Annotated in this window: 72 protein-coding genes and 2 pseudogenes; 27 read left to right on the top strand and 47 right to left on the bottom strand. The window is 58.1% G+C overall.

Annotation, left to right across the window (positions count from 1 at the left end; genetic code table 11):
- On the top strand, nucleotides 1-1035 hold a 1035-nt coding region (locus GOV91_RS19885), incomplete at its 5' end, for an oligosaccharide flippase family protein (protein ID WP_171236732.1).
- Here the strand turns inward: GOV91_RS19885 and GOV91_RS19880 are convergent.
- Entirely contained in the window at nucleotides 1004-2509 is a 1506-nt protein-coding gene (locus GOV91_RS19880; protein WP_171236731.1) for a PepSY domain-containing protein, read from the bottom strand. The two genes, GOV91_RS19885 and GOV91_RS19880, sit on opposite strands and share 32 nt — an antisense overlap.
- A 228-nt stretch (nucleotides 2510-2737) precedes the next feature.
- Here GOV91_RS19880 and GOV91_RS19875 point away from each other — a divergent pair, with 228 nt between their 5' ends.
- Together GOV91_RS19875 and GOV91_RS19870 are read left to right on the top strand one after the other, a co-directional pair.
- Nucleotides 2738-3736: a glycosyltransferase gene (locus GOV91_RS19875; RefSeq protein WP_217352045.1), complete on the top strand. Its 999-nt coding sequence runs from the start codon at nucleotides 2738-2740 to the stop codon at nucleotides 3734-3736.
- On the top strand, nucleotides 3733-5784 hold the full coding sequence (locus tag GOV91_RS19870) for a glycosyltransferase family 39 protein (RefSeq protein WP_171236730.1): 2052 nt from the start codon (nucleotides 3733-3735) through the stop codon (nucleotides 5782-5784). The genes GOV91_RS19875 and GOV91_RS19870 overlap by 4 nt, the downstream gene beginning before the upstream one ends.
- 8 nt (nucleotides 5785-5792) lie before the next feature.
- On the opposite strand, the gene GOV91_RS19865 is transcribed toward GOV91_RS19870, so the two are convergent.
- The 6 genes from GOV91_RS19865 to rfbF form a co-directional block, all read right to left on the bottom strand.
- Nucleotides 5793-7829 carry a radical SAM protein gene (locus GOV91_RS19865; RefSeq protein ID WP_171236729.1) on the bottom strand — a complete coding sequence of 679 codons (2037 nt, stop codon included), beginning with the start codon at nucleotides 7827-7829 and terminating at the stop codon, nucleotides 5793-5795.
- Between the two features lie 104 nt (nucleotides 7830-7933).
- Nucleotides 7934-8299 carry a GtrA family protein gene (locus GOV91_RS19860; RefSeq protein ID WP_171236728.1) on the bottom strand — a complete coding sequence of 122 codons (366 nt, stop codon included), beginning with the start codon at nucleotides 8297-8299 and terminating at the stop codon, nucleotides 7934-7936.
- A 32-nt stretch (nucleotides 8300-8331) separates the two neighbouring features.
- Nucleotides 8332-9210, bottom strand: coding sequence for an NAD(P)-dependent oxidoreductase (locus GOV91_RS19855; protein WP_171236727.1), 879 nt, complete (start codon nucleotides 9208-9210; stop codon nucleotides 8332-8334).
- Complete coding sequence (locus tag GOV91_RS19850) at nucleotides 9210-10442, bottom strand: class I SAM-dependent methyltransferase (RefSeq protein ID WP_171236726.1); 1233 nt, start codon at nucleotides 10440-10442, stop codon at nucleotides 9210-9212. The genes GOV91_RS19855 and GOV91_RS19850 overlap by 1 nt, the downstream gene beginning before the upstream one ends.
- Nucleotides 10439-11524, bottom strand: a complete 1086-nt coding sequence (locus GOV91_RS19845) for an NAD(P)-dependent oxidoreductase (RefSeq protein WP_217352044.1) — start codon at nucleotides 11522-11524, stop codon at nucleotides 10439-10441. The genes GOV91_RS19850 and GOV91_RS19845 overlap by 4 nt, the downstream gene beginning before the upstream one ends.
- Nucleotides 11506-12279, bottom strand: coding sequence for a glucose-1-phosphate cytidylyltransferase (gene rfbF / locus GOV91_RS19840; RefSeq protein ID WP_171236725.1), 774 nt, complete (start codon nucleotides 12277-12279; stop codon nucleotides 11506-11508). Before rfbF ends, GOV91_RS19845 begins: the two co-directional genes overlap by 19 nt.
- 650 nt (nucleotides 12280-12929) lie before the next feature.
- Here rfbF and GOV91_RS19835 point away from each other — a divergent pair.
- The 3 genes from GOV91_RS19835 to GOV91_RS19825 all read left to right on the top strand — a co-directional run bounded on the left by GOV91_RS19835 (nucleotide 12930) and on the right by GOV91_RS19825 (nucleotide 17617).
- Nucleotides 12930-14414, top strand: a complete 1485-nt coding sequence (locus tag GOV91_RS19835) for an NAD(P)/FAD-dependent oxidoreductase (RefSeq protein WP_174836822.1) — start codon at nucleotides 12930-12932, stop codon at nucleotides 14412-14414.
- Nucleotides 14415-14777: 363 nt separating this feature from the next.
- Nucleotides 14778-16742, top strand: a complete 1965-nt coding sequence (locus tag GOV91_RS19830; RefSeq protein ID WP_171236724.1) for a hypothetical protein — start codon at nucleotides 14778-14780, stop codon at nucleotides 16740-16742.
- A 65-nt stretch (nucleotides 16743-16807) separates the two neighbouring features.
- Nucleotides 16808-17617 carry an FkbM family methyltransferase gene (locus GOV91_RS19825; RefSeq protein WP_171236723.1) on the top strand — a complete coding sequence of 270 codons (810 nt, stop codon included), beginning with the start codon at nucleotides 16808-16810 and terminating at the stop codon, nucleotides 17615-17617.
- Between the two features lie 126 nt (nucleotides 17618-17743).
- Here GOV91_RS19825 and GOV91_RS19820 read toward each other — a convergent pair whose 3' ends face one another.
- From GOV91_RS19820 to GOV91_RS19805, 4 genes are read right to left on the bottom strand one after another with little or no spacing between them, the layout of a single operon-like run.
- Complete coding sequence (locus GOV91_RS19820; protein WP_171236722.1) at nucleotides 17744-18646, bottom strand: sulfotransferase; 903 nt, start codon at nucleotides 18644-18646, stop codon at nucleotides 17744-17746.
- A gap of 14 nt (nucleotides 18647-18660) precedes the next feature.
- On the bottom strand, nucleotides 18661-19686 hold the full coding sequence (locus GOV91_RS19815; RefSeq protein WP_171236721.1) for a glycosyltransferase: 1026 nt from the start codon (nucleotides 19684-19686) through the stop codon (nucleotides 18661-18663).
- Nucleotides 19683-21194, bottom strand: a complete 1512-nt coding sequence (locus GOV91_RS19810) for a hypothetical protein (protein WP_171236720.1) — start codon at nucleotides 21192-21194, stop codon at nucleotides 19683-19685. Before GOV91_RS19810 ends, GOV91_RS19815 begins: the two co-directional genes overlap by 4 nt.
- A gap of 7 nt (nucleotides 21195-21201) precedes the next feature.
- Nucleotides 21202-22194 carry a UDP-glucuronic acid decarboxylase family protein gene (locus GOV91_RS19805; protein WP_254440725.1) on the bottom strand — a complete coding sequence of 331 codons (993 nt, stop codon included), beginning with the start codon at nucleotides 22192-22194 and terminating at the stop codon, nucleotides 21202-21204.
- A gap of 601 nt (nucleotides 22195-22795) precedes the next feature.
- On the opposite strand from GOV91_RS19805, the gene GOV91_RS19800 reads away from it, so the two are divergent.
- Nucleotides 22796-23332, top strand: a complete 537-nt coding sequence (locus tag GOV91_RS19800; RefSeq protein ID WP_171236719.1) for a VPLPA-CTERM sorting domain-containing protein — start codon at nucleotides 22796-22798, stop codon at nucleotides 23330-23332.
- 68 nt (nucleotides 23333-23400) lie between these two features.
- Here GOV91_RS19800 and GOV91_RS19795 read toward each other — a convergent pair whose 3' ends face one another.
- From GOV91_RS19795 to GOV91_RS19780, 4 genes are read right to left on the bottom strand one after another with little or no spacing between them, the layout of a single operon-like run.
- Nucleotides 23401-24288: a glycosyltransferase family 2 protein gene (locus tag GOV91_RS19795; RefSeq protein ID WP_171236718.1), complete on the bottom strand. Its 888-nt coding sequence runs from the start codon at nucleotides 24286-24288 to the stop codon at nucleotides 23401-23403.
- Nucleotides 24266-25099: a CpsD/CapB family tyrosine-protein kinase gene (locus GOV91_RS19790; protein ID WP_171236717.1), complete on the bottom strand. Its 834-nt coding sequence runs from the start codon at nucleotides 25097-25099 to the stop codon at nucleotides 24266-24268. The genes GOV91_RS19795 and GOV91_RS19790 overlap by 23 nt, the downstream gene beginning before the upstream one ends.
- Nucleotides 25100-25130: 31 nt before the next feature.
- Nucleotides 25131-26663, bottom strand: a complete 1533-nt coding sequence (locus GOV91_RS19785) for a lipopolysaccharide biosynthesis (RefSeq protein ID WP_171236716.1) — start codon at nucleotides 26661-26663, stop codon at nucleotides 25131-25133.
- A gap of 1 nt (nucleotide 26664) precedes the next feature.
- Nucleotides 26665-27522 carry an ExeA family protein gene (locus GOV91_RS19780; protein ID WP_171236715.1) on the bottom strand — a complete coding sequence of 286 codons (858 nt, stop codon included), beginning with the start codon at nucleotides 27520-27522 and terminating at the stop codon, nucleotides 26665-26667.
- Between the two features lie 655 nt (nucleotides 27523-28177).
- Between GOV91_RS19780 and GOV91_RS19775 the strand changes: the two genes are divergently transcribed.
- The 5 genes from GOV91_RS19775 (at nucleotide 28178) to xrtD (ending at nucleotide 35425) form a co-directional block, all read left to right on the top strand.
- Nucleotides 28178-28861 carry a sugar transferase gene (locus GOV91_RS19775; protein WP_171236714.1) on the top strand — a complete coding sequence of 228 codons (684 nt, stop codon included), beginning with the start codon at nucleotides 28178-28180 and terminating at the stop codon, nucleotides 28859-28861.
- 72 nt (nucleotides 28862-28933) lie between these two features.
- Entirely contained in the window at nucleotides 28934-31387 is a 2454-nt protein-coding gene (locus GOV91_RS19770; protein WP_171236713.1) for a tetratricopeptide repeat protein, read from the top strand.
- 116 nt (nucleotides 31388-31503) lie between these two features.
- Nucleotides 31504-32118: a polysaccharide biosynthesis/export family protein gene (locus tag GOV91_RS19765; RefSeq protein ID WP_171236712.1), complete on the top strand. Its 615-nt coding sequence runs from the start codon at nucleotides 31504-31506 to the stop codon at nucleotides 32116-32118.
- Nucleotides 32119-32634: 516 nt separating this feature from the next.
- Nucleotides 32635-33669 (top strand): hypothetical protein, encoded by a 1035-nt coding sequence (locus GOV91_RS19760; protein ID WP_171236711.1) that lies wholly within the window; start codon nucleotides 32635-32637, stop codon nucleotides 33667-33669.
- 136 nt (nucleotides 33670-33805) lie between these two features.
- Nucleotides 33806-35425: a VPLPA-CTERM-specific exosortase XrtD gene (gene xrtD / locus GOV91_RS19755; RefSeq protein ID WP_171236710.1), complete on the top strand. Its 1620-nt coding sequence runs from the start codon at nucleotides 33806-33808 to the stop codon at nucleotides 35423-35425.
- A 263-nt stretch (nucleotides 35426-35688) separates the two neighbouring features.
- On the opposite strand, the gene GOV91_RS19750 is transcribed toward xrtD, so the two are convergent.
- Together GOV91_RS19750 and GOV91_RS19745 are read right to left on the bottom strand one after the other, a co-directional pair.
- Nucleotides 35689-36939: a glycosyltransferase family 4 protein gene (locus GOV91_RS19750; RefSeq protein ID WP_171236709.1), complete on the bottom strand. Its 1251-nt coding sequence runs from the start codon at nucleotides 36937-36939 to the stop codon at nucleotides 35689-35691.
- Nucleotides 36932-38194 (bottom strand): nucleotide sugar dehydrogenase, encoded by a 1263-nt coding sequence (locus tag GOV91_RS19745; RefSeq protein ID WP_171236708.1) that lies wholly within the window; start codon nucleotides 38192-38194, stop codon nucleotides 36932-36934. The genes GOV91_RS19750 and GOV91_RS19745 overlap by 8 nt, the downstream gene beginning before the upstream one ends.
- A 401-nt stretch (nucleotides 38195-38595) precedes the next feature.
- On the opposite strand from GOV91_RS19745, the gene GOV91_RS19740 reads away from it, so the two are divergent.
- The gene (locus tag GOV91_RS19740) at nucleotides 38596-40077 is read left to right on the top strand and encodes an oligosaccharide flippase family protein (protein ID WP_171236707.1); all 1482 of its coding nucleotides are present in this window, start codon (nucleotides 38596-38598) and stop codon (nucleotides 40075-40077) included.
- Between the two features lie 6 nt (nucleotides 40078-40083).
- Here the strand turns inward: GOV91_RS19740 and GOV91_RS19735 are convergent, their stop codons facing one another.
- The 3 genes from GOV91_RS19735 to GOV91_RS19725 are packed head-to-tail and all read right to left on the bottom strand — an operon-like array spanning nucleotide 40084 to nucleotide 42997.
- Entirely contained in the window at nucleotides 40084-41235 is a 1152-nt protein-coding gene (locus GOV91_RS19735) for a DegT/DnrJ/EryC1/StrS family aminotransferase (protein ID WP_171236706.1), read from the bottom strand.
- Nucleotides 41235-41876, bottom strand: a complete 642-nt coding sequence (locus tag GOV91_RS19730; protein ID WP_171236705.1) for a GNAT family N-acetyltransferase — start codon at nucleotides 41874-41876, stop codon at nucleotides 41235-41237. Before GOV91_RS19730 ends, GOV91_RS19735 begins: the two co-directional genes overlap by 1 nt.
- A 29-nt stretch (nucleotides 41877-41905) precedes the next feature.
- Nucleotides 41906-42997, bottom strand: a complete 1092-nt coding sequence (locus tag GOV91_RS19725; protein WP_171236704.1) for a GNAT family N-acetyltransferase — start codon at nucleotides 42995-42997, stop codon at nucleotides 41906-41908.
- Nucleotides 42998-43218: 221 nt separating this feature from the next.
- Here GOV91_RS19725 and GOV91_RS19720 point away from each other — a divergent pair, with 221 nt between their 5' ends.
- The 4 genes from GOV91_RS19720 (at nucleotide 43219) to GOV91_RS19705 (ending at nucleotide 47064) form a co-directional block, all read left to right on the top strand.
- Nucleotides 43219-44172: a glycosyltransferase family 2 protein gene (locus tag GOV91_RS19720; protein WP_171236703.1), complete on the top strand. Its 954-nt coding sequence runs from the start codon at nucleotides 43219-43221 to the stop codon at nucleotides 44170-44172.
- Between the two features lie 95 nt (nucleotides 44173-44267).
- Nucleotides 44268-45380, top strand: coding sequence for a GNAT family N-acetyltransferase (locus tag GOV91_RS19715; RefSeq protein WP_171236702.1), 1113 nt, complete (start codon nucleotides 44268-44270; stop codon nucleotides 45378-45380).
- Nucleotides 45263-46402, top strand: a complete 1140-nt coding sequence (locus tag GOV91_RS19710; protein ID WP_171236701.1) for a peptidoglycan bridge formation glycyltransferase FemA/FemB family protein — start codon at nucleotides 45263-45265, stop codon at nucleotides 46400-46402. The genes GOV91_RS19715 and GOV91_RS19710 overlap by 118 nt, the downstream gene beginning before the upstream one ends.
- Nucleotides 46399-47064, top strand: a complete 666-nt coding sequence (locus GOV91_RS19705; RefSeq protein WP_171236700.1) for a polysaccharide deacetylase family protein — start codon at nucleotides 46399-46401, stop codon at nucleotides 47062-47064. Before GOV91_RS19710 ends, GOV91_RS19705 begins: the two co-directional genes overlap by 4 nt.
- Nucleotides 47065-47071: 7 nt before the next feature.
- On the opposite strand, the gene GOV91_RS19700 is transcribed toward GOV91_RS19705, so the two are convergent.
- Together GOV91_RS19700 and GOV91_RS19695 are read right to left on the bottom strand one after the other, a co-directional pair.
- Entirely contained in the window at nucleotides 47072-48427 is a 1356-nt protein-coding gene (locus GOV91_RS19700) for an O-antigen ligase family protein (RefSeq protein ID WP_171236699.1), read from the bottom strand.
- Between the two features lie 34 nt (nucleotides 48428-48461).
- Nucleotides 48462-49181, bottom strand: coding sequence for a sulfotransferase family 2 domain-containing protein (locus GOV91_RS19695; RefSeq protein ID WP_171236698.1), 720 nt, complete (start codon nucleotides 49179-49181; stop codon nucleotides 48462-48464).
- A gap of 252 nt (nucleotides 49182-49433) precedes the next feature.
- Here GOV91_RS19695 and GOV91_RS19690 point away from each other — a divergent pair, with 252 nt between their 5' ends.
- The gene (locus tag GOV91_RS19690; protein ID WP_171236697.1) at nucleotides 49434-50291 is read left to right on the top strand and encodes a capsular polysaccharide synthesis protein; all 858 of its coding nucleotides are present in this window, start codon (nucleotides 49434-49436) and stop codon (nucleotides 50289-50291) included.
- A 10-nt stretch (nucleotides 50292-50301) separates the two neighbouring features.
- On the opposite strand, the gene GOV91_RS19685 is transcribed toward GOV91_RS19690, so the two are convergent.
- Nucleotides 50302-51147, bottom strand: coding sequence for a sulfotransferase family 2 domain-containing protein (locus GOV91_RS19685; RefSeq protein ID WP_171236696.1), 846 nt, complete (start codon nucleotides 51145-51147; stop codon nucleotides 50302-50304).
- 142 nt (nucleotides 51148-51289) lie between these two features.
- Nucleotides 51290-53074, bottom strand: a complete 1785-nt coding sequence (locus GOV91_RS19680) for a right-handed parallel beta-helix repeat-containing protein (protein ID WP_171236695.1) — start codon at nucleotides 53072-53074, stop codon at nucleotides 51290-51292.
- Between the two features lie 454 nt (nucleotides 53075-53528).
- On the opposite strand from GOV91_RS19680, the gene GOV91_RS19675 reads away from it, so the two are divergent.
- Entirely contained in the window at nucleotides 53529-54806 is a 1278-nt protein-coding gene (locus tag GOV91_RS19675) for a right-handed parallel beta-helix repeat-containing protein (RefSeq protein WP_171236694.1), read from the top strand.
- A gap of 12 nt (nucleotides 54807-54818) precedes the next feature.
- Here the strand turns inward: GOV91_RS19675 and GOV91_RS19670 are convergent, their stop codons facing one another.
- The 5 genes from GOV91_RS19670 to GOV91_RS19650 form a co-directional block, all read right to left on the bottom strand.
- On the bottom strand, nucleotides 54819-56294 hold the full coding sequence (locus GOV91_RS19670) for a sulfotransferase (protein WP_171236693.1): 1476 nt from the start codon (nucleotides 56292-56294) through the stop codon (nucleotides 54819-54821).
- Entirely contained in the window at nucleotides 56291-56554 is a 264-nt protein-coding gene (locus tag GOV91_RS19665; protein ID WP_254440724.1) for a hypothetical protein, read from the bottom strand. The genes GOV91_RS19670 and GOV91_RS19665 overlap by 4 nt, the downstream gene beginning before the upstream one ends.
- Nucleotides 56551-57912 carry an arylsulfotransferase family protein gene (locus GOV91_RS19660; RefSeq protein WP_171236692.1) on the bottom strand — a complete coding sequence of 454 codons (1362 nt, stop codon included), beginning with the start codon at nucleotides 57910-57912 and terminating at the stop codon, nucleotides 56551-56553. The genes GOV91_RS19665 and GOV91_RS19660 overlap by 4 nt, the downstream gene beginning before the upstream one ends.
- A 207-nt stretch (nucleotides 57913-58119) precedes the next feature.
- Nucleotides 58120-59583: a glycosyltransferase family 39 protein gene (locus GOV91_RS19655; protein ID WP_171236691.1), complete on the bottom strand. Its 1464-nt coding sequence runs from the start codon at nucleotides 59581-59583 to the stop codon at nucleotides 58120-58122.
- A gap of 410 nt (nucleotides 59584-59993) precedes the next feature.
- Entirely contained in the window at nucleotides 59994-60155 is a 162-nt protein-coding gene (locus tag GOV91_RS19650) for a hypothetical protein (protein WP_171236690.1), read from the bottom strand.
- Nucleotides 60156-60230: 75 nt separating this feature from the next.
- Here GOV91_RS19650 and GOV91_RS19645 point away from each other — a divergent pair, with 75 nt between their 5' ends.
- Together GOV91_RS19645 and GOV91_RS19640 are read left to right on the top strand one after the other, a co-directional pair.
- Nucleotides 60231-61373, top strand: coding sequence for an arylsulfotransferase family protein (locus tag GOV91_RS19645; RefSeq protein WP_171236689.1), 1143 nt, complete (start codon nucleotides 60231-60233; stop codon nucleotides 61371-61373).
- A gap of 99 nt (nucleotides 61374-61472) precedes the next feature.
- On the top strand, nucleotides 61473-62864 hold the full coding sequence (locus GOV91_RS19640) for an arylsulfotransferase family protein (protein ID WP_171236688.1): 1392 nt from the start codon (nucleotides 61473-61475) through the stop codon (nucleotides 62862-62864).
- Between the two features lie 53 nt (nucleotides 62865-62917).
- Here the strand turns inward: GOV91_RS19640 and rfbA are convergent.
- The 5 genes and pseudogenes from rfbA to GOV91_RS19615 all read right to left on the bottom strand — a co-directional run bounded on the left by rfbA (nucleotide 62918) and on the right by GOV91_RS19615 (nucleotide 69423).
- Nucleotides 62918-63777, bottom strand: a pseudogene (rfbA, locus tag GOV91_RS19635) (glucose-1-phosphate thymidylyltransferase RfbA).
- Nucleotides 63774-64625 carry a dTDP-4-dehydrorhamnose reductase gene (gene rfbD, locus GOV91_RS19630; protein WP_171236687.1) on the bottom strand — a complete coding sequence of 284 codons (852 nt, stop codon included), beginning with the start codon at nucleotides 64623-64625 and terminating at the stop codon, nucleotides 63774-63776. Before rfbD ends, rfbA begins: the two are co-directional and overlap by 4 nt.
- A pseudogene (gene rfbB / locus GOV91_RS19625) lies at nucleotides 64622-65500 on the bottom strand (dTDP-glucose 4,6-dehydratase); the annotation flags it as partial. The pseudogene rfbB and the gene rfbD, both read right to left, overlap by 4 nt.
- 154 nt (nucleotides 65501-65654) lie before the next feature.
- Nucleotides 65655-67037: an arylsulfotransferase family protein gene (locus tag GOV91_RS19620; protein WP_171236686.1), complete on the bottom strand. Its 1383-nt coding sequence runs from the start codon at nucleotides 67035-67037 to the stop codon at nucleotides 65655-65657.
- Between the two features lie 307 nt (nucleotides 67038-67344).
- Complete coding sequence (locus GOV91_RS19615; RefSeq protein WP_171236685.1) at nucleotides 67345-69423, bottom strand: acyltransferase family protein; 2079 nt, start codon at nucleotides 69421-69423, stop codon at nucleotides 67345-67347.
- Nucleotides 69424-69782: 359 nt separating this feature from the next.
- Here GOV91_RS19615 and GOV91_RS19610 point away from each other — a divergent pair, with 359 nt between their 5' ends.
- Entirely contained in the window at nucleotides 69783-70838 is a 1056-nt protein-coding gene (locus GOV91_RS19610; protein ID WP_171236684.1) for a tyrosine-type recombinase/integrase, read from the top strand.
- 22 nt (nucleotides 70839-70860) lie between these two features.
- On the opposite strand, the gene GOV91_RS19605 is transcribed toward GOV91_RS19610, so the two are convergent.
- Both GOV91_RS19605 and GOV91_RS19600 read right to left on the bottom strand, forming a co-directional pair.
- A complete protein-coding gene (locus GOV91_RS19605) occupies nucleotides 70861-71883 on the bottom strand; it encodes a ParB N-terminal domain-containing protein (RefSeq protein ID WP_171236683.1) in 1023 nt (340 codons plus the stop codon).
- A 77-nt stretch (nucleotides 71884-71960) separates the two neighbouring features.
- Entirely contained in the window at nucleotides 71961-73373 is a 1413-nt protein-coding gene (locus GOV91_RS19600) for an AAA family ATPase (protein ID WP_254440723.1), read from the bottom strand.
- A gap of 401 nt (nucleotides 73374-73774) precedes the next feature.
- Here GOV91_RS19600 and GOV91_RS19595 point away from each other — a divergent pair, with 401 nt between their 5' ends.
- The gene (locus tag GOV91_RS19595; protein WP_171236681.1) at nucleotides 73775-74782 is read left to right on the top strand and encodes a replication initiator protein A; all 1008 of its coding nucleotides are present in this window, start codon (nucleotides 73775-73777) and stop codon (nucleotides 74780-74782) included.
- Between the two features lie 3 nt (nucleotides 74783-74785).
- Here the strand turns inward: GOV91_RS19595 and GOV91_RS19590 are convergent, their stop codons facing one another.
- The 4 genes from GOV91_RS19590 to GOV91_RS19575 form a co-directional block, all read right to left on the bottom strand.
- On the bottom strand, nucleotides 74786-74998 hold the full coding sequence (locus GOV91_RS19590) for a hypothetical protein (RefSeq protein WP_171236680.1): 213 nt from the start codon (nucleotides 74996-74998) through the stop codon (nucleotides 74786-74788).
- Nucleotides 74999-75382: 384 nt separating this feature from the next.
- Nucleotides 75383-76753 (bottom strand): nucleotide sugar dehydrogenase, encoded by a 1371-nt coding sequence (locus GOV91_RS19585; RefSeq protein ID WP_171236679.1) that lies wholly within the window; start codon nucleotides 76751-76753, stop codon nucleotides 75383-75385.
- Nucleotides 76754-76972: 219 nt separating this feature from the next.
- Nucleotides 76973-78148: a glycosyltransferase family 1 protein gene (locus tag GOV91_RS19580; RefSeq protein ID WP_171236678.1), complete on the bottom strand. Its 1176-nt coding sequence runs from the start codon at nucleotides 78146-78148 to the stop codon at nucleotides 76973-76975.
- Nucleotides 78149-78177: 29 nt separating this feature from the next.
- The gene (locus GOV91_RS19575; protein ID WP_171236677.1) at nucleotides 78178-79278 is read right to left on the bottom strand and encodes an NAD-dependent epimerase/dehydratase family protein; all 1101 of its coding nucleotides are present in this window, start codon (nucleotides 79276-79278) and stop codon (nucleotides 78178-78180) included.
- A 161-nt stretch (nucleotides 79279-79439) separates the two neighbouring features.
- Here GOV91_RS19575 and GOV91_RS19570 point away from each other — a divergent pair, with 161 nt between their 5' ends.
- Both GOV91_RS19570 and GOV91_RS19565 read left to right on the top strand, forming a co-directional pair.
- Complete coding sequence (locus GOV91_RS19570) at nucleotides 79440-80495, top strand: Gfo/Idh/MocA family protein (RefSeq protein WP_171236676.1); 1056 nt, start codon at nucleotides 79440-79442, stop codon at nucleotides 80493-80495.
- Nucleotides 80492-81412, top strand: coding sequence for a glycosyltransferase family 2 protein (locus GOV91_RS19565; RefSeq protein ID WP_171236675.1), 921 nt, complete (start codon nucleotides 80492-80494; stop codon nucleotides 81410-81412). Before GOV91_RS19570 ends, GOV91_RS19565 begins: the two co-directional genes overlap by 4 nt.
- Before the next feature lie 7 nt (nucleotides 81413-81419).
- On the opposite strand, the gene GOV91_RS19560 is transcribed toward GOV91_RS19565, so the two are convergent.
- A complete protein-coding gene (locus tag GOV91_RS19560) occupies nucleotides 81420-82622 on the bottom strand; it encodes a glycosyltransferase family 4 protein (protein WP_171236674.1) in 1203 nt (400 codons plus the stop codon).
- 180 nt (nucleotides 82623-82802) lie between these two features.
- Here GOV91_RS19560 and GOV91_RS19555 point away from each other — a divergent pair, with 180 nt between their 5' ends.
- Nucleotides 82803-84062: a glycosyltransferase family 4 protein gene (locus GOV91_RS19555; RefSeq protein ID WP_171236673.1), complete on the top strand. Its 1260-nt coding sequence runs from the start codon at nucleotides 82803-82805 to the stop codon at nucleotides 84060-84062.
- Between the two features lie 8 nt (nucleotides 84063-84070).
- On the opposite strand, the gene GOV91_RS19550 is transcribed toward GOV91_RS19555, so the two are convergent.
- Genes GOV91_RS19550 through GOV91_RS19525 form a run of 6 tightly spaced genes read right to left on the bottom strand, consistent with a single transcriptional unit; the run spans nucleotide 84071 to nucleotide 90696 of the window.
- Complete coding sequence (locus GOV91_RS19550; RefSeq protein ID WP_171236672.1) at nucleotides 84071-85600, bottom strand: GMC oxidoreductase; 1530 nt, start codon at nucleotides 85598-85600, stop codon at nucleotides 84071-84073.
- An 18-nt stretch (nucleotides 85601-85618) separates the two neighbouring features.
- On the bottom strand, nucleotides 85619-86590 hold the full coding sequence (locus tag GOV91_RS19545; protein WP_171236671.1) for an NAD(P)-dependent oxidoreductase: 972 nt from the start codon (nucleotides 86588-86590) through the stop codon (nucleotides 85619-85621).
- A 33-nt stretch (nucleotides 86591-86623) separates the two neighbouring features.
- Nucleotides 86624-87367: a polysaccharide deacetylase family protein gene (locus GOV91_RS19540; RefSeq protein ID WP_171236670.1), complete on the bottom strand. Its 744-nt coding sequence runs from the start codon at nucleotides 87365-87367 to the stop codon at nucleotides 86624-86626.
- Between the two features lie 2 nt (nucleotides 87368-87369).
- Nucleotides 87370-88806, bottom strand: coding sequence for an FAD-dependent oxidoreductase (locus GOV91_RS19535; RefSeq protein ID WP_171236669.1), 1437 nt, complete (start codon nucleotides 88804-88806; stop codon nucleotides 87370-87372).
- A complete protein-coding gene (locus GOV91_RS19530) occupies nucleotides 88803-89765 on the bottom strand; it encodes a lysylphosphatidylglycerol synthase transmembrane domain-containing protein (protein WP_171236668.1) in 963 nt (320 codons plus the stop codon). Before GOV91_RS19530 ends, GOV91_RS19535 begins: the two co-directional genes overlap by 4 nt.
- A gap of 13 nt (nucleotides 89766-89778) precedes the next feature.
- Entirely contained in the window at nucleotides 89779-90696 is a 918-nt protein-coding gene (locus GOV91_RS19525) for a glycosyltransferase family 2 protein (RefSeq protein ID WP_171236667.1), read from the bottom strand.
- Nucleotides 90697-91227: 531 nt separating this feature from the next.
- On the opposite strand from GOV91_RS19525, the gene GOV91_RS19520 reads away from it, so the two are divergent.
- Nucleotides 91228-91708, top strand: a 481-nt coding sequence (locus tag GOV91_RS19520; RefSeq protein WP_171236666.1) for an oligosaccharide flippase family protein, incomplete at its 3' end; no start/stop codon positions are given.

The following is a 91708-nucleotide window of genomic DNA, read 5'->3' as shown; positions in this document are numbered from 1 at the left end:
GTGCTGGCCCTGCGGGCCATTGCCGGTGCCGTCGTCGGCGGCATCGTCGGCATCGGCATGGCGTTGGCGGGATATGGCGTCTGGGCGCTGGTCGGTCAGCGGCTGGCTTTGACCGCCACGAATATCATCATGGCCTGGGGGGCGGTCTCGTGGCGGCCGGGCTTTTCCGTATCGCGCAAACATATCCGGGAGGTCCTGCACTTCGGCCACCGCATTCTTGGGCTGCGTGCGGCTGAACTGGCGGCGGTGCAGGCGCCGGTGGTGATCATCGGCGCGGTGATGGGGCCGGTACAGGCGGGGTTCTACGCCATCGCCTGGCGCGTTGTCGAAGTTGCGTTCTTTGTGTTGATAACACCGCTTCGGATGGTTGCGCAGCCCGCGTTTGGCGCAATGGCGCGCGGCGGCGGGCGGGCAATGGACCTGTTGCTGGACGTCATGCGCCTGACCGGGTTTCTGGCCTTTCCGGCCTTTGCCGGGCTGGCAATTTTGTCGGAACCGGTACTGGTGCTGCTATTTGGTCAGAAATGGTCTCCGGCCGCGCCGGTTCTGAGCCTGATGTCCGTGCTTGGCATGTATCTGAGCGCGGAAAAGGTGCAGCAGACATTCTGTCTGGCTGCGGGCCGGCCCGGTCGGCTGGCGGTCCTGTCCTGGGTCGAGGTGGGGCTGGCCACGGCGGTGATTACCTTGACCGCCCCTTATGGGTTGCCGCTGGCAACGGCCGGTTTTGTGATGGTTTTCCTGCTGGTCTGGCCATTCAAATTCGCCAATTTGGGACACATAGTCGGGCTCCCCGGTCCCAAGCTGATGTGGCCGCATGTGGCGCCGCTTCTGCTATCGGCAGGCATGGCAGCGGCGGTGCAGGGGGTCGTGTGGAAATTGGACGGCAAGCCGCCGGTTCTGATCCTGCTTGTCGGCACCGTGACGGGCGTTGCAGTTTACGGTCTGCTGGCGGTTCTGCTCCAACGCAACAGGCTGCACTTGCTGATCTCGATGGTTCGCCCGCCTACCACAGCGGGGCACCAAGGCGGAATTTGACGACCTTTTCCTGGTCGTCAGGTTTCCGGAGTCGCGCGGTGATGTTGTTTTCCGTGTCTGACGGGGTTAGCTGAAAATAAGCTTTGGCCGTGTCGCCATTCTTTGTGAAATCAAGCAGTTCTGCCATGTCACCGTTGATCTCAATCGCGGCGGTCTGGACATCGGGCTCACCGATCAGCATCTCGATATCCAGAGGAACCCCGCGCCTGAGAGGGGCTTCCATGACCAGCCGGGCCACCAACGGGGCCTCATTGATTGGGAAAGCTCGGGTTTTGTCATGAGAATTCGGGCCAAAGCGATAAAAGGCGGTGACCAGAATACCCGCCAGAAGCAGCAAATAGCCCCACCGGGTCCATCCCATCCCGCGCCAGATTTTCCGTAACGGGCCACGGTGGGCCCTATCAGGGGCCTGCCGGGCGGCGAAAATCAGAGCGCCGGTAAATGCAAGGCCGGTGGCGAGCAGCCCGAGCACGATCCAGAGCGCCATCGAAAACCCACCGCCCCAAGTGCCGAAATGGAGCATGCTCATCAAAGGTTTCCAAGAGGCGTATCCATGGATGTCATCTGGCGTGAACGCGCCCAGAACCTCGAGTGTTACCGGGTCGATTGACACGCTTCCGGACCCGAAGAACCCAGAATACCCGTCCACAGGCCCGGAAAAACGCAGGCTGTCGGTCTTTTTGCCGGGCAGGAACATGATGGACGGTTCGAACCCGGGCAGAGCGGCGCGCGCGCGCGCTTCGGCCTGATCAATGAGGGCCGAGTTAAAGTTGGCAGGCAGGGCCGAGTCGCGGGGGGTTGGCGGTTCGGGTTGCGGTTGCGCGCTTTCAATCCCCAGGCTGCCCAGCAGGAAATAGAGACTGGTTACAGCGATCAGGATCAGCAGCGGTGCTGTCCAGACAGCCGTCAGTCGATGCGCGCCACCGGACCACGAGCGCAATCCCCCCGAACCGCTGGGCCAGCGAAAAAAACCCCTCCAAAAGCGCCGATAGGTGATGAGACCGCTGATGATCTGAAACAGCAGAACGGCCGATGTGGCGCAGATCAGCATGAACACAACCCGCTGTTCGGTCAGGAGTGTGTCATGCAAAGCACGCAGGATGTCACGAAACCCCAAAGGTCGCGTTGCCTCGACAACTGTGCCGGTCACGGGGTCTGTCCAGAAACTCATTCTTTCGCCCCAGCCCGCGCGGCCAAAGGCACGGTCCACGAACCACGGGGTCGGGCGTTTGATGATCAGGAAAATGCCGCTTTCGGGGTGCGCCTCTTTGATGCCGTCATAAGTCATGCCAAAACTGGCCGTGCGTTCTTCTTTGGCCATGGTGGTCCAGATTCCCGAACGGCCGACCGATTCCAGTTCGAAGCCGGCGACAAGCAGCGTGCCGGTCAGAAACATGAACGTAAAAAACAGCGACAGGTGCAAACCCAGCCAGGTGTGGAATTTAAAGAGTGTGTTGCGGATTTTGCGGTTCATCTAAATAGCTGTCAGTTTACAATTCTCGGGCATATTAAACGGAGTAATTGCTTAGGAAACAATAGCCGTACGATTTTAGCGCCCCGGAACGGGGGATTTGGCCCTCTGAGTGATGTTTGGTGCGGGTTATTGTGCGATTTTCATGTAGGTTAGGTGTTGTGCGAATCCCGAACTTCGCGAGATGGTGTGATTGTACCCGAGTATTGGTGGGGTAAGCGGTGCTGTTTGATGTTAAATGAAGTTATGAAAACCATTTCCATTGTCTCGCCTTGCTTCAATGAAGAAGACAACGTGGCGAACTGCTATGAGACCCTGAAGGCGATTTTCGACAAGGAACTGCCGGGCTACAGGCGCGAGCATATCTTTATCGACAACGCCTCGAGCGACCGGACCGTGGAGATCCTTCGCGAGATCGCGGAAAAGGACCCGGATGTCAAAGTCGTGGTCAATGCGCGCAATTTCGGGGTGTTCCGGTCCACCTTCAACGGATTGCGCTATGCCACCGGCGACGGGATTGTCGTCATGCTGCCGGTCGACCTGCAGGACCCGCCCGAGCTGATCCCGGAATTCGTCGAATTATGGGAAAGCGGATATGACGTGGTGGCGGGCGCGCGCAGCACCCGCGAAGAAGGGTTCGTGATGCGCAATGCGCGCGGGCTTTTCTATCGGATCGTCAACGGGCTGTCGGATGTGTGGCTGGAACCATCGGTGGGTGAGTTCCAACTGATCGACCGCAAGGTTCTCAAGGCGGTGCTGGCGCATAAGGATCACTATCCTTACATCCGCGGCATTATCGCAAGCTGCGGCTTTCGCCGGATCATCAAACCCTATGTCTGGAAGGCCAGGGCAAAGGGGCTGTCGAAACACAGCCTGATGGCGCTGATCGATCAGGCGCTGAACGCGATCTTTTCCTTTACGCGGGCGCCGATGCGGTTTTGCACGATCAGCGGGCTGGTGATCGCGATTGCCTGTATTCTGTTTTCGCTCATTTCCGTGGTGCTTTTCTTCGTCAATCCGGATCAGGCGCCGCGCGGGACAACAACCATCATCGTGTCCCTGTTCTTCCTGTCCGGTATTCAGATGCTGTTCATCGGGATGCTGGGAGAATACATCACCTCGATCCACAATCAGGTGCGCGGCGGGCCCATCGTGACCGAGCAGGAACGTATCAATATCGAGGGCCCCGCGCGGGATCCGGCCCTGGCCAGAGAAGAGCATCTGGCATGACACCCCCGTCAAGCCGGGTACGGCAGTGCTGTCTTGCGCTTGTGCTGTTCCTGTGTGCCAGCCCCGTCTGGGCCGCGGATGCACCGGCCACCAATGCAACATTGCCCGAGCTGCGCATGTGGTTTGCGGTCATGTCTGCCGCCGCCGCGCTTTTGCTGGGGGTTTTCTGGGCACGCGGGAAGGGTCTTTTTGGCCTTCTGGGCGCGGTCATTCTGTTGGGCAGTTCGGCCCGGCTGTGGCTGACCCAGCCGCTTTGGTTTCCACGGCTTGAGATCTCGGCCGATCCGCCTGAAAACCTGATCATGCTGGCGCTACTGGCGGCGCAGGCGGTGGTGACCGGCTTTGTTCTGATGCGGCCTGCGGGGCGGGCAATGATCGGTGACCTTGTCGCTGGTGCGGGAATTTTCCGCCTGTTTTTGCTGCTGGTTCTGGTCGCCGCTTTCAGCCTGTCCGCAACGCCTTATGTGGCTTATGGCCATCACGTGGCCTTTGGGCTGCAGATCGGTGTCGGTGGCGCGCTGTCCCTGATCCAGATGGCTACGCTGGTTGCCATGTTCGCCGTGGTGGGGCCGGATCGCATGCCGCGTATTCCGGTCGGTGTCCTGGCGGGTTTTGCGACCTTGGCCAGCGCCATACTGGCCTGGACGGCGTTCGACCGCGTGCCCCATGTTCAGGACGAACTGGCCTATCTGTTCCAGGCGCGGACCTTTGCGGCGGGCACGCTCTGGGCTCCGGCCCCGCCCGAAGCGGCGCAGCCTGCGTTGGAATATTACCTGTTCGACGTGGTCGACGATAAGTGGCTTGGCGTCCCGGCGCAGGGCTGGGGCGTTGTTCTGAGCCTGGGCGTTCTGATCGGGGCACCTTGGGTGATCAATCCAATCCTGACCGGCATATCGGTCTGGCTGGCCCATGACATCGTTCGTCGTGCCGTCAGCCGGGACCGCGCGGATCTGGTCGCGCTGCTCATGGCGACCTCGCCCTGGGTGTTGGCGACCGGGGCGTCTCTGATGACGCATTCAACGATGCTGGTGATGGTCTTGCTCGCCTGGTGGTGCCTGATCCGCGCCGGTGAGGGATCATCCCACAGGGCGGTACTGCTGGCCTTTATCGCCGGGCTGGCACTGGGATGGAGCTTTGTGACCCGGCCACTGGATGCCTTGATTGTGGGTGGGCTGACCGGCCTGTGGCTGTTGCGCCGGTTGCCTGGCGGGTTCGGACAGGTCCTGGCCTGCGCTGTGGGCGGCATTCTGTCCGGGTCTGCTTTGTTTCTGTTCAACTATGGAATTACCGGTGATGCGCTGCTGACCCCGCAATCCGATTACCTGAGCCGATTCTGGCCTGACACAAAGAATGCGTTCGGTTTCGGCCCCCATGTGGGTCCGCCGGCCAAAAGCTGGGGCGCGCTTGATGTCTGGGTCGGTCATAGCCCCGCCGAGGGCCTGCTGAACCTGTTCAACGGTATTGCGGCGCTTAATCTTGAACTGCTGGGCTGGACGTTCGGGTCACTGGTGCCGGTCTGGATCGTCCTGATCTGGCGCAAAACCCTGACCGGGTTTGACCGGGCGATGCTGATGATCTTTGTGGTGCTTGTGGGCGTGCTGTTCTTCTACTGGTTCACGGGCACGTTCTATATCGGCCCACGCTATTGGCACACCGCATTGCTGCCCATTCTGGTTCTCTCGGCCGCGGGGATCGAGGCGATCAATGATCGGTTGCTCGACCGGCACCGGGGCCGGTTGCACTGTATCGTTCTGCTGCTCTGTGCGGTGTCCGTCACCAGCTTCACCTCGTGGCGCGGGGTTTCGAAGTACAACAGTTATGGCGGCTATACCGGTGACATCAGACGACAGGCCCATGCCGCAGGTCTGGGCCATGCGCTGGTCTTCGTCTCTACGACAGGGGAAATAGGGTCTGCGCTATATCTTAATGACCCGTTCCTGCCACCAGACCAGCCGATTTTCCTGCGCGATCTGGGGGCCGAGCAGAACGCGGCCATCATCGCGGCATTCCCAGGGCGCGAGGTCGTCTTTCTGGAAGGTGCCGAATAGGCGAGGTCCTATTCAGCGGCATGCCGTTTGTTGGTGGTCACAAAATTGCGCCTGAAGTCATTTGCAAACATCGTCCGCGTAAACCGACCAAGCCCCGATGCATGTTCACCAAAGGTCTCGATCCGCGACAGCAGTGTCGTTTTCACGCGCGGATCGACTTGCGTCTGGAAATCGCGCGGTGCGTCGAACTGATAATCCTGCAGCACACCTTCATATCCCGAATTCCGCCAGGCCTCGACATCGAAGGACGAATTCCAGACGGGTTCGTGTTCCAGGCTTTCCGAGAATGGCACGTGCAGCATCACGGCGCTGTAGTAATTGATGATCGTGTCGAGCATCGTTTGCGCTTCGTGATCATCCTTGTCCAGAAGATCGCTGATGGCCCATTTCAGGAAAACCAGCGCTTCGTCGAGGACGATAAACCGACCGATCATCGAGTATTTACTGAGCAGATTGCCCCCGAGCTCACCGCTGATCAGGTCATCATAATTCTCATCGGCCCAGGCAGCACATTCGGCGCGGCTGGGGAACAGTTCCTGCTGGTTCTCTTCCAGATAGCCGGCCACCGCATCCCGGAAGGGCGCCGGGGCTTGATCAAGGTGCTCCTGCATATGTTTGACGATCAGGAACGGCCGGATGTCGCGCGACCGCGCCAGCCGGAACGCCTCTTCGAAATTGTCTTCGTAATAGAAGATCGTCAGCAGCAGATGGAAAACGCGGGTGTCCAGATAGTCCTGAAACGAGAAGTTCTCGGACTGAACCACCATCTCCTCGGTTTCGACCACAGTCGGGCCGGTATACTGACCCAGGCATCGGGCAACCACACGGTGGAGCGTCTTGAAACCGAATTTCTCGCGGCTGTCGGGATTGGCCAGCGGCGCGCCATGCAACAGCATCAACTGATGTGCAGCCACCCGGCTGACCCCGGTTTCGATCAACTGGTCGACGGCATCCATAAAGGACTCTTTGGTCTCACCCGGCATGCACAGGATCAGCTCACCATAAGATTGCATCCCGTTGGCGTGCAATTCCTGCTGTACTTCGGTGTAGGTATCCAGGCTGATATTGTCGCGTTTGATGTTCTTCAGAACTTCCGGGTTCAGAGACTGGACCGACGAGGTCATCGGCAAGCGACCTTTGGCCTTGCGCATCACCTTGATGATCCGGTCGCCGCGGTTCTTGCCCGTGGTTGTCCGGATGTATTTGGGCCAGTCGTACCGGTCCATCAGATGACCCAGATAATCGGCCACCTCTTCATCCTGCACATACATGCCGAAATTGTCGTCCGCGAAACAGAGCGGGCTGGCATGGTTGATACGAGCCACGATGTAATCCAGATCGGCCTTGGTGCGTTCAAACGAATGGCGGAAGACTTTCGAGTTCGATTTGATCGCCGAGTTGCAGAAGGCACAGGTAAAAGGACAGCCGCGTGCCAGTTGCATCAGTGCAAACAGGCCGGTGTCAAAGAACTTGTCCATCAGACCCGCAAGATAGGGGGATGGGATCTCATCCAGATCCCGGATGCGGGGCGGTTCGCTCCCGCGCAGGATCTCACCAGTTTTGGGATGGACGAAGATCGCGCCATCAACGGCCTCCTCCCACATGCCTTCGCGGCGGGCACCCACGTCGATGAAACGTTGCAGCGTGCTCAGAAAGGCGCGCTCGCCCTCATAGGTGGGGCCGCGCACATGCATGTCGATCTGCGGCATCGTCCGGATCCAGCTGTCCTGTTCCTCTTCGGTCAGTGGGAAATTGGGCCCGCCCATCAGGGTCAGGGCATCGGAATTAACTGCCTTAACGTAATCGGCAAAGGACAGGGCCAGATGATGGTTCCAGGAATAGCTGGAAAAACCGATCAGATCGGGCGGGGCCGTGTCGATTGCGGTTTTCAGTTCCTGGGGATCACGAAAAATTGCAACATCAAGCGGTGCGGGACTTTTCACATAAGCTTTGGCGAAAGTTGCGAGATTTCCGACACCCAAAGGATAGGTGTCTGATGTTGCAGTAACGAGGTTGTGGCCGAGATCGGCAAGGTAAAGACGCATTGGTTAACTATCCTCGTGGTACAGTTCTCAAGTCAAATTTCTGACTCCATAGTCGGTTCGGTCTTGGGTGGCTTTTGAGCCAGAGTAATATATTTGAGCATCTTTCACACCTCCTGTTGCCAGGGAAAGCGATCCGTCAACACTCGGGAAATCAGGATGAAGGCCAGGATGGCGGCCGGCAGGACGATCAGCCCCTGCGCAATGATTGGCTGAAACCCCATGGATAGCAGGCTCTCCAACGACAAGGCATTGAAGGCATAAACCACCAGATAGGATAGGATATAATAAGGCAATCGACCCAAGCCCTTGGTGTCGAAAACAAGCCGGGCATGGGTCATGAAGTTCCACAGAACCCCACCGGAAAACGAGATGACCAGCGCGACCTGCGGGGACAGGCCGGACAGGTTCAGAATGGTAAACAGGGCATAGCCGAACGCCGTGTTCAAAACGCCGACCATAGCGAAGCGCATGAAAGATTTTTTTCGGGGGACAAGCAGTTTCTTCACATCTGTCCCTCTTCGACCCTGAGAATGTCGGCCACACCCGAGGCGATGTCATGATGTGGTGTGAATCCGGCCTCTTCCCGCAGCCTGGTCACGTCCGCGGCCAGACGGTCCGGATCGTTTGCAGCGCGCGCAATTGCACCCAGCCGGATCAAATCAGGGTGGTGCATTTGTTTTGCCACCTCATCAACGAGGGTCCGTACCGGGATCGCCGTGCCGCTGGCAACATTGGCCGCGCCGGTCACGTCGCTGTCCAGCAGCTGTGACAGCGCGCGAGCCAGATCGCCGACATGCAGGAAATCGCGCTCCTGCACCCCGTCGGTGCAATCCACCGGCTGACCTGCCTTGAGGTTGGAAATCAGATCGCCGAACAGCCGCCCCGGCGGCTCGCCCGGACCGTAGACAAAAAAGATACGGGCCCAGGCCAGAGAAATGCCAAGCGCATCCTGCCCCGCGCACAGTGCCAGACCGGTTCCGGCCTTGGCCGCTCCATACAGGGTGCGAGGCCGCAGGGGGCTTGTTTCGGTCAGTTCCGGCACAGACCAGTCATATTCGGCGCAGCTTCCGGCGCAGACGGCGCGCTGACCGCCGCTGCGCGCGAATTCCTGCACCAGATGCAGCGTGGCGGCCATCCAGTCCAGATTGGCTTTCGATGTCCAGCGGTCGCGAGGCCCGTCATGCCAGGCCAGGTGCAACAGGTGGCTGGCCCGGGCGGTCTCAAGGGCCGTTGCGGTGGCGTTGGGATCCAAAATATCGCAAGGGATGTCGCAGGCCGGGTTGCGGCCCAACGTCACGACCTCGTGCCCCGCCTCTGTCAGGGCCGGAGCTGTCGCACGACCGATCAATCCGGTCACCCCGGTCAGCAAAACCCGTGCCATCAGCTGATCCTGACCTCCGGCACGGCGATTGCGAACCGGGTGCCGTGGGCTTTGAGGTCGGACAGCTGCTTGGTGACCTCGTCACGGATGTTCCAGGGCAGGATCAGCACGTAATCGGGGGGATTATCCCTGAGCACGTCGACCCCGTGAACGGGAATGTGGCTGCCGGGCAAAAGCGTGTTCTGTTTGGCCGGGTTGAGGTCGACACAGTACGAGATCAGCTCGGGTCCGACCCCGGCATAGTTCAGCAGCGTGTTGCCCTTGGCCGCGGCGCCATAGGCGGCGACGGTTTCGCCCTTGGCTTTGGCGTCTTCCAGAAAGGTGACCAACCCGTCGCGCAGTTGTTCGACCCGGGTGGTAAAACCCTGATACCCTTCGGCCCTGTCCAGCTGTGCGGCCGCTTCATCCGCCCGCACCTTGGCCAGCCCCGGCCCTTCGGCATGGGAGGCCCCTTGCAGACAGGCAAAGACTCGCAGCGAACCGCCATGGGTGGGCAGTTCCTCGACGTCGAACACCCGCAATCCAGCCTCGGCAAATATTGCCTCAACCGCCAGAAGCGACAGGTAGGAGTAATGCTCGTGATAGATCGTGTCGAACTGGACCTCGTTGATCAGGTTAAGCAGGTGCGGGAATTCGACCGTGTAAACCGCATCACCGGACAAAAGCGTGGCAACCCCGGCCACGAAATCCCGGATATCGGGCACATGCGCCAGCACATTGGCGGAACAGACAAGCGCGGGCCGGGGTTCTTCGGTCACGACTTTTCGGGCGGTTTCCTCACCGAAATATTCGACCCGCGTCCGCACGCCTTTTTCCTCGGCGGCAGCGGCAACATTGCCCGAAGGTTCAATCCCCAGGACGGGGATTCCCTTTTCGACGAAATACTGAAGCAGATACCCGTCATTCGATGCGATCTCGACCACCAGATCGTCCGGCCCCAGCCCAAAGCGGGTCACCATTTTCTCGACATAGGCTCTGGCATGAGCCAACCAGCTTTCGGAATAGCTGGAGAAATAGGCGTAGTCCGCATTGAAAATCTCGGACGCGGGGACCGCGTCATCGACCTGCACCAGATAGCACGTGCTGCAGACGCGGGCATGCAGCGGATAGCGCGGGCAGGGCGTGTCCGCCTGTTCGGGCGGGACATAGGAATTGGCCAGTGGCGACAGGCCCAGATCCACCAATGTCAGGGATAGCGGAGCGGCGCAGTTGCGGCAAACGGGTTGTGTCATTGCGGCATCCTCCAGCGCAAATCCTCGCTCAGCGTGCCATTGTTGATATGTTCTTCCAGCGCCTTCAGCCGCATCAGCGGCGAGGATCTGAAATCGGCGTCGCCAAAATTGATGTCGTTCAGCAATTGCAGCAGATCCCGGATGGTTCCGTCCAGCGTCTGGACCGGCTGATGCGTGGGGGCAAGTTGTTTATAAAGCGAAAAGTCGACCTTGTAGGACCGGCTGTCGGGCGAGGCGTCGGGATTGATCGAATAGCTGGCCCCCGGGACCGCTTCGGCCACGGATTGCGCCAGATCGCGGATCTGGTAATTCCATTCATCCGACCCGGCATTGACCGCCAGCCACGGGCCTCCGGCCTCTTCGGTCCGGGTGATCGCCCAGTCGATGGCCCGCGCCATGTCGCGCACATCGATCAGCGGCCGCCACGGGCTGCCATCGCTGAGGACGGTGATCTTGCCCGCGGTAACAGCGCAGGCGGCAAAGTCGTTCAGCACCAGATCCAGCCGCAGCCGGGGCGACGGCCCGCAGGCGGTGGCAAAGCGCAGCGCGGTGCGCAGCATGCCCGGCGTGTTCATCGCCTCCAGCGCCCGTTCGGTTCCGATCTTGCTGCGCGCATAAGCGGTCAGCGGGTTCAGGGGTGCATCCTCGGACCGCGCGTCGCCTTCGGCGAAGCCATAGACAGAACAGCTGGAGGCAAATACAAAGCGCGACACGCCGGCCTCGGCGGCCAGATGCGCCGCCTGAACAATGGCGTCCTGATTGATCTCGGTGGTGACGGTTTCAAACCGTGCGCCCATCGGATCGTTCGAGACCGCCGCCAGCGCAACAACCGCGTCGGCCCCCTGAAACAGCGAGGCGTCGATATCGCGGATATCCGCGATGATCTGCTGATTCAGCACCCGTTCGGGCCACGCATCATGTGTGGTCAACCGGTCCGAGAAAAACCCGGGATCGACCCCGATTAGGTTGGCGTTGGAGTAGGATTTCCGCAAGGTGGCGGCCACGACGGGGCCGATATAGCCCAGATTGCCAAGCAGTATGATTTTCGGAGCAGATCCCAGCGTCATTCCCAGACCTTCCATGGAGTATTGCCTGTCTGCCAGCGTTCCTCAAGCTGACGACGGTCGCGGAGCGTATCCATCGGTTGCCAGAACCCTTTGTGGCGGAACGCCATCAGGTCGCCGTCTGCTGCCAGTGTCTCAAGCGGGGCACGTTCCCAGATGTCCAGATCCCCATGCAGCAGCTCACCCACTGACGGGTGCAGCACAAAGAATCCGCCATTGATAAAGCCGCCATCACCCCCGGGCTTTTCGGCGAAACGGTCGATCCGGTCGCCCTCCAGCTCCAGTGCGCCAAACCGTCCCGGCGGCACCACCGCAGTCAGCGTCGCGCGTTTGCCGTGGTTCTTGTGGAACGCGACCAGCGAACTAACATCGACATTCCCGACCCCGTCCCCGTAGGTCATGCAAAAGGCCTCTTCATCCTTGAGCAGATGCATGACCCGGCGCAGCCGCCCGCCGGTCTGGCTGTCCTCGCCGGTATCGACCAGCGTCACACGCCACGGTTCCGATTTGCTGTTAGCAATCTCAACCCCGCCGCTAGCCAGATCAATGGTGACATCCGAGCTGTGCAGGAAGAAATTAGCGAAATATTCCTTGATCACGTACCCCTTGTAGCCAAGGCAGACGATGAAATCGGTGATGCCATGAGCGGCATAAATCTTCATGATATGCCAGATGATCGGTTTGCCCCCGACCTCGACCATGGGCTTGGGGATCCTGACGGTTTCCTCGCTGAGCCGGGTCCCTAAACCACCGGCCAGAATAACGCACTTCATAAAATTGCTCCCTCGTTAACAACGAAGTCAGCCACCAATTAACCTGACGTGACTTTTTTCTCCAAACACTCCGCAACAGTAGGACGTGAGCGTTGGTTTCCTGTCAAGATTCACAAAGTCATTGGTCGGGATGTTCCGAATTTCTTGGCGCTCCAGCATCAGTGAATACACAATATGCGTAGTTGGAAGGTATTGTTGACTTACCCGGGAATGCGGGTGTGTGATCAAAATTCACCAGAAGCCGCATTCTGAACTGAGAAAACAAAAAAGGGCAAACCCGAGCTTTCAATAACGAGAACGCCAGAGATTTAACATTCGTGTTCTGAAAGGATCGGGGCAATCCTGGTGTTTTAATTATCTTTAATACTCAACAATTTGCGGCGAAACATCCCCTTTGTTGAAGATGGAGGTGACCTGGCCTTTCAGAGGGTTTTGGTTGGTTCCCGACGGTGAAGCGGCCGATCTGCGCATATCCTCTGGCGCCGCACTGAACCTCGGTTTTGGGCAATGGCGATACGCTCAGTCATCAGCCGCAGGGACAGATTATGACGAACAAGGTTTCCCTTTGGTCTGCTAACATGATTTTGTTGTGAATCACAGGTATCCTCCTGTAGCTTAACGGCAGTGGTTTTAGTGCGGATGTTAGTCATTTGAAAAAAGATATTGTTCCCGTTGTTATCATTGGTGGTGGTCCCGCAGGACTGACAGCAGCCTATGAACTCCAGAAATTGAGCGACACACATGTGCCCCAGGTCTATGAGGCCTCGGACATGGTTGGTGGTATCTCGCGAACCGAAACCCACAAGGGCTATCGCTTCGACATCGGTGGCCATCGGTTTTTCACCAAAGTCGGCGAAGTCGAAGACATGTGGCACGAGGTGATGGGCGACGATTTCATCACCGTTCAGCGCCAGAGCCGCATTTTCTACCGCGGTAAGTTTTACGATTATCCGCTGCGTATCTTCAACGCTCTCGGCAATATTGGCCCCTACGAGACCTACAAGATCATTGGCAGCTTCATCAAATGGAAACTCCGGCCCAAAAAGCAGGAGGACACGTTTGAGGAATGGGTGATCAACCGCTTTGGCGGGCGGCTCTATTTGCATTTCTTTCGCAGCTACACCAAAAAGGTCTGGGGCATTCCGCCGTCTGAAATTCGGGCCGACTGGGCCGCGCAACGGATCAAGAACCTGTCGCTGCCCAAGGCCGTCTGGAACGCAATCTCCGGGGCCAATGACACCGCCAGCCTGATCGAGGAATTCCAGTATCCGCGCCTGGGTCCCGGCATGATGTGGGAAAAGACCCGCGATCTAATCAAGGAACAGGGCGGCAGCGTCGAGACCCATTCCGAAGTGGTAAAGGTGAACCGCGATGGCAATCGCGTGACCTCGATCGAGGTGCGCCACTGGACCGAAGATGCTGAAAAACGCATCGAACAGGTCGAAGGGGAAGAGTTCATCAACTCGATGGCGGTGCGCGATCTGATCCACGCCTTTGACCCACCGCCACCACCCGAAGTTGTCGAGGCCGCGGACCGCTTGCGCTATCGCGATTTCTTGATCGTGACCCTGGTCCTGGATCACGCCGATCCGTTCCCGGACAACTGGATTTACATCCATAGTCCAACCGTGAAAGTCGGGCGCATCCAAAACTTCCGGGCCTGGTCCAAGGAGATGCTGCCGGATCAGGATACGTCATCCATTGGAATGGAATATTTCTGCCAGAAAGGCGATGGTCTGTGGTCGTCTTCAGATGAAGATCTGAGAAAGCTTGCCAGTGAAGAGCTTGAAAAGCTCGGCCTGGCCAAGGCGGACACCGTCATCGACAGCGCCATCATCCGGCAACCCAAAGCCTATCCTGTCTATGATGGCGAATACAAAGAGGCGCTGGACACGGTCAGTGACTGGCTGAAGACGCTTGAGAACTTTCAGACTGTCGGCCGTAACGGTTTGCATCGCTACAACAACCAGGATCATTCGATGCTGTCGGCAATGTATGCGGCCCGCAATATCATGGGTGAAAACCACGATATTTGGGATGTGAATGTCGAGAGATCCTATCACGAGGAATTTGAGGCCCATCCCAAGAAAAAGAACTTGTTAGAGAAAGGCTTCAGTAAACGCACCGCGCTCTGATCCCCGGGAGTCGCATCGATTGCGGATTTTGGTCGCTGTGAACATCTGCGCCGGATGGCCCCGGAAAGTTGTCTTTGGAAAGTGCCGGAGCTTTGGTAATGTTGCCCGAACAGATTGAGGAGCACGTTAATTACGAACAGAGCCTATTTGTTTACTCAATCCAACCAAATCCGATAAGTTTGCTGCATTGATGACGTATCGCACATGCAATCCATCTAATTGGGACAAAAATCGCAACTTGGTGAGGATTACATGGTATCAACAAATTGGTTGATTGCAGAAACATACATTCGGCTGAAAGACAGGGTGTCTTTCACGGGGTAGTCTTTGACAGTCGTGTTTGATGAGTTCGCATAAGATGTGATGGTATTACGATTTTTTATATTCCTGACTGCACTGGCCAGCATCGCATTGACTGGCCAGGATGTCGCGGCAGAACTGGCGGGAAAGACTGCTCTGGCGGGCGGAACATCGCCGTATTTCGTCGCAAGTAACGCTCTGTTTCTGTATATCTGGGTTCCACTGGTCGCAATGTCGGTTTCGGCGCTGTTCTTGGCACCAGGCTTACTTTTGGCATGGGGCATCGCCGCGCCTGGGGAGCGCTTTGAACATTGGCTGCTCAAAGGGTTCACTTTCTCTTTGTTTGGATTACCAGCTGTCGCGGCGGCGGTGCAGACTGTCAGCGGCATTCCGATGACAGGGACAGATTTTGTATTGCTGAGTGTTCTGCTCTGCCTGCCCGGCATTGGCCTGATCTCCGCCCGGTCCGGCCCGGATCTGTTTCAGGGCCGGGGCTGGGATGTCGCAGGCATGATCCTGTTGCCGCTTGCGGTGTTGATTTTAATGACGCCCAAATTCTATTGGGAGGCCCTTAACGATGACGGCGCACACAGTTTTCTGAACGCGATGCTGTTTTCAACCCGCGGCTTACCGTTCTGGCCGCCGGATTCCGGTGCGATTGGTGGATATCCAACCCCTAAAATGGTGACGGAAACATTCATGCAGGCCGGTTTCATGCGGTTTCTTGGGCCGTATGAAGTGTCCATCCGCCTTGCCTATCTGCCGGGTGTTTCCATCCTGTTCGGGGTCATGCTGTCTTTTGTGCGCACTCCCGAAGGGCGCACTGGCCCACGGACCGTTCTCGGACTGGGAGCAGCCCTGCTGCTGTTTTCCTTCGTGATGGCGTTTAACCCGTCTTATTATCCGTATTTTGCCGACATTGCCCTGCCCATGACGCGCGAGCCGATGATTTTGCTCGGGGTGCTGGGCTATATCCTGTTCTTTAACGAAAGGAAGTTCGGGTGGATGGCGGTTGTGTCCACGCTGGCCCTGCTGACTGCGCCAAACGGTATCCTGCTTATCGGTTTTTTCCTTATTTCCTACTTCATTCTGACCCGGCCGTTTCCGGTCCGGCAGGTGATTGTCGGAGGCGGGATTGCCATCGCCATCGTGCTCCTGGCATCACTCGTTGAAATAGCGCTGGCAAAGCTGGGGCTGACAAGCACATCCAGGGAATTCAATACGGGCAGCATTTTGCGGCGCCTGCGGTTTGTTACGGTTTTCGATACCGGACGGATTCTGTTCTGGTTGTTGCCTTGCGGGATTCTGCCCGGGCTGGCTTTGCTGGCGTGGCCCTGGCAAGACAGGCTGTCCAGGACACTGACACTGACGGTCATCGCTTATGTTCTGTTCTTTTATGTCCAGGCCTATCGTATCCTGCCGCACCATTTTGCACCCGCTGCCGTCATACCCTTGATTGTCTTTTGGCGGTTGCGCCCGGTTCAGGTGGCCCCGACGCCTGCGCTGGCATGTGCGCTGGCCGGGCTTGCGGTCAGCGCATGGATCAGTTGGCCCGACACATTGCGCCCGTTTACCCAAACCCGGGATCTTGGTCATCGCATTGCCATTGAGACTGGTCCAGCCCCCTTTCCCGACCTGGAAGAGATCCACGTCGTGCAAGCGCTTATTTCCGAGGCCTTTCCACCAATCTGGTCGCAGGCCGAGCTTGAAAACCGCTATGTGGCTGGTCGATTGTCGGTTTATGTTCATGCCAGAATGTTCACACCCGAACCCTCTATCGCAGACTATTTCGTTCGTGCAGCAGCACAACCGTTGGCAGAAGGTGAAACCGTGATTGGTGAAACAGAGGAAGGCTGGGTTCTGGTGGCAAGAGATCAGGCAATCTACGAGAAAGATCTCCGGAACACCGACGTTCCGATCAGTATCGCGCGCGCCTATCGTGTGCCACTTGATACCATTTTCGGGCAGGGTGTACGCGAGACGCCACATCCGGTCTGGGATATCGCGAAAGTAGTCGGGCTAAGATAGCCAAAGATTGTCTAGTAGTTGATTTGCCCAAGGCACCAGAAGCGGGCAGTTAAGTGGAGAACTTTATGAAGCAGAATCTTACCAAGCTGGTTGAAACATATCCGGTCCTCCAGAAACCCGCCTATCTTGCCTATATCGGCGTGGTCAGCGCCCGGAATATAAGCCGCCGCTTTGCCATGAACAATCTTGGCTACCTGCCCAAGCGCGTCTCGGACAGGGGCCAGGACAGTTGGGTAATCAACGAGGTCTATAACGGCAAGCGCAACGGGTTCTTCGTTGAACTCGGTGCCGCTGACGGGTTTTCCGATTCAAACACGTTCGCTTTGGAAAAACACTATGGCTGGACCGGGCTTCTGATCGAACCTAACCCGGTCAACTACAACAAGATCATCAACTGGCATCATCGCACGGCCACCCCGGTTCCGTTGGCGGTCGACCCCGAACCCGGCCAGCTGGAATTCATGATCGATGGTCAGCGCAGCAGCCTGCTGGTGGATGAGGCCGACAACATGACCGAGCGCCGGGCAACAAAACTGGCCAAGTTCAGGAAAAAGGGTAAGGTCGTCACGGTCGAGGCCGTGCCTTTGGACGAGGTGTTCGATCGCTACAATGCCCCCAAAGATATCGACTATTTCAGCCTGGATGTCGAAGGGTCTGAAACACGCATCATGCGCAACTTCCCGTTCGACAAATACCGTTTCCTGGCAATGACAATTGAACGCCCGACGCCAGAACTCAACGAGTTGCTACTTGCCAATGGCTACCACTTCGTGCGCAATTCGCTCTACGACACGTTCTATGTGCATGAAAGCAACCCGCGTTTCGACCAGATCGAGAAATTGCCGTTCGAACAACTGCCAGCGAAACAATTCTGACACGGCACCAGATGCAATTTCTATGTCACGCAAGCCGCGAGGTACGGCTGGCACCCGCGCGACCTCTGACATGTTGAATTCGCCTTGTTAGCTTTAGCGCGAAGTCTTGAGTACAAGTTCAGGTCATCAAGTACGCCAGGCGCTCAGGTCACGCTCGAGCATATGCTCGAGCATTTCTATTTCCGGCAACAGTCTGTCCCGCAAGATGGCGCGGGCCCGGGGCGGCATTTCAACGCCCCGCTTGAGGTTGAACTGAGACAGCCGATCCCGGATTTTCCAGCGCATCTCTTGCGGCATGACATATCCGATCAATCCGGTGATCGGATTGGGTTTCATCAGGAAATCCTGAAACAGACGGTTGCGGGGCACCCCCCCGGCATTGAGCTGCGAGGATACATCCGGACGAAACCCGGTATCCGCCCCGATGAATGCGGTGATGTCGGCAATCAGTGCCTGCGGGTCCGTCTGAAGGTCTTCGTAGGTTCGGATCAGGAACTGGTCACGATCAAACAGGCTGAAATAGCGCGCCAACTGCTCGGCATAACGCGGAAAGCGGGAATATCCGAACAAGGGCTGCCACCCCGCAGCCAGCCGCTCCTCTTCCGCGTCAAGCGCCGCGGCGAAATCGTCCAGCGGCTCGATACGCTGTTTCACGGCATAGAGATAATGGGACAGCGCCTGATCGATCGGATTGCGCAGGATCACCACCATGCGCACCTGCGGGATGTGATGGTGAATCCGCTCGGGGGCTTTGGGCGAATAAAGGTACAGCGGCGAGGCTTCGCCGCATATGCTGTTTGCGGGGGCGGGGGCGAACAGGGCGCGATACGTTTCGATATCGACCACCGAATTATTGATGTAATCTGCCCCTGGTCCTTTGCAGTTCAGCGCCTCCCCCTCAAAGCTGAAGAAGTTCGGTTCTTTCGCCGAGGGCATGAAGACACTTGGGTTCTGCCGCAAATAACTGTGCAGAGCCGTGGTTCCGGCACGCGCGGCACCGATGATCAGGAAATCAGGCAATCCGGTCATCTGCACGCCCTGTCCTAGTTCCGTGTGACCTGCAGTTTTTGCTTCTGCCCCAGCACGTGATATTCAAACAGGCACCAGACATAGACGCTGGCGGAATAGACGTAATAAAACTGGTGATAGAGGATGCACTTGACCGCAAACCACGGCCCGCCATGCCCGGCCATGGTGCGCGCCAGATCGTAATTTGCGACAAAGGCCAGCCCCAGCAACACCAACGACACGGGCCACAGCCCAGGCCAGAAGGGCAGCGCCAGAACCGACAGGATCAGCAACCCGGCCAGCCCGGCCCGCAGCCGCTCGATCATCGAAGTGTTCAGGTCGTCGGTCAGCCCTTCGCGCGAAATCATCAGCCGGGACCAGGGCAGGGCGCGGCAATAGATGTCGGTACTCAGGCTGTTGAGCATGGTCCAAACCTTCAGGTGCTTGCCCTGCAATTGCGGCTCGACCAAAATGCGCCTGCCGGTTTCGGCGATCCGGTAGCCCAGTTCGATATCCTCGATCGAGGGAATCTCATAGGTTTTCACATCGAACCCGCCAACCTCAAGGAATACATCGCGCCGGATGGCCCCGCAGCCCGCCCAGAATGTCCGTGCCTCGCGCCGGGCGCGCTGGTGGTGGTAGCGGTGCAGAAGGTTCTTGTAGCGTGAAAACCAGGCCTGCCCGTCCGGCGCATCATCATAGGATCCGAACACCGCGCCGACATTGTCCTCGGACATGGCGCGGCGGATGTGGTCCGGACCATCGGGCCAGGCGATGACGTCGGAATCCACGAACCACAGGATGTCGCCCGTGGCCTGTTCGGCGGCCAGATTGCGCGCCGCTCCCGGGCCGCCATTGACCGGCGTGGTCAGAACCGTGGCCCCCATCTTTTGCGCCAGCGCGGCGGTGCCGTCGGGCGACTGGTCGTCCACGACCAGAACCTGCTGCACCTGACCGGCATTCAGCATGTCAATCAGGGGCGTCAGCACGCGGGGCAGAAGATGCTCGGCGTTATAGGCGGGCATGACCACGCTGATGGACAGGGATTGATCTGAAGTCACAAGGTTTCTCCGATACCAGAGCGTGGCAGGGGAGCCCGCTGAACAAGAAGAAGAAAGGCCGCTGTAAAGGGCAGCAACCACATGACGCGCGCACCATAGCGATCCGCCGGCTGCGAGACACCGCCACAGACCAGCGCGTTCACGGCAATTCCGATCAGGATGAACAGGGCGAAAAGTTTCAGCGATGGCGCAACCCGCCCGGGCCACAGCAGCAAAACGGCTATGATCCCGAAGGAAGCCAGGTAGATCGCCGCGTGGATGGCATTTGCCGGTCCGATCCAGGAATAGTCGCGTGTCAGCACAATCCCGTCGAGTACCGCAAGCTTGTCCGCCGGCAATCCTGATAGCGATTTCGCATTTCGGATGACCGCCTCGTTCGGAATGGTCTGCCTGACACTGTTCATGCCAAGCTGCGTCATCGCATTTTCGCCAAGCGCAAATACCGTTCCGAATGGCCGGGCTGCCAGAACCTGCAGAAAGAACGCCCGTTGCTCGGCCGCCACTGCCTGCTGATCCTCGACCGGCATCAACCGGAAGGATCCGAGCCGTTCGGAGCGTTCAAAAATGATATGCGCCGCAGTCAGCCGATAAGGATCATCGGACCACGACAGGGCCTCGTGCAGGGCGCAGGTTGCCAGATCGGGACGGGGGCAGACATCGTCCAGATAGGCCATGCCGGGTCCATCCACGATCAGCCGTGCCGTGATATGAGGGGTGTGGATGACTTCTTTTTTCGCAACGCTTTCCGTTGCAACCACGAACGCCTTGCGTTCGGCCAGCGCCACCACAACCAGACAGACGGCAAACCCCGCCGCCAACCACCGGCCATGCCCCAGCCGCAGCAAGGCGGCCAGCACGACAAAGGGCACCATCAGCACTGCGATGCCCAGATGAGAAGGGTGCAGAACCACCGCAAAGGCCGCAAGGGCCAGCGCAGCCAGCCATTCCATCAGGCGCATCTGGCGGCCCGCCACGACAATCCCTGCAATCAGGATCAGCAAGACCGATGTGAAAATATCCGGCATGATATAAGCGATGTAAAACGGCAGCGAGGTCGTCCCGGCGACCAGCAAGGGAATGGTCACCAATTGCAACGTATTTCGTCCGGTTTGCGCGGTGCGCTGCAGCGCCCGCATGGCCAGCCAGACCGCCAGCAACAGCAGCGCCAGATGCACGCCCACGACCCCGACTAGCGCGTCGGCCCGCCAGAAGGCCGCAACCAGCAACGCATAGGCCATGGAACGCGACCCGCTGGTCGTCTCGTCTTCTTCGACCCGGTCTTTCGTCTGACCCGCGCCAGCCTCGATCACCGGACCATCCTTTTCCGGGGCAGGCAGGATCAGGGACAACGCCGCATCGCCCTGCCGGAAATAGCCTCCGGTGTCGAAATAATAGAGCGGCCCGCGGTTGATGATCAGAACCGCCAGGCAAATGACCACCGTCACGGCAAGCAGAAGAATGGCCCCGAGCCGTCGGGGTGATCTTCCGGATGCGGGCCGCGCGGTCATTGCCGTCCTACAGCTCCTGCATCGCCACGGCTGTGCGTTGGAAATAGGCAATGGTGGCCTTCAGCCCGTCTTCCAGCGCCACCTGCGGTGCCCAGCCCAGCTGTTCGCGGGCGCGGGTGATGTCCGGCTGGCGCTGGATCGGATCGTCCTGCGGTAGCGGGCGCTGCACCAGTTCCGATTTCGATCCGGTCAGGCGGATCACGGCTTCAGCCAGTTCGCGGATGCTCAGTTCCACCGGGTTGCCCAGATTGATCGGGCCGGTCACGTCCTCGGGGGATTCCATCAGTTTGATCAGCCCGTCGATCAGATCGGACACGAAACAGAAGGACCGGGTCTGGCTGCCATCGCCGTAAATGGTGATCGGCTCTCCGTTCAGGGCCTGCATGATGAAATTGGACACCACGCGCCCGTCATCGGGATGCATGTTCGGCCCATAGGTGTTGAAGATCCGCGCCACTTTGATCGGCAGGTTGTGCTGGCGGTAATAGTCAAAGAACAACGTCTCGGCACAGCGCTTGCCTTCGTCATAGCAGGATCGTGGCCCGATCGGGTTGACGTGGCCCACATAAGCCTCGGTCTGCGGGTGGATCTGCGGATCGCCATATATTTCCGAGGTCGAGGCCTGAAGGATCCGCGCGCCCACCCGCTTGGCCAGCCCTAGCATGTTGATCGCACCATGCACGGCCGTTTTGGTCGTCTGCACCGGATCGTGCTGGTAGTGGAAGGGCGAGGCCGGACAGGCCAGATTGTAAATCTCGTCCACCTCGACATAAAGCGGAAAGGTCACATCATGGCGCATGACCTCAAACCGGGGGTTGTTCAGCAGATGGCGCAGGTTGCCCCGCCGGCCGGTAAAAAAGTTATCGACACACAGAACCTCGTATCCGCGTTCCAGCAGGGCGGCACATAGATGCGAGCCCAGAAAGCCGGCGCCACCGGTCACCAGGACCCGTTTTGCGTTGAGGTTCATGTCATAGGGATCAAAATCAGACGCGTTCATCAGCGTACCCGGCGGCTATGTTCTGGCCAACGCCCATTCGAACCATCTCCTCGTTAATAGGCAGGCACCGCAAACAAACGGCCGAACTGTAAATCCCGATCTGGAATGCGTGCCTGAACTTGAAACAATAACATATCGAAAGCTACACGAAACTTGCCCATCGTCGAAGGATAAATATGGCAAGCCTGCCGTTTTGCACCTTTTTCCTGTTAAGCGTGATCTACAGGTCCTGTGTTAAATTTTGGCCATGAATAGTGCGTCCGGTTACACGGGATTGTTTCTTGATTTGCACAAGGCACACACACGTGTGGCCCGGAATATTACCGCGCGGGTGTCGGCAAGTCGCTGATAGATTCTCAATCGCACCACACATTATTCGGGGGCAGAAGCGCATCTGCTCGGGTTTACGTTCACCAAATCGAAACAAACCGCAAAATACACATGGCGCTGTTCTGAAAAGCGGGCCCATCCGCCGCAAAAATGTCCCAATTCCGCAAAAAACCCCTAGTAATCAAACGAAAAACAGTAATACTGTTAAAGAATTGGTGCCACGCCAAAGCTGCGCGTGGATTGTGTGTGAAGGCTGGAAGGTGGGACTTTTATGCTTGGAACTTTGAGACTGATGGCTGCGGGCCTTGTCACCGCGATATTCATGGCCGGGTCGGCCAGTGCGCTGACGCATGTTTCCGCTGGCGGCAGCTATGACATTACATCCGACAATCTGTTCTTTGGCGCGGTTGACACCGGCCTAGGCGGTGGCGGAACCTATTCGGTCAACTTCACATCTCCGAGCGGACCGGTGCTTGGCAATGCAGGGGCCTCGATCACCCTGCGCCTGCTGAATGCGGCATTCCCCGCTGGCTTGACGATGAGCTGGGTCGACGCCAACAATCCGAACAATGTCCTGGCCACCACGGCCATTCTGGGTGATGTGACCACCAAGCTGAATACCATCTTCAGCGCTTCGAACCCGAACACCCTGAGCCAGAACCTCGTGTTCAGCTGGGCCGCATCTTCACCGGGCGTCACGTTTGACTTTGATGTGGCTGCAGTGCCTCTGCCAGCCGGTGGTCTGTTACTCTTGACCGCGCTTGGCGGTCTGGGCCTGGTTCGGCGCCGCAAAGCAGCGGCAGCCTGAACAAAGCACACGATCCCAATCCATGGGTTGAGGGGCCGCAGCAAGCGGCCTCTTTTCATTTGGAGGGGTCAGATCGTGCCGCCGATTGCCTGGCGCAGCATCCAGACCATGCGCTGACATCTAAGCCGGAACAATGTCGAGATCGCCCGCAAAACCTCGCCTGTCGACGTCAGCTTGTCGCTGGATATGACTTTGGGGGTATGAACAACGGCGCTGGCTGGCATGGCCAACCCACGAAGCGCCCAACGCAGGCGCCCGGCAGCGCTCGTTCCGTGCAATTGATAGGCTTCCTGTGTTGTTCGCCGCCACTTTGCCCTGAGCGCCGCCCAATCCTGTCGTGACGGATGGCTGACCCGAAACCCGTCCTCGTAAATCAGGCTATAACCATGCGCTACCGCCCGCATGGTCCATTCCCGGTCTTCCGAGACGCCGTTGATGAACCCGCCGATTGCATCAAACACATCGCGACGGGTAAGCAGGTTTCCGGCTCCGGAAAACCCCTGAACCTCGATATACCTGCGGAAGTTGAATGCAAAAACGGCCTCGAACGCCTCGGCCCCGTTGCGCGGGGGCGGGGTCTCGTCAAATACATCGACCCGGCCGCCGATCAGATCGGCCCGGTCCGCGATCTGACGCCCGACCTTCAGCCAGTCGGACGCAGGCACGCAATCGGCATCAATGAAGAAAAGTCGCGGCGCGGTGGTTTCCGCCACCCCACGGTTGCGGGCATGGGCTGCGCCCTTTTGGGCTTCCACCACAAAGCGCACTTCGGGAAAGGCCTGCTGCACATCATCCAGTGAAGCGGGCGAATTATTGTCGACAACGACAATCTCTGTCGCCGTCAGATCGTTTTCCCCAAGCGCCCGCAGGCATCGTTCCAGCCTGGCCGGGTCGTTGTAATGAGGGATGATGACCGCGTCAACCGGAGTCACATCAGTAGTAGGAACCGTACTCATAGCCGAACGTTCCACTGATATAACGACACTTGTTCAGAACGATCCCCATGACATTCGTGAGTTCCGCCAATTGCCGTTCGGCGACGTCGATATGGTCGATACTGGTCTCGTCAGCGGCCGCCAGAAGCAAGGCGCAATCTACATTCCTGAGAAACCCTTGACTGTCATCACTGGCCATCAATGGCGGCGTATCAAAGAGGATGATATCAGGTTTGTATTCCGCTTCGAGCCACTCCAGAAATTCGATTGTCTTGCGACTTTGCAGAATTTCCGCAGGGTTGCGCGTCGAAGTATAGTTCAGTCCAAAAATCACATTATTGCCGTGGCGCAGAGCGTGCTCGTGAAACGGCACTTTCCCCTTGATGACATCAGCCATGCTGTGGCTGCCGGATTGCTTGAGTATCTCAGCCAACCCCCTGCGCCGCATGTCAAAATCAATCACAATCGTGCGCAAATCTTCCTGCCGCCCCAGACTGAAGGCCAGATTGGCCGCCGCCGTGCTTTTGCCGCATCCACTGTAAGGAGAGGTCAGCGCCACCCGGCGCCAGCCATTGGAGATGATTTGCTGCAGCATCTTGGTCCGCAACATGTCATAGGATGTTGCGTCCGGGCCGCCGCTATATGACATCAGGCGGTTACGGGATATGAGGCGTGGCTCGATACTGATTTCCGGCAGGGTCAGCCAGAAATCTTCATCGCGTGGGCTGTCTTCCGGAACAGGGTGCTGATCTTCGCGCGGCACCGCCGGTTGGGGATGGCGGCTGTCGCGTTCCTTACGGGCTTTTTGAATCGCCTGCTGAAGACGGTCCATTATAGCCTCCCTACCTTAGTCAGAACGGAAATCACCAATATACCTCCAGCTTGTCGATCACCTTCTCTGCGATCAGATCCAGCGGCAGATAATAGGTATGCACGGCCCACACGCTTGCGGGCACCCCCACCAGGATAGCCAGGATAACCATCGTCCAAACAAGTCGCTGTGTCGCCACCTCACCTGGGGACCGTACATAGGGAATGGTCGCGATCGGCCAGACATCCAGCTTCTTGATCAAATCCTCCGGTCGGCGTGCCGCCCGATTCAGAAGCTCCAACAGAACAACAAGTCCCAAGCCCATCAATATACCGGCGGCTGTACCGCCACCGGCGATCGACAACCGGTTGGGCCCGGTCGGTGTAGTGGGTTCAGAGGGGTGTTCGACCACCGAAATCCGCTGTCCTTGGGACGTGACCTCGATCCGTTCTCCGGTTGAGGCCGACGCCAGACGGGCAACGGCCGTATTATACTGGTTCTGGATATTCGTATGATCACGCTGCAACTCGGCCAGTGTGATCGCGTTGGCCGGAGTCTGATCGATTGTCAGCGTCACCTTATTAAGACTTTCCTCCGTCACAGCGCGCTGGTCTTCCAGGGCGGCGATTTGTGAATCGAACTGAGCCAGTTGGAGATCAAGTGTCGAGTTTCCCGTTTGAGCGCTGGATGCAGTGGTATTGGACGCTTGCTCGGTCGCTACAACTTCCTCCAAACGGGCGACCTGAGCCCGCAAAAGCTTAATCTGCGGGCTGCTTTCCGAATAAACCCCCAGCTTATTGTCAAGCTGGTTGCGCAATTGGCGCAGCTGCTGCTGCGCCTGGGTCTGTGGCTGCTGTCCGACAGTCCCGATCTGACCCGTCGTGTTATAGTGCTCCAGCAGTTTTTCACGCTGGGTCTGCAGCGAGAAAATCTGCTGATCGGTCTGCTGCAGGCTTGTCTGCAAAGCCCCCTGCTGCGCCATACGGAATTGCAGACTGGCGGGCAGAGCGCCCGAGTTTTCATTCTGAAACTCGAGAATCCGGCTGCTGCGCCTGTCGAGCTCCGCCCCCAGACGGTCCACTTCCTGTTCAAAGAACTCCAGCGTGTCGGACGCCCGTTCCTTGCGGTACGACACATCAAGCTTCAGAATCTCCGTCAGATATTCGTTCAGCACACCCGCCGCGATCTTGCCGCTTCTGCCTTCGAATGTGATGGTCATCAGATTCGCTTGGCCACGACCGGAAGAGATGCGCGTATTGGTCTTTATGCGCAATTCTGTGACCATCTGATCCGGAGTGGCATCAGGCAACACCTCGAACTTGCGCGCGATGTCGAGCAGAACCGGTCGTGTCAGCAGGCGCTGCTCGACGATCTGAAGCTGCTCAAACGGAGTTGTTGTAACGGTACTTGCAGCCAGATTTCCCGCAATCCGCGGCGATTCAACAATCAGCCGCATTTGAGAAACATAGGTGGGTGGCAAGGTCATCGCGATAGAAATCGAAATGGCCGATACAATCGTGGCCACGATGAGGAAGTACGGAAACCGCCTCATGAAAATAGAGAAATAGTAACGAGCGGGACTCATGTCAGACCGTCAGCTCCTTCTCAAGTGAGTTACCGCCAAAGAATACGCCATCATCGACCACCTGGTTCACAACGTCTTCGTCCACCTTGTCCGTTTCGTTTGTCCAGGCATAGAGCAGGGTAAAATCGCAGAACTGGTTCACCAGGCGCGGGACGCCGCGGGTCTGCTGGAAAATCAGCTTGCAGGCGTCGTCGGTGAACTCTTCGCCCGACCCGCCGGCGGTCTTCATCCTATGCCTGATATAACATTCAACCGATTTTTCATCCATCCGTTCCAGATGAAAACTTGCGGCCACCCTTTGCGTCAGCTGGCGCATCTTGGGGTCCAGAATCATCTCGCGCAGCTCGGGCTGGCCGACCAGAACAAGCTGGATCAGCTCATCCGTGTTGGAGTTGATGTTGGTCAGCATGCGGATTTCTTCCAGACCTTCGACCGTCAGATTCTGCGCCTCGTCGAAAATCAGCACCACGCGCCGTCCTTCGGCATATTCCGAGATCAGAAAATCCTGCAATGTCCGGAAGATTTGCACATAGGTCGCGTCCTTTTCGATCGGCAGGCCCAGTGCATGCAGCACCCATTGCAACAGCTCTCCGCGATCACCCTGCGCGTTCGAAATCAACCCGACCGTGATCGAATGCTCCATTTCGCTCAGAAGGTGCTGGATCAGCGTCGTTTTTCCCGCCCCGATCTCGCCCGTCAGTACCGTAATCGGCGCGCAGCTCATGATGCCGAATTGCAGGACCGAATAGCCGCGCTTGTGCAGCGGAGACCAGTACATGAAGCCGGGATCCGGAAGCAGCGTGAAAGGCCGCCGGTCAAGCCCGAAGAAATCTAGATAAAACCCGTCATTGGACGCCATAGCTCCACGGTTGCCTTCCGCCTTGTCAAACCTCGCCCTGGCTCCTCGGAGATTACCCAAACCCACACCCTGAACCACCAGAAATCCTTACATATCGTACGTATCACATAAACCAAAAGTACTTGGGCACCACTCTGCCACAAAATCAAGATAACAAGCAGTACTAAATTTCACACGCAATGAATTGATCTTGTGGTCCTTTCAATTGCGATAATTGCCCGTGATTGTTTCCGCCAAACCCCTTGGAAATGCGCCTGAACAAGCCGGGCATGAGCGATGCCGGGAAATGCTCCGCGCGTTTTCAATTGCCCCCCTTATCGCGCCAAATCCCCCAAAGCACCTACATTGTATCACAATGCGCAACAGAAGCTCCAAAACCCTCACCGGACCTTGGCCCAGTTTGGGTCCCACCGGGGTGAAACCGCTCTCGCCTTTTATCGACTGATAGAAGCCTTGCGGGGATTAATGTTTTGCAAGCTGACCAGAATTTGTTAACAATTGCAGGCAGGGGGGTTGCCGATATGTTTGTAAAGGCAGAACCGCGTAAAACATAAAAAATATAGAAGTTTTTATATATAAGTTGAGGTAGAGCGTAGTCGGTTCCTGAATTTGGTAGGTGGTTCTTGGTTATTGTGTGTGCTGGGGGTTTTAAATAGTGGCAAGTCATTCGAAAGAAGTAGCCGACCCTGGCTACTCTAATATTTCTGTTATGCCGACCACGGCGGAATACCGGGGGTTTTACAGAAATGTTGGCAAGCGCGTCTTTGATTTGGCGTTTGTGCTGCTTGCGGCACCATTTGTTGTACCGCTGGTTCTTATTCTGGCCATTTTCTTGGCCAGTCAGGGCGTGACCCCGTTTTACCGTCAGCCGCGGGTTGGCAAGAACGGCAAGATCTTCAAAATGATCAAGCTGCGCACAATGGTACATGATGCCGAGGCGGTGCTTAAAGAACATCTGGCATCCAACCCCGAGGCCCGGGATGAGTGGGACCGCAACCAGAAGCTCCGTGATGACCCGCGCATTATCAAATTTGGTTCATTCCTGCGCAAATCCTCAATGGATGAACTGCCGCAATTCTGGAACGTCTTTGTCGGCGAAATGTCCACGGTCGGCCCCCGCCCGATGATGGTGAACCAGCAGCGCCTCTACCCTGAAGAGCTCTACTATTCCATGCGCCCCGGCATTACCGGGTTCTGGCAGGTCTCCAAACGTAATCAGTCCTCTTTTGCCGAGCGCGCGCATCACGATACCGAATACTGGAGGAACATGTCATTCGGAACCGACCTTTCGGTTCTAAGTCGAACCGTTTTTGTTATCCTGCGTTGCACCGGCTGTTGAGATCGGGGCAGACGCAAGGCAGACCTCCGAACACATTGACCGAAAATTGAATTTCGCGGGAGTGGTATTAGAATGAGCAGAGCCGGGAACGCCATCACCAAAGGCTTGGCGGTCGTCGTCCTGCTTATCTCGGCCCTGCTTCTAAGCGCGTGTGACACAGCCGAAGAACGCGCCGAGGCCCATTTTCAGGCTGGGATGGCCCACCTGGAAGAGGGCGATGTCGAACGCGCGCTGATCGAATTCAGGAATGTCTTCAAACTGAATGGCCGCCACAAAGAGGCCCGGCTGACCTTTGCCAGGCTGGAACGCGAACGGGGCAATATTCCCATCGCCTACAGCCAGTATCTGCGGCTGGTCGAGCAATACCCCGACAGCTTGGAAGGGCAGCGCAGCCTGGCGGAATTGGCACTGGAAACGGGCAATTGGGAAGATGTCCGGCGACATGGCGCGGCGGCGGCGCAACTGGCGCCGGATGATGTGACGATCAAGTCCATCAACAACACGCTGGCCTATACTGAAGCGGTCAGAAATGGCGATGCGGCCAATGTGGACTTCACCATTCATACGGCGCGCAAATTCATCGAAACAAACCCTGAGCTGATGTCCGCGCGCGAGGTCGTGATTGACCACCATATCCGCAAGCTGGACTGGGAGGTCGTCCTTGAGGAAACCGCTGCGGCCCTGGACATCGCGCCAAAACGGGAAAACCTTTATGGAATCCGGCTGCGCGCGCTGCAGGAGCTGGACAAACCCGACGAAATCGAGGCGCTGCTCAAACAGATGGCGCTGTTGTTCCCCGATGATGAAGGCATCGAACAATTGCTGGTCCAGCACTATATCGGCCGGGACAATCTGGGGGCGGCCGAGCAGATGCTGCGGGCCGAGGTGGACGCGCAATCCGAAGAGTATCTGCCAACCCAGAGGCTGATCGCGTTTCTGGGGGAATATCGCGGCATCGATGCGGCAATTGCCGAACTGGATGCGATCATCGCCCAAAACGGTGCCAATATCCCCAAACTCAAAACCGCCCGGGCCACGCTGAAATTCGGCATGGGCGATACGCAAACGGCGATTGCCGAAATGCAGGAGCTTCTGGAAGGTGCGGACCGGAACATCCAGACCCGCGAAAGCGAGGTTGAATATGCCCGCATGCTGTTCCAGACTGGCAAACCCGCCGAGGCCAAGACCCTGATCAACAAGGTGCTGGAAGAAGACGCCACCCAGGTGGGTGCGCTGAAATTCAAAGCGTCCTGGCTAATTGACGAGGACAAGACCGGCGATGCCATCGTGCAATTGCGCGAGGCACTTGGCCAAACGCCCCGGGATCCGCAATTGATGACCCTGATGGCCCATGCGCATGAACGCAACGGCGACCGGGAACTGATGGGGGAAATGCTGGCGTTGGCAATCGAAGTCTCGCGCAACGGGCCGGAAGAATCGCTGCGCTATGCCCGGTTTCTGATTGCAGAGGATGATCTGGAAATCGCCGAGCGTGTTCTGACCGATTCCCTACGTCAGGATGTAGAACAAGCCGAACTTCTGTTTCTGCTGGGTGAGGTCTACCTCAGAATGCAGGATTGGGATCGCGCCCGCGCGGTACAGCAATCACTGGGCGGCATGGGCACCCCGGAAACGCGTCGTCTGGCGAATGAGCTCAGGGCGCATATGCTGGCTGCGCAGGACCGCGCCGATGACCTGACGGTATTCCTGGATCAGCTGGCAAATGACCCCGAATTCGGCTTGCCGGCGGATATCGCGCTGATCCGGTCCCTTCTGGCCCGGAATGAGACCGAAGCCGCCTTTGCCCGCCTTGATCAGCTGCTGGAAGAGAACCCTGGCTCGGTGCCGCTGCGCCTGCTCAAGGCGCATGCTCTGGCTGGTGAGGGCAAGAGCGACAGCGCCGAGCAGATGTATCGCGCGATCCTCGCAGACCACCCGGATACGACACGGGCCTGGTTGGCACTTCATGCATTGCTGAGCGAACAGAACGCGCCTGAAAAAGCCCGGCAAACCCTGACAAATGCTTTGACAGCGCTGCCGAACAGCCCGGATCTTCTGATGTTGCAGGCGGCGGATCACGAACGCGCCGGGGATCTGGATCAAGCAATCGCGGTCTATGAAAAGCTTTACCCGCTCACCGGTCGCTCCATGGTCATCGCAAACAATCTGGCAAGTCTGCTGACCACATATCGCAGCGATGACGAAAGTCTGCAGCGCGCGCAGGTTCTGGCCCGCCGTCTGCGCGGCACCCGCGTACCGGCGTTTCAGGACACCTATGGCTGGATCGCCTATCGGCTGGGGAATTACGACGAAGCTGTAGAATATCTGGAACCCGCAGCGCAGGCGATACCGGATCACCCGCTGGTTCTGTACCACCTGGGCAAGGCCTATGACGCGATCGGTCGCAAGGAAGAGGCACTGAACGCCTTTCAGGCCGCCCTGAACACCAACATCCCTCTGAGCGTGACCCCCTCGCTGGAGGCCGAAATCGAACGGATCAGTGCAGCGGAGCTCCCCGGGCAGTAAACACCCGGGTTGGAGTCCGCGGCATTTCTGCCGCATCTCATACCCCGTGAACGCAGCACAGATTGTTTCGTTATCGGGAAAGAGTAATAAAAGAGGAAAAGTTGAGAGATTTGAACATGCGGACAGTACTTGGATCCCTGATCACACTTGTCGTCACCATGGTTGTGGCGACCAGCGCCTGGGCTCAGTCCTACCAAATCCAGCCAGGCGACGCCCTGCAGGTTGAGGTTCTGGAAGATCCCACCCTCAACCGAACGACCCTGGTCTTGCCGGATGGATCCATCAACTTCCCGCTGGCCGGATCGATTCGGGCCGCAGGTCAATCAACAGCCGGGCTCAGCTCTTCTCTTTCCTCGGCGCTGGCATCGAACTTCAACTCTCCGCCAACTGTCTTCATCTCGATCGCTTCGCTTGCCCCACCGCCACTGACACAAGGGGGGCTTGCCCCAACCGGACCAACAATTGATGTCTTCGCAATGGGTGAGGTCGGGGCGCCCGGAAGGCATCTTGCAACCGAGGGCACAACCATTCTGCAGTTTCTGGCTCAGGTCGGGGGCCTGACGAACTTTGCGGCTCAGAAGCGCATAGAACTGCGCCGCGCCGACAGCCAGTCAGGCGCAATGAACACATATATCTATAACTACAAGGGCTCAGGCAGCGGCATCAAAGGCACAACAGTGCTGAAATCGGGAGACGTGGTTGTCGTGCCATCACGCCGCTTGTTCGAATAGGGGCTGATACAGGTGGGAAAATCCGGAAACAGGATGGTCTCCGCGCTCGGGGGTGGGGTTGCTTTTGCAATTTCACTTTCGCCAGCGATCGGGCAGCAGTCCACAACGCAGCAGACGACGATACAGCAAACGAACCCGCCTTCGACACAGGTCCAGCAAACCCCCAGCCAACAGCTCATTTTGCAGCAGGCCCAACGGAACCCGGCCCGCAGGGTCGGTCGGGCAGGACAGCAAGCCGGAACCGGAACCGGCCTGAGCGTGACACTCGATTACCTGTCTTCGCTCAGATATGATGACAACCTCCGTCTGACCGACCCGTCGTTTGGGTCAACCACTTGGTGGGAAAATACGCTGGCTCTGGGGGTTTTGAATCGGACACCGGACACAACGTTGGCATTCAATCTGTCGGGATTGTATCGGATCGCCAATGAGCCAATCATCGGGACAGAATCCAGTTTTTCCGATCCGTTCACACAATTGACATATCAACAGACCCGATCCAACAGCCGGTTTGGCTTGTTTGCTGAATACCGTGAAAGAGATCTGGCCTTCAACAGAGCACTGACCGACGTCAACCTGGATGGCGTTATCGACTCCGCCGACGTCACCGGCACCTTTGGGGATCAGATCAACACCCGAGGTAATCTGAACTTTGAAACAGGTCTGAACGACCCCCTCGGATTCCGGTTCAACTATAGCCACAACGAACGCAGGTATTCGGGCACAGCCGACCCAACCCTGTTCGACAACAGCGATGACGATTATTCCGCTGCCGCATTGTTGCGGATATCTCCGGTTTTGCAGGGGAACTTGCGCGTCAGTTACAGAGAATTCGAAGCCGACGATGCCGCGCAAACAGATCGGAAGACGACAACCGTTTCGACCGGCGTGACATATAACATTTCCCCTATTACCACCGTTAGCGCAAATATCGGCTACACCCAAGTCGACAACACACTACGCGCAATCAATGCAAATAACGTAACAGAAGATTTTGTCTGGAGATTCTTCTGGAACAAAACGCTGCCGGATGGAAGTGTCGATTTTCAGGCTGACCAGAGCTTCGGCGTTAATGGAGCCAGGACCAACGCCACGTTTGGCCGAAACTACCAGCGATCCAATTCAACATTGGCTTTCAATGTCGGTTTTACCCGGGGACCATTTGGCGAAGTAACGCCGATCGGTCAGATTGATTATAGCTACCAGTTGGCCACTTCCCGGATCGGAGCGACGATTCAACGTCGGGTCGGCACCAGCACGCAAAGTGTGGAAACCCGCCAGACACTGGCCTTCCTGACTTATGACTATTTAATCAACTCAATGTCCGCTTTGTCTTTCAGCGTAAATTATATCGATCAGGAAAATGAGGGCTCAAACCCATCCAACCCCCGTCAGCGTGGCACGTTCAACGCGTCGTATTCCCATGCTATTACAAATGACTGGGCGATTAATATCGGCTATCAGTACGAGATGGATGACCGCAGCGGCTTTAAAGCGGATTCAAATTCGCTTTTCCTGACGCTTGGGCGACGCTTCACGCTCAAGCCCTGAACACGCGTCTGCTGAATTTCCGATACCGAACAAATACGGCCAGGCGATACTCATTGTTTCGGCTTCGGGTCAAAACCCTGCGATCCGAAGCCGGCGTAATTCAAGATCGAATTTTATTCGTGCAAGATGAACCGTGATGCATCGTCTCGATTCGAAAGACAGCCGCAGCCAGACGTTTGACGCGGCCCGGACTGTCCTGCCCACGGTCAACGCGGCGGGGCTGTTCTGGTTTGTGCTTCTGCTGCTGGGCTCGGTCCCCGTTTTCTGGATCGGCATCGTCTCATTGGGTGCGGCCTGGAGCACGCCGGAATACAGCCACGGGCCGCTGATCCCCATCATTTCGCTGTATCTGTTCCTGCGCGAGCTGCGCAATATGCCCCCGCCCCATCCGGTCGTCCCTGACCGCTGGCCGGGTGTGACGGTGATTGCGGTGGCGCTGGTGATCGCCCTTCTGGGCAATCTGACCCGTATCCCGGATATCGTAACCTATGCCATGATCATCTGGACCGGCGGCGTCATGTTGACCGTGTTTGGCTGGAGACGCGGGATCCATCACCAATTGCCGGTGATCCATCTGGTCTTCATGCTGCCGCTGCCTCAGTTCATCTACTGGAAGCTGACGATCTTCCTGCAATGGGTCTCGTCCGAGCTTGGGGTCTGGTTCGTGCAACTGGCTGGGGTTTCGGTCTTTATCGAAGGCAACATCATCGACCTGGGCGTCTATAAGCTGCAGGTGGCCGAAGCCTGTGCCGGGCTGCGCTACCTGTTCCCGATCCTCAGCTTTTCGTATCTCTTTGCCCTGCTCTATCGCGGTCCGATCTGGCACAAGGTGGTTCTGATGCTGTCGGCCGCCCCGTTGACGGTTCTGATGAATTCGGTCCGCATCGGCGTGATCGGCGTTCTGGTCGATCATCACGGCATCGAACAGGCCGAAGGGTTCATGCATTTCTTCGAGGGCTGGGTCGTCTTCCTGATCTGCGTGGGTCTGCTGTTCCTCATGGCAATCGGGCTGCAGCGCCTGACCCCCGACCCGAAACCCTTTGCCGAGACCATCGATCTGGATACCGAAGGGTTCGGCCCCGTCGCGCTGCGCCTCTTAGGCATCAAAGCCTCGGTGGCGCTGGCGGCGGCGGCCATTCTGACGCTTGCTGTCTCAGCGGCCTGGGCCCTGCGGCCCGCTTCGGACGTGCAGCCCATCGAGCGCGATCCGTTTGTCCTCTACCCGCGCCAGCTTGGGGACTGGTCGGGTGCAACCACCAGCCTGGACTCCAAGGTCGAACGCACCCTGGGCGCCAGCGATTACCTGAATGCCAGCTATATCGACACCGGGTCGGGCGATTACGTGAACATGTTCGTGGCCTTCTACGACAAGCAGACCGATGGCGACGGCATCCATTCGCCCGAGGTCTGCCTGCCGGTTGGTGGCTGGGAAATCTTCAGCCTGGAACCCTATCGGATCAACCCGGGCAACACCCCTTACGGCAGCTTCATCGTCAATCGCGCCGTGATCCAGAAAGAACTGTCAAAACAGCTGGTCTATTACTGGTTCGAGCAGCGCGGCAAACGCATGGTCAATGATTTCCGCGCCAAGCTGAGTGTTATCCAGGACGGGTTCACCATGGGGCGCACCGATGGTGCTTTGGTTCGCTTTGTCACCCCGATTCGGCCCGGCGAGACCGAGGCGGATGCGGATGCACGACTGCAACGGTTCATGGAACCTAGCCTGAACCGCCTACCGCAGTTTGTGCCGTTTTGATTCAAGGCGTGAGATTAAAAACTAGGCTTTAGGTTTACCTTGGCTGTGATCGACAAGTACCCGCACATCCAAAGGCAGACGAACGAAAGGCGACGCCGAGGTCCCACACCAATCAATCCATGACCAAATTATTTTGTAACACAACCACCTTATCCTGTCATAATTACCAAGCTTCACTGGAAGGGGCCCCATTTGTTGAAGGGCTGAAGCCAGATAAGGGCACCAAAGTGAAGAGAGCCGCCAACAAGCGATTATTTAGAAGCTCACCCCCTCCAGATCCGCTTATACGCTGCAATCAGCGCGGGCACCTGATGGGGCCAGGCCATCTCGGCCTCGACCCTTGCACGCCCATAGCGGCCCATGGCAGCGCGGCGCTCGTCATCCGCCAGCAGTTCGGTGATCTTGTCGGCCATATCCACTGGATCATTGGCCTTGGCATAAAGCGAGGCCTCCTGCGCCGAGAACCGCCCTTCGGTCACGTCGAACTGAACGATAGGTTTTTCGAACGCCATGTATTCCAGGATCTTGTTCATGGTGGATTTGTCATTCATCTCGTTTACCCGGTCCGGGTTCACGCAGACATCGGCGGTCGACAGGATTTCGAACAGATCCTGATCCGGCGCGCGGCCGGTGAAAGTAACATAGTCCGACAGGCCCATATCGAAGGATTGCTGCTTCAGCTTGTCCAGGCTGGGGCCGCCGCCCACAAGGCAGAACTGAATGTCGTCGCGCCCCTGAACCTGCACCAGATGCGCCACGGATTCCAGCAGCAGGTCGATGCCTTCCTGATCGCCCATGACGCCGACATAGCCGACCATATATTTGCGCCCATTGCGCCAGTCCAGGTTCGGTGGCAGATGCTGCAACCGGCTGAGATCGGGGCCTGAGCGGACGATAAACACATCCTCGGGCGCCATGCCGCCGCGTTCGATGGCGATCTTGCGATAGCTTTCATTGGTGGCAATAGACACCCGGGCCGAGGCGAAGGTCAGCCGTTCGAACGTCTTCATCAGCTTCCAGAAAAAGCCGTGCTTATCGAACTTGGCCTCATAAAGCTCGGGGTTGATGTCGTGGTGGTCGAACAGATAGCGCACGCCAAACAGCTTGAAGGGCAGCGCCACCAGAAAGATCAGGTCAGGCGGGTTGCAGCCATGGATGACGTGAAAACCGCGGGTAAACTTGATCTTCAGTGCCAGCCAGCTTTCCCAGAACAGCGCCGCGCCATATTCCAACAGATACCCCAGCGCGCCGCTGGCATCCAAAGGCAGCGGGTGGCGATAGACCTTGATCCCCTCGTCTTCCCAGACGCGTTCCTCGTGCCCCTTGCCGGTGGGACAGATGACCGAGACCAACGCGCCTGCGGCAGCCAGCGTGCGCGCCTCCATCCAGACGCGGCGGTCGAAGGGCACGGGCAGGTTTTCCACCACAATCAGAACCTTCAACCCCTTCAGAGGCTGGCTCTGGCGCAGCTCGTCGAACGAGATCGGCTGAACGGCGGATACGGGGCTAGTCATATTCATAGGTTCTTAGCACCTCTGTATCGCCCAGATTCAACTCATTCACGATCCGGTTCGACCCGATCACAAGATCCCAGGGCCCGGCCTCGGCCACGGAACGATCCACCAGCAGACTGTCCATATCGGGCAGATGGGTAAAGGCATAGCCCAGGTTCTGCCCCCGCAGATCGGCTGGCTCAATCGCCGGATCATAGACCGACAGCTGATAGCCTGCGTCCAGCAGCCGCCGGGCGATATCGACATTGGGGCTTTCGCGCAAATCATCAGTCCCCGCCTTAAAGGCCAGCCCCGCCATCAGCACCCGGCCCCCTTCGGGCAGCCGGTTCATGACGTCCTGCGCCTGATAGGTCTTGTGCGCCTGATTGGTCTGCAACAGGCTGTTGATCAGATGCGTATGCGCGCCGACCTCACCGGCGATATGCTGCAGCGCGCGCACATCCTTGGGCAGGCAGGACCCCCCGAACGCCCCGCCCGGACGGGTGTAATAGGGCGAGATATTCAGCTTGGTGTCCGAGACGAAAATCTCATGCATGGTTTTCGCCGACACCCCCATCCGGTGGCAGATCCGGCCGATCTCATTGGCAAAGGCCACTTTGGTGGCGTGCCAGGTGTTGTCGACGAATTTGGTGATCTCGGCCGCTTCAAAGGCGGTGTAGAACACCGGGGCATCCAGACCTTCGTGCAGGGCATCCATCACCGCCGAGTGGTTTCCGTCCGCTGTTCCGACAACGATCTTGGGCGGGTTGAAATAGTCATCGACCGCCGACACTTCGCGCAGGAATTCCGGGTTATAGATGATCTCAACCGCCTGCGCCGCCCGGTCCCCCAACGCGTTCCGGAAGATCGGTTCAATCAGCTGACGCACCGTGCCGGGCCGGAAGGTCGACCGATAGGCCACGGTCAGCGGCCGCGCCCGGTCGGACGAGACGGTCTCGGCAATCTGCCGCGTCACCTCGGCCACAAAATCCATGTTATGCGAGCCGTCGGTGGAACTGGGCGTACCGACGCAGACGATGGCCAGATCCACATCGGACAGGTCCGGAATGTCGACCACCGCGCGGATCAGGTTTTGGCCCAATGCCTCGGTCAGCAGTTCGGCCACTTTCGGTTCCTTGATCGGGGGTAGGCCTGCATTGATTTCGGCGACCTTGTCGGCATTCACATCAACACCGATCACCGTGTGCCCCTGATGGGTCAGACAGCACGACGCCGTGAACCCCACATAGCCAAGTCCGAAAATCGCGATCTTCATTCCGTCACACCGTTTTGAAACTTAATACCGCAGCCCAACCGGACCACGACAACAATTAGTCAGCAGACTTGCATGAACCGAGGCCAATCTGAGACACTGAAGCGGAAATTTACCTTGCTATGTGGTGCCAGTTGCTGACACGGAATAGAGATACTCGCCAAAACATCACACAACCTTCTAACACTGAATAATAAAAAACATGCGATCTCGATACAATGAAACCTTCTTTGACCTGATTATCAGCCAGCCGGTCAGCTTGCCAGAATTAAGATTCCACACTCCGAAGCGTTGCTTTGGAGATCGCGCGAAAAGAAACATTGCCCCGATACGGCAATTGTTGTCTCAAATTTGGAAATATTAATCACGTGCAGAATTCCCCAGACCACAATCCGGCCCCCAGCATGCTTACGCGCCGATCCGCGCTTGCGGTGGGCGCGGCGACGCTGCTGGCATCCGGTGTGTTCCGGCAGGGGCTGGGCCTTCTCACGATTGCAATTACCGCGCGCCTTCTGACGCCCGAAGATTTCGGCATCATCGCCTATTTCCTGATCGCAACCGCCTTGCTGGAGATGTTTCAGCGGCAGATCGGCATGGTTCTGATCCGGCTGGACAATGTGACGCCCGAGCATCTGCACACGGTGTTTTCGTTTCAGATCATCTTTGGCCTGATAGCTGCTGTTCTTTTCTGGGCGGCACAACCTCTGGTCGCGCTTATGAGGATACCGGCGCTCACCGAATTGATGCCGGTGATGTCAGCCATGTCGCTGGTGGTGGCCATCAAGAGCCCACGCTTTTTACTGTTCGAACGCGGTCTGCGATTTGGCTTTGCCGCCGGCGAGGAAACCTTCAGCCGCATCGTTTACGCGGTCATCGCCATTGGTCTGTCCTGGTACTGGCGGGATTACTGGGCCATCGTCGTGGCAACATTCGCCGGGCAGGCCATGCGCGGGGTGTGGACATTCTCGATTGCACCAATGCTGCCGAAACTGTCCCTGTCCAGGTGGCGTGACAGCCTGTCGTTTTCATCCTGGTCGATCGGGGCGCAGCTCGCACAGTTTCTGTATTCAAGCGCCCCACAGCTTATCATCGGCAGCACATTGGGCCTGGCGGATGCCGGTCTGTTCCGGATCGGAACCCGATTGGTCAACGTCGTCACCCATCAGCTTTTTACACCGCTGCTACGGGTCGTGTATCCCGGGCTTGCCGATCTATCCCGAAAAACTGATCAGGGCCGGGAAGGGTTCCGCAAGATCAATGCCGGGTTTTTGGCAATCCTGTTGCCCTGCAGCGTTGGTTTCGCGCTCGTCTCTGTCGATGTGATCTGGATGTTCATGGGGTACACATGGGTTGCCGCAGCGCCGGTTATCTGGGTGCTGGCACCACTTTATGCGCTGAGCGCGCTGCAGGCGAATGTCCGCTCTGCCGCTTATATTCAAGGTTCAACCCCCTTACTCTTTTACAGAAACACGATCCTTCTGATCATCGTCTGTGTGGTGATGTCGATTGGGGTCCAATATGGATTCACCGGCGCCCTGGCGGCGGCCGGTGTGGCCGAGTTGACCGCACTGGTTGCAACATTGATCCTGGCCCGGCGGTTTGGAAACGGTGGGTTTTTTGAACCCCTGATCGTCGGGTGGCGCAGCTTTGTATCCTGCGCGGTGATGACGGTGGTGGTGATCGCCACCAACTATCTTCTGAGGGACATGCTTCAGATGGCGTACACCCCTGGTATTGTGCTGCTAAAGACCGCCGCCGGCGTGATTTCTTATACCACAACCCACATCGCGCTGTGGGCCATGACCGGGCGGCCAGACGGGTTCGAGACCATGGTGTTTTCCCTGCTGGGCAAACTGCGCAATCATCTCCGGGACAGGAAAGCCTGAGGGCTGTCACAGAACCTGCCGCAGATGGGTGACAATATGCTCCAGATGTGCCGGTCCGAGGTACTGGTGCAGCGGCAGGGACAGTACAGTGTTCTTGAGGTCAATTGCTTCATCCTGACCGGTCCAGTCCAGATTGCGGTTGAACCCGGCCCACCACGGCGTGGCACCGATGCCGCGGGCTTGCAAATCGCGGGCGACCCGATCCCGGTCGGCCACTAGCAGTGGCATGTTCAGCGGGCAGGTTCCTGGGTCCAGCTCTGGTTTAAACACTTCAACGCCCGGCACCCCGTCCAGAAGCGCGCGATAGCGATGCCAGTTGGCCCGCCGGATGGAAATGACATCCGACACCGGAAAAGAGCACAGCGACCGGAACGCAAAACCGCTGATGCGGCGATGCTGCAGAGCCGGGTCGAAATAGTAATGCCCCGGAATGTCGTCTATCTCATCGGTCGCCCCACCCGCCGGTTCCACCCCTTCCGATCCTTTGGACAGGGTGCGTTTCAGGCTTTGGACCCGGGCAAACCCCAGCACATTTACCAAAGCGGATCGCGCCAGAATTCTCGCAACCGTCTTTCCCGGCGCCGGGCGCGAAAACGGCGAAGCCACGTTCAGATCAGGGGCATTCACGACCAAGGCCCCACCCTCCGGCACCGGAACGAATTTGTGAAAACAAAACACCGAAATATCCCCGGTGTACCCTTCCGCCGGTGTCTCTCCGCTCAGCAGGCTCAGCGCGCAATCTTCGATCATCCGCAATCCGTGCCTGTCGCAGAGCGCACGCAGCGCAGCCAGCTCGGGCTGGAGGATCCCAACATAATGCGTAACATAGAGTGCGCGTGTCCGCTTCGTGATCAACGGCTCGATCCGCGCCGGATCGGCGAACAGGTCCTTACCGACCGGGTACAACCGCACCTTCAATCCAGCATGCACAAGCGGGTCGAGTTCTGAGCCGCAGTTATACGCCGGCGCCAGAACGTCGTCCCCGGCCTGCAGCCCCAGCACATCACAGGCGGTACGGATCGCGATGCGTGTCTGAAACGCATAATGTATCTGTCGATCTGCGAATAAGGCGGGGATGCCCCCCTGCGCGTCCCGCCTCCAGAAACTGCCTGCTGCCATGGGCATGTTCGCAACGGCATCAGCGACCCGGGTCCGCATCAGCGTGTCAATGGTTGCCAGTTTTCGCGGGACGTAAAGCGGGATTCATTGTGAAAACCGATAAGCCGGAACCCGAGTTTTTCGATATTCCGCCGCGACGTATAATTGTATTCGTGACAGGCGACGAAAAAACGCTTTGTACCTGCCTGTAATCGTTCCGCCATCATGATCCGGTGTACCCTGACCTGCAGGCTGTTTCCCCGAAACTCGGGCAGCACAACCATCTGGAACAATATTTCGGCATCTGACGGCACGGGGCAGAAGAAATGTTTGCCCGCATCGGATCCCAGCATCCACGCAAGACAGCAGTCTTTTCCATCAAGAGTGGCCAGCCACAGTCGGCGATCCTTGTCGAACCAGCTTCGATCGCCCCATTCTAGGTTTTCTTCTCCGGATTCCAGGCGCTGCCGCAAACTCGCGGGCAAGTCCTCCCAACCTGAAACCCTGCGGCATTCCAGGGGCGGATCATCCGGGGGCGGATTTTTCAAAAAGTCATCCCCGTCGAGTTGAAACACCAGATTTCTTCGACGCAGACCTATATCTGCGACAGTCGCCCAGGCTTGCCGCAGGAACGCCCCCAAGCCGCGATGGGCAGCATTGCGCAGCAGGATCACTTTTTTTCTCTGCCCTAATCCAAACACGCGTCACACCTCCTGAACTGCTGTGAAAACTATCCCGTTCTGGTCAGGGCCTGCGCGGCCCTGACGCCGCGCCGTGCCACCCGCTTTAGCTGTGATGGCACCACATTTGCCTGATGGAACAGGCGGTGATTAACCAATGTATGTTCCGCCACACGCCGGACATGGCGCGGTCTGAAATAAGTTTTATACTCCAAAACAGCGAAATCGGGATGGCTCCGGTCGATATCGGGCAGATATCCTTCGACATCCAGGTTGGTGCATCCCTGCTCGATCGCCCATTTCATGCCTCTGAGCCACAGCAGCGGCGCAATGCGCTGATTGCCGATCAGGCTGGCCGCCGCAGGGTCAGCCACGAAACGCCGGGCAAAGGCGGTAATCCGGCTGCGATACAACAGAAAGCCACCCAGGAACGTGTCCTTGTAGTAGGCCGTGAACAGAACCCCGGCCTCGGGGTTGTTATAGACATTTCGAAACCCGGCTTCGTATTCGGGGCGGGTAACCGGGGTCAGGTTGTTGGGCCGCAGCACAAGCGCGTTCAGGGTATCAAAGAAAATCCCGATCTCATCAGGTGATGTTTCCTGACGGATTTCGACATCCGAGGCCTCGATATTACGCAGGTTACGGCGGGCGCTTCTTGAAAACGAACTGCGCAGCTCTTCGACCGAGCGGTCGAGATCGATCAATCCGGTGTCACGGTGCGGTCCCGGGTCGGTTATCGCCAATCCGGCTCGGGTAAATTGCTGGTGCACCCGATCAGCGTCCCCATCAAGCCAATAGGGCGTCACCTTGATGGCATCGACCTTGGCAAACCGGGGATGGTCCGACACGGCAACCACGAATTCGGCCAGCGTTTCGGCATCATTGCAAATTGGTCCGCTCAGCGCCAGCGCAACAGAATACCTGCTGGCAACAAGTTTGCTGCGGTACAAAGAGAACAAGCCAACGGCGCAAATCTGACCCTGTTGGCGTGCGATCGCAAAAATCACAGTTCCGCCAAGTGCGCGTTCGACATCGGCAAACCGCGGGTCCTGTCTGGGGTGCTGATGCTGGCAGCCGGCCAGAAATTCACGCCATTCATGTATTTGTTCACCCGTCAGGTCATCGTAACATTCGACATCCATTAACCACTCACTTTCCTGGCACGACTACGGAACCGTCAGCCAAAAATACCAAAACGTCTAAATTCGTCATCCTTTTCAAAAATATAGAAGGTATATGCCACGAAATGTAAAAATAATTCACCGCCTCAGTGGTTTCGCGCACAGAAATGCGGATCATTGGCCTATGCTCCGGTGAATTAAGCGCCTGTTGCGAAGTATGTTTCCCGAGGGTTGAGAGTGTCATGAGCGTTTCATCTGAATCAGCAAGCACGCAATGTGCTGTGTCGATTGTTATCGTAAACTGGAATACGCGGGATATTTTGCGCGATTGTCTTCAATCCATCGAAAATCAGACTGCCCTGAAACATGAGGTCATCGTGGTGGATAATGCCTCGTCCGACGGCTCGGCCACAATGGTCCGGCAGAGCTTTCCGGACGTGACGCTGATCGCCAATACCGACAACCGGGGCTTTGCGGCGGCCAATAATCAGGGGCTGGAGATTGCCAAAGGCGACAAGCTTTTGCTGCTCAACCCCGATACGATCATCGTGGATCACGCGATTGACGTCATGAGCGGATGGCTCGACACGCATGGGGATGTCGGATGTGTAGGATGCCAGGTGTTCGAGGACCCCGAGACCATCCAACTGACCTGCTTTGCCGATCCCGGACCGCTAAGCCTGGCGGTGATCGAGTTTGGGCTGAAACGGCTGTTCCCCTGGCCCGAATATGGCGGCTGGGACCGGACGACACTGCGCGACGTGGACGTGGTTTCGGGCATGTTCATGATGGTGCCGCGGCCGGTGTTCGAAAAGGTCGGCCTGCTGGATGATGCGTTTTTCATCTATTCGGAAGAGGCCGACTGGTGCCGGCGCATCCGCAATGCCGGCTGGCGCTGCGTCTTCGCGCCCGAAGCCCGGATTCTGCATCTTGAGGGCGGCTCGAAAAGCACCGCTCAGATCAAATCGCGCATGTATGTGCAAAAGCAAAAAAGCAAGACGATTTACGCCCGCAAACACTATGGCCGGGGCGGAGAGCTGCTGACCCGCGCCATCTTTGTCACCAGCGCGCTGCTGCGTGGGGCCGCCTTTGGCCTGCTGGGGCTGGTGCGCGCGACACCAGACCGGTCGGCCCGGTTGCGGCTGTCGGGGGCGGCGATCCGGTACCATCTGTTTGGTCAGGAACCGGCCACGTGATGGATGCGGTGTCTGCCAGATCAGAGCCCGGGCTCGAATGCCTTGAGGCACCCGCCCAGTCCCTTGCCACAAGGGACGAATGGGATAATCTGGTTATGGCCACCGGCGCCGATATCTATTTCCTGACCGATTGGCAGGCCGCCTGGTGGGATCACTATGGCAAGAGTTTTGCCGCCAGCCGCCGCCCGATCTGTCTCATGCTGCGGGACGGGGCCGAGTTGATCGGCGCCCTGCCCTTTTGCATCGAAACGATCTGGGCCGGACCGGTGCCCGTGCGCATCGCCCGTCTGGCCGGGGTCGATCCCAATTTCGCCGTCATGGGATTGCCCATTGCCGCCGGTCACGAAACAACCGTTTTGCGTGCCGTTTTCGATCACTTGACGCGGCAGTTGAACTGTGCCGCCATCAGCCTGTCGCCCATGTCGGAGCGGGCGGCTCAACTGGAAAACCTCCGCACCACTGAGGGACTGCCGGTACTGCGCGACAACAGCCCGCGCGGGCATACGCTGATGGACCTGCCCAACAGTTTTGACACCTTCATGAAGGCGCTGTCGAAAAGCCGCCGGCGCGAGGTGCGGCGGGACATCAAGCGCCTGACCGAGGCCGCGCCGCTGAGGAACACCAGCTCGACCCCGGATACGGTCGATCCGATGATGGACCGGTTCATCTCCCTGCATACAAAGCAATGGCAGGCCGCCGGAAAGGGCGGGCATTTTTCCGACTGGTCCGTGGCCGCCGCCTTCTACCGGGACCTGCTGCATCGGCTGGGCCCCAAGGGGCAGGCCATGATTGATGAGCAATGGCAGGGCGACAAGCTGCTGTCGAGCCAGCTGCGCTATACGCTGGGCGACAAGGCCTATTGGTGGCTGAATGCCCGCGAAACAGACCCTGAATTCGCAAAATCCGGGCTGGGGCGCGTCGGGTTGGTCGAACGGGTGGACGGGCTGATCGGGGAAGACATCAAGCTGGTCGAGGCCGGGGCCGGAGAATATGAATACAAGCTGAGTTACGGCGGTGAGCTGGTGCCAATCCATCACATCGTTCTGGCCCCGAACCGGCCCATGGCGCGGCTGCGGGCGCGGCTTCTGCTATGGTGGGCGGATATGCTGCACCTGTTTTATTACCGTGCCTGGTTCCTGAAATTCCGGCCCCGGCTGGGGCTGAAACCCGGCAGGCTCTGGACCAGCTGGATACGGGCGCGACTATGACCGGCCCTTTGACCTTGCAGACGGTCGCCGCCGAAGACTGGCCCCGGATCAGTGCCGGTTTTCACGACCTTACCTATGAACAGACCCTGACCTATGCGCAGGCGGCGGCGCACAGGATCGGCGCCGAAGCGCAGTTCATCTCCCTGTCGGACCCGACGGGCCAGCCCGTCGCTGCGGCCTGTCTGCGCCTCAAACCGGTGCCGGGGCTGGGGCGCGGTATTGTCTGGATCGCCGCCGGGCCATTGGTGCAGCCCGACGCCGGGCCAGAAGACCTGAAGGCCATCTTTGCCGCCCTGCGCGCCTATGCCGAACAAAGCGGGCATATCCTGCGGCTGCGGCTGCCCGCGTCCACGCTGCGCGACATTCCATCCGTGGACCGGGTGGCGGCTGAGGCCGGTTTTGTGCCGGCGGACCGTTCGCCCCCTTACCAGACGGTGATCATCGATTGCGAGCAGGATGAGGACACCCTGATGCGCGCCCTGCACGGCAAATGGCGCAACCCGCTGCGCAATGCGCTGAAATCGGGGATGGCGCTTGAAACCCGGCCAATTGCAGATTGTACAGACCGGTTTCACGGCCTCTATCAACAGGTGCAGGCCGCCAAAGGTTTCAGCCCGGACATCCCACCCGAGTTTTACTATCCCCTGAGCGGCCCGGATTTCAGCCATGAGGTTCTGTTTACGCGGCAGGACGGGGCCGATTTGGGGGCCATGACAATCGGGCGGGCGGGCACCACTGGCGTCTATCTGTTCGGCGCCACATTGGACGCCGGACGGCGGCTCAATGCCGGGCACTACCTGATGTGGCAGGCCATCCTGCATTGCAAGGCCCAGGGGCTGCGCTGGTTCGATCTGGGCGGCATCGACGCCGACACCAACCCCAGCGTGACGCGGTTCAAGCTGCGCACGGGCGGCACCGAGGTCACCGCCCCCGGGCCTTATGAATTCCAGCCCGCTGGCCTGACCACATCCCTGATCCGCACCGCCGAAACGGTTCACTCACGCCTGAAGGCCCGCCGATGATCGGTCTGAATTTCCACGGCATCGGTGAGCCACGGCGCACGCTGGAGAGGGATGAGGCCCCTTATTGGGTCTCAGCCCAGCAATTCGAACGGGTACTGGCGCAGGTGGCGCAGGCGCCCGAGGGGTTCCAGATCACGTTCGACGACGGCAATCTGTCGGACCATGACATTGCCCTGCCCGCCCTGATGGACCACGGGCTGCGGGCGCGGTTCTTCGTGCTGACCGGACGGATCGGAGCGCCCGGCGCGCTGGACACGGCGCATATTCGGGCGCTGTCGGAGGCGGGCATGACAATCGGCAGCCACGGCATTGATCACACCGCCTGGCCCACGCTGAGCGATGCGGAGCTGAAGCAGGAATTGCAGAGCTCGCGCGCCCGGCTTGAGGATATCTGCGGGTGTGCGATCACCGAAGCGGGCATCCCCTTTGGCCGCTATGACGCGCGGGTGCTGCGGGCATTGCGGGCGGCCGGATACACAACCGCTTGGTCCAGCGATGGTGGCGGTTTCCGGCACGGCACGTTCCTACGGCCCCGCACCTCCCTGCGCGGGGACATGAGCGACGGGGACGTACAAGCCATCCTGTCGAACCGCATGTCGCCCCTGCGCCGCCTGCGCCGCGCGGTGCGGATGGTTCAGAAACGCTGGATGGTCACGGGGTGATGCGCGGCTATGGCGCGGCTTCCGCAGGGGATTTGGGAAACCTCGTATATCTGATCACGCGCTTTGCCGATTTGGGCTCATCGGTTTCGCCCCCGCTTTCCTGCGTGCAGTCGGGATCAGAGAACCACACCCCGGCCCCCAACAGGAACATGAACGCGCAATAGGTCGCGTCCCACATGTGAACCGTAAAGGCCGAAATAATCATACTGGAAAATGCGATCACATATCCCCGCCGCGCCCGCGCATGCTCCCCCGACAGAGGAGCGAAAATAGCTTTCCAGCACACCAGAACACTGGAAAATGTCAGCAAGAGCCAGGCTGGAATACCATAGCGCAACGCCATAAGCAGCCAGAAGTTATCTACACTCGCTTTCATCCAGCGGGGACGGCTCCAATAACCGCGCCCCACGCCCGTTATCGGATTTCTGTAAATGTCATCTATCGCATTGTTAAAAATATGAATTCTGTTCCAGGCAGAGGCGGCGGAAAAGGACAGCTCGGACGCGATGATCTGAAAGGCATTTCGGTTTGAGGCCAGTTCAAGCACGACGTAAAAAACACTGAAGAGGATGGCAAAAAGCTTCCAGCGGTTCTTGATGCTCTTGATGCGCTTGGTCACCTCATCCCAGCCAATAAGACCCGCCTGCATCATCACGCCCAAAAAGGCGCCAGCAGACAGGGAACTGAAGACCGCGGCCCCTGCAATGAACGGCTTACGGGCCTGTCTGAAAGGTGCCCCATCGGGGCTGAGGGTGTACCAGGACAAGGCAAAAACCGGAGCGCAGAATACCCCGAACAGGATCGGGTGGGGCATTGTTGCCTGGGCCCGCTCCAGCCCAAGCCTGGGTGTTTGCGCGACATCGTCATAAACGGAAAGAAAGCCACCGAAGATATCCAGCAGGATCGGACTCCCGGTCAGGTTCTCATAGAACGCGAACGGCAGCAGCGCCGCCACAATCACAAAATACCACCACACGAAGGCCCGGAACGAGGCAAGATCCCTGATCAGAACCCGTGCCGCAAGATAGGGAATGACAGTCTCGATCATCAGAATGCCCGCAAATTCAAATTGCGAGCCAATTCCATGGTTGATGAACAAAGCCCCCACCATCCACAGGCTTGTGAAAATCACCAGAATGTCCGGGGCTCGGATCCGCCCTGCCGAACCATTCAACCAACGGATCAGAAAGGTGAACATAAAAATGAGCAGATAGACACGATACATGCTCAGCCGGAGACTGCCCAGAAAGAAGTAGAAGGGCATGATGAGCGACACGAGGAACAGCGCGATCAGAAGCCTGTTGGGTGAGGCTTCTGCCACCGCCACGCCCATCCGGGCTCCGGATCGTGCGGCAAGTGTCATCGCGTCAGACTTTCTCTTTTAAGAACCGGCATCATCATGCGGCAAAGCTGCTCTCGGCTAGTTTGATATCATACAGATCTCCAAGCAGATCGTAATCCGCCTGAGTGATCTGCAACAATGCATCAACCTGCTGGGGGGTGAGCGTGGTATCGCGGCGGCTCGCTCCGGATTTGTTCACGTGCTGCCCCGGAAACGGCCTGCCCAGTTGCGCGCTCAGAAACGCGTTCATCTCATCCACCGCCTCCAGCCGGAAGACATGGTCGAAAAACCCGATATCCTGGCCCAGATGCCAGGAATAGGGTGTGGTGTGCACACGGACCGGACGGCTGACGGCCCGGTAGTCATGAAAATGATCAATGAATTCACCAAAACTCGGGTCCAGCGGCAGGCCTTCGTTATCGATATCCATCTCTTCATTACGCCAGCGGAATTGGTTGCGATGGACTTTGTCCCGCCAGGCCGATTTGATTCGGGCAACCGGATCCCTGACCAGAGTGAAGGTGGCATAGCCGTCCGGCACGACAGCCTTGGCAAAAATCTGTGTGCGGTATCCGTCCTGTTCGTGAATATTGCGGGGCTGAACTAGCTTAGCGCGCGCCATCCGCCAGTGCACATTGTTAATGACACGCCTGATCCCGCGCCCCTTGAAAGGTTCGCCGTGATCCAGTTCCCAGAATGTTTCCTTCAGACTGCTGCTGCCGACTTTAGTAATATCGAAATAAACGGCTTTCAGAACCTGCGAGACAACCGCCATAATATCTACCCTACGGGGCCCAGAACCCAATTCCGCTGAATCATACGTCCCTGACCGTTGTTTACAATAAATCCACGAATGTGACGGTATCTGGGGATCACTTGCCCAACAATGACTTGTTTTGCCCCCTATTGTTGCCATCCTCTCGCGCTGAGAGGGAACCAACACCAGAAATCGAATGACAGACCACGCACCGGTGGCACAAAGTTCAGGTGATGAGTAGAAGATTGCTTAAAGTGTATTGGAGTATGTATGCGCGCTGGTAAGCCCTGGACATGGCTGTTCGTCCTGATTGTGGCCGCCCGATTGCTGCCGACATTCGCGGGGCGTGCCTACCAGAAGCTGAAGGGGAAACCCAATCATTTTGCGCAATCAGCGCCACGCATTATTCCAAAGAAAATCTGGATTTACTGGGATCGCGGCGAAGAAAACGCCCCCGAACTCGTGAAGGTGTGTATCGCGTCATGGCGCGCTCATAACCCGGGTTGGGACATTCAGGTTCTGGATTCCAAAAGCGTGGCACAAATCGTCGAACTGTCCCACAACCCTGCGGATCTGCCGGTGCAATCCTATGCCGATCTGCTGCGCCTGAGGCTCCTCAGGCAGCAAGGCGGTGTCTGGGCCGATGCAACGACCTATTGCCTTGCGCCCCTGGACAATTGGTTGCCGATGGCCGCACAGCGGGGTTTTTTTGCCTTTACCTGGACAAAATACGATTCCTGGTTCATCTGGCCGGGCATGCGCCGGTCAATGACGAACTGGTTTCTTGCCTCAGAACCCGAAGGGGAACTCATCTCACTCTGGGAAGAAGCCAGCTTTGGCTATTGGGAAGGTCGGTCAAAGCCACATATTTACTACTGGCCGCATATCATGATCGACTATCTGTACCTGACCAGCCGCACGTTCCGGCGTATCTATAACGAAATTCCAAAAATCGGCTGCTATGGCCCGCATCTTGTGCATGATTGCATAGCCAGCGGCCTTAACCCCGACGAGGTTGCCGCATTGCTCGAAACCGGCGCCGCACCGGTACAGAAACTGGGTTGGAATTGGCCCGAAGATCTCTTCGCCCAAGCGAAAAAAATCCTAAAGATCGAAGAGCCGCGCTAATCAGGAAACCTTATGGTCCGGGAGCTGGTTTCGTCGAAGCTTCCAACCCCGTCGAATGATAGGATTGTGTAGCCAATTCAGCCAACACTTCCCTGTGCAGCGCAATATCGGTCGCATAGTAGCTTTCAATAAACCCCCGCACACCGTCGTCATCAAATTCCGGCAAAACTGCTGGATCGCTGGGTCTCATAAAAAGACGCCTAGCCGTATCCCGCAGAGCTTGGTGCGCAGGCTGCGGCAAAATCCTTCGCACCATCGCGCTGCCCTGGCGCATGACATGTTTCAGTTGTGGGTGTCGAAACGTCGTGGTCTGATTGATATGACCGAACTCAAGCCGCTCAATGCCGAGATGCCCCCCAAGCGCAACCGCAAGAAGATCAAGTCGTTCGACCGGATAGAGATTACGCACGAGCAGCACGTCATCGACCCGCACGAAATCCGATTGTCGCGCGAAATGAATAAAGCCGGGCGCTATAACCTCAGGCTCAGAATTCAGATAAGCAATGACATTCTCGGTCTCTTCACGGATCTCTTCTGGCCCCAACTGGGCAAATTCCTTGCCGAGATACATCTTGGCCCGTTGCGACATTGCGGACCTAAATCTTTGAAACGGATCACGCAACAATGCGTAGCTTTCATAAATCTTCAATTTTTCAAAAGCTTCCGGATCGAGATCGCGTAGCAGCCGCAGAGGAAGATGCCGAAAATCAATCTCCCCCAGTTCTGGATGCCGTTCGACAGCTTTTAGAAACCGCTCATCTGCATCATGATAGGGTCGAACCGCATTTCGAACCGAAGTGCCCGCGCATTTCGGCACATGTATGAATACAAATCTGTGGCGGTCGGACAAAATCATGACAGGAAACTCTCAACCCAATATGTACCATATGCCGGAGCCGTGACAGGTTTGGCAATCCGTCCGGCGAAAAAGGAAAGGGCAGATCAAAAACTCCGATCTGCCCTTTCAGTATTCTGGTTACGGTCAAGGATTCTACCCGTTAGCCCCAAAAGTCGCCAAAGAACCCGCCGAAGGAATCGACAAATTGAACATCGTCATCGTTCGCAATGCCTCCGAGACCACTATCGGTACGGTCACCGCCGAAATCCGACCCCGTGTTTACACCACCAAGAAAGATCCCAGGGCCGAAAGTATTCGGTGTCGCATTTCCATTGCCCCAGAACGGCAGTTGCGGGGTACGAACAGCGTCATTCCCTGAAAAATCAAAGTCGAAGGACGACGGTTCAGAGAGCCCGGCCTGCGACAGCCAGCCAAAATTCAACGGGCTACTTTGCCCTCCGCCGCCACCACCTGTGTTCCCCCCGCCGATGGTTCCCCCAAAGAAGCCGCCAAGGCCCCCCGGGAATTGCGGTCCATCTGAATCCGGCGCGGTTGGCGCCGATGCACCACCGCTAGGCGCGGTTGGGGCCGGTGCACCACCGCTAGGCGCGGTTGGGGTCGATGTACCGCTGTCAGGCGCGGTTGTCGTGCCGCTGTCAGGCGCGGTCGTGGTCGTCGTGCCAGTACTGGGTGCGGTTGGAGTCGTGTTGGTGTTTGTGCCCGAGCCGCCCGTGTTCACCACTGTGGTGCTGGAGCCACCAACCCAGCTGTTGTAGTCATACGGATAATTGTCAACCAGGCTCGACCCGGCATCCAACAGTTCTATCGTACCGCCAGCAATGACGCCATATTGGTTATACCCGTCATTGGCAGCTGTCGCGATATACTGGAATATGTTGTCATAATAGCCTGGGGCCGACGGGTTCGTGTTCTGAATGAGCACGTTGTCCTGAACGGTCCAGTCTGGTTGCGTTTTGTGCCCCAATATCGCAGGGGCGACATTTTGCTCGATCGTTACATTCTTGGAGCCACCCGTCACACTGATTTTGGGAATGGCAACACCGCCCGTCTGTTGCGACGGCACTGCGATCAATGTGTTGTTCGTGATCGACAAGCCATTCGTCATGTGCACGGAAAGACCGTTTGCATGCGCATTGTAAATGATGTTGTTGTCGATAGTGACGTTGTAGTGCCAGTCCCCGGGGTTTGCGTACAGGGATTTGTCACCGCCGAACCAGATACCCTGCGTATAGTCGCCCGCGCCCATATCCAGAACGTTGTTGCGGATGATGATGTCGCTGCTTCCGGTCCCGCTTGATCGCTGGACCTGGATCATGTCGCGGTGGTCGTTAGAGCCCGCGGCCCCGCCGAAATCATGAATATAGTTGTTCTCGATCAGAACACCCTGCACTTCTCCGAGACTAATTCCATCCGACCGGATTGTGTGGATGTTGTTGCCCGAGAAATTGATGTCACTTGATTTCGCTGCCCCAAGAGCTTTCCACCAGGAATGGAATTCGGTGTTGATCACATCAACATTGTTCGAATTCCGGATCACTAGGCCCTTGCCAAAGCCGGTGCCATCCGCACTGGTACCGGTGCCGCTGGCGAAATCGCCATCGAAGACCGAGTTGTCGATGGTAATATTGCGGCTGTGTGAGATCTGGAATTTGTTGACGTGGTTCTTGTCACCCAGGCTGTATGTGTAATCGAACGTGATCTCATCGAATGTTATGTTCGATGTGTTGCTCAGGTAGACTTCAGAAAAGCTCGCCTGCGCGCTCGGATCGGCAGATTTGATCGTCACATTTGATGCGAATTGAGTGTCCTTGATGACGAGCTTCCCATAATCGCCCGCCGCGAGCAGTATCGTTTCCCCACCTGTCGCCTGTGACAAAGCCTGGTTCAGCTCTGCCGCAGAGGTTACCGTGATTGTCGTCGACATATTTCACCTTCTGTTTCATAGGCGCTGTGAGTGGCAGCGCACGAGTTCCCGCACACCCAGGACAGATGGAACAGCCACCCGAGGGCGGCAGAGTGGCCGAAATATGGCTATGTTTGGAAATTGTTGCCTGTATCGGGACAATACTGTCCCTCTGCCTTCATTTCCGAGTGAACTCGATACTCGATACTGGGAATTGTTCCACTTCCCTTGGCGGTTGCTATTTGTCTGGCTAATTGATTCCCCTTAAGCAACAATGAACACATAATTGCCATTATTCAGGCGTGTCCTTGCGTATATTGGCCCGGTATAGGCGAGGATTTGCCCGATGCCTTTACGTCACTCGGTACCGCCACCGCTCAAATTCTCCGATGGCCCGTTCACCTCATCACTGTGGACAAGGCGCATCCCCGTCCGTAGCCTTTAGGCGTGGTGCGATTAACAAAACGGGTCTCACATGCGATACAAACACAGCTTGATCGGGTTATTGGCTTGCGCCTGCATAGCGCTTCTTACCCTGTCGACACCGATTTCAGCTGCCCCGGCCTGTACCGGCACAAAAATCACCGTAAATGTACCCGATACAAAAGACGGGCAGGTCATCCGCACCCCTTCGGATTTTTCTACTGCGATCAGAAATGCAAAAGGGGGCGAAACTTTCATTCTTGAAGGCGGCAATTACGGCCCCCTGAAACTAAACCGAGGATTCAAGAAACCCGTCACAATCCGCTCGGCCACCGCCGGATCACCAGCCTGTTTTACCGCATTACGCCTGAACAAAGCAGGCAACATCACGCTGGACGGGCTGGTATTCGACTATTCATATGCGCGCGGCGATAAGAACCACGCAAATCGGTTTAGTATCCTTCAAAGCCGCGGCATCACCATCTCCAATTCGGTCTTCGACGGAGACCACAATGCCGGAGCCGGGTTTGGGCGCGGCTTGCGCATCCGAAACAGCGCAAAGATCGACATCAACGGCTCGATCTTCCGGAAATGGTGGAAAGCCCTGACAGGCGACAGCGTTGTCGACCTCACCATCCGTGGCAATGAAATTACCGATATCCGGTCAGACGGAATCGCACTTGGCGTGATCGACGGGTTGGTGATCGAGGCAAACCGTCTGCATAACTTCAGCGGAGGAAAGGGGCATAAAGATCACCGGGACATGATCCAGATCCTGCGCAGCTCGAACCGGCGCAGCACCGATATCATCATCCGCAACAACATATTCGACATGGGCGCGGGGGATTACGCCCAGACGATCTGGATGGGCGGCGACGGCAAGAACCTGGGCGATCCGATGCTGCGCCATCAGAATGTGCTGATCGAAAACAATGTCATTTACAACGCGCATGTCCATGGGATATCGGTCGCGGCGATCGACAATCTGTCGATCCGCAAGAACTCGGTCATTCGGGTCCACCGGCCGGAAAAAAACAGAAAGGTCACGGTTCCACGTATCAGGGTCTCGCCGGGCTCAACCTCTGTGGTGATCGAACAGAACGCCGTGGCCGGCATCACCGGCTACAAGAACCAAAAAGACTGGGTGATCCTCAACAACGCCATCATTCAGGACAAGTCCCCGTCGCAACCGGGCTATTACGACCGTGAGTTTATCTATTACGCAACCGGACCGGCCAATGGTTACCATGAATATGGCGTGCGCCCCGGCAGCAGCATCGATCAGCTGGGCGCGGGTTCGACCCTTGTCAAAACCTATCCGACCCGGTGATAGGTTAGCGGTTCAGGTCTTGTGTACAGACGCTTTCAACGCGTCATACACCTCTGTCGCATCGCGAAACTTGCCCGGATCGAAATCCCCGGTCTCGGCCACATCCTGTTTCGAGTGGAAGTAGCGCTCGAAAACCTGCCCGCCCGGGTCCAGATCAAGCGCCTGGTACAGTTGCATCATCGCAGGGCCGGGAGAGGCACGCAAATCATCCTGCAGAAGAAGGATGCATTTATCCTTGTGCTCCAGCACATGGCGAAACGCATGTGTCCAATACTCCAGCCAGTAATCCGGTGTATCCGCGTCCTGCCCTGCGGGATCAAACCCCGGAAACAGAAAGGGTTTGTGGATCTTGCCGAACTCGTAATGGCCGATATCCCCCATGTAGCGGGCGATGAAGGCGTCCTCGGACTGCTGCGCGCAGAAATTCCTGTGCTGCCGCAGCAGGGATTGGGCATGGCTTTCCGGACGCCGGACCGGCACCACGATCCGGCAATCGGGAAAGGCGGTCAGCAGGTATGGAATCCGGGCAATATTGGCGTTGTTCTTCGAGCAATAGCGCGATTTGGGCGGCTCGTCCGCCGCCGACTGAACCGTCCGCGCCCGCACAATCTTGGACATGTGGCGGCGCATGAACTGATCAGCATCCTGATCCACTTCCTCGGCCGCCCACAGCGGGATCGAAGCCCCCTGATACTTTTGCGGCCAGAACATTTTCCAGATGACTTCCTCGAACGCCTCGGGGCTGTCCAGATCGATCTCGAGCCCGTCGCCATGGGCGCGCTGGCGGCGGCTCACCCCCCGCTTTTTCCCTCCGGCCAGTTTGTTCCACAAAAGCGGCGCGGTCATAAAGGGCATGTCCCGGTATATATGGGTCGCGATATCCGGCGCGTCATGCAGCGCATTCAGAACCGCCGTGGTGCCCCCGCGTGCCAGGGATGTGACAAAAATCGGCTGCCGGGCCTCATCCGCTTTGGATTGCGACGGCAGTTTTTCCTCGGCCCATGACGCGGTCTTCAGAACCGCCGGGCTTGAAAACGCCAGGTTGTGCACGAATTGCTCGACCGGCGAATAGAGCGTGCCGTCCGCCTCTTGCGCTTTGGGGCCCGCGCGAAACCGCTGTACGACCTTCGCCACCACAACCGCCCCGACCGAGACGATGACAATGTAATCGAGCCGCAGCATGACATCGAAAACCGCGCTGCTGGAGGTCAGCCCCAGGAACTCGGCCAGATAGATCGGCAAGGCCGCTGCGGCCAGCGCCAGAATGACCCGCCAGGCAAGGTTGAAGCCACCAACGATCAGCTTCAGCCCGGCGCGGCGCACCGCCTGTTCCTTGGCATCATCCGAGAGCTGGCTGTCGACCAGCGACGCCACGCCCGACATGCTTGTGCTGACGACGTCGTTTGCCGCCTCAAAGATGTTTGTGCGCCAGAGGACAAATGCGAACCCGCCCACCGCAAACAGCGAAACGGCAACAATAAGGATCATTGCGTCGGATCAAGCTCGTTACTGTCTTTGACACCTGCCTTGCGGCCCTTGAGCATCCGTTTCAGCGGGAACCACACAAGCCCGACAACAAGGAACAGAACGCCAAGGATAACGGCGATCGTGACGGCGATCGCCCCCAGACCCGCGCCGGGACCGATATAGGCAAATGCCGGGTTTGGCAGGACCAGTAATAATGCGCCCACATATAACAATGACACAGTCCTGATGTGCCTGATACGATCCTCCGTAAGTACTTTCATGACGCGCATTCCTCCCATTCAGTTTGAAAAAACCCAGATGTAAATAATTTCGAGTTGGTTATTTCTCCGACAAAATCATCGTCGAACCGATTGACATATTCCCACACTACATCGCCCCTGTCATTCACCTCCAACACCCTTCCGGCGTCAAACTCCGTGATCAGCATCCCCCCGTCGCTCAGAAGCTCATGCTGGCCGCGAACGATTGACAGCATGTCTTGACCAGGCTTGCCTCCAAAGGCGATTTCGGTTTCACGGCTGACAGGATCAATCATCAGAATATTTGTGTTCCGCGGAGCATCCAGCCGCGTCTTTTCACGGGCATCATAGGACGTCAGATATGCGTTGTTATTGAATACAGATATTCTTCCATCAGGCGTGAATTCCGGGTCGTGCTGCCGGATCCAGGGGCCGGTCTGATGCCATTTCACGGTTTTCGTTTCGGAATCCACCACCATGATAAGGTTCAATCCGCGCATCGAGATGGCCCAATCCCCAGGATTGAACAGTGGGAATTTTTCGGCCAATGCGGTCGGTAACTCAGCTATTTTATTGGCATGAACGATTTCACCCCGGCCAACAGTAGATGATTTGAATTCCTGATTAGAGGCGGTCAACAGAGCAGACAGACCACTGTCAAAAATGATCTCCGGGATCGAAATCCGCTCTAGGGTTTCGCCTTGGTCATTGACCCGCAGTATAAAATCTTCCGAGATAAATTCTTTTGTGGCGGGGGTTGAGAAGGGCGGAAACCGTTCTTTCCCTTCGATCGCTTTCCATTTGTCGCGGCTGAGCAGCAGATATCCCCCGGCCTCGGCTTCGATCAATGAATGATGCGTCATTTCATTTATCGTCCATATTGTTTTGCCGCATTGGTCCAGCTTGACCGTCCCGCAATATTCATAGTTGAAAATGAGCTCTCCGCGCGCGGTCAGTACAACCCCGTGCACATCGGTCAACAGCGGCCTCATCCACGGGCAAGGCCGCGTTTGCTCATCCGGAAAGTGCTCCATATAATTCAGGGACCACTTTCTGATGACATCACCGTTCCGGTCCACCAATCGTGCCTGATTCTCGTGGTCGAAGAACCCAAGCATCAATATCGTGTCGGTGCTGTCAGGCTTAGTATTGACGGTTACCCCTTCGCCTTGTCCGCGAGAGGGCTGCAGATGCTTTTGTTCATCCGAGCTTGTCAGCGTCCGGTCAATAAACAGTACATTATATGCAGCCTGAAGTTGCGGAACTGGAGGCCAATACTTTCTTTGCGCCTGAACGCCGTACAAAACTGCGCCGAACAGAACCGTGACGATCAAGCACAACCAAAACAAACGCCTCGGCAACTCTTCAAAATTCTTCATACCACTAAACAACTCTATCTTACTCGTCGGAGTATCATCCCGATTTCAACAAAGGACGCATTTCCAAAATATCTTAACGGCACATCCGGGAACCGCATATCTAAAAAACGCCTCTGTCCATTTGCAAGGCTTTGTTGCTGCGGCTGGTTTGCTCGGGTCATTTGCCTGGGTACCTCGTTCAGATAGGTGTCATAATCACGTTGGCCGCTACTGGCGCCGGTAGACAAGAACCCGGCCATCCCCAAGCGTTCCGGCGAATGCCTGAACAAGCTCCAATTGCCCTTCGGCATCCTGTTCCAGTTGCGGGATGACCCGGAACATCCGGTTCGGAAACAGAACGACCAGCGCCACCGGCCCGGGTTGGGCCATCGCGTCAGCGTAACCTGCGACATCGCCAATGGTCACCCAGTCCGCATCGAAATGGCTTTCGAAAACAGCTCCCCCCGGGTTGATGGCGTAGATCCGTTCGGACGGGGTGCGGGTCTGTTCGACAAGCGCAAAGGCCCCGGCCAGATCCTGTTTCGGCGCGGCATAGTTTCGCTGCACCAGAAACAGGGAAACGGCGACCATGGCCACAACGCCTGTGGCAAACAACAGGGTGCCGAAATGGGGCCGCCCCAGCCCCCGCGCCGCCACACCGGCCCCGTACCAGCAGCCGATGACGGCAAGGATGATGACAAGGCCAATGTCGACAAAGAAGAACCTGGGCCAGATCCGCATGCCAAGCGCCAGAAGGATGACCAGCGTCACGACGATGTGCATGACGATGGACAGAAAGAACAGCGGCTGCGTCGATTGCGCCCCGGCCGCGCCAAACGCGAGCACGACCACCCCGGCACCAGCCACGACCAAGGTCAGGGCGCCGGTCTTGCCGACCGCTGTCCGCAGCCCCTCGACAATGGTCCAGAGCGGGTTCTGATATTCCTGCATCACATCAACAGCCGATGTGGCCCCAACATCGCCCACGGTGCCCGCGATACTTGGCAAAATCGGCAGATATGCCAGCAAGATCACCACAGACGCAATCGCAACGCCCGTCAGCGGCCACAGCACCCAGTCGCGGGTCAGCGCCCCCCGTCCGAACCCGGTGATCAGCGACACCAGCCACACCAACCCCAGCGCCACAAAGAAAAACGCGCCGGTCAGATGAGTGAAAACAGCTGCCGCAGCGGTCAGCCCAAAAGCGGCCCATGTGCCAAAACTCGGACGCTGCACGCCCCGCAGAAAGAAAATGAGGCCAAGCGTGCTCCAGAACGCCAGTTCGGTATATCCGCGGGCATTCTGCGAAAACCAGACCTGGTGATAGGACAAGGCCACCAGCAAGGCAGAGACATGCGCGATCCGGGCACCAGATACGTCTTTGGCCAGCCACCAGATGGCACCGACAACGCCCACCCCGAACAGCACCGCCGGAAAGCGATAGGCCCAGGCCTCTTCTCCGAAAATCTGGGCAACCAGCTTGGCCTTCATGGAAAAGAAATAGTGATGGTTCATCGAATATTCGCGCATCATTTCCCCCCAGGGGCGGCGGATATGCGTATCGACGGTCCAGATCTCATCATACCAGAGCGGCGCGTTCAGCCCGGCGGTCCTCAGCGCGGCTGCCAGAAGGAGGATGAACAGAAGCACTGCCAGATCATTGCGGCCAAGGGCGGGGGCCTGCTGTTTCATAAAGGCTTCTCCGGTCACACTCGTAAATTCAGGGTATCAAACAAAACCCCACCCTGTGCAGGGCTGACACAATAATTGCCGCTTGGGCCGTTTCGATTATTCCCGTTCCCGGGACGGGCGTCGAAACGAATGTGCGGCAACGGGTGCATTTCAACAAGAAGCGTTGCCAAAGTGAATACATTTTGGGCGCTAATCCCCAATTGTTGAACGATGCGCGGCAAATTTTAGTAACCCCGCCGAACCGCTTTGCAGTGTGCGGTGAAGCCATGGAATAATCGGTCTGATCGTTCGATCATGGGCTGGCATGTCAGCAGATTGCGCCATACGCAGTTTCCGATCCGGCGGATAAAGCGGGTTGCACATGAACAATGTGCCGAAGCCCCATTTAAGACCGGTTGCAATGATAGGCATCATTGGCCACGTTGTTCGCCAGTGACGCGCTTTTGGATGTTATGAGTTTTATGGGCCTCTCCGGTTTCTCTAAAAGGAGCAGAAAAATCCGTTTTCCTGTGATTTTTTCCGCGGCGTGCGGCGTCGCGCTGGCCTTTCTGGCAGGTGTTGCGTTCGGCCATTTCAAACTTCCACCCCAGCCACAGCTGGAACTTGGGATACGGACTCTGAAACTCCTCAGACAGGAAGGGCTGGCCATGCTGGGCGTCCGCCCGACCCAACATATGGGGACCCTAGCCTTGCCCCCCGACTGGGAGCCCCGGATCGACCCTGCCAAGATGCAGCCCGGGGTCACATTTCTTGTAAGCGTCTTTGAGGATCGCCTGACCGCCCGTCTGTATGGGATGGATGGCTCGGTCCTGCATGAATGGCCTGTCGATTTCTTCGAGCTTGCCCGGGAAAGGGCCACACAAAAGGCCGCGCACAAGTTTCACGCCCTCATCCATGGGGCGGCACTTTTGCCCAATGGCGACATGCTGGCCAATCTGGATGGGCGGGGCACCTACCGGATTTCCGCTTGCGGGGATATCGTCTGGAGTAACGACAATCGCTCGCATCACGCCCTGACACTGGACGGTTCCGGCGGTTTCTGGACACCGGTCTATGTCGACCGATACGCACCGAACACATTGGTCGTGGGTGGGGATGGCTTCAACTTTGACGCCATCGCCCGGTTCGACCTGCAAACCGGTGAGCAGACGGATTTGATTGATCTGGTAAAGGTTCTGACGGATGGAAAGCTTGAGGGCATGATGTCGATGCGGCCAGTGCGCGAGGACGTGGCCCACCTGAACGATGTCGATGTCCTGAGCGCGGAAATGGCCGATGCATTCCCGGATTTCAATGCCGGTGACCTGCTTCTGAGCTTTCGGCATTATAACCAGATCTGGGTGCTGGACGGGGAAACCCACGAAATCAAATGGTACATGACCGGACCGATGAAAGGACAGCATGACCCTGATTTTCAGGCTGACGGGACAATCACGGTCTTCGACAACCGGGCTGGCCGGGTAGCAGATGCTTCGAACGCATTCAAAGGTGAGCTGGGCGGAAGCCGCATCCTGAAAATTGATCCCACGTCGCGCCGCGTGACCACTATTTTTGACGGAGCAGGAGAAGAACCTTTCTATTCCCAGTACCGCGGCAAGCATCAGGTCCTTGAGAACGGCAACATCCTGATTGCAGAGACCGACAAGGGGCGTGCTTTTGAAATTACGCCGGACGGTAAAGTTGTCTGGGAAGTGATCAACATTTACGATGAAGACACCGTGTTCTGGATGATGGATGCCATACGCTATCCGCCATCTTATGGTGATTTTACTGACGCTGGTTGCCAGTAATGCTATGATCCGGGACTGGCCGTAACCTCAATGCGAATACCAGATTTGTTTGGAGTTTTAGTGAATTGAGTAACAAGTACCTCAGGGGTGGAGACAGTTATGGAGAAGCTGCTTTTAAAAAAAATTGAACTTTGGGTCCTGGGACTGGTTCTGGTCGCGAGTTTTGTAGGCATGATCCTTTTCGGTGCCATCGTTCTCGACGAAGAGCGCGGAGAGGAAGAGCTGGGGGGAGATAATTTCGGAGCGCTTGGCGACGTCGCGCTGGCCATGGCTGAATTGCCGGAAAACACGAGGCAGGCGCTGAAGAAGGTGGGGCGACCGGACCCGACCATGGCAACCTTTCTCCGAATCCCTGCGGGGGCCGAATTGCCGGACGGATGGTCTTGGGTGCAGTCTCCGGGCACAGACGGGTTGGACGGGTACCTGTTGTTCAGCCGCTACGACGGAACCCAAACACGGCATGTCGTTGAATTGATATCGCTTAAGACCGGAGAAATCCTCCGAACCTGGTCACCTGAACCCGACGTCTTGTTGGCTGATGTCGAGCGGCGCCCCGAATTCGACGGATATGCGCGTTACGACGAATGGAACAATACCTATTTTCGCTATATCCACCCCTATCTGACCGAGGATGGCGATCTATTATTGAAAAACCACCTGTCACCGCTTTTCCTGCTGTCGCCCTGTGGTGATATTCGATGGTCACAAGATGAACATCTGTTTCACCATTCGACCAATCCGGATGGCGAAGGCGGGTTCTGGATGCCCAGTGTCAACCTGGGCCCCCGGCCTAAAAATTTGTCCCGAGGATTTGTGCGTGACAGCGTGGCGCGGGTGAACGCCGAAGGCGAGGTGGTCTTCGAAGCGACGTTGGATGATATCTTCTACAACAGCGGCTTGCGTCATTTGCTGTTTCCGGCGGCCTATTACCACCGGGATCCCATGCATCTGAATGATATCGAACCGGTTTTGGCCGATGGGCCACATTGGCAAAAGGGCGATCTGTTTCTGAGCTTCCGCAGCCCGTCACTTGTCGCGCTATATCGCCCGTCGGCCGGGACGTTTGTTTGGTGGCAGGCGGGGCCGTGGCAGTCGCAGCATGATATCGATATTCTCGACGATCACCGGATCGCGGTGTTCAACAACAACGCCTATAACCGGGGGTTGGGCGCACGCGTGGAAGGCGTCAGTGAAACTGTAATTTACGACTTTGAAACCGGATTAGTGACAAGCCCGTATCGTGAAACGATGGAACGTTTCAGCGTGGCAACGGTGTCCGAAGGTTTACAGGACTTCACGCCGTCCGGGCACTTGATCTTCGAAGAGGAAAACCGAGGGCGCATGTTCGTGCTCAACGCCGCTGGCGACGTGGTCGCAACCTTCGTCAACAGGGCAGAGAACGGTGAGACGTACAGATTGGGCTGGTCACGCTACATCACACAGCTTCATGGTGACAAGGCGCTGACCGCAATTGCAGAGAGCGGATGTTAGACTCGTGTCATTTGCCGGAGAATGATAAGGGCGAGGGCTATGAACACAGCCCTCTATTTCAGCAAACCATCCAGATAAGCGCCATATTCGTTCTTGGCGAACATCTCTGCCCGCTGGCGCAGTTGTTCCTCGTTGATCCAACCCAATTGCCAGGCGATCTCTTCCGGGCAGCCGGTCTGCAATCCCTGACGTTCTTCCAATGTACGCACGAAATTGCCCGCATCCAGCAGGCTGGCATGGGTGCCCGTGTCCAGCCAGGCATAGCCGCGGCCCATGGTTTCGACCCTAAGCTGGCCGTTTTCCAGATACATCTGCAGCAGGTCGGTGATTTCCAGTTCCCCGCGTGAGGATGGTTTGACCTGCCGGGCGCGCTCGGGTGCGGTGCCGTCCAGGAAATACAGCCCCGTCACCGCGTAATTCGATGGGGGGACGGATGGCTTTTCTATGATCTCACGCGCGCGCCCATCCGCGTCAAAGCCAACCACACCGTACCGCCGGGGGGGTCGGCCACGTGATAGCCGAACACCGTTCCGCCCTCGACATGGCTGTCTGCCGCCGCCAGCAGCTTGGGCAGGCCGTGACCAAAAAAGACATTGTTCCCCAGAACCAGCGCCGAGGGCGCACCGGCCAGAAACGCTTCGGCGAGGATAAAGGCCTGCGCCAGGCCGTCGGGGCTGGGCTGTACCACATAGGTCAGGCTGCCATCCCCCAGCGTGCGTTTGAACTGGTCCTGATCCTGCGGCGTGGTGATCACGCAAATCTCGCGGATACCGGCCAGCATCAGCACCGACAGCGGGTAATAGATTATCGGCTTATCATAGAGCGGCAGCAGCTGTTTCTACACCGCCATGGTGATCGGATAAAGCCGGGTGCCCGATCCGCCCGCAAGTATGATGCCTTTGCGTGTACTCATGATGCGTTTTCCAAATCTCTCAGGATATCCCTCAAACCCTGCCGCCAATCCGGACGTATAATACCAAAAACTGTCTTCAGTGAGGAGCAATCAAGACGGGAATTCAATGGCCGGCGCGCAGGCGTTGGATATTCGCTGGACGGGATGTCCATTACATCACAATCCGTCTCTAATTCAGCGAAAATAGCCCGCGCAAATCCGGCCCAGCTGACATCCGGCTCCCCCGCAAAATGGTAGATACCCGTTTTGCCCGCATCCTCGGCCAGTTGGCGGGCCATAGACAGGCAGGCCACCGCGATGTCCCGCGCGGGGGTGGGGCCACCGATCTGGTCGGCCACGATGGCCAACTGGTCCCGTTCCGCCCCCAGCCGTCGCATCGTCCTGACGAAATTACTGCCATGGGCGGACACCACCCACGAGTTGCGCAGGATGCCATAGATCCCGCCTGCCTGCGTGATCCCCTGCTCTCCGGCCAGTTTCGAGCGGCCATAAGCCCCCAGCGGCCTGGTTGGATCGGTGGGCACCCAAGGCGTCTCACCGGACCCGTCAAACACGTAATCCGTCGATATAGAGACTAATGGGATGCCCAAAATGGCGCATTCCCGCGCCATCGCAGCAGGGGCGTCCGCGTTGGTGACGGTTGCCAATGCCTCTTCTTCCTCGGCGCGGTCCACGGCCGTATAGGCCGCGGCGTTGATCACCGCCTGCGGCGCTGCCGTGCGGATGGCCGCCACGCAGGTTTCGGGTTGTTCCAGATTTGCCTTGGACCGATCCAGGCATGTCACATCCGCATGCGCAGCCAGCTCCCGCGCCACCTGCCCGGTTCGACCAAAGACAAGGATGGTCATGCCGTCACACCCAAGCGCTTGCCCACGCCGTCGCGGTCCCGCAGCGCCCGCCACCAGCTTTCATTGTCCAGATACCACCGAACGGTTTTCTCCAGCCCCTCTTCGACCGCGACCGAGGGCCGCCAGCCCAACTCGTCCCGGATGCGGGTTGGGTCGATGGCATAGCGAGCATCATGACCGGGGCGGTCGGCGACAAAGGTGATGAGATCGGCATACAGCGCAGGACCGGGGCGCAGGCGATCCAGAATAGCGCACAGCATCTGCACCAGCTGCAAGTTGCTGCATTCGTTTTCGCCACCGATATTGTAGCTGCGCCCGACCTGACCTTCTTGCACCACCTGCAGCAGCGCCTCGGCGTGGTCTTCGACATACAATCAGTCTCTAACATTGAACCCGTCGCCATAAATCGCCAGTGGGTTACCGGCCAGAGCGTTCAGGACAATGACCGGGATCAGCTTTTCCGGAAAGTGATAGGGCCCGTAATTGTTGGAGCAATTCGTCAGCACCACCGGCAGCCCACAGGTTTCACCCCAGGCCCGCACCAGATGGTCACTGGCCGTCTTGCTGGCCGAGTAGGGCGAGCGTGGGTCATAGGCCGTTTCCTCGGTGAACTGCCCCGTTGGTCCCAGAGAGCCATAGACCTCATCAGTCGAGATATGGTGAAAGCGGAAACGCTCGGGTCGGCCCCGCCCTTCCCAATAGCTGCGCGCGGCTTCCAGCAGCGTATAGGTCCCGGTGACATTGGTTTCGATAAAAGCGCCGGGCCCGTCGATCGAGCGGTCCACATGGCTTTCTGCCGCCAGATGCATGATTGCATCCGGGCCATGGTCGGCCAGCGCCCGATCCATGGCGACGCGATCTCGAATATCAGCCTGTCATGATTGGTATGCGACTGGCCACATGATCCCGGCTCGTACAGGACTGAGTTGGACAGCGCAGAATTGTCTGTGACCAGGTATGCGTCTCTCCTGCAAACCCCTGCTGAATTCTGCTGCTCATTCTGCGCAGTGCAAGTTACCGTCACCCAGTTCAGCTGTCACTTCGCCCTGTATCCGCCTCGCAGCCCGCTGCCTGCATGACATCCCTGATCTGATCCCCATCCGCACGGGTCAGAAAGCGGCTCCACCCCATGAAATAGATCTTTCCATCAGATGCGCGATTGACAAACTCGGCCAACACGCGCCCGTCCCGCTCCAGAATGACGAGACGGCCATTTGTTGTTTCTTCCGCAAGCAATGACCCGTCGGGCAAAAGTTCGAACAGTCCGCCAAACGGAGTTCTGACGTCGGCGGCTGCAAGCGCCTCGTCGAACGGGCCGCTGACTTTGTCTGTCTCGAAGTCATAAAAAGACACTTGGTTGTGCCCGAGCACTTGAACGCCTTTCCCTTTATTGAGGGCGTTATTGTCAAAGATGGCTATGGTATGGTCGTTGACAATGTCCACGTCGTGCTGAGCACGCCAGGGTCCCTGCCGCATCCAGATGATCTCATCTGTCTCGGGCCGGTATTGCATTATGGTCGAACTTGCGCGGAGGCTCAGGAAAACGTCACCGCGCTTCCAGTGCGGGCCATCGGACCATACCGGCTCTATGTCGTTTAGATGCATCGGATTAAGGTTCAGATCCGCTTCATCAAAGAGCAAATGCTCCAACCCATGTTTGACGAACAGATCGCCAATGGAGCGTCGCGAAATGACATTTCCGTAAGCATCAACCCTGGACGCTGCCGGGTTGCTGAAGCCGTCAGCGACCCCGCCATACGAAGAAACCGGCAAGCGATCGGGAACCCAGAATGTCCCGTCCGGCGCCAGGCTGAGTGAATGATGCGCATCCACCTCTTCGTTACGCCAAACGACATCGCCGCAAGCAGTGAGTCGCATCAAGGGTGAATGGTGATCTTTTACCATAAAGTCGCCATTCGGAAATACGTAGGGATGGATGGCACGAAACCGCTGCGGAACCCACGCGGTTGCAATGTCATTCTCCTGCTTGGGCTTCCAACCGGCCAGAATGTCCTCTGGGCGGAGAACAAGGCGGTGCTCTGTGGTACCGGACTTCAAGTCCACCAACTCCAGCACATGCCGGTTCGGGTCACCGTCATATCGGCTGAGCAAAACATAGCCGTCGGGGCGGGCGGCGGGGGACGTCCTGTCAAAGTCCCATCCGACACGCCCGGGAAATCGGGCGTTGTCGGCAACGGACATCCAGTTGTCATCGGAATGTGTCAACGCGTCTTTCACAAGCTCCGGGATCGACGCAACAAAATACGCCGTGTCGCTTATGGCACCGAACCGGCCCTTGTCTTTCGCGCCTTCCCGCACGAGTGATCCAAAGAAAATGGCGCCGATGCATACAAAAAGCAGCACCAGCAAAACCACCCACATCTCGACTTTTTTAAAAATGAACTTTTCCATCACACTCGTCCAATTAACTCTGCCGCACCCTTCCGGCCCATTCGTAACTCTATATTGGATAATACGAATTTGGCCTTACGTCGACGCTAGAAACGCCAGGCCCAATTTGATACCGAACTCACAATACGGATCGGATTTCAGGTCTGGAGGTGTAGGCGCCGCGCCGACCTGGCTGTGCCGTAATGGGATTAAAAGCAAAGTTATGTCGCAAGCTTTTTGAGGATGGCACAGGTGGCTCCGGTGAGCTGACTATCCCGGCAGTTGGCAAATCACAAAACTCTGGAGGCCGAGGAATTCTGGGCAAGCGCTATTTTTTCGCGGCGTCATGATCAAGGGCGAGCCAGTTTAGCTCACTGGCTCTTCGGCCAAAATATCGGGCGCCGTCCAGAGTAAAGTGACCATAGTCATAGAAGGACTTCATACCTGTTTCCGTCACGGCGCTACAGGTTTCAGCAGAAACATCGCAAATGAACTCCGACTTATCCAGGTACTGCACATTAAGCTCACGCGCGATTTGGCGCAGCGACCTGTTCAGATCAGATGTCTTCGAAAGATCGCGGTTCTCCCAAGCTATTTTGTTCACTGCGCGCACCGAAAACGGTTCACCGCTTTTCTGCAGGTACCAATCGAAAATGGGCATCCCATCGATTTTATCGAATTCTACAGAATTCAGCAGCAATACCACCTTTTTCTGCTGAGCGAGCAGTTTTCGGATGAGCGTTTTCATCCTGGGCAATGAATTGCGGTTGTAGCGAAAACTAAGCGCCACGACATCTGCTTCTATGAGATTTGGCGCCAACATGAGAACGTCCACCTGTTCTGCGGGTATCTCTGCTTTCATACCAAAGCGCGCGAATTCGAACTCTGGAAACCGCGCTTGACTCAAGTGAAACACATTGAACAGATCCTTGCTGTGGGAATTTCCGATGATCAGAATTTTTCTGCCACCAAAATCAGGGCTAAACCAAAGAGCCGTCGCTTCGAATTTTGAAGGTGAATGCGCTTCTGACGGCGCATAGCCCTGTTCCCTCGCCAGCCGGGCCAAGGGCTCCCAGCTGCCTGCCTGCAAGTGTTCGTTGTCGAATTCATTCGGCCCATATAAGGCGATCAATCCGGACAGGCGGGCGCGCAGACCATCGGTGGAAATCATGTAGGACGCAAATAGCGCGCAGACGAGCGTTGCTGAAACAAGAGTGACTGAAAGCTGCTTCAGCGACACCACGCTGCGCCTTCGAAAGGGCCTTTCCACAAAGCGATAGCTCAGAAAGGCAAGTGTGAATGACAGAGCAAACCACACCGTCTTCGACGAAACACCCGGATCATATTCAAGAATTCGGCCGAAAGCGAAGATCGGATAATGCCATAGGTAGAGGGAATAGGAAATCAGCCCCACGGCAACAAAGGGCATCGAAGACAGCAAGCGCGTGACCGGGTCTGATGGGTTGGCAAACCAGATTATCAGAACGGTTCCCAGCACCGGCACCAAAGTCCCGAGGCCGGGATGGTGCCAATGAACATCCATCACCAATAGTGGCACGATGATGCAGAAAAGGCCGATAGGCGGCATGATCCTGAGGGTCACCGCACTATGCATGAAACCCGGAAAACGGGCCAGCAGGTGCGCGAGCACTCCGCCGGCCAGCAACTCCCATAACCGGCTTGGAAGCCAGAAGAATGAGAGCGTCCAACTCCGCTGGCTCATGAATTCCGCAAAAACCAGCCCCAGGGTGACACCTGCAATGCCAAGGGCAAGGATGGTGACATCACGGCGAGCAAATCGCAAAACGGCAAGGTAGAGGAGTGGAAAGATCAAATAGAATTGCTCTTCTACAGCCAGAGACCAGGTGTGCAGAAAGGGCTGAACAAGTCCCGGACGGGCTCCGTATGTCAGCGAGGCGTCCCACCAGAACATGTTGGAGATGAAAAACACCGATGCGAGCTGCGATTTCACGAACTCTACCATTGGGCTGGGCAGCAGGAGTATCCAGGCAATCGGCCAAGTGGCGAAAATCACAAGAAAGAGTGCGGGTAATAACCGCCGGGCCCGCCGTTCATAGAAATTGATAAAGGAAAATTTCTGCGTGGATGCCCACTCTTTTTGGATAATTGAAGTGACCAGAAAGCCTGAAATTACAAAGAAGACATCAACGCCGAGGAAGCCACCGATCAGGATTTCCTTGTCGCCAAGATCAAACTTCGCATGGTAAATTAGCACAGATAAGACAGCTATTGTGCGAAGCCCGTCAATTTCTGGACGATAGGTTATCTGCAAAACGCTTACCAAACTATATTTGAACTCGTAAAACTGCGGCAATCGCCCGGCACCAGGTCCGCCATCAAGACCCATTTCTGCCGAAGATTTTTGCCGCAAAGCCAAATTATGCACGAAAAACGCAAAAACTCCAAAAAGAGGGCAACATCTCCTGCGAGATTTTCTACATGCAGGTCGTGATTGTGTCGCTTACGCTACCCGAACTTGGTGCGGATTTCTGCATTTAGATCTTGCTCGACCATATCGTCACGCCCCCCCACCATCGACTGAACGCGTGGCAGCTGCGTTTGGCTTCTTGACCCTAAGAGGCCCTCAAATTACTTTTTATATTTGGCGGGTTTCTCCAATGGTGGTCACAAACCTATTGTTTTGCGCGCTAGAGTGGCGCGCGGAGGTTTTCACTATCCTACTCGATAAGTATCACTTATCATGAGTGATTGATTTCCTGCGAATTTACGCGCAGAATGGGGTGTATGAGCACTCCTGCGCCCTATCTCCCCAGCCCTTCCCCTGCCCCCTCCGCGGCGGATCAGGAGGCGTTGACGGACCTTTATGTCCGCGGAACGCCGGCCAACACGCTGCGGGCTTATGAACGCGATCTGCTCTACATCACCGCCTGGAAAGTGGCGCGGTTTGGCGCAGCGCTGGACTGGCCCGAATCTGAGGCCACGGCGCTGGCCTTTCTTCTCGATCACGCGCGCGACTTGAAGGATGCGCCAGAGGACGACACGGCGCGTCAGGCTGCGGAAACGCTCATAGCGCAGGGCCTGCGCAAATCGCTGACCTGCCCGGCGCCCTCGACGCTGGACCGACGCATTGCGTCCTGGCTGGCCTTTCACCGGATGAAGAACCTGTCAGCGCCCTTTGATGCGCCTCAGGTGAAACAGGCCCGCGCCAAGGCGCGCCGCGCTGCGGCACGGCCCCCTGCCCCGAAATCTGCCCATCCGATCACCCGCGATGTGCTGGAGCAATTGCTGGCCACCTGTCAGGGTAGCCGCCGGGATTGCCGCGACCGGGGGATCCTGATGCTGGGTTGGGCCAGCGGTGGGCGGCGGCGATCCGAGATCACCGGGCTGATGCGGGAAGATGTGTCACTGAAAGAATTCGAAAAAAGCGGCGTGGTCTGGCTCTCTCTGCTGGAGACCAAGACCACAGCCAAGGGCGAAACCCCGCGACTGGTGCTGAAGGGCCGCGCCGCGCAAGCCTTGGTGCATTGGATTGAAGTGGGACAGATCGACGGCGGCCCCCTCTTCCGGCCAATCTCCAAAGCCGACCGGGTGCTAGGCCGCCGCCTGTCGCCAGACGCGATTGCGCAGATCGTCAAACACAGGCTGAAGCTGGCCGGGTTGCCCGACGGGTTTGCCTCGCCGCACGGGCTACGCTCGGGATTTCTGACCCAGGCCGCTTTGGACGGCGCCCCGATCCAGGCCGCCATGCGCCTGTCCCTGCACCGATCCATGGCGCAGGCGCAGAAATATTACGACGACGTCGATATCGCAGAAAATCCAACGGCTGATCTGCTGGGGTGAAACCTGTTTCGCGCGCGAAACATTAGCTGTCGCGGGATTGTAACCAAGCCCGCAGGTCCGCCAGGAATGCTTCAGACATTCCCCGACCGGAAAGAATGATCTGCGTTCCGTTCCGGTTCGGCTTCAGCTGAATGTTTCCTATTGTCTCTTTAGGGCATGTATCAGAGTCTGATACAGATGAATTCCCGCGTTCTGAGCTGCTGCTATTCACTGCCTGTGTCAGGGCAGACAACTCTGCATCCGATGTCTCGGCCCCGACTTTACCCAGCGTTTTGACAAGCGCAGATACCGCCTTTGGATCGTCCTTCAGGACCTTGGCAATCGACAGCCCCAATCGTTCAGGAATGGCCGAAGGGAACTGTAGATGATCATCCAACGCGTGATAAATCGCGATGAACGAACCAATCTTCGATCGTTTGGCCCGGCTGGCCGATGCGAACAGACCGCGCAGGGCAGCAGCCTCGTCCGGGTAAACGCCCTGCTCAGCCGCACGGGCCACGATCCGGGCGCGCTCGTAATAGCTAAGCCCGACACGGATTTCGTTTTCCTCGACCATGGCCACATACGCGTCCGAGGCGCTCTGCGGCTGTCTGAGGAAAGCGCGCACGGTTTCAAAGCGGGGCTCGCCCGTCTCCTGTACCAGCGCCCGCAGCGCAGTCATGCGCCGCCAACCCGAGATCAGGCCATACTGCCCTTCGGTCAATTCCACGACCTCGATCGGTGTTTGCTGCCCGCGTGCCTTCAGACTTTCCTTCAGCGCCTCCATATCCACGTCATCAGCCGCCATCCGATCACGCACCAGATAGGTTTCCTCGATGGCGTCCAGCGGCAAGTCCTGCACCAAACGACCTTCGGCCCGGGCGGCACGCAATTCTCCAGACAGCTCTTCCAAAGCGGCCTGGGCAGCCGTGGCCCCGGCCACCTGTGCAACCGGCGGCGCGGCGCGGGGTGTCTCAGCGGGGGACATGGGGTTCAACCCGGGGGCAGGGCGATTGTCTTCCAGATAATCCGGCCGGGCTGGGGTCAGTCGTTTGCGTTTAGCCATCACTTTTTCCTTTTCCTGCTCGGATCAGACCCTGTTTCGAGTCATAGAAGACGTGTTTCGCGCGCGAAACATCGCACTCAGAGCGACAATTCCGGTGTTCCCGCCTCTTCGGCCTGCTGGGCCCGCTCTTCACCCCGCCAGACGCCAATCAACAGCTTCTTGAACGAAGCATAGGTGGCATCAAAGGTTTCTCGCCCGCGCACATAGGTCTCGCGGTTGAAATCGCGGTAATCCGCCTCGTAGATGCCGTTGACCTGTTCCCCGGCCTGGCCGATCAGCGCCGTGTAGCCCTGCCAGTGCGGCGACAGGGTGCGGCCCAGATAGGCCTGCATCAAGCCGGCCAGCTCGGCCTGCTGGCTGCCGTCATAGCGGGTGATAATTGTGCGCACCGCGTCCCACTGAAAGGCCATCTCGGGCCGTCCAAGCGCGCGAGCGGCCATGTTCTCTCCATCCTCAATGGACTGGAACGTCGAATGCAACATGTCGAAGAACCGGCCGGTGGAGTCGAATTCCAGAAACGAGGCCCCCATGGGCACCAGAAGGATATCCGAAGCCGCCAGCCCGTTGATCGTCAGATAGCCCAGGGCAGGGGGGGTATCGATGAAGATGATGTCATAGTCATCCAGCACCCCATCCTCGTCCAGCGTGTCGGTCAGTGCATCCCACAGCTTCCAGCTGCGGCCCTGCATCCGCCAGACCGGGATCTGGAATTCAGCCCAATAGAGGTTTAGCTGAGCGCCGATCAGATCGATATTCGGCCAATGGGTGGCCTGGATCAGATCGCTGCTGCGGGTTTTCAGCGCCTCGGACAAGGTATCGTCAATCGGATGCGGCGCTTCACCCCGGTCAAGCCGCCCCTGATTGTCGCGGCGCAGATGGGTGGCGTAATGACGGGCGAGCAGGGGAAATACCGTCTGCCATTCATCGCTGACCTTGCCCCCGAAGATCGACGTCATCGAACCCTGACTGTCCAGATCGATGACCAGCACCTTGTAGCCGTCCAATGCGGCGGACATGGCCAGATGCGCGCAGGTCGAGGTCTTGCCCACGCCGCCTTTGAAATTGGCCACCGAGACAATCTTGGCCGGCAACCCTTTGGGTCGGTAGGGACGGTATTCTTTTGCTTTGGATCCTTCGGATGCAAAATGTGTGCGTAGCCGCAGAACCTCATCCAGGGTGAACCACTTGGCGCCACCTTCCGTCTCGGACTGTCCCTGTGGTAAATCCGGGTTGCTCTTTAACACCCGTCGAAAATGGGCGGGGGCAACAGGGATCAGATATTTTGTGATTTCCCAGGTTGAAAACAGGCGCAGCTTTTTCTGTCCGTCGTCTTCCAGACCCCGGTTCGCCAAATCTGCGCGCCCCCGGGCGCAGGCATCTGCAATCTGCGAGAACTCATGGGTTCCGGTTGGTTCGCCCAACTCAGCATGGGCCAGATCAGGATCGATATTGAAATAGGGGGGAAGCCCTTCGGACGGTGTTGCTCGCATTGAAAATCTGCCCATGTGCTATGTTTTGGGCAATATACCACAAAATGAAGCATGTGGAAGCATTGTGAGCACAAAACCGAATTTCCTAAGCAAAAATAAGGGGTAAAATCCCTTTGAAACGCTGCTTTTGAGAATGAGGTAAAAAAATATCCAGTTAAAATTCTGTTATTCTATTAGTTACAGCCGAATTTTGGTTCTTGTAACTATAAGAAAAAAAATAGATTTCTGAGATTTTTGAGTTCACTAGTGAATCTGATCCCACGATAGGGTGACTCTGAACCCACGTTGCAGTGACTCTGAACCCACGTTCCGGCGGCTTTACGCTTCCTGTGGATAACTCTACGGTAAGCGTCAATAAAACCACGAACAAAGATTCGGGCAGGACATATGGGCAGGGCAGTATGAGCGGGTCAGGGGCGTTGTTGCCTGACCGGCATCCAACGGGCGATTTTTTTGTATGCGATATCTTCGATGCGCTGCCCAAGACAGATATGGGGTCGATGGAGCATCCGATGTTTTCGCTCTCGACCCGGCCGGACCGGCGGATTCTGAATTACGAACATAACGGGGTCGAGATCACGGTGACGCCGTCGGTGCGTGGTTTGGCAACGATCCACGACAAGGACATCCTGATCTTCTGTATCAGTCAGCTGATGGCGGCGATCAATGCGGGCCGGACGGTCAGCCGGGTGTTACATCTGAAGGCGCATGATCTGCTGGTGGCCACCAACCGCGAAACCAGCGGTGACGGTTACAAGCGTCTGCGCGAGGCGTTCGAGCGGCTGGCCGGTACAAGGATCACCACCAACATCGTCACCGGTGAGAAAGAAACGACCACTGGGTTCGGTCTGATCGAAAGCTGGGAGATCGTCCGCCATACCCGGGCGGGCCGGATGGTCAGCGTCAGCGTGAAACTGTCGGACTGGCTGTTTCGGGCGGTGCTGGCGAAGTCGGTTCTGACCCTCAGCCGCGACTATTTCCGTCTGCGCAAACCGCTTGAGCGTCGGATCTATGAACTGGCGCGCAAACATTGTGGCCGCCAGCCCGAATGGCGGATTTCGGTCGAGGTGCTGCTGAAGAAGTCGGGCTCGGCCTCACCCCGGCGGGTGTTCCGCAAGATGATCCGCGACATGATCGCGGCCGATCATCTGCCCGATTATGAGATGAGTGAAGAGCCTGGTGACCTGATCCGGTTTACCCGCCGCGGTCAGGTGGTCGAGGGACCGGACAAGCCGATCTTGCCCTCAGAGGCGCTGGAAGAAGCCCGGGCGATGGCGCCGGGCCGCGATGTCTATGCGCTGGAGGCGGATTGGTTGGCCTATTGGGCCGCGTCGGGCCGCCCACAGATCAGGAACGCGCAACGGGCGTTTCTGGGCTATGTGGCCAAGCGGGTCGCCGGACGGGACTAGGGGTCAGCTGGAATAGGCGGGGTTTTGTTTTTGCCCGCGTGCCTTCACGGCATTAACCGCGGCAACAACGATGAGGGCAGCAATGATGAAGAGCCATCCAAAGAGGATATAGCTGCCCAGTGCCACAAGAATGGATGCGCCGGAGAACAAAGCAACCCCAGCGGCGCACAGGCCGACAAGAATGGCTATTCCGATAACTCCGATCATGTTTTCCAAGTCCTCCAGCTATGGTCTTGGTCTGGCTAGTTCCCGAGCGGGTGCAGCTATGCCATTGGGCAAATACCCAAAATGATTCCGCGATGAAATCATGGCAAAACTTTGGACCACTAAGGGTTAAAATTTGGTTATTTTTACCTGATGGAGCTTTGCTCCACTACTCGCGCAACACTGCTTATAATTTATTGAGACATGAATATGTCTGAGAAGATAGTCCCTTAAAACTTTTGTGACAGCAATATAGAACGCCGAGGACCCCTGAAAATGTGCAAAGGTCCGCCTATGGCACCGCACTGTCAATCCGCGATCATTTGGATGGAATGGCAGACGCGCGTGCGCTTTGGCCATTGAAGGATCAAAGGTTTGATAGATGGCTCCGGAGGGTCACATTTTGACCAAACGCCCGTCCGTCACCTTGATCCCCGCTTTTTCAAAGACATTGCGCGTATCAAAAACCAGCGCCGCTTCACGTGCAACCAGATCGTAATCCGGCGCGCTGTGATCGGTGATCACGGCCACGGCGGCATAGCGTTTCAGGTTGTCTGCCGTCAGCGGCTGCGAGGTCCGGCCCGCCAGTTGCGGGTATTCGCCGCCTTCGGGCAGGCACGGGAAATAAGGGTCGTGATACTCGACCTCGGCCCCAAGTTTCTCCAGCTCGTCCAGTAACACCAGCGCCGGGCTGCGGCGGGTATCCTCGACATCGCGCTTATAGGCGATGCCCATCAGCAAGATGCGCTGCCCGGTCAGGGGCTGCCCGGTTTCCGCCAGCGCGGACCCGTTGCGCGCGGCCAGTTCTGCCGCCATTCGTGCCGCCAACATCTCGGGCACCGCGTCATTGCTGGTGCGGGCCAGATTGATCAGCGGCGTATCAGATCCTGCATCCGCGGCGCGCCAGGCCAGATAGGCCGGAGACACCGGGATGCAGGCCCCACCAATTCCAGGACCGGGATAGAAGGGCATGAAGCCAAACGGCTTGGTCGCCGCAGCTTCGATCACTTCCCAGACATCCACGTCCATTGCTTCAAGCGCGGTCTTCAACTCGTTGACCAGCGCAATATTGACGGTGCGAAAGCTGTTTTCGACCAGCTTCACAGCCTCGGCTGTGGCGGCCGAACTCACCGGTACGGCGCTGGTGACGATGGCGCGATAGAAATCCTCGACCAGTTGCCGCGATTGCGGATCGTCGGCACCGACCACCTTGGGAATGCTGTGCGTGTCGAACTTGTCATTGCCGGGGTCTTCGCGCTCGGGCGAGAAGGCCAGGAAGAAATCGGAACCCGCCCGCAGACCGCCCGCTTCGAGGATCGGCTGAACCAGTGTCGTTGTGGCACCGGGCCAGACGCTGCTTTCCAGCACTACCATCTGACCGGGGCGCAAATGCTGTGCGATGGTTTGTGCGGCAGCCGCGACAAAACGCATGTCCGGGTCTTGTGCGTCGGTCAGCGGGGTCGGCACGCAGATCAGGATGATATCGGCCCCGGCAAGTGCTGCGGCGTCCTGCGTCGCACGGAATTTGCCGCTGGCCACCGCCTGCGCGATCCGGTCCTGTTCCAGGTACGAGATGACCTGATCGCCCTGATTGATCCGCGCCACCCGATCAGGGTTGAGGTCAACGCCGGTCGTGTCGAACCCCTTATCATAAGCCGTCAGCGCCAGCGGCAAGCCGACATAACCCAGCCCCACCACGGCAACCCGCGCATCGCGCGCCGCGATAAGTTGCTTGAGGGACTGATGGTGCGATGTTTCGTAGTTCATAATCTATCCTGATCGTACAAAGTCGGGCTGAAATCAATGCGCGGTTTGGCCGTCGGAAATTCTAACCCTTTCCACGGATAGGAGGAAAGGGGGCGAATCCAAGATATTTGTCAGCCTAGTTCCAGACTGCAGTACCGTGTTTCCGGAAAGAGCTCAATTCCGAGGCCGGGTTGGTATTGTTGCGGATATTTCGAAAAACCAAACCGGAGGGTGATTTTATTATTTGGGGCATAGGGCCCGTCGAAATGACGCCTCGGCCAGTTCCGCGCCCTTGTCCCAGCTAAAGCCTGTGGCCTGCGCCAACGCCTTTTTCGACAGCTCTTGTCGCAGACCCGGTTCGGTCAACAGCCGGATGGTCTGATCCGCCAGCGCCTGGCTGGACAGGGGATCGAAATACAGCCCGCCATTGCCGACCACCTCGGGAAGGCTGCCCCGATCCGAGGACAGGACCGGCGTGCCGCAAGACATCGCCTCGAGCGCGGGCAGGCCGAACCCTTCCCACAGCGAGGGGAAGACCAGCGCATCGGATGTATTGAGCAGGGCGGCCAGTTCCGAGTCGTCGATCTCGCCGGTGAACAGGATGCTTTTGGATCGGGCAGCGTCGGTGGTGGCGCTGGCCTTGAGGTCTTCGACATTGTCCCAGAACCGCGCGCCGGTGGTGCGTCCGACAATGGCCAGGTGGGCATTGGGCACACGGGTCAGGATTTCGGGCATCGCCTCGATCAGGCGCAGCACGTTCTTGTGCCGGTTGAACCCGCCCACATAGACCAGAAACGGGGCGTCCGCAGGGATACCATATGTCTGGCGCGTCTGCGCTAGAAGCTGCGTGTCGTGGATTTGCCGAAAGATCGGCTCGGCCCCTTCGGTGATGATGTCGGTGCGATCTGCGGGGATGTGCAGGATGCGTTCCAGATCATCGGCGGACGCCTGCGAGATCGTCATGATCCGCGTGGCCTGTTTCTTGGCCAGCCAGCATTTGGCCTGCCACAGGCGGAAGTTCAGCTTTTTGGGAAAGATGAGATCAGGAAAGCGTTCGGGAATGGTGTCGTGGAAACACACGACGGAGGGCCGCCGGGTCAGTTGCGGGAAATAGGAATAGACCGCCGGATAGAAGAACAGATCACATTCCATCCGCTGCGCGGACCTTGCCATGGTCATTAGATCCGCCCCGCCGCGGGCCGAGGCCCCGGATGAGGCTTCGGACATCGACCTGTCCGATCCGGCAATCCGGATATCGACCCCGTCGGGTACCGGACGCGTCGGCTCCTGATCGAACAACAGCGTATAGCGAAAGCCGGTATCGCGGGCCGCCAGCGCGGTGACGAGGTTGCGGGTGAACCGGCCAAAGCCGCGTTCGTTTTCCCAAGGTGTGGCGTCAATGGCGATATAGGTCAAATGTCTTTATCCCTGATAACATGTGATAACTATTTACAAACAAAGTGTTTTCCGTATCTGGCGTGCAGGTGGCTGCGGGTGGCAGCCAATCCGGCCTCCAGGTCATATTTTGGGGCATAGCCCAGTCTGGTTCGTGCATGGTCGATCCGGCAATGCCCCTTGGTTGAGAACAACTCCAGCATATAGCGATCTGGATAAATCTCACCCTGCTGCGGCAGCCCTCGTTTCACTATTTGTACCATCCTCTCGAACCTCTCCCGACCGATCCAGCCTCGCGCGGCGGCGCTGATCCGGGCGGCCAGCGGCGGCGTATCGGGGACCACGCCGGGCTCTTCCGGCGGCAACCGGGCCGCGAGCTCTGCGAACGGAGCATGGCGAACGGTACCCTGACCGATGATATCGGCATAGCCAGTTAGTAAATCTGACCATGAAAACGGGTGTGCACCTGAAATGATAAACCGCTCTTGCCCCAACCCCTCCAGCACTGCGGCGCGCAGCATGGCCTGAACCAGATCATCAACGAAGACCGCATTGCACAGCCCTTCGGGGTCCGGCAGCACGACGCCGCCCGCCGCCATCCATTCGGCCAGCCGGTCGGTCCAGAGCATACTGCCGGGGCCATAAACCAGTGTCGGTTGCAGGATCGCCGCCGGGCAGTTCCCGTGCATCAGAGCCTGTTCCATTGCCATTTTGGCCCGCTGATATGGCGTACCTCCGGTCTGGGATAGCGGGCTGTCCTCGGTCAGGTTCTCCTGCGGCCATCCGTCATAGACAACGATCGAACTGATATGGATGATCCGTTCGACCCCAGCGATCTCGGCGGCCTGTCTGAGCGCGTCAAATGAGGCAAGATTGTCCGCCGCAGGCGCGCGCATATCATAGGCCAGATGAAACAGCACGTCCTGATCACGCAGGGCGGTTTCCATCGCGCCCCTGTCACCAAGCGAACCCGTCACCACATGAACCCCCATCGTCTCAAGCGCGCGCGCGCCGTGGCGACTGCGCAGCAGGACGGTGACTTTGGTGCCAGTGTCCAGCAGGGCGGGGACAAGTCGCTTGCCTATGAATCCGGTCGCACCGGTCACAAAGACTGATTTTTCCTTCAGGTGTTCCGATCCAGCGACTTTCACAAGCGCGTGTTCCTCTTCGATCCGGCTTTGGTCGGCAAGTGCTGCCTTTCAGAAACCTAGCGTGGAGGTCGAGCCTATGCTACTCCGCTTGAAGGTAAATTGTTGTTAGAGAAGCCGGATGTAGCCCAGTTGCGCACCCGCGATTATTAATGAGGAATTGAATGAAGATCGGTGTGATCGGGGCGGCCGGAAAGATCGGCCAGATGCGGGTTCAGAACATTCTTGAGTCTCCTGACGCTGAATTGGCGGCGGTTCTGGATCTAGAATTTCACCGGGCTGTGGCTGTGGCCGATGGGGCACCGGCCTTTACCGATCTCGACCGGTTCTTTGCCACGCCAATGGATGCGGTGGTGATCTCGACCCCGGCGCATGTGCGCGAGCCGTTGTGCCTGCGCGCCTTTGACGAAGGGTTGCATGTGCTGACCGAAAAGCCGCTGGCCCCGACGGTCGAGGGCGCAAGGCGGATCGTTGATGCGGCGAAAAAGGCGGGCAAGGCTTTGGGGGCCGGGTTCAACATGCGCTACTACCCCTCATTCGCGCATGTCAAAGAGGTCGCGGCATCGGGCGAGATCGGAGAGATTGACCATGTCCGCGTCTATGGCGGCCATGACGGGCTGGGCCATTTCACCCATGACTGGGAATATCAGGCCGAATTGTCCGGCGGTGGTGCCCTGTGGGATGTGGGCATCCACATGACCGACATGGCGCGATTCATTCTGGGCGAGATTACCAGCGTTTACGGCGTGGCTACCAACTCGGTCTGGAACGTGCCGGGGTCCGAGGACAACGCGGTGGCGATCTTCAAGAACCCCGATGGCATTCCGGCCATCTATCAGGCCTGCTGGAACGACTGGAAAGGTTATCAAAGCGTGATCGAGGTCTATGGATCGCGCGGTATGGTGCGCGGGTCCTATGCGCCGATGCAGAATCTTGTGATCACCATGGACAAGCCGGGTGGGGCACCCAAAAAGGTGCGCAAGTTCTACCTCGAGATCATGGTGCGCGAGAAACTGCAATCTTGGCAATCAACCGCCATCCTGTCTTTTGGCGACGAACTGGCCGATTTCATCCGGCTGACCCGTGGGGAAACCGGTTTGAACTGTGCTGATGGCCATGCTGGCCTGCGTGCGGTCGAGATTGCCGCCGCCGTGCCGGAAAGCAAGCGCAGCGGCCAGCCGGTAGAACTGGAAAATCTTGGGGATATGACAATCCAATGAGCAGCGATCCGACCCTTTCCATTGTTCTGACCATCGTGCAAGGCGGCGGCTATGTGCGTGATTTCCTTGAAGCGGTGCGCAGTTTCGATGATCCGCCGCCTCTGGATGTGATCATTCCCTATGACGCCAGCGTCGCGGATGTGGCGCAATATGCCGATGACTATCCCGAGGTGCGGTTTCTGGACCTTGGCGTGATCGACCCGATCCGTCCGATCACGTCCGAGGCGGGCAAGCACGAGCTTTATGACCGCCGTCGCTCGGCCGGGCTGGCTGCTGCGACCGGTGACATCATCGGTATTCTCGAAGACCGAGGCCTGCCGCAATCCGACTGGGCGCGCACTATCGTGCGTCTTTATGCGGAAACCGGCAAGAACGTGATCGGCGGTGCGATTGAATGCATGGAGCCGGTCAGCCCGCTGAACTGGGCCTTCTACGTTACCGATTTCGGCCGCTATGGGCGGCCTTTTGAGACCGGCCCGGCGGATTGGGTCTCGGACGTGAACCTGACCTACAGCCGCAAGGCGCTGGATGAAACGCAGCACCTGTGGAAAGACCGCTATCATGAACCGATCGTGCATTGGCACTTGATCGAACAGGGCGAGGAGTTGTGGCTGTCGAATGAGGTGGTCGTGCATCACCATCGGCCCAAGGCAACCTTTCGGGAATTGCTGCCTGAACGGTTCGATTGGGGTCGCCTGTTTGGCGAGATCCGGGTGCGCAATCAAAGCAACGCGAAGCGTCTGATGCTGATCCTGGCTGGTCCGCTGATCCCGCCACTGCTCTGGGTGCGTCACTATAAGTTGCAGGCAAGCAAGGGGCGGGGGATGCGGTACCTCAAGGCGTTGCCTTATGTCATGTTGCTGTCCACGGCGTGGACCCTGGGCGAGGTCTGGGGTTACATCACCAAGCGCCCCTGATCGGCTGTCACCTTTGGCGGCCCGCCAGATCGTAGTAAGTCTTTTCGAATTGACGATGCACCCAATCTGGGTCGAACCGGTCCTCGCGGCTGCGTTTCAGGGCGTTCCCGGCCAAGGTTTGGCGGCGTCCTTCGTCTGACAGGACATCCGCCACGGCTGCGCAGATCGCATCGATATCGCCGATGGGCACCACCGCACCAACGCTGTCATCAATCAGTTCCACCACGCCGGAACAAGCGGTGGCCACAGCGGGTGTTCCGGCCTGAAACGCCTCGGCGATGGTGAAGGGCAGGGCCTCCCACCGCGAGGTCAGCAGGAACATGTCCGCCGCGCGCAACAGCCGGATCGGCTTATCGGTGCGGCCAATGAAATGCAGGTGCTTCCCAAGCCCATTTTGCTGTGCCAAAGCGTGTAATTGCACCTCATCCGGCCCATCACCGGCGACGACGAAGCGATAGCCGGGATGTGTCTCTTTCATCCGCGCGACGCAGTCGATCAGGATGTCGATCCCTTTCTGCGGCAGCAGGCGGGCCAGCGTGACGATCAGCCGGTCGCCATCCCCCAGCAATTCGCTCCGCAGTTGGGCGATATCCTCTGCGCTGTCCTCGGGCGGAGGGGATACGCCCAGACCGATCACCTTCAGCTTGTCCCGTGGCACATTGCCGATTGAAGCCAGATCTTCGGCGGATCGATGGCTGGGCGTGATCACCAGATCGCATTTGGCGGCAATCCGGCCGAATGCGGCGATCCGTTCGGGTTCCGATCCGTGATAGGTGACCGCCACCGGAATACGCCGCCCGGTGCGGGCCAAATTGGCAACCAACGCAGGGGCGGATTCATGGCAATGAATCAGATCGACCGGATTGCCCGCCAACCAGCGCCGCAACCGCCAGGCCGCGCTGGCCGTATGGCGCAGCCGGTTGATGATGCTGCCCCCATCGCCCGAGACATAACGGGTAGGCAGGTCCAGAAAATCCGGCTGTTGGTCAGGCCCCGCCCAGATATCGGCTGAGCCTGCCAGCGTGACGCGGTGATTGTGTGCCTGCAGCCAATCGCTCAGCCCAAGAATATGCCGGGTGATGCCGCCTAAGCCGAACTGGGTGCCCATTTCGACGACATGAAGAGGGTCTAAGGGGGGATCGGTCTGCATCTGAAGCGGGTTCGGGCCAATTTTCTGAATTATTTCCCGATCATAGCATGCGCGTCGCATTTGCACATGCTGTGCTCACGACCCATAGCAGCCCGTATGTATGTGCAGCATGTCCGCAACACCGGGGGCGAACCGAAGGTCAGCGCGGCTTGGGACTTTTGCTTGCGCCGACGATCGTGTTTCATACCGGAAAGTCATTGGTAATCCGGTACAATTCGCATGCAGTCTTTGCGCATTTTAATGTTCACCACATTTTACCCACCCTATTCCTTTGGCGGTGACGCTGTCGGGATTCAACGCATGGCCCGGGCGCTGGTGGCGCGCGGGCATGACGTGACCGTGGTGCATGACGAAGACAGCTATCTGATCCTTGGTGGCCAACCCCAGCCCGAAGGCGACCCCGACGGGGTACGGCGGATCGGGTTGCGCAGCCGCAATGGCATGTTGTCGAACCTGCTGACCCAACAGCTTGGCCGGCCCGTCATACACGCCGCCCGCATCCGCCAGATCCTGGACGAGCGGCAGCCGGACATCATCTGGCACAACAACACCTCGCTGATCGGCGGCCCCGGTCTGTTGCCGATGGGCGAGGGGCTGAAAGTCTACGAGGCGCATGAGCACTGGCTGGTCTGTCCGACCCATGTTCTGTGGCGGCATGGGCGCGAGCTGTGCGACGAGCGCCAATGCCTGCGCTGCGTGCTGAACTACAAACGCCCGCCGCAGCTGTGGCGCTATACCGGCGCACTGGACCGGGCGCTGGATCACATGGATCTGATCATCGCTAAAAGCGAATTCAGCCGTGCCAAACACCGCGAATTCGGCCTGCGTCAGGACATGCAGGTGCTGCCCTATTTCCTGCCCGATCTCGACCAGAACGCCCTGCCGGAACCGGCAGCGCATGACCGCCCCTATTTTCTGTTTGTTGGGCGGCTGGAACAGATCAAAGGGCTGCAGGACGTGTTCCCGGCCTTTGAGCGTTACCCGGATGCCGATCTGCTGGTTCTCGGCGATGGCGATTATGCGGATGCGCTGAAAAGCCAAGCCGCAGGCAATGACCGGGTCAAATTCCTTGGCCGCAAAACACTGGAAGAGCTCAACGCCTACTACCGCGGTGCCATCGGGCTGATCGTGCCGTCGGTTTGTTATGAAACTTTCGGCATCATCCTGATTGAAAGCTTCCGGCTGGGCACACCGGTCATCGCCCGTCGCCTAGGCCCATTCCCCGAGATCGTGGAACGAGCAGGGGGCGGATCGCTGTTTGAAACCGAAGATGATCTGATTACTGCGATGCGCGATCTACAGCACCAGTCGGACCGGCGCACGGGGCAGGGAGCTTCGGCGCGCAAGGCTTTTCTGGATATCTGGCATGAGACCTCGGTGCTTCAGGCTTACGGGGCCGCATTGGCCCGCGCGGCGCATGGCAACGGCAATCGCACGCTGGCTCAGGCGCTCGAGGCCGGAGCATTCGAAAGCGGCGCTCGGGAAGCCTTTTACACCTGACAAAGGTGTCAGGGGACGAGCATGCCAATCCGATGGGCGTTGGCCATGACCGAGAAGGTGATGGTTGTGGCCGGAATGCTGGGCAGGTTTGAAGCATCGACAAGATGCACCCGTGACAACCCTTTGGGCCGTCCCAGGATATCAGATTGCCCTGCACCGGGGGATTTGGCCATGGGGACCGAGCCGCCGACGTGAAAGCTGGATCCCACCTCGCCCGGGCGGCGGGCAAAAGCCAGCGGTATGAGCCCGGCGCGTTTCAGGACCTGCGCCAATCGGGACGTCGCCTGCCCCATGACCCTTTCGGTTGCGTCATTGGCCTGTACGGCTGGGACCAGCCGTCTGTCAGTGGCCAGCGTCAGATCGATCCGGGCGGAATGGGCCGAATGCAGAAACGCCTGCGCCACGACCAACCGCCGCGCCAGCATCCGCCACAGGGGCCCCGACCCGGGCAGTTTGGTGCCATAGCTGTTGATCAGGTCATGGGCGTAGAATTCGTTCCAGGTATAGACCTGCGCATGGATCAGATGCGGAGAGATCTCGGGGGCGTCCAGCTCGACAAAAATCTGCGGCAGGGTGTGGTAGGGCCTGTGGTCCGGGCGGCGCGTTGCGCGCCAGCGGTGCAGGCTGGGCAGAAAGAAATGCTGGCTGTCCTGTAGTTGCAAGCGGGCTGCGGGGTCCGGTGACGACGTCAAAAACAGCCGCGCCGTTTCCAGAACCCCGGTGGCCACAAAAAGGCGACTGGCTTGCAAGGCCTCGCCATCCTCCAGCGTTACGGTGACATGGTCGGGGTGTTCCTCGAACCGGCGGGCCAGACCTGTGCGGTATTGAAAACCCGGGTTATGGCGCAATTCAGCCAGCGTTTTCTGGGCGGAATAGATATAGCCCCAAGGGCATCCATGCAGACACTGGCCGCAATATTGGCATCCGGGGTCAACGGCCAGACGCGCCAGTCCGACATGGGCACCCAAGTCTGACAGGCTGGATTTCTGGCTGTCCCAACGTTGCAACATTTGCTGCGCCTGTGGGGAGGGGGGCAGTGGCACCCGGCCCTGCATCGACAGGGCGGGGAACAGGGTCTGCAATGCATCCTGCCGCCCGCTTATGGGGAGAAATTCGGCGACGGCGCGGTAATGCGGGACCAGATCGTCAATTCCAATCGGCCAGTCGGCGATGTCCTCGGCGCGGTTGGGCAGAACCGCCGAGCCCCAGAGGTTGGACAGCCCGCCCACCGCGTGCGAGGCGCGCAGTCCGATCCGGTCGGGGCACACCAGCGTCTCGGCCCCCGGAACCATGGCGAAATCCGACCCGAAGCGGCGCACCTGCCCGGGGGGCGTGTCGAATTGCGGCGCCTGCCAGCTCTGGACATCACCGGCAGTCCAATTGTCAGGGCCCGAGGCAGCCAGCCTTTTGCTGTGGTCCAGCGCCGGGGCCTCTAGCCTGCCGCCGCCGTCCAGCATCAGAACCTGACGGCCCCGGGCCAGAAGGGCCACGGCCACGGACACACCCGCCGGCCCCGATCCGATGACCAGATCAGTCACGAGTCAGAACCGGACCGGTCACGCGGAAACCGGGCGTTTCATCTCGGCGACAATGTCGTCGATGATCTGCTGCAGCGATCGCATCGGGCGGAACCCGGTCACGCGCTGCAGTTTCGAGACATCGGGCAGGCGGCGCTGCATATCCTCGAACCCTTCGGGATAGACGGTGTCATACGGCACGCATTGGATCTCTGAACTAGACCTGGTGGTGCGGATGACCTGCTCGGCCAGGGCGCGGATCGTGACCTCCTGATCGGTGCCGACATTGAAGACATCGCCGCGTGCCTCGGAGAGGGTCATCAGCCGGCACATGGCCTCGACCACATCGGCGACATGGCCGAAACAGCGCGATTGCTCACCGGTGCCGTGCACCATCAGGGGCGTGCCCTCCAGCGCAGATTTCACGAAGTTTGGCAGCACCATGCCATAGCGCCCTGTCTGGCGCGGGCCGGTGGTGTTGAAAAAGCGCAGAACCGTGACCGGCAGGTTGGATTCCCGCGCATGGGCCAGCGCCAGAAACTCGTCCAGCGTCTTGGCGCAGGCATAGGACCAGCGCAGGTTGCGGGTGGCGCCGATGGTCAGATCGCCCTCTTCCTGAAACGGGAAATTGGTGCTTTTGCCATAGACCTCGGAACTGGAGGCGATGAAGGTATGCGTCTTGTTCACCAGCGCCGCATCCAGCACATTCTCGGTCCCGGCCACATTAGTCAGGATCGACCGGCTGGGTTCGTCCATGATCAGCTTGACGCCGACAGCGGCGGCCAGATGAAATACCACATCCGCCGGGTCGACCAGTTCGGCGACCAGCTGGCGGTCAAGGATGCTGCCTTTGACAAAGGTGAACTCCGGGTGGTCGGCCACGGTGGCGAGGTTGGACATCAACCCGGTTGACAGGTCATCAAGGATCGTGACCCGATGCCCCTCGGCGATCAGCCGTTCCGTCAGATGGGACCCTATGAACCCGGCACCGCCGGTAATCAGAATATGCATGTGTGTGTACCAGTCACTATGTAAGAACCACTTTTACCACGATTTTCCCCGCACCATCGCGCGAACCCCGCGCATCATCTTGCGAGCCGCAAGATAGGGGCCACCGTACCCGGCCAGATGCGCCTGCCAGCGGGCAAGGTTGTTGAAATAGAACATCTCGAGCCGGGGCAGATCGTGGATGTCATCCCCGGGCCCGGCCACGCCCAGCCTGGTGCCGACCGAACTGTCGTAATGCTGCGCGATCCGGGCGCGCACATCCGGGTTCGATGCGCCGTAAGGCGGTGCGAAATGCCGGATGGGCTGGCCCAGCCGCGCGGCAACGTCCTGACCCGAGCCTGCGACCTCTTCCTCCAGCGTCTCGGGGTCCAGTGCGGAAAGATCCGGGTGATTGACACTATGCGCGCCAAAACAGACCCCTTCGGCGGCCAGCGCCTGAACCCGATCCCACCCCATCAGCGGGCGGGGCGGGATATTGCCCCCGGCCCAGCTGTCGGTGCCGCCCATCAGGCCCGAGGGCAGATAGACGATCGGGCAGAAGCCATGATCGCGCAGGATCGGCCAGGCGGTATCGGCGAAATCCTGGAACCCGTCATCGAAACTGATGATGACCACACGGAGGGCAGGCGGGTTGGGCAGCGCATCCGGGGTCACCACCGGCAGGCCGGATGCGGCCAGCGCCTGCATCTGTGCGGCAAAGATATCCGGCGCAATCGAGGTCGGCCCCGGCGCATCCGAGATCGAATGATACATCAGGATATCGGCCTGCCAGGCGGGCATGGTCAGTCTTCCACCACATGGGTGGCAAAGACCTCGCGGTATTTGTTCCATTTCGCGCGGTCGACATAGCCCTTGCCGTCAATGCAATCCGCCGCACCATAAGCCATGGCAAAAGCGTGGTGCGTATTATCGTGCGCAAAAAGGCCCTGCCGTCCAAATACGAGCAATCCGTCCATATCTGAGAACCATTGATCCACCGTATCAAACCGCTCTTCATAACCCACATCGTAAACCGGATAGGCATGGCTCAGCCGTCGGGTTTCGCAGCGGCGCACCGGTACCGTGACGGGCAAGCCCAGCTGGCCCAGCCATTTGGTGAATTCCTGCCCCAGTTCCTCGTCGGACATGGACCACCATTTTTCATCCGGGTCGCAGGGCAACTCGGCACACAGAACGGTGACGCCCTTCGGCTCGCCACTGGCGTTATAGTTCTTGGGCTCTGACATGCGGCTGATCGGGATCGACAGTTCGGGGAAGTAATGCGCATCGAACTCGGTGAACTGGTCGGTCTCAAGCACCAGGTACAGCAGGATCATGCCGCGGAACCGGATCGCGCGGGCGGCTTCGACCACCTTAGCCGGAGCATCGCCAATCAGGCGCGTCAGCCCGGTCAGCGGGATGGTCGACAGGATCAGATCGCCGGTCATGCGCCGCTCGCCGTCTTCGTCGCGGATCGTCAATCCGGTGATGCGATTGCCGTCCCGCTCGATGGCGGTGATCTCGGTGTTGAACAGGAAGCTGGCCCCGTTGCTTTCCGCACTGTTCCGCATCGCGTCCGAGATTTGTCCGAACCCCTTGCGCGGATAAAAGAACCGACCCGCCGTCTCGCTGCGCAGTCCCGGCAGCAGGCGCAGCATCTTCATCAGGATCTTGCCGACCGAGCCGCTGCCCACCCGCCGTTCTGCCAGTTTCACCGCCAGCTTGTCCGGATCCAGACCCCAAAGCTTGCGTACGTAAGGGAAATAGAAATTGTCCGAAATCGTCGGTCCCAGCCCGTCATAGAGCACGGTCGAGAACGTTTCGGGGCCTTCGCTTTTTTTGCGGAAGGGCTTCAGCGCCATGTCCCCGATCAGCGACGCGGCAAAGGGTTTGGGCAGGCGTAACAGCGCATCGGTCAGTTTCAGCGGAAAGTGAATCCATTTGCCGCCCAGCCGGATGCGCCCATGGCGGGGGCGCAGCAGCAAGTCGTCCCCCAGCAGGGCTTTTACATCGGCCAGAACCTCGGGCTCGGCCGCCGGATGAAACCGGTGCGAGCCATAGTCGCAGATCACACCTTCGACCGGGAACGAGGCCGAATTGCCCCCCGCGACAGGCGCACGTTCGATCACGGTGACTTTGGCCTGCCCGGTCAGAGCATGGGCAGCGGCCAGACCAGCCGGTCCGGCGCCGAGGATGATGATTTCAGGCTTGTCGCCATTGGGTCGGGAAACATCCGTCACTTGCACTCTTCCTTCTGGGAACTTGCCGGGGTGCTGAACCGCATCCCGGACATGGTCAGAACCAGCGCGCCTAACCCGCCCGCCGTGAACAAAATAACTTGCCAGACCAGCCCGGCGGCCACGACCGCGGCGGCGCTGGCACCAAAGGGGGCCAGAAAACCGGCCAGCGTCGCCTCGCGCAGGCCGAGCCCGTTCAGGGATACCGGCAGCACGGCAATGATCTTGGCCAGTGGCCAGGCGAATATCCATGGGCCCGCCGCCACATCGACCCCCGCCGCAATGGCCAGCCACCAGGCCAGCAGGATCAGCAACAGCTGAATCAGCACAGATGCGATGAAAGCTACAGCCAGCGTTCCGGGCTTGCGCCCCATCCCGGCCAGCGCCTCGGACAGACGATGGGCAAAGCCTTTGCCGGGCAGGGACGGCACATAGCGCCAGGGAAGGGGCAGCAGGCGCGGCAAAGCGACCATGCCCACCAGCGCCGCCAGCAAGACCAGAGCTACAGGCCAGATCATATGCCCGCCCGCAGCGCTTTCCCATGTCAGGATCAGCCCCAGACAAGAGAGTGTCAGCAGGGCCACCATGTCGATCAGCCGATCCACGGTTGCGCCCGCAACAACCCGCGCGCCGTCCTTCATTGCCGCTTGCGCCAGGCCGGCGCGTACCGTGTCACCTCCGATTGCTCCGGGCAGGCACAGATTGGCCGCCAATCCGCCAAAATGCGCCCGGATGGCCAGCGGAGCCGCAAATCCGCGCCCCAGAAGCAGCCACCATTTCAGCGCCGCCGCGACATGGGCCAGCAGGAACAGGACCAGCACGCATAGAAATACCCAGATCGGGATTGCCTTCAGCGCGGCCACGATTGCATCAGCAGGCAGAATCCAGAACAGGATCGCCAGCACCACGACCGATCCGGCAACCCGGATCAGCCAGCGCCGTTGACTTTGATCGGAAAGCATACCGCCGCTCCTGTCAGGGTCTCAGATGCAGCCGCGAGATCATGTCGGCGATCAGCCCCAGCGACCAGATCATGATCGCCGCCAGGAACGAGAACACCGCCGTTTCACTGAGGTTCCAGTAGAACATGTCGATAATGAATTTCACTGTGCCCAATGTGAAAAACGCCAGACCCAGCGGGATGAACACCCGCAGCGGATTGAACAGCGTGCTGATGCGCAGGATCAGGATGATGAAGTTCAGGAAATCAATCGGCCGGATTTTCGACTTGCCCACCCGTTTGCCATATTCGATCGGCGTATAGATCATCCGCTTGCCATTCGAGGTCATGCACAGCGTGATCGTGGTGGTGAACGAGAAGTTCTGCGGCAGCAGCGGCAGAAATGGGATCAGCTCGGATTTGCGGAACACGCGCAGGCCCGAGTTCAGATCGTTGATCTTGCGCTCGGCCAGGAACGACGCAAAGGCGAACAGGAATTTCTTGGCCGGTCTGCGCAGCAGCGGCACGTTTTTCATCGCCGCCCCCCGGTCGCCGACCACCATGTCCTGATCGCGGCACATAGCCAGCATGCAGGGCAGGTAGCGTGCGGGATAAGTGCTGTCGGCGTCTAGAATGGCGACATACTCATACTGCGCCATCCGCACGCCACGCTTGAGGCTGGCACCGTAGCCTGAATTCACATCGTTGAAGGTGACGGTGGCTCCGCTGGCTTCGGCCTCGGCGCGGGTATTATCCTGGCTGGCATCGTCCACCACGATGATCTCGTAGGGGATGCCCAGCGGTTCAAGGTGGGTGCGCACATCCTCGACCGTGTGGCGCACGGCGTTTTCTTCGTTATAGGCAGGGATGACCACGCTCAGGCTCATGCCTGAGGTGTCCGGCGCACCGGTTGTGGTGTTGTCCGGGGTGATCTGCTCGGCAACCTTGTTCATGAAAATGGAAACCCTTTACGTACTTAATAATTATTCTGCCCGGCCTGGCCCGCATGGCACATGTGATATTCAGAGCGCGACGGGCGCAATTTCCTCTGCTGCCAATAGTATTCAAACACAGGCATGCTGAATATAGACAATAATTTTGACCAAATTCGATCTTTCTGGCGTCAGCTATTGTACAGCGCCTACAGTTTGCAATTCCTGCCGATTTTCCAGAAAGGGGATGAGGGTTTCAACGGCTTCCTTGAGCGCGCGCCAGCGTATTGGCAGGTTTTCCAATATGTTCGGCCATTTTGGGCTATGGTCATGGCGCCGCGAATGTTTCCGAATTCGCCCTTATAGGGGCTAAAGGGCTGGTTTGATTTCAAAATGGCTGAAAAATTCAGATTTGCAGCGCGGCGACGTGTTGGTGAGATATTGGGACATTGGCAGGATACGCCAAATGCCTGCGACGTTTGTCCGAAAGGGTCCGAGAATGAAGGCTGGTAGACAGCAGCAGCCAAAAACTAAAGATCAGGAAGGGTCGTGATGTCTCTGGGGCAGCGTTTCGCCAGCGGCGTTGCCTGGATGTCCGTCGGCGTTTGGGCCGAGCAGGCCTTCAATTTCATCATCATCGCCATTCTTGCGCGGTTACTTGGGGCCGAGGCTTTTGGCTTGCTGGCGATGGCCGCGGCCTTTGTTCTGTTTTCGGAATTCCTGGTGCGCGAGTCGATCTCGGACATCCTGCTGACCCATGATGAACTGTCCCCGGACCGGTTGGATTCGGTGTTCTGGATTCTGGCGCTGCTGGGCGGAATTCTGATGACCGTGCTGTTTCTGGCCGCAGGTCCGGTTGCACGGTTTTACGGCGAAGACGTGGTGCAGGATCTGCTGGTCGGGCTGTCGCCCACGGTCATGATGATCGCGCTGACCGCCGTTCCCGTGGCAATCCTGCGGCGTGAAATGAAGTTTCGCGTGCTGGCCCTGCGGGCCATTGCCGGTGCCGTCGTCGGCGGCATCGTCGGCATCG

The organism is Ruegeria sp. HKCCA6837 (assembly GCF_013034475.1).
Taxonomy (GTDB): domain Bacteria; phylum Pseudomonadota; class Alphaproteobacteria; order Rhodobacterales; family Rhodobacteraceae; genus Ruegeria.
Note: the sequence above shows the minus strand (reverse complement) of the source record. Positions and strands in the feature narration are given on the sequence as shown.

Bases quoted from the DNA above. Each gene is read 5' to 3' on its own strand.
- GOV91_RS19540 (WP_171236670.1), bottom strand. From the start codon at position 87,367: ATGCCCGCCTGGCAGGCCGATATCCTGATGTATCATTCGATCTCGGAT.
- GOV91_RS19740 (WP_171236707.1), top strand. From the start codon at position 38,596: ATGCTTACGCGCCGATCCGCGCTTGCGGTGGGCGCGGCGACGCTGCTG.
- GOV91_RS19530 (WP_171236668.1), bottom strand. From the start codon at position 89,765: ATGCTTTCCGATCAAAGTCAACGGCGCTGGCTGATCCGGGTTGCCGGA.
- GOV91_RS19745 (WP_171236708.1), bottom strand. From the start codon at position 38,194: ATGAAGATCGCGATTTTCGGACTTGGCTATGTGGGGTTCACGGCGTCG.
- GOV91_RS19795 (WP_171236718.1), bottom strand. From the start codon at position 24,288: ATGAGTACGGTTCCTACTACTGATGTGACTCCGGTTGACGCGGTCATC.
- GOV91_RS19560 (WP_171236674.1), bottom strand. From the start codon at position 82,622: ATGCGACGCGCATGCTATGATCGGGAAATAATTCAGAAAATTGGCCCG.
- GOV91_RS19585 (WP_171236679.1), bottom strand. From the start codon at position 76,753: ATGAACTACGAAACATCGCACCATCAGTCCCTCAAGCAACTTATCGCG.
- GOV91_RS19620 (WP_171236686.1), bottom strand. From the start codon at position 67,037: ATGGAAAAGTTCATTTTTAAAAAAGTCGAGATGTGGGTGGTTTTGCTG.
- GOV91_RS19705 (WP_171236700.1), top strand. From the start codon at position 46,399: ATGATCGGTCTGAATTTCCACGGCATCGGTGAGCCACGGCGCACGCTG.
- GOV91_RS19670 (WP_171236693.1), bottom strand. From the start codon at position 56,294: ATGATCCTTATTGTTGCCGTTTCGCTGTTTGCGGTGGGCGGGTTCGCA.
- GOV91_RS19715 (WP_171236702.1), top strand. From the start codon at position 44,268: ATGGCCACCGGCGCCGATATCTATTTCCTGACCGATTGGCAGGCCGCC.
- GOV91_RS19845 (WP_217352044.1), bottom strand. From the start codon at position 11,524: ATGGAAGGTCTGGGAATGACGCTGGGATCTGCTCCGAAAATCATACTG.
- GOV91_RS19690 (WP_171236697.1), top strand. From the start codon at position 49,434: ATGCGCGCTGGTAAGCCCTGGACATGGCTGTTCGTCCTGATTGTGGCC.
- GOV91_RS19800 (WP_171236719.1), top strand. From the start codon at position 22,796: ATGCTTGGAACTTTGAGACTGATGGCTGCGGGCCTTGTCACCGCGATA.
- GOV91_RS19565 (WP_171236675.1), top strand. From the start codon at position 80,492: ATGAGCAGCGATCCGACCCTTTCCATTGTTCTGACCATCGTGCAAGGC.
- GOV91_RS19605 (WP_171236683.1), bottom strand. From the start codon at position 71,883: ATGGCTAAACGCAAACGACTGACCCCAGCCCGGCCGGATTATCTGGAA.
- GOV91_RS19720 (WP_171236703.1), top strand. From the start codon at position 43,219: ATGAGCGTTTCATCTGAATCAGCAAGCACGCAATGTGCTGTGTCGATT.
- GOV91_RS19785 (WP_171236716.1), bottom strand. From the start codon at position 26,663: ATGAGTCCCGCTCGTTACTATTTCTCTATTTTCATGAGGCGGTTTCCG.
- GOV91_RS19790 (WP_171236717.1), bottom strand. From the start codon at position 25,099: ATGGACCGTCTTCAGCAGGCGATTCAAAAAGCCCGTAAGGAACGCGAC.
- GOV91_RS19600 (WP_254440723.1), bottom strand. From the start codon at position 73,373: ATGCGAGCAACACCGTCCGAAGGGCTTCCCCCCTATTTCAATATCGAT.
- GOV91_RS19825 (WP_171236723.1), top strand. From the start codon at position 16,808: ATGAAGCAGAATCTTACCAAGCTGGTTGAAACATATCCGGTCCTCCAG.
- GOV91_RS19525 (WP_171236667.1), bottom strand. From the start codon at position 90,696: ATGAACAAGGTTGCCGAGCAGATCACCCCGGACAACACCACAACCGGT.
- GOV91_RS19850 (WP_171236726.1), bottom strand. From the start codon at position 10,442: ATGACACAACCCGTTTGCCGCAACTGCGCCGCTCCGCTATCCCTGACA.
- GOV91_RS19855 (WP_171236727.1), bottom strand. From the start codon at position 9,210: ATGGCACGGGTTTTGCTGACCGGGGTGACCGGATTGATCGGTCGTGCG.
- GOV91_RS19820 (WP_171236722.1), bottom strand. From the start codon at position 18,646: ATGACCGGATTGCCTGATTTCCTGATCATCGGTGCCGCGCGTGCCGGA.
- GOV91_RS19735 (WP_171236706.1), bottom strand. From the start codon at position 41,235: ATGCGGACCCGGGTCGCTGATGCCGTTGCGAACATGCCCATGGCAGCA.
- GOV91_RS19545 (WP_171236671.1), bottom strand. From the start codon at position 86,590: ATGCATATTCTGATTACCGGCGGTGCCGGGTTCATAGGGTCCCATCTG.
- GOV91_RS19780 (WP_171236715.1), bottom strand. From the start codon at position 27,522: ATGGCGTCCAATGACGGGTTTTATCTAGATTTCTTCGGGCTTGACCGG.
- GOV91_RS19725 (WP_171236704.1), bottom strand. From the start codon at position 42,997: ATGGATGTCGAATGTTACGATGACCTGACGGGTGAACAAATACATGAA.
- GOV91_RS19870 (WP_171236730.1), top strand. From the start codon at position 3,733: ATGACACCCCCGTCAAGCCGGGTACGGCAGTGCTGTCTTGCGCTTGTG.
- GOV91_RS19655 (WP_171236691.1), bottom strand. From the start codon at position 59,583: ATGAAACAGCAGGCCCCCGCCCTTGGCCGCAATGATCTGGCAGTGCTT.
- GOV91_RS19865 (WP_171236729.1), bottom strand. From the start codon at position 7,829: ATGCGTCTTTACCTTGCCGATCTCGGCCACAACCTCGTTACTGCAACA.
- xrtD (WP_171236710.1), top strand. From the start codon at position 33,806: ATGCATCGTCTCGATTCGAAAGACAGCCGCAGCCAGACGTTTGACGCG.
- GOV91_RS19650 (WP_171236690.1), bottom strand. From the start codon at position 60,155: ATGGCCGAACGCAACACCTGCCAGAAAGGCCAGCGCGACGCCGCACGC.
- GOV91_RS19645 (WP_171236689.1), top strand. From the start codon at position 60,231: ATGCTGGGCGTCCGCCCGACCCAACATATGGGGACCCTAGCCTTGCCC.
- GOV91_RS19700 (WP_171236699.1), bottom strand. From the start codon at position 48,427: ATGACACTTGCCGCACGATCCGGAGCCCGGATGGGCGTGGCGGTGGCA.
- GOV91_RS19830 (WP_171236724.1), top strand. From the start codon at position 14,778: ATGGTATTACGATTTTTTATATTCCTGACTGCACTGGCCAGCATCGCA.
- GOV91_RS19570 (WP_171236676.1), top strand. From the start codon at position 79,440: ATGAAGATCGGTGTGATCGGGGCGGCCGGAAAGATCGGCCAGATGCGG.
- GOV91_RS19640 (WP_171236688.1), top strand. From the start codon at position 61,473: ATGGAGAAGCTGCTTTTAAAAAAAATTGAACTTTGGGTCCTGGGACTG.
- GOV91_RS19665 (WP_254440724.1), bottom strand. From the start codon at position 56,554: ATGAAAGTACTTACGGAGGATCGTATCAGGCACATCAGGACTGTGTCA.
- GOV91_RS19765 (WP_171236712.1), top strand. From the start codon at position 31,504: ATGCGGACAGTACTTGGATCCCTGATCACACTTGTCGTCACCATGGTT.
- GOV91_RS19555 (WP_171236673.1), top strand. From the start codon at position 82,803: ATGTTCACCACATTTTACCCACCCTATTCCTTTGGCGGTGACGCTGTC.
- GOV91_RS19880 (WP_171236731.1), bottom strand. From the start codon at position 2,509: ATGAACCGCAAAATCCGCAACACACTCTTTAAATTCCACACCTGGCTG.
- GOV91_RS19860 (WP_171236728.1), bottom strand. From the start codon at position 8,299: ATGCGCTTCGCTATGGTCGGCGTTTTGAACACGGCGTTCGGCTATGCC.
- GOV91_RS19750 (WP_171236709.1), bottom strand. From the start codon at position 36,939: ATGACTAGCCCCGTATCCGCCGTTCAGCCGATCTCGTTCGACGAGCTG.
- rfbF (WP_171236725.1), bottom strand. From the start codon at position 12,279: ATGAAGTGCGTTATTCTGGCCGGTGGTTTAGGGACCCGGCTCAGCGAG.
- GOV91_RS19610 (WP_171236684.1), top strand. From the start codon at position 69,783: ATGAGCACTCCTGCGCCCTATCTCCCCAGCCCTTCCCCTGCCCCCTCC.
- GOV91_RS19685 (WP_171236696.1), bottom strand. From the start codon at position 51,147: ATGATTTTGTCCGACCGCCACAGATTTGTATTCATACATGTGCCGAAA.
- GOV91_RS19695 (WP_171236698.1), bottom strand. From the start codon at position 49,181: ATGGCGGTTGTCTCGCAGGTTCTGAAAGCCGTTTATTTCGATATTACT.
- GOV91_RS19595 (WP_171236681.1), top strand. From the start codon at position 73,775: ATGAGCGGGTCAGGGGCGTTGTTGCCTGACCGGCATCCAACGGGCGAT.
- GOV91_RS19805 (WP_254440725.1), bottom strand. From the start codon at position 22,194: ATGAACGCGTCTGATTTTGATCCCTATGACATGAACCTCAACGCAAAA.
- GOV91_RS19710 (WP_171236701.1), top strand. From the start codon at position 45,263: ATGGTGGGCGGATATGCTGCACCTGTTTTATTACCGTGCCTGGTTCCT.
- rfbD (WP_171236687.1), bottom strand. From the start codon at position 64,625: ATGACCATCCTTGTCTTTGGTCGAACCGGGCAGGTGGCGCGGGAGCTG.
- GOV91_RS19770 (WP_171236713.1), top strand. From the start codon at position 28,934: ATGAGCAGAGCCGGGAACGCCATCACCAAAGGCTTGGCGGTCGTCGTC.
- GOV91_RS19875 (WP_217352045.1), top strand. From the start codon at position 2,738: ATGTTAAATGAAGTTATGAAAACCATTTCCATTGTCTCGCCTTGCTTC.
- GOV91_RS19810 (WP_171236720.1), bottom strand. From the start codon at position 21,194: ATGACCGCGCGGCCCGCATCCGGAAGATCACCCCGACGGCTCGGGGCC.
- GOV91_RS19680 (WP_171236695.1), bottom strand. From the start codon at position 53,074: ATGTCGACGACAATCACGGTAACCTCTGCGGCAGAGCTGAACCAGGCT.
- GOV91_RS19660 (WP_171236692.1), bottom strand. From the start codon at position 57,912: ATGAAGAATTTTGAAGAGTTGCCGAGGCGTTTGTTTTGGTTGTGCTTG.
- GOV91_RS19675 (WP_171236694.1), top strand. From the start codon at position 53,529: ATGCGATACAAACACAGCTTGATCGGGTTATTGGCTTGCGCCTGCATA.